Source organism: Variovorax sp. Soil_C_12 (genome assembly GCF_057657375.1).
The window spans coordinates 110,030-220,723 of the sequence record NZ_JBDGIO010000010.1 but is presented as its reverse complement, the minus strand read 5'-3'; the positions used below and the strand labels follow the sequence as shown (position 1 = coordinate 220,723).

Genomic DNA, 110,694 nt, shown 5'->3' with positions numbered 1-110,694 from the left:
GAGAAGCTGCCGGTGGACTTCACCAACCGGGTGATCTACTACGTGGGCCCGGTCGATCCGGTCAAGGACGAGGCCGTTGGCCCGGCCGGCCCGACCACCGCCACCCGCATGGACGGCTTCACCGAGATGATGCTGGCGAAGACCGGCCTGATCGCGATGATCGGCAAGGCCGAGCGCGGGCCGGTCGCGATCGAGGCGATCCAGAAGCACAAGAGCGCCTACCTGATGGCCGTGGGCGGCGCCGCCTACCTGGTGAGCAAGGCAATCAAGACCGCCAAGGTGGTGGGCTTCGCCGACCTCGGCATGGAGGCGATCTACGAGTTCGACGTGGTCGACATGCCGGTGACGGTGGCGGTGGACGCCGGCGGCACCAGCGCCCACATCACCGGGCCCGCGGAATGGCAGAAGCGCATCGCCAGCGGGGAGTTCAAGACCATCATGATGGAAGCGGCTTGAGCACCTCGCCCATCGGCGTGTTCGACAGCGGCGTGGGCGGCCTGAGTGTGCTCAATGCGCTGCGCGAGGCGCTGCCGCACGAGCGCTTCGTGTACTTTGCCGATGCCGGCCACGCGCCCTACGGCGAGCGCGGTGACGCCTACGTGGCGATGCGCACCCGCGCTGTCGCGCGCCACCTGCTGGACCAGCACCGGATCAAGGCCCTGGTGGTCGCCTGCAACACCGCGACCGCGGCAGCCATCCACGAGCTGCGGGGCGAGCATCGGGCGCTGCCGGTGGTCGGCGTCGAGCCGGCCCTCAAGCCCGCAGTGGCTGCCACGCGCACCGGCCATATCGCGGTGATCGCCACCCGCGTGACGCTGGAGAGCCGCAAGTTCGAGGCGCTGCACGCTTCGCTGGCCGGGCAGGCGGACTTCCGCATCGTTCCCTGCGACGGCCTGGCGGGCGCGATCGAGCGCGGCGACGCTGCCGGGATCGCCGCCTTGAGCGAACGTTATCTGCGCGACGCCGGCCGCTTCGGCAGCGCGCCCGGGGAGATCGACACCCTGGTGCTGGGCTGCACGCACTACCCCTTCATCGCGGCCGAGCTGCGCCGCCATTGCGGCGAATCGGTGCGCTTCATTGACACCGGTGCGCCCGTCGCGCTGCAGACGCGGCGGCTGCTGGCAGAGGCCGGGCAGCTGGCCGCCGAAGGCGAAGGCAGCGTGGCGCTCCTGAGCAGCGCGGCGCCCGAGGCGCTCGATGCCGCGGCGGCGCGCTGGCTCGCGCGTCCGGCCGGGCCCGCGGCCGCAGCCACCGCCTGACACTGCTGTTGCGCGCATGGCTTGTCGACTGATCCTGGCCTGCCTGCTGGCCCTGCTGAGCACCGCCAGCCACGCAGCCTGCGATACCGGGCTCGCGGAGCGCATGCATGCCAAGCTGCATCCCAAACGGGCGCTCGACCACGAACGCGCCGTCTGCCAGCCCTGGCGCGGCTTCGCGGGGCGCTTCATCGTCGTGCTGCCGCTGCCGCGCCCCTCTTCCGACCCCGGCGTCACCCCGTTCGATCTCGACGTGCTGGTAGTGCAGCAGGCCGACAACGGCAACACCGAGCGCGCCACGGTCGTCAGCCGGCTGTTCGAGCCCTCTGGCATGAGCGAGGACGCCATCCGCATCAACGAGATCAAGGTCGACACGGCGCGCTACATCCTGGCCGCCGACGCGCGCGCTTTCGGCCTGCGCATCGTGCGCCAGGGCTCGTCGCGCGTGAATCCCTACTCGAACGAGACGCTCACGCTGTACGTCCCGCAGGGCCCCAAGCTCGCCCGGGTGCTCGATGAGCTCGAGATGACGCTGGAGCGCGGCGAGTGGGACGCCAACTGCGCCGGCAACTTCGAGACCGTGCGCGGCAGCCTGTCGATCGCGCGCAGCACGAGCCACGGCTGGGCCGACCTGCTGCTGCGCCAGACCCGCACCGAGACCCGCTCCAGCTCGCAGGGCGACGAATGCGTGACGCACGAGCGTCCGGCGAAGTTCTCGTCGCGGACACTGCGCTACGACGGTGCGGCCTACCGCGCCGCCAAGGGCGGCCCTGCTTCCGACTGAGCTCCCTCTCCGCGCAGCGCCGCCGCCCGGCCGCGCCGCATGTCGATCGGCAGCAGCAGCAGCAGGCCGGCGATGAACAGCACGCTGGTCGCAATGATCGCGATGCGCTGGTTGCCGCCGGTGGCCCAGGTGATGGTCCCGTAGCTCAGGGGGCCGATGATCGCCGCCAGGCGCGTTGCAAAGCTCCAGAGGCCGAAGAACTCCGCCAACTGCCGCGGCGGCGCCAGCACGCCCGTCATGGCGCGGCCCGCCGACTGGCTCGAGCCCATGGCCAGGCCGGCGATCGTCGCCGCCCACCAGAACCCGCCCTTGGTCGTGACCGAGGCCGCGATGACGCACACCGCGATCCAGGCCACCAGTGCCCCCGAAAGCGCGCGCCGATGGCCGATGCGGTCCTGCAGATAGCCGAAACCGAAGGCGCCGAGGGCCGCGGCGACGTTGAGCACGAAGATCAGCATCATGGTCTCGCTCGGCACGAACCCGATCACCTGCTCCGCGTAGATCGCCGCCAGCGTGATCGCTACCGCCACGCCCCCTTGGTAGCAGACGGTGCAGGCCAGCAGCCACATGAAGTCGCGGTACGCGCGCGCTTGACGGAAGGTGTCGCGCAACTGCTGCCAGGCGCTGCGGCTGTCCGCCGCCGCCTGCGGCTGCGCCCGCTCGGGCAGCAGCGCGAAGGTGGCGCAGGCGGCCAGGCCGTAGATGGCCGCAGTGATCAGCATCGTGACCGGCACGAAGTGCGCGGCGGGCAGGCCCCGGGCCTGCGACCACAGCACGTAGGCCAGGCACAGCCCGAGCGCGAGCATGCCGCCGATGTAGCCGAAGGCCCAGCCCCAGCCGCTGACCTTGCCCATGCCTTCGGCCGTCGCCAGCTCCGGCAGAAAGGCACCGGTGAGCGACTCGCCGTACGAGTAGAAGGTGTTGGAGACCACCACCAGGCCCATCGCCAGCGCGACCGCGAAGGGGCCGCCGAGCTGCGGCGTGATCGCCAGCGCCGCAGTGCCGAGCACGCAGCCGACGGTGACGATCGCCAGAATCCTTTTTTTCGCGGCATGGAGGTCGGCCCAGGCGCCGATCGCCGGCATGCTCAGCATGACGATCGCATAGGAGATGCTCAGGGCGACCGTCCACGCGAAGGGCCCCCAGGGCGCGCTCTTGGTGATTCCGCCGACGAAATAGGCGGCGAACACCGCCGTGATCACGACCGTGGTGTAGCCCGAGTTGGCGAAGTCGTACATCGCCCAGCCGAACACTTCGCGCTTGCGCACGCCGGGACGGAGGGCGGACTGGGAAAAAAGGGCCAAGCGACTCTCCTCGTACAGAAGGTCGCCGAGCATAGCGGAGCGGGTTGACCGCTCCGTGGCGCAGCTTCAGCGCCGCTGTGCTCAGTGCAGGTGGCGCGGGCGGCGTCCGCCGCCATGGCCGCCGGTGCCGGGGCCACCGGTGCCGCCGCGCGGGCGCTTGCCGATCTCGAGCGAGTTCACCAGCGCATCGAAGCGGTCGCCGAAGAGCTTGTCGATCTCGGCCACCACGCCACCGAGCTCGGCGCCGTCGAAATGGCGTTCCATGAGGTTCACCACGTCCTCGACCAGGAGGTCGCGCTGGACCTGCATGATCGCGGCCGGGTTGGGGCCGATGAAGAGCATCAGGAAGTCGTCGCGGGACTCGTCCTCGGGATCGCTCTCTTCCTCGTCGAAGTCGGTATCGTAGAACGTGACCTCGATCGCGGCGCCCTGCTCGGCGAGCTCATTCAGGGCCATGCACATCTCGTCGAGTGCCTGGCGGAAATCTTCGTCGCCGGCAACCGTCCAGCAGATCTGGAGCATGTGCTCCTTCTGCTCGAAACGGATGCCGGGCTCTTCCTCATAGACGCTGTTCGCGCCATCGGCCAGCGAACGCGCGCCGGCGTATTTCCAGAGCGGTTTCAGGGCTTCCTGAATCTGCTCGAAGCTCGCATCGGGGCGCAGCGGCACGTCGCCGTGGACGTGGATTTCGAACGGAGCGTTGTAGCGAGGCATGTCATGGCTCCCTTGTGATGTGGTGGTGCCCGGAACCGGGGTCGAACCGGTACGCCCCTTATGCAGGAAGCGGCGGATTTTAAGTCCGATGTGTCTACCAATTTCACCATCCGGGCCTCCGGTTGGATATGGACGATACCCGAAACAGAAACAGCCCCGACAACGATGGTTGGAGGGGCTGTTCTGATCGATACCGATGAAGGGTGGAGGCGCGACCCGGAGTCGAACCGGGCTAGACGGATTTGCAATCCGTTGCATAACCGCTTTGCTATCGCGCCATGCTGAATCGAGGTTTTCTTCTTGGTCAGAACTCGCGAAAAAAAGGGAAGCTTGAAGCTTCCCTTTTTGAAAACTGGAGCGGGAAAAGAGTCTCGAACTCTCGACCTCAACCTTGGCAAGGTTGCGCTCTACCAACTGAGCTATTCCCGCGTTTCAAGCCTTAGATTATATAGCACTTTTTCGAGGTCCCGCAAGCGCCGAGGCTCAATGCTTGATCGAGCCTTCCGCGGGCTGCGATGCCCGCTGCTTGGCCTGCTCGGCCATCGCCGCAGCGGCAGCCGCGACCTCCTCATCGGACAGCGGCGTCGGCAGTTTTTCCAGCGCGATCTCCAGCACCTTGTCGATCCACTTCACCGGCACGATCTCGAGGCCGTTCTTCACGTTCTCGGGGATGTCCTGCAGGTCCTTGGCGTTCTCTTCCGGGATCAGCACGGTCTTGATGCCGCCGCGCAGGGCGGCCAGCAGCTTTTCCTTCAGGCCGCCAATGGCCGTCACTTCACCGCGCAGCGTGATCTCGCCGGTCATCGCGACGTCGGCGCGCACGGGGATGCCGGTCAGCGCCGACACGAAGGCCGTCGTCATCGCGGCGCCCGCGCTCGGGCCGTCCTTGGGCGTGGCGCCGTCGGGCACGTGGATGTGGATGTCGCGCTTCTCGAACACCTCGTCCTTGATGCCGAGCCGGCGTGAGCGGCTGCGCACCACGGTGCGGGCGGCCTCCACCGACTCCTTCATCACGTCGCCGAGCGAGCCGGTGCGGCTGATCACGCCCTTGCCGGGCATCGTCACGGCCTCGATCGTGAGCAGGTCGCCACCGACCTCGGTCCACGCCAGGCCAACCACCTGGCCCACCTGGTTCTGCTTCTCGGCCAGACCGAAGGTGTACTTGCGCACGCCAAGGAAGTCATTGAGGTTCTTGCCCTCGACCACGACCTTGGGCGTCATCTTCTTGAGCAGCAAGCCCTTGACCGTCTTGCGGCAGATCTTGGAGAGCTCGCGCTCGAGCGAACGCACGCCGGCCTCGCGGGTGTAGTAGCGCACGATGTCGCGCACGGCCTCTTCGGTGATCAGGAGCTCGTCCTCCTTCACGCCGTTGTTTTTCATCTGCTTGGGAAGCAGGTACTTGAGCGCGATGTGCGTCTTCTCGTCCTCGGTGTAGCCCGCCAGGCGGATCACTTCCATCCGGTCCAGCAGCGCCGGCGGGATGTTCATCGAGTTCGAGGTGGCCACGAACATCACGTCGGAGAGGTCGAAGTCCACCTCGACGTAGTGATCGCCGAAGGTGTGGTTCTGCTCGGGGTCCAGGACTTCCAGCAACGCACTCGACGGATCGCCGCGGAAGTCCGTGCCCAGCTTGTCGATCTCGTCCAGCAGGAACAGCGGATTGCGCGTACCCACCTTGTTCAGGCTCTGCAGCACCTTGCCCGGCAGCGCGCCGATGTAGGTGCGGCGGTGCCCGCGGATCTCGGCCTCGTCGCGCATGCCGCCCAGCGCCATGCGCGTGTACTTGCGGCCGGTCGCCTTGGCGATCGACTGACCCAGCGAGGTCTTGCCCACGCCCGGCGGGCCCACGAGGCAGAGGATCGGCGCCTTCACCTTGTCGACGCGTTGCTGCACCGCAAGATATTCAAGGATGCGGTCCTTGACCTTTTCGAGGCCGTAATGGTCCTCGTTGAGCACCTCCTCGGCGTGCGCGAGGTCGTGCTTGATCTTGGTCTTCTTGCTCCAGGGCAGGCCGATCAGCACGTCGATGTAGTTGCGCACCACGGTGGCCTCGGCCGACATCGGCGACATCAGCTTGAGCTTCTTGAGCTCGCCCTCGGCCTTCTTGAGCGCTTCCTTGGGCATCTTGGCAAGCTTGATCTTCTTTTCGATCTCCTCGACGTCCGCGCCCTCTTCGCCTTCGCCCAGTTCCTTCTGGATCGCCTTGACCTGCTCGTTCAGGTAGAAGTCGCGCTGGTTCTTCTCCATCTGGCGCTTGACGCGGCCGCGGATCTTCTTGTCGACGTTGAGGATGTCGACTTCGCGCTCCAGCTGGCCGTACAGGTTCTCCAGCCGCGCCTTGATATCGTCCAGGTCGAGCACGGCCTGCTTGTTGTCGAGCTTGAGCGGCAGATGTGCGGCGATGGTGTCGGCCAGGCGGCCCGGGTCGTCGATGCTCGAGATCGAGGTCAGGATCTCGGGCGGGATCTTCTTGTTGAGCTTGACGTACTGGTCGAACTGCTGCATCACCGCGCGGCGCAGCGCCTCGACTTCGGTGCCCTTCTGCACTGCGGCCTCCGGCACTTGCACCGGCGTGACGTTCGCTGAGAAATGCGTCTCGCCGTCGTCGATGCGGTTGACGCGCGCGCGCTGCTGGCCTTCGACCAGCACCTTCACCGTGCCGTCGGGCAGTTTCAGCATCTGCAGGATGGTCGAGATGCAGCCGACCTCGAACATGTCCTCGACCGAGGGCTCGTCCTTGGCGGCGGCCTTCTGGGCGACCAGCATGATCCGGCGCTCCGCTTCCATCGCGAGCTCGAGCGCCTTGATGCTCTTGGGCCGGCCGACGAAAAGCGGGATCACCATGTGGGGGAAAACGACCACGTCGCGCAGCGGGAGCAGCGGCAGGTCGATTTCGGTGGCAGGCAGGGGGGTATGACCGGACATGGAAATCCTTTACTTGATCATGGAAAGATGGTCGGCCGCGCGCGCTTTTCAAGCCCGCGGGCGCGGTAATCGCCGAAGACGCCGGTCGCCGGTATCGGAGGGGCCGGCCTGAAAGTCACTCAGTCAGGCCTTCTTGGCCGCCTCGCGGTACACGAGGAGCGGTGGCTTGTTTTCGTCGATTGTGGATTCTTCGACCACGACCTTGTCGACATTGGTGGCATTCGGCAGCTCGAACATGGTGTCGATCAGCGATTGCTCCAGGATCGAGCGCAGGCCCCGGGCACCCGTCTTGCGGGCCAGTGCCTTGCGTGCGATAGCCTTGAGCGCCGCCGGGCGGATCTCCAGGTCGACGCCTTCCATCTGCAGCAGCTTGGTGAACTGCTTCACCACCGCGTTCTTCGGCTCGGTCAGGATCTGCACCAGGGCGTCCTCGCTGAGCTCGGCCAGCGAGGCAACGACCGGCATGCGGCCGACCAGCTCCGGAATCAGGCCGAACTTGATCAGGTCCTCGGGCTCCACCTCGCGGAACACCTCGGTCAGGCTGCGCTGCTGCTTGCTCTTGACCGAGGCGCCGAACCCGATGCCGGAGGCCTCGGTGCGGTTCTCGATCACCTTCTCCAGCCCGGCGAAGGCGCCGCCGCAGATGAACAGGATGTTGGTCGTGTCGATCTGCAGGAAGTCCTGGTTCGGGTGTTTGCGCCCGCCCTGCGGCGGAACGCTGGCCATGGTGCCTTCGATCAGCTTGAGCAGCGCCTGCTGCACGCCCTCGCCCGATACGTCGCGGGTGATCGAGGGGTTGTCGGACTTGCGCGAGATCTTGTCGATCTCGTCGATGTAGACGATGCCGCGCTGGGCGCGCTCCACCTCGTAGTTGCAGCTCTGCAGCAGCTTCTGGATGATGTTCTCGACGTCCTCGCCGACGTAGCCGGCCTCGGTGAGCGTGGTGGCGTCGGCCATCACGAAGGGCACGTCGAGCATGCGGGCCAGGGTCTGGGCCAGGAGGGTCTTGCCGGAGCCGGTCGGGCCGATCAGCAGGATGTTGCTCTTGCTGAGCTCGACGTCGTCGCCCTTGGCCTTGTCCTTGTGGCGCAGCCGCTTGTAGTGGTTGTAGACCGCCACCGACAACATGCGCTTGGCAGGCTCCTGGCCGATCACGTAGTTGTCGAGGTTGGCCTTGATCTCCAGCGGGGTCGGCAGGTCGCTGCGCGCCTCGCGCGATTCCTCGCCGGCGGGCAACTCGTCGCGGATGATCTCGTTGCAGAGATCGATGCACTCGTCGCAAATGAAAACCGACGGACCGGCGATCAGCTTCTTGACCTCGTGCTGGCTCTTCCCGCAGAACGAGCAGTAAAGCGTTTTTTCGCTGGAAGAGCCTTTTTTCTCGGCCATGGACAGATGCCTCGTAACGGGGGTTTAACAATGATAGCGAAGAAGGAAGACCCTCGGCCCGTCCCCAACCCGAACAAAAACGGCGTTTTCCGTGCGGAAAACGCCGTTGTCGCCGCCGGGGCGCCGCAGCGCCGGCCGGCTCAGCTGCGCTTGGCGATCACCTGGTCGACCAGGCCGTAGTCCTTGGCTTCGTCCGCGGTCAGGAAGTAGTCCCGCTCGGTGTCGCGGGCGATCTTGTCCAGCGACTGGCCGGTGCGCTCGGCCAGGATGCGGTTCATCTGCTCGCGGGTCTTCAGGATGTCGCGGGCATGGATCTCGATATCGGTCGCCTGGCCGCGGGCGCCGCCCAGCACCTGGTGGATCATGATCTTGGAGTTGGGCAGCGAGAAGCGCTTGCCCTTCTCGCCCGCCGCCAGCAGGAAGGCGCCCATGCTGGCCGCGAAGCCCACGCACAGGGTCGACACCGCCGGCTTGATGAACTGCATGGTGTCGTAGATCGCCATGCCGGCACTCACGCTGCCGCCGGGCGAGTTGATGTAGAACGAGATGTCCTTGTCCGGGTTCTCGCTCTCCAGGAACAGCAGTTGCGCCACCACCAGGTTGGCGGTCTGGTCGTTGACCTCGCCCACCAGGAAGATCACCCGCTCCTTGAGCAGCCGCGAATAGATGTCGTAGGAACGCTCGCCGCGGCCCGATTGCTCGATGACCATCGGGATCATGCCGAGGCCTTGAATGTCCTGTGCGCTCATGTGTGCTCTCCAGAGAGGTTTTGTACTGTACCCAGACGACATGGGGCTCGTGCCAAAAAGCACAAGCCCCACGACGGCCGCCGGCGTGTCAGCCCTGCTGGGCCATCAGCTCGTCGAAGGACACCGACTTGGCGTTGACCTTGGCCTGGCCGAGCACGAAATCCGTGACGTTGTTCTCGATTACCACCGCCTCGACCTCGGCCAGGCGGCGGTTGTCGCTGAAGTACCAGCGCACCACGTCGGCCGGCTTCTCGTAGCTGGCGGCCAGCTCATCGATGTGCGCCTTGATCTGCTCGGGCTTGGCCTGCAGGTTGTTGGCACGCACCAGCTCGGCCACGACCAGGCCCAGGCGCACGCGGCGCTCGGCCTGCGGGCGGAACACGTCGTCGGGGATCGGGGCCTTGTCGGCGTCCTTGATGCCGCGCTGCTTGAGCTCGGCGCGGGCGCCTTCGACCATGCGGTCGACCTCGGCCTGCACGCTGGACTTGGGCAGGTCCAGCTCGGCGTTGGCGATCAGTGCGTCCATCACGGCGTTCTTGTTGCGCGCCAGCAGGCGGAACTTGACTTCGCGCTCCAGGTTCTTCTTGATGTCGGCGCGCAGGCCTTCGACCGTGGCCTCGGCGATGCCGAGCGACTTGGCCAGCTGCTCGTTGACCTCGGGCAGGTGCGAGGCCTCGATCTTCTTGACCGTGACCATGAAGTCGGCCTGCTTGCCGGCCACGTCCTTGCCGTGGTAGTCGGCCGGGAAGGACAGCGGGAAGGTGCGGCTGTCGCCGGCCTTCAGGCCGCGCACGGCGTCCTCGAATTCCTTGAGCATCTGGCCTTCGCCGACGATGAACTGGAAGTCGTCGGCCTTGCCGCCCTGGAAGGGCTCGCCGTCGATCTTGCCCTCGAAGTCGACCGTCACGCGGTCGCCGTCCTGCACGGCGGCGTCCTGGGCGCGCTGGGCGAAGGTGCGACGCTGCTTGCGCAAAATGTCGAGCGTCTTGTCGATCGCATCGTCGCCCACCTCGGCGCTGAGCTTCTCGACCTCGGCGTTGGACAGGTCGTTGATCTTGACGTCGGGGAAGACCTCGAAGACCGCGTCGAAAGCCAGCTGGCCCTCGGGCGCCTCTTCCTTCTCGGTGATGCGCGGCTGGCCGGCCACGCGCAGCTTGGCCTCGTTGGCGGCCTGCGAGAAGGCCTCGCCGACCTTGTCGTTCATGACCTCGTAGTGCACCGAGTAGCCGTAGCGCTGGGCCACGACGGTCATCGGCACCTTGCCGGGGCGGAAGCCGTCCATCTTGACGGTGCGGGCCAGCTTCTTGAGGCGTGAATCGACCTCGGACTGGATGGTGCCGACGGGCAAGGTCAGCGTGATCTTGCGCTCGAGCTTGTCGAGGGTTTCAACGTTCACGGTCATTTGTGTCTTCCTTGAGAGGGTCTTGTGCTGGTGCGCGGGGCCGGACTCGAACCGGCACGTTCTTGCGAACGTCAGGACCTAAACCTGGTGCGTCTACCAATTTCGCCACCCGCGCGGTTCCAGTTTTTTCAGGTGATGAATACGGAAGGCGGCCCGGAGGCCGCCTTCGCATTCGAATAGCAGCCGGCCGGGAAGGCCGACCGCCTGAAATCGGTCAACCGCGTATTTTAAGCGCGAACCAGGGCCTCCTCGGCCTCCTTGGCGGGGTTGTGCTCATCCCGCTTGACGCGGAACCAGGCCGCGTACATCGCCGGCAGGGCCAGCAGCGTCAGCACGGTGGCAACGATGAGGCCGCCCATGATCGCGATTGCCATCGGCCCCCAGAACACGCTGCGCGACAGCGGGATCATTGCCAGCACCGCCGCCGCCGCGGTCAGCACGATGGGCCGCAGCCGGCGCACCGCCGACTCGACGATCGCGTCCCAGGTCGGCACGCCGGCCGCGCGGTCGTGCTCGATCTGATCGATCAGGATCACCGCGTTGCGCTGGATCATGCCCATCAGCGCGATCACGCCCAGCAGCGCCACGAAGCCGAAGGGCCGGTTGGTCACCAGCAGCGCGCCGGCCACGCCGGCAATCCCCAGCGGCCCGGTCAGGAAGACCAGCATCGAGCGGCTGAAGCTGTGCAGCTGCAGCATCAGCAACGTGAAGACCAGGAACAGCATGATCGGCACGCCGGCCACGATCGAGGACGAGCCCTTGCTGCTCTCCTCCACGGCGCCCGCCACCTCGATGCGGTAGGCGCCCTGCCCTTCCGCATGCCACTTGGCCTCCAGCTTGCGCAGCGCCGGCAGCAGCTGCTCGGTGACGGTGGCGCCCTGCAGCCCCTCGACGATGTCGCCCTGCACCGTGATCGCGTAGTCGCGGTTCTCGCGCCACATCACGCCCGGTTCCCAGCCGAACACCGGCCGCGCGATCTGCGTGAGCGGGATCGAGTGGCCCGAGCTGGTCGGCAGGTAGGCATTGCCGATGTCCGAGATCGCCTCGCGCTCGTCGGGCTGCTGGCGCAGCACGATGTCGATCAGCAGGTCGTTCTCGCGGTACTGGCCGATGGTGGTGCCGCTGAACATCGTGCGCGAGGCCTGCGCGATGGCCTGGCTGGTGACGCCGAGGGCGCGCGCCTTGGCCTGGTCCACCTCGAGCCGGATCACCTTGACCGACTCGTTCCAGTTGTCGTTCACGCCGCGCATGTTGGCGTTGTCGCGCATGATCGCCTTGACCTCGTCGGCATGCGTGCGCAGCAGCTCCGGCTCGGTGCCGATCACGCGGAACTGCACCGGATAGGCCACCGGCGGCCCGTTGGGCAGCAGCTTCACGCGGCCGCGGATCTCGGGGAACTCCTCCGCCAGCAGCCCCGGCAGCTTCAGGCGCAGCGACTCGCGGTACTTGAGGTCCTTGGCCAGCACGATCAATTGCGAGACGTTGGTCTGCGGGAACACCTGGTCCAGCGGCAAATAGAAGCGCGGCACGCCGGAGCCGACCCAGGTGCTGACGGTGGTGATGCCCTCTTCCTTCAGCAGCCGCTGCTCGACCCGCTTGGCCACCTCCTCGTTGGCGGCGAAGGAGGTGCCTTCGGGGAACCACAGGTCGACCATGATCTCCGGCCGGCTCGAATCGGGGAAGAACTGCTGCTGCACCTTGCCCATGCCGACGATGCCCAGCGCGAAGGTCAGCAGGGTCGCGCCGATGGTCAGCCAGCGGTGCTTGACGCACCAGTTCACCGTGCGCCTGAAGGTGCTGTAGAAGGGCGAGTCGAACAGCTCGTGCGGCGGGTCCTCGGGATTGTGCGGCTTCACCTTGAGCAGCAAGGTGCCGAGGTAGGGCACGAAGTAGACCGAGACCAGCCAGCTCAGCACCAGCGCGATCACCGTCACCGCGAAGATCGCGAAGGTGTACTCGCCCGTCACCGACTTCGCGATGCCGATGGGCAGGAAGCCCGCGGCCGTGATCAGCGTGCCGGTCAGCATCGGCTTGGCCGTGACGTCGTAGGCGAAGGTGGCGGCGCGCACCTTGTCGTAGCCCTCCTCCATCTTCCGCACCATCATCTCGACCGCGATGATCGCGTCGTCCACCAAGAGGCCGAGCGCGATGATCAGCGAGCCCAGCGAGATCTTGTGCAGCCCGATGCCGAAGTAGTTCATCGCCAGGAAGGTCACGGCCAGCACCAAGGGGATCGTGATCGCCACCACCAGCCCCGGTCGGATGTCGATGTAGTACCCGAAGCGCCCGCCCTTGTGCAGCCCGAGCGCGATGAAGCTCACCGCCAGCACGATCGCCACCGCCTCGATCAGCACCCGCACGAACTCGTTGACCGAGGTCGCGACCGCCACCGGTTGGTTCTGCACCTGCGCCAACTTCACGCCCGCCGGCAGGCGCTTGTCGATCTCGGCGGTGGCCGCGTGCAGCGACTTGCCGAGCGTGATGATGTCGCCGCCCTTGGCCATGGAGATGCCCAGCGCGATCACCTCCTTGCCCTGATGCCGCACCTTGACCTGCGGCGGATCGACGTAGTCCCGACGGATCTCCGCGATGTCGCCGAGGCGCATCTGGTTGCCCGAAGTGCCGCGGATCGGCATCGCGCGCAGCTGCTCCACGTTGGTGAACTGGCCGGCCACCCGCACCTGCACCACGTCCTGCGGCGCCTGGATCGTGCCGGCGCTCTCGATCGCGTTCTGCTGCCCGAGCTGCGAAAGCACGGTGTTGAAGTCCAGCCCCAGCTGCGCCAGGCGCTTCTGCGAGACCTCGACGAAGACCTTCTCGTCCTGCACGCCGAACTGCTCGACCTTGGCCACGTCCTTCACGCGCAGCAGTTGCTGGCGCACGTCGTCGGCGAAGGTCTTGAGCTCGGCATAGCTGAAGCCGTCGCTCTCCAGCGCGTAGATCACGCCGTAGACGTCGCCGAAGTCGTCATTGAAGAAGGGGCCCTGGATGCCGGCCGGCAGGGTGCCGCGGATGTCGCCGATCTTCTTGCGCACCGTGTACCAGACGTTGGCGACATCGCCGGGCTTCGAGGAGTCCTTGATCTGGAAGATGATCTGCGACTCGCCGGGCTTGGAGTAGCTGCGGATCTTGTCGGCGTAGGGCGCCTCCTGCAGCGTGCGCTCGAGCTTGTCGGTCACCTGCTCGGCCACCTGCTGCGCCGTCGCGCCGGGCCAGTAGGTGCGCACGACCATCGCGCGGAAGGTGAAGGGCGGGTCCTCGTCCTGGCCCAGCTGGAAGTAGGCCGCGAAGCCCAGCAGCATCAGCACCAGCATCAGGTAGCGGGTGAGCGCGGGATGGTCCAGCGCCCACTTCGAGAGGTTGAAGCCGGCCTTGCCGGCCCCGGCGACGGTGGTCTCTGAGGTCATCGAACCGTCCTCAGCGGGTGGAGGAAACCGGGGTGACCTGGCCCGGCGCGTTCACGGCCTCCTGCACCGCCGCAGCCCCAGCGGGCGCCGCCGTTTTCTCGCGGTAGATCGACACCTTCTGCCCCGGCGACAGCACGTGCACGCCGGCCACCACCACCAGCATCCCCGGCGTGAGGCCGCTGCCGATCACCGCCTCGTTGCCATCCGCCGTGGCCACCTGCACCGGTTGCGAGCGCACCGTCATGCTGGCCTTGTCGAGCACCCAGACCGCGCTGCCCTTGCCTTCCTGGCGCAGCGCGCTGGTCGGCAGCTTCAGCACCGGCGTGCCGCTGCGCGACAGCGCCTGCGGCCGGGCGAAGACGGTGGCACCCAGGGCCGGCGCCGTGGCAGCGTCGATGGCGACCTTGACGGTGTAGGTGCGCGTCACCGCGTCGGCGCTGGCCGCCACCTCGCGCACCTTGCCCTCCATCTCCTTGCCGTCGGACCAGCCGCGCACCGCCACCGCCGAGCCCGGCTTGACCAACGCGGCGCGGTCTTCCGGCACCGAGAACACCACGTCGCGCGCGCCGTCCTGCGCGATGCGCACGACCGGCGTGCCGGCCGTCACCACCTGGCCCGGCTCGGCCTCGATCGCGGTAATGATCCCCGGCACGTCGGCCACCAGCGTCGTGTACTGCGCCTGGTTGCCCTGCGAGGACATCTGCGCCTGCGCCTGCTCGAGCTGGGCCTGGGCCGCCTTGTAGGTGCTGTCGCGCCGCTCCAGCTCGGCGGCGCTGATGAAGTTCTGCTCGCGCAGGCCGCGGTAGCGCTTGAGATCGGCCTGGGCCAGGTCGCGGTTGGTCAGCGCGGCGGCGTGCTGGGCCCGCGCGGCCTCGGCCGCCAGCCGGTAGTCCTGCGGATCGAGCTGCGCCAGCACCTGGCCGGCCTTCACCTGCTGGCCGAGCTCGGCCTGCCGGCGGGTGATCTTGCCCGCCACGCGGAAGCCCAGCCGCGATTCGACGCGGGCCCGCACCTCGGCGGAGAACTCCGGCTCGCTGCCGTAGGCGCTGGTGCCCACCGCCATCACCTTGACTGCGCGCAGCGGCTCCTCAGCGGGCTGGGGGCGGGAACAACCCGCGAGCGCAAGGGCGGCCACAAGCAGGAGGCCGGCGTGACGGAAGGCGGGAGAAGCGGATGACGCGGTCATGGAGCACCCTAGGCAAAACGATCGGGGTCATTACTGACCGGCCGGTTAGTAATTTAGGGTAAACGCGAACCGCTGTCAATGACGCGCGAAGGGGACTCAGGTCCGCTGACCCAGCTCGACCAGGCTGTTGCCGGGGATGCCGAAGTAGTCCGAGGCCCGCCCCGCGTTGCGCTGCATCCACGCAAACAGCGCCCGGCGCACCGGGTTCATGCCCGGCAGCGGCTTGTCGCCCAGCGTGGCGCGCGAGACGAAGTAGGAGGTGCTCATCGACTCGATCGCCAGCGTCTTCTGATAGGCCAGGATGCGGATGAACTCGGGCACGTTGGCCCGCTCCATGAAGCCGTGGCGCGCCGTCATGGCCCAGATGCCGTGGCCCATGAAGCGAGCGTCGATGCGCTGCTGCGCGTCGACGCGCGGCGTATCGCGGGCCTCCACGCGCAGCAGGATCACCTGCTCGTGCAGCACCTGGTTGTGCTTGAGGTTGTGCAGCAGCGCATGCGGCACCGCATCGATGTCCGGGTTGAGGAAGACCGCCGTGCCATGCACCCGGTGCGGCATGCTGAGCGCCAGCGACTCGACGAAGGGCTCGAGCGGCACCTGCTGCGCCGCCGCGGCCGCCAGGCCCAGGCGCCGTCCCTTGGCCCAGGTGGTGAAGATCAGCAGCGTGAACGCGGCCACCGCCAGCGTGAGCCAGCCGCCCTCGTGGATCTTGAGGCTGTTGGCCACCACGAAGCCCAGGTCGACCGCCGCGAAGGCCAGCACGCCCAGCACCACCGCCACGCGGTTCCAGTGCCACAGCTTGAAGGCCACCACGCCGGCCAGCAGCGTGGTCGTGACCATCGTGACCGAGACCGCGATGCCATAGGCCGCCGACAGGGCGCTGGAGCTGCGGAACCCCAGCACCAGCGCCAGCACGCCGGCCATCAGCAGCCAGTTGACGGACGGCACGTAGATCTGGCCGATGGCCTCGCCCGAGGTCTGGACCACCCGCATGCGCGGCAGGTAGCCCATGCGCATGGCCTGCGCGGTCAGCGAGAAGGCGCCCGAGATCACCGCCTGCGAGGCGATCACCGTGGCCATCGCGGCCAGCACCACCATCGGCAACACGCTCCAGCTTGGGAACATCCGGAAGAAGGGGTTGTCGACCGCCGCCGGATTGGCCAGCACCAGCGCGCCCTGCCCGAAGTAGTTGAGCGCCAGCCCCGGCAGGGCCAGGAACATCCAGGCCAGGCGGATCGGGCGGGCGCCGAAATGCCCCATGTCGGCATACAGCGCCTCGCCGCCCGTGAAGGCCAGGAACACGGCGCCCAGCACCGCCAGCGACTGCGCATGGTGCGTCAGCAGAAAGCCCGCCGCCCGGCGCGGATCGAGGGCGGCCAGCACCTGCGGCTGCTGCAGCACCTGCCATAGGCCCGCCAGCCCGATCACCAGGAACCACAGCAGCATCACCGGGCCGAAGACCTTGCCCACCACGCCGGTGCCCTGGCGCTGCACCGCGAACAGGCCGACCAGGATCACAAGGGTGATCGGGATCACGAAGGGCTTGAGCGCATGCGCCTCGACTTCCAGGCCCTCGACCGCCGAGAGCACCGAGATCGCCGGCGTGATCAGGCTGTCGCCGTAGAACATCGCGGCGCCGACCAGGCCCAAGGCCCCGATCGCCTTCCAGCCCCAGGGCCGCATCCCAGTCCCGGCGACTGCGTTGCGCGCCAGCGCCTGCAGCGCCAGGATGCCGCCCTCGCCGTCGTGGTCGGCGCGCAGCACGAAGACCACGTACTTCAGCGTCACCACGAACATCAGGCCCCAGAAGATCAGCGACAGCAGGCCCAGCACCGCATCCGGCGAGAAGGCCACCCCATGGTCGGGATTGAGCGTCTCCTTGAAGGCATAGAGCGGCGAGGTGCCGATGTCGCCGAAGACCACGCCGAGCGCCGCGATCATCAGGCCGGGCCCGGCCTTGGCGTGCGTGCCGGGATCGGCGGGGCTCAGCGTCTGCGCGGGAGAGGTCATGACAAAGGGGGGTGGCTGCGGCGCGACGATCGTACTGCGCGGTACACGACAATCCGGCGCGTGCCTTCCACGCCCTACCCGGCCGCCGCTGCGGCGCCCACCCACTACGAGAATTTTCCGGTCGCCTCCTGGCTGTGCCCGCCGCGGCTGCGGCCGCCCATCGCGGCGATCTACGGCTTCGCCCGCACGGCCGACGACATCGCCGACGAGGGCGCGGCCGCTGCGGCCCAGCGCCTCGAGGACCTGCATGCCTTTCGCGCCGAGCTCGCCGCCGCGGCCCGCGGCGCCGCGCCTTCGCCGCGCTGGCCCGAGGTCTTCGGCCCGCTCGCGCAGGCGATGCGCGACTTCGCCCTGCCCGAGTCCTTGCTGGCCGACCTGCTCTCGGCCTTCATGCAGGACATCGAGAAGACCCGCGACGCCGCCGGCTATGCCGACCGCGCCGAACTGCTCGACTACTGCCGCCGCTCGGCCAACCCGATCGGCCGGCTGCTGCTGCATCTCTACGGCGTGGACGACGCCCGCGCCCTCGCCCGGAGCGACGCCATCTGCAGCGCCCTGCAGCTGATCAATTTCTGGCAGGACCTGAGCGTCGACCTCCCGCGCGGCCGCTACTACCTGCCCGCGGCCGAAGTCGCGTCGCATGGCCTCGCGGCGGAGGACTTCCGCGGCTTCAGGCCGCTGGCGGCGTCCGCGCCGCCGCCATCCGCCATCGCGCTGGTTTCAGCCCAAGTGGCCTGGGCCCGCGACCTCATGAACGAAGGCGCCCCGCTCGTGCATCGCCTGCCGGGCCGCGCCGGCTGGGAGCTGCGCTTCGTCGTGCAAGGCGGCCTGCGAATCCTCGACAAGATCGAGGCCCTGGGCTTCGATACCTGGTCGCAGCGCCCGACCATCGGCAAGGCCGATGCACCGCTTCTCGCCTGGCGCGCCCTGCGGATGCGGAGACAATCGCCCGCGATGACGAGTTTTCCACGATGACGCCCGAGCAGTACGTCCAGGACAAGGCGGCCGCCTCGGGCAGCAGCTTCTATTACGCCTTCCTCTTCCTTCCCAAGCCGCGGCGCGCCGCCATCACCGCCTTCTACGCCTTCTGCCGCGAGGTCGACGACGTGGTCGACGAGGTCAGCGACCCCGGCGTCGCCGCCACCAAGCTGGCCTGGTGGCGCAAGGAAGTCGCGCAGGCCTTCGACGGCCATCCGCAGCATCCGGTGATGCAGGCGCTGATGCCCCACGCCGGCACCTACGGCATCGAGGCGCGCCAGCTGCACGAGGTGATCGACGGCTGCCAGATGGACCTGGACCAGACCCGCTACCTCGACTTCGCGGCCCTCAAGCGCTACTGCCACCTGGTGGCCGGCGTGGTGGGCGAAGGCGCGGCGCGCATCTTCGGCCAGACCGACGCACAGACCACCGCCTACGCCCACAAGCTGGGCCTGGCCCTGCAGCTGACCAACATCATCCGCGACGTCGGCGAGGACGCGCTGCGCGGGCGCATCTACCTGCCGGTCAACGAGCTGCAGCAGTTCGACGTCAAGGCGCACGAGGTGCTCAACCGCCTGCATTCGGAGCGCTTCGTCGCCCTGATGAAGTTCCAGGCCGAGCGCGCCCACGCAGCCTACGACGAGGCGCTCGCCCTGCTGCCCGCAGCCGACCGGCGCGCGCAGAAGCCGGGCCTGATGATGGCCAGCATCTACCGCACCCTGCTGCGCGAGATCGAGCGCGACGACTTCCGGGTGCTGGACCAGCGCGTGAGCCTGACGCCGTTGCGCAAGCTGTGGCTGGCGTGGCGCGTGCAGGCCCTCGGCAGGTTGTGAAGACGATCGGAATCATCGGCGCCGGCTGGGCCGGCCTGGCCTGCGCCATCGAGGCCACGCGCGCCGGCCACGCGGTGACCGTGTTCGAGGCCGCGCGCACCCTCGGCGGCCGCGCGCGGGCGCTGCCTGCGCAGCTGCCGGGCGGCGCGCCGGTCCTGCTCGACAACGGCCAGCACATCCTGATCGGCGCCTACAGCGCGACCCTGGGCCTGATGCGCGAGCTGGGCATCGATCCTGCGGCCGTGCTGCACCGCATGCCGCTGCGGTTGCGCTTCGCCGACGGCGGCGGCCTGGCGGTGCCGCCGGGCTGGCCGCCGCCGCTGGACCTCTTGGCCGGCATCCTCGGCGCGCGCGGCTGGTCCTGGCGCGACAAGGCCGCGTTGCTGCGCAGCGCGCTCGCCTGGCGCGCGGGCGGCTTCCTCTGCGATCCGTCGACGTCCGTCGCCCAGCTGTGCGCCGGCCTGACGCCGCGCGTGCGGGGCGAGCTCATCGAGCCGCTGTGCATCTCGGCCCTCAACACCCCCGTCGAACACGCCAGCGGCCAGGTCTTCCTGCGCGTGCTGCACGACGCCCTCTTCACCGAACGCGGCGGCGCCGACCTGCTGTTGCCCCGCGTCGACCTCGGCGCCCTGCTGCCCGACGCGGCGGCGCGCTGGCTGGCGCAGCACGGAACGCGCGTTCTGGCCGGCACGCGCGTGCAGGCCATCGCCCGCGACACCACGGGCTGGCTGGCCGACGGCGAGCGCTTCGACCGCGTGGTGCTCGCCTGCCCGCCCTGGGAAGCCGCGCGCCTGGCCGCCGGGGCCGGCCTGCTCGAAGCCGCGGCCTGGTCGCAATCGGCCCAGGCGCTGGCGCACGAAGCCATCGCCACCGTCTACGTCACCGGCGGCCCGGCACTGTCCGCGCCGATGCTCGCGCTGCGATCGTCCGCCGGCGCGCCCGCGCAGTTCGTCTTCGACCGCGGCCAGCTCGGTGGCCCGCCGGGCTTGCTGAGCTTCGTGGTCAGCGCCAGCAGCGAGGAACGCGAGGCGCTGCAGCAGCAGGTTTTGGCGCAGGCGCGCGAGCAACTGGGCCTCGCCGGCCTGCAGCCGGTGCTGACGGTGGTCGAGAAGCGCGCCACCTTCGCCTGCACGCCGGGGCTCGAACGCCCGCCGGCGCGCATCGCCCCCGGCCTCGTGGCCTGCGGCGACTACGTCGAGGGCCCCTACCCGGCGACGATCGAAGGCGCGGTGCGCAGCGGCAAGGCCGCGGGCGGCTTGGGCCCCGTATAGGGAACCTGCGGCGCGCCCGTCGCGATGCTGTGCTTGTCCATCAGGCGATACAGCGTCATGCGCGACACGCCGAGCTCGCGCGCGGCCCGCGTGACGTTGCGCCCGACGCGCGTCAGCGTGAGGCAGATGGCATCGCGCTCGGCCAGGGTGCGGGCCGCATCCAGCTCCAGGCACGCCGGGCTCTCCACCTCCGCCAGCCCGAGGTCGGCCGGGCCGATCAGTCGCATCTCGCTCATCACCACCGCCCGCTGCACGCGGTTGTAGAGCTCGCGCACATTGCCGGGCCAGCCGTGCGCCATCAGGGCCGCCAGCGCCTGCCGGCTGAAGCCCTTCACGCGCGTCTTGCCGCTGCCCGCGCAGGACTGGAAGAAGTGCTCGGCGAGCATCGGCACGTCTTCCATCCGGCGGCGCAGCGGCGTCAGCTCGATGGACAGCACGTTGAGCCGGTAGAACAGGTCGTCGCGGAACTGGCCGACGGCCACGGCCTCCGCCAGGTCCACGTGCGACGCGGCCAGCACCCGCACATCCACCCGCAGGCTGCGCACGCCGCCCACGCGGCTGATGGTCTTCTCCTGCAGGAAGCGCAGCAGGTTGGTCTGCAGCTCCAGCGGCAGGTCGCCGATCTCGTCGAGGAAGACGGTGCCGCCATTGGCCGCCTCGATCAGCCCGCGACGCTCCGAGGAAGCGCCGGTGAAGGCGCCGCGCTCATGGCCGAACAGCTCGGACTGGATCAGCGTGGGCGAGATCGCGCCGCAGTTCACCGCCACGAAGGGCCCGGCCGAGCGCAGCGAGCATTGATGGATGGCGCGCGCCGCCAGCTCCTTGCCGCTGCCGCTTTCGCCGCCGATCAGCACCGGCGCATCGGTCGCGGCCACGCGGCGGATCTGCTGGCGCAGGCGCGTGATGGCGGGGCCCTGCCCGACCATGCCCAGCGTGTCGGCCGCATGCATCCGGGTCTCGTGCCGGCGCCGCAGCAGCGCACGGCGGCTGGCATGCTCCAGCATCACCATCAGCTCGCGCGCGTCCAGCGGCAAGGGCGCATGGTCGAAGAAGTAGCCGAGCACCAGGTCGCAAAAGGCCGGCGACTCCAGTGCGGGCGGCTCGCACACCGCCACCCACTCCGTGCCGTTGGAGGCGTTGACGCAGGCCTCGATCGCCGTCTCCGGCACCGGCAGCGAATCGCCGATCGCCAGCAGCGCGACCGGGAAGCGTCGATGGGCCTGCAGGCGGCTCGCCGCCGCCAGGTCTGCCGCCTGCGCGAACTCCCAGCCGCCGGCGAGCAACTGCTCGCGCAGCTCGCGCGCCTCGCCGCCGAGCGCGACGTAAAGCAGGCTCCGATGGGCCATGTGTGCTCCTGAAGCCTAGAACGAAATCGGCACCCGCACGGTCAGGGTGAGATCGGGCGTGTCGCGCGTCAGCCCCGCTCCCACGGTGACGTTCAGCGAGGTCTTGTCGTTGATGCGGTAGGCATAGCCCAGGAGCAGCGACCCGAGTTGCGTGCGCACCGAGGTCACGACCGGCAAGCCGTTCTGCCGGGTCTTGCCGATGGAGTTCAGCTCGAAGCCGACGCTGAAGGACGAGCGCTCGTTGAGCGCCAGTCCCATCCCGAAGTTCATGCCGAAGATATTGCCGGGCTTCACCTCGCCGATGAACTCCCGCTCGCCGTTGAGCACCAGGCGGCTGAGGTTGTCGCGGCCGTAGTTCCAGGTGTAGGTGAAGCTGCCGAAGAACACCGCCGGGTCGGAGGGCAGCAGCCACGTCAGGCCCGCCTGCAGCGAGTAGAAGCCGGAGCCTGTGGGCAGATCCAGCGGCAGGCCGGTGCCGGTGGTGTTGCCGATGCAGCGCGTGACGCAGTCGGTGACCACCTCGAAGGGGTCCTTGCCGGTGCGGGTCTTGAAGCGCATCGAGCCGACCATGTAGGGCCAGTTGCCCTTGCCCTCGTTGAGCTGGTAGCGCGCCGCCAGCTCGACGTCGCCGAGCGCGTTGCCGCGGGTGTCGAACACGCGCTCGTTGGCAGAGCCGGTGAAGATCTCGCGGCTGATGGTCGAGTCGGAGCGGTAGACGTAAGGGACCTTGGCCTCGAGCTCGAGCCGGTTGGTGACGCCCCAGCGGCCGGTGACGGCCGCCGTCAATGTGTTGCGCTTGACCTCCCGCACGTCGACCAGCCCGATCAGCAAGGCGGGGATGACGGTGTAGCCCACCAGCGCGACCCGGTTGTTCGACGAGTACGCGTACTGCAGCGAAGGCTCGAAGACGAACTTGCCGCGGGGCGTGAGGATGCCGGGCTGGTCGAACAGCGGCGCGACCTCGGGCATTGCAGGCCCTTCGACGCTCGGGGCCACGCCGACGCGCACGGGCCTTGTTCCGGTATCGGGCGCTGCCTCGGCCGTGGCCGCAGGGGCTGCGCCTTCGGGCGGCCGCGGCGGCGCGCTGCGTGCTTCCTGGGTCTGCAGGCGCTCTTGCAGCTCGCGATAGCGGGCCTCCTGTTCCTGCGCCTGCTGCCGCAGCGAATCGATCTGCCGGCCCTGCTCCTGCAGCTGCTGCTGCAGGGCCTCGATGCGCTTGGTGGTGCTCGGCGTCCGGGCGCCTGCGCCGCCTTGCGCTTGCGCGGCCGCCCCGGACATGATCATCGAGGAACAGGCGAGGAACGTCAGCGTTCTGCGCGGGTGACTCTTCTCCATGTAACCCTCCCTTGTTGCTGTCGCCGGGGGTGTTGTCGCGCCGGAGCGTAAACGCATCTTACAAATCGCTGCAAGATGCAAGGTGAAAACAAAAGTAATGATGAAGCTTCCGCGACGCAGGGGGTGTCTCACATCTGATGCACTGCGCATTCGCCCATCCGCCAGGACCGGAATCCTCGCCCGCTTGACTGGCCTCGCATTGCACGCGATACGGCACACGCGACGCCGTGATCGCCCTCGCAAGCCTGTCACAGCGATGAGACGGCCGAAGGGCATAGCGCAGTCGGCAGCCCTCCGCGGCCGTCGAGTCAAACGCACAACGTTGCCTCCCGCGTCGCCGGCCCGACCGTCAAGGCGCCGTGACACATCGCGATTCGCAAGGGCTCTCACGCCTGTACGGCGTCCGCGCACGGCCCGCCCGGCATTCTCATTTCCTCTCTGAAAGAGCAACGCTCCGCTACAAGTCGACGCAGCTGGCATCGAAGTTGCACCGAGCCTTCCGTTTTGCGGCAACGCAATTCATCCGAGCTTTCGTCCATCCACAGTTTGAGGAGACCCTATGAAGAAGACACTCCTGGCCTCGGCCCTGACGGTTGCATTCGGGTTCAGCGGCATGGCGCTCGCCAACGACACCGGCCAGCTCGCGGTCCAGTTGACCGACGGTGGGGACAACACGAGCAGCAATACCAGCACCTCCACCAGCACCAGCACGCGTACGAGCAGCAGCTCGCGCACGAGCACCCACACGGACAGCAGCACCAACAAGGATTCGGGCGGCGCCTATGCCAACGCCGCGCGCTCGGCCGCGCTCAACAACGGCTCCACCGGCACCTTCAGCAACGCCTTCAACGTGACGAAGGCGACCGCCAGCAGCAACCTCAACGGCGCGGTGACCGGCAACAGCATCTACAACATCGGCAACCAGGCCTACAACACCGGCTCGGCCCGCGGTGGCACCGGTAACGGCGGCTACGGCGGCGTGGGTCGCGGCGGCCAGGCCAACGGCAGCGGCCAGGGCGGCAACGGCGCGGTCGGCAACGGCGCGGTGGGTGCGGCCGGCGGCAGCGCCTCCAATGGCGCGATCAGCCATGGCAGCGCGACCAACGGCAGCGCCAGCGCGGGCGACGGCGGCTGGGGCAGCGGTGGCGGCGCGAATGGCCTGAATGCCAGCGGCTTCGTGCGTGCGAACGGCGCCGGCGGCGGCGACGGCGCGGCAGACGCAGCGGCGGCGGGCGGCCGCGGCGGCTATGGCGGCTCGTCGGGCAATGCCAATGGCACGGGCGGCGCGGTCGGTGGGGGCGACACGACGGACAGCACCAGCGCCGGCAGCCGCACGGGTGGCGCGGGCACCGGCGGCACGACCGGCGCAGGCGGCGCGGGCGGCGCGGGCAACTCGTCGGCGTCGGCAGCGGGCGCGGCCGGTGGGGCAGGCGGTGCGGGCGGCACGGCGACCAGCACCAACAGCGGCAGCCGCACGGGCGGCGCGGGCACCGGCGGCGCCGGCGGCCCGGCGACCAACGGCAGCGCCACGAACGGCAGCGCCAGCAACGGCAACAACACCGCGGGCAGCGGCGGCTCGGGCGGCAGCGGCACCGGTGGTGCAGGCGGCGCGGGCAGCGGCGGCACGAACACCGCGGCGGGCGGCACCGGCGGCGTGGGTGAAGGCGGCACGGGCGGCGCGGGCGGGACCAACACGGTCAACGCCGGCACGTTCAACATGTCCAACACCATGACGAGCGTCGGGCAGTCGGCGGCCGGCATCATGATCGCGAACCAGAACAGCGGCTTCGCATCGCTGGTCCAGCAGAGCGTGAATGTGCAGGCCAACCTGGCCGTGGGACGTTAGGCGAGAGAGCGGGCAAGGTCCGCGCGGCCTGCAGCGATGCGGGCCGCACGGGCGGCTGCCCGTCATCCACCGGGGGAGACACCATGAGACCCATCGAACGCTTCCGGTCCGCCGGCCCGGCCCTGCTGGCCTTCGTACTGGCAGGCACGGCCGCGGCGCAGACATCGGTGACGCCGAAGAACGCGGGCACGCTCTGGAAGCCCGTCGACTCGGCGATGCTGGACCGCTCGCGCGGCGGCCAGGCGGTGCACAACGACATGGAGCTGAGCGGCGTCACGGCCGACAACACGGCGCGCAACGTCACGACCGGCAGCAACGCCATCAGCTCGGGCTCCTTCGCCAACATGAACGGCCTGCCGGTGGTGATCCAGAACACCGGCGCGAACGTGCTGATCCAGAACGCGGTGATCCTGCACCTGCAGATGAACTGAGGGGGAGCGCATGCGCAGCCTGCTGCTCACCCTCGCCTTCCTCGCCATGGCCGGCCCGGCCGCGGGCCAGCTCGCGCATCTGCCGGCCATGGGCGGGGGCGACGTCATCATGCCGGTCACCAGCATGCGCCAGGCGCGGCTGGCCGGCACGCTGCTGCAGAAGTACGACTTCTCCTGCGGCTCGGCTGCGCTCGCGACCCTGCTCACGCACCACTACGGCTATCCGGTCACGGAGCAGGTCGTGTTCGAGCGGATGTACGCGGGCGGCGACCGCCAGAAAATCCACCGCGAGGGCTTCTCGCTGCTCGACATGAAGAACTTCCTGGCGGCTCACGGCTTCCAGGCCGACGGCTTCGAGCAGCCGCTGGACAAGCTCAACGAGGCGCGCATTCCCGCCATCGTGCTGATCAACGAGAACGGCTACCACCATTTCGTGGTGGTCAAGGGCGTGCAGCCCGACCGCGTGCTGATCGGCGACCCGGCCCTGGGCACGCGCGCAATGCGGCGCGAGGCTTTCGAGGCGATCTGGAAGAACGGCCTGCTGTTCGTGATCCACAACCAGATGGAAAAGGCGCGCTTCAACCTCGCCGCCGACTGGCGCGCGGCGCCGCGCGCGCCGCTGGGCGAGGGCCTCAGCCGCGATGGCATGGCCGGCATCGCCCTGCCCAAGCTCGGGCCGGGAGAGTTCTGATGAGCCCCGCACGGCCGCCCGAAGGGGCTCGCACCGAAGCCGAAGGCGAAGACTGCCTTATGAAATGGGTCGCACCGCTCCTGCTGTGTGCCCTGCTCGGCCTGGGTTCAGCCCTGCCGGCGCGTGCCGAAGCCATTTGGGAAGCGGTGAGCGACCGCACGCTGGACCGCCTGCGCGGCGGCTTCGACGTCGGCGGCGGCCTGCTGGTGAGCTTCGGCATCACGCGCGCCGTCTACGTCAACGGCGACCTGGTGACGCAGACCTCGCTCAATTTCGGCCGCGTCGCCGACCTGACGCCGGTGCAGGCCACCCAGCTCGCCCAGCAGATGGCGGCGCTGAACCTGGTCCAGGTCGGGCCAGGCAACAGCGTCGCGCCGGACGTGCTGGCCAACGGCACCGGCACCATCATCCAGAACACGCTGAGCAACCAGCACATCGTGAACCAGACCGTGATCGACGCCCGCAGCAACGCGATGGGCATGATCAAGAACCTCAACATCCAGGACACGCTCAGCGATGCGCTGAACCGTTCGGCAACAGGCCGCTGAGCGGGGGAGCGGTCAGTCGGCCTCGAGGGCCATGCACAGCGCACGCAGGTTCGGCACGATCAGCTGCGGCCGCGCGCCGTGCTCCCAGGGCCGCTCCTCGCGCACCAGCCAGGCGGCCTGCATGCCGGCGCCTAGTGCGCCCACCACGTCAAGCGCTGCGTCGTCGCCCACGTGCAGCACATCCTTCGGCAGCAGGCCGACCGAGGCGGCGGCGGCGCGGAAGATCGCCGGGTGCGGCTTGCCGCTGCCGAACTCGCGGGCACTGAAGGCGGCGCGGAACCAACGCCCCACGCCGGCCAGGTGGATGTCGGCATTGCCGTTGGAGACCGCCACCAGCGGGTAGCGCTCGCTGAGCCACTTGAGCGCGGGCAAGGCGTCGTCGTAGAGCGTCACGCGCTGGCGCTCGGCGAAGAAGACCTCGAAGGCCGGATCGGCCAGCGCCGGATCCTCGTGCGCGCGCTTGAGCGCGGTGCGTATCGATTCGCGGCGCAGGGCGCTCAGGTCATGGGCCAGGTCGGAACGCTCCTTCTCGGTGGCTTCGCGCAGCTCGCGCAGGACGCCGGGGGTGATGAGCAGGTTCGCGGTCTTCGGCGCCTCGCGCAGCAGCCATTCGTGGAGCACGCGCTCGGCGCGTTCGATGGTGGGCCAGATGGGCCAGAGCGTGTCGTCGAGGTCGAGCGAGATCGCGGCGATGCGCTTCACGTCGAGCACCAGGGGATCGAGGGTCGCAAGGGCCATGGCCGAGAATAGCGCATGCCTTTTCGACCCGAAGCTCCTGCTGCCGCGACCGACCAGGAGCGCACCGCCGTGCTCTGGTGCAACCTCGGCTCGCCCGACGAACCGACCGCGCGTGCGCTGCGGCCCTACCTGGCCGACTTCCTCGGCGACCCGCGCGTGGTCGAGATCCCGAAGGCGCTGTGGGCGCCGATCCTGCACGGCATCATCCTGCGCACGCGGCCCGCGAAGTCCGCAGCCAAGTACGCCGGCATCTGGATGCCCGAGGGCGCGCCGCTCAAGGTCTGGACACAGAAGCAGGCGAAGCTGCTGGCCGGCTGGCTGGGCGAGCGCGGCCACCGCGTGACGGTGCGCGAGGCCATGCGCTACGGCCAGCCTTCCATCGCGGCGCAGCTCGATGCGCTCAAGGCCGAGGGCGCGACGCGGGTGCTGGTGCTGCAGGCCTACCCGCAGTACTCGGGCACCACCACCGCCAGCGTGATCGACGCCATCAACGCCTGGAGCGCGGGCATGCGCCGCGTGCCGGCGTTCCGCTTCGTCAACGACTACCACGACGAGCCGCTCTACATCGAGGCGCTGGCGAACAGCGTCGAAGACCACTGGAAGCACCATGGCCGGCCGGACCGGCTGCTGATGAGCTTCCACGGCATTCCCGAGCGCAACATCCGCCTCGGCGATCCCTACCAGGCTCAATGCCTCGCAACCGCGCGGCTGCTGGCAGAGCGCCTGAAGCTCGCGCAGTCGCACTACCGCATCACCTTCCAGTCGCGCTTTGGCCGCGCCAGATGGCTGGAGCCCTACACCGAGCCCACGCTGCGCGAGTTGGGCGCATCAGGCGTCGCGCGCGTCGACGTGCTGTGCCCCGGCTTCCCGGCGGACTGCCTGGAGACGCTGGAAGAAATCGCGATCGAGGGGCGCGACGCCTTCCTGCACGCGGGCGGCAAGGCGTTCCACTACATCCCCTGCCTCAACGACCGTGGCGACTGGATCACCGCGCTGGCGGCGATCGCGGAGCGTCACCTGGGCGGCTGGCCCACTCGGGCCTGAGATCGGGAAGGCCTCAGAACCGGCCGAGGTAGTCCATCTTGCCCAGCGGCACGCCGCTGTGCCGCAGCACGTCGTAGGCGGTGGTCACGTGGAAGAAGAAGTTGGGCAGCGCGAACTGCAGCAGGTAGCGCTGCGCGGTGAAGTTGAGCTCGTTGCCGCGGGCCTTCATCGTGACGGGCCGGTCTTCGAAACCGTCGACCAGTGCGCGGTCCACGCTCTGCAGGTAGTCCACGGTTTTCGCGACGCGGGCCTGCAGTTCCGCGTAGGTCGTCTCGGTGTCGGGAAAGCTCGGCGCCGTGAGGCCGGCGATCCGCGCCGTGCCCAGCTTGGAGGCGTCGCTGGCGCTCTGGATCTGGCCGGCCAGCGTGTACATGTCGGGTGCGAGCCGCGCATCGACCAGCACCGCAGGGTCCAGGCCCGAGGCCTGCGCATGCGCGAGCCCCTTGTCCAGCAGATGGGAAAGCTGGCCGAGTCCGCGAAGGAAGACCGGGACCGAGATGTCGTAGAACGAGATCGCCATCGATGACTCCGAGTTGATTCGGCGTCGATTGTGGCGAGCTTGCCGCTTAGATGCCGGCGGTGCGTATAAAGGCCTCGATCGGGTCCAGATGCTCCGGCACATTGAGCGCCGGCGCATGGCCGCAGCCCGGCACCTCGATGGTCTGCAGGCGGCCTGCCGCACCGGGTCCACGGCGCTGCATCTCGGTGAGCGTCTCGCGCAGCACCAGGTCGGAGTCCACGCCGCGCAGGCACAGCACCGGCACCTCGATCGCGTCGTAGTGCGCCCACAGCACGTAGTCCTGCGGATGGACGACGAACTGTCGCACCATGGCCGGGTCGTAGTGCGGCGTCACGCGGCCGTCGGGCAGGCGCCGGGTCGAAGTCTCCGTGAGCCGCCGCCACTGCGCGTCGCTGAGCCAGCCGTAGGGCTTGTAGACCGTGCGGAAAAAGGCCTCGAGCTCGGCCACGGTGTCGAAGGCCGGCGGCTGGCCGGCATAGGAGCGGATGCGCTCGACGGCGGCATCGGCGATCTGCGGCGCGTTGTCGTTGAGCACCAGGCTGGCGATGCGCGCCTTCATGCGCGGCTCGACCAGCCCGCCCGCGCAAACCGTGCCGATGGCGCCGCCCATCGAGGTGCCGACCCAGTGCACCCGCTCGAGCGCCAGCGCGTCGCACAGGCCGGCCGCGAGGCGGGCATAGAAGGCCTGCTGGTACTCGTCGTCGGGCACCGGGCTCCACTGGCTCAGCCCGCGGCCGATGGTGTCGGGGCAGATCACGCGGAAGCCGCGCTCGGCGAAGTGCACGGCCAGCTCGTCCATGTCGCGGCAGGTGCGCGCCAAGCCGTGCCAGGCGATGACCACCGGGCCGCCCTGCCCGCCCCAGTCCATCCAGTGGATCTCGCGGCCGGCGATCTGGAGGTAATTGGAAGTCGGTGTATTCATCGCTTTGCCCTCGCTCGTAAGCGGCCGACGATGCCGGTCGGGAAGTAGTAAACCGAGAGCACGAAGAGCAAGCCCAGCCACAGCAGCCAGCGGTCCGGCGACAGCAGCGCCGCCAGCCACGACACGCCGCTCACGGCCTCGTTGCCCAGGCGCAGCAGATCCTGCAGGTAGCTCTGCGCCACCACGAAGAGTGCGGCGCCGATGGCCGCGCCGTAGACCGTGCCCATGCCGCCGATCACCACGATCAGCAGCACGTCGATCATGATCTCGAAGGACAGCGAGGTGTCCGGCCCGTTGTAGCGCAGCCAGATCGCCAGCATCGCGCCGGCCAGCGTGGCAAAGAGCGCCGACAGCACCGAGGCCGTGGTGCGGTAGACCACCACGCGGTAGCCGATCGCCTCGGCGCGGAACTCGTTCTCGCGGATCGCCTGCAGCACGCGGCCAAAGGGCGAATTCACGATGCGCAGCAGCGCCAGCACCAGCACCACCGCGGCGACGAAGAGCAGGTAGTAGCACAGCAGCCGGCCGTCGAGCGAGACGCCGAGGAAAGGCTCCTCGGCGAACTCGAAGCTGGGCGAGATCAGCTCCGGCAGCTTGAAGGTCAGCCCGTCCTCGCCGCCGGTGAAGTCCGACAGCTGCGAGGCCAGGGTCTGAAAGGCCGAGGCCACCGCCAGCGTGATCATCGCGAAGAAGATCGCCCGCACGCGCAGCGAGAACAGCCCGATCGCCAGCGACAGCAGCAGGGACACGACGAGCGCCGCGCCCAGCCCCAGCAGCACCGCGCCCCAGCCCGGCCCGAGCCGCGTCGCCGAGATCGCGATGCCGTAGGCGCCGATGCCGAAGAACATCGTATGGGCAAAGCTCACGATGCCGGTGTAGCCCAGCAGCAGGTCGAAGCTCGCGACCAGCACGATGAACACCAGCACCTTGGCCGCCACGCTCAGCGCCTTGACGCCCGGGAAGATAAAGGGCGCAAAGGCCAGCGCGATGAGCAGCGCCACCAGCAGCACCGCCAGCACGCGGCTGCGCGGCAGGTCGTTGGACAGGAGTCGATTCAGCATTCGTCCGCCCTCACCGGCTGCTCGCCACCGGATACACGCCCTGCGGCCGCCACAGCAACACTGCCACCATCAGCACGATGCTGGCGAACTGCGTGGCCACGGGCAGCAGGAAGCCGGTGTAGTTGGTCATCAGGCCCACCAGCAAGGCGCCGATCAGCGCGCCGGTGGTCGAGCCCAGGCCGCCGATGATGATCACGATGAAGATCAGCACGTTGACCTGCGCGCCCATCTGCGGGATGAGGTTCTGCTGAAACAGCCCCCACATCACGCCGCCCAGGCCGGCCAGCGCGCTGCCCACCACGAACACGCCGATGAAAAGTCGGCCGATGCGGTAGCCCAGCGACTCGACCATCTCGCGGTCCTGCACGCCGGCGCGGATAAGCAAGCCGATCTTGGTGCGGGCCAGCGTCCAGGCCAGCACGCCGAACACCGCGAGGCCGACCACCACCGCGAGCAGGCGGTACTTGCTGATCGCCGCATCGCCCACCAGCAGCGAGCCGCGCAGGCCATCGGGCAGCGGCAGCGGGATCTGGCCCGGGCCCCAGATGACCTTGATCAGCTCCTCGCCGATGATCATGCCGCCCATGGTGATCAGGATCTGCTTCAGGTGCTGGCCGTAGACCGGCCGCACGATGAAGCGCTCGAAGGCCAGGCCGATCGCGCCGGCCACCGCCATCGCCACCAGCATCGCGGGGAACACCGCGACCAGGTTGCGCCAGACCTCCTGAGAGCCGGTCCAGTCGCCCATGCCGCCGAGCACCGTGCTGGCGACGAAGGCGCCCAGCGCGATGAAGACGCCGTGGCCGAAGTTGAGCACGTCCATCAGGCCGAAGACCAGGGTCAGGCCCGAGGCGATGATGAAGACGATCATGCCCATGGCCAGGCCGGCGACGGTGAGGGTGAGCCAGGTGGAGAAGGAGCCGGTCAGGGGCAGCGCGACGAGCGCGAGCACCGGGACGAGCAGGAGCGGCTTCCAATCGAAGTCGAGCGTTTTCATGCGTCCCTTTCTTGCTCGCTCTGGGGACAAGCCATGGTGATGCTCATAAGGCCAATCCCAGCAGCGACCGCTGCAGTTCCTCATCCGCCGAGAAGGCCGCCATGCTGCCGCTGTGCACCACGCGCCCGTTGTCCATCACTGCCACCGAGTCCCCCAGCCGCTGCGCGAAGTGAATGTTCTGCTCCACCAGCAGGATCGTCACGCCGCTCTTCTTGAGCGCATCGAAGGCCTGGATCATGTTGTTGATGATCGCGGGCGCCAGGCCCTTGCTGGGCTCGTCGACGATCAGCAGCTCGCGCGGCTCGACGATCGCGCGCGAGACGGCGAGCATCTGCTTCTGCCCGCCCGAGAGCTTGCCGGCCGGGTGGTTCCAGAACTTCAGCACCGCGGGGAAGAGCTCGAAGATCCACTTCAGGCGCGCCTCGTCCATCTGCTCGGCGTTCTTCGCGCCGCGCGCGGCGAGCAGCATGTTCTCCTTGACGGTGAGGTCGGAGAAGATGCCCATGTTCTCGGGCACGTAGGCAATGCCCAGCTCGGCGATCTGCGGCGTGTGCAAAGCCGTGATGTCCTTGTCGCCGAAGCGCACGCGGCCTTGCGAGGCATGCCACAGGCCCATGATGGTCCGCAGCGTGGTGGTCTTGCCGGCGCCGTTGCGGCCGAGCAGCATGGTGAGCTGGCCCTTGGGAACGACGAGATCCACCCCATGAAGGATGTGGTACGCGCCGATGTGCGTGTGAACGCCGTCGAGCTGCAGCAAGGCCGGATGGCTCATGGTCTTTCTCCTTCCCCCGTGCGGGGGAAGGCCGGGATGGGGGCGGTCGCCTGCCGCGAAGCGTCCTCGGCGCCAGCCGCAGGCAAGCCGAGGTACGCTTCCTGCACCACCGGCGAGGCAATCACTTCCGCCGGCTCCCCATCCGCCACCAGCTGCCCGTTGTGCAGCACGATGATGCGGTCCGCCAGCTCGCGCACCACGTCCATCTTGTGCTCCACCAGCAGGATGGTCTTGCTGCGGTCCTTCTTGAGCGCGCGGATCAGGTCGAGGATCACCGGCGCCTCGGCGGCGTTCATCCCGGCCGTCGGCTCGTCGAACATGAAGACCTTCGGCTCCAGCGCCATCAGCAGCGCCACCTCCAGCTTGCGCTGGTCGCCATGCGGCAGGCTCGCGACCGTGGCGTGTTCCTTGGCCTTGAGCGCGACCTCGGCCAGGATCCGGTCGGCCCGCTCGGTCAGCGCGCGGTGGTCGCTCCAGATGCTCCACAGATTGAGCCCGCGCCGGTGCGCGCCTTCCTTCGTGGCCTGCACCGCGAGGCGCACGTTCTCCAGCACCGTGAGGTTGGGAAAGAGATTGGTCATCTGGAAGGCCCGCCCCAGGCCCGCACGCGTGCGCGCCGAGGCAGAGAGGCCCGACAGCATCCGGCCGTCCAACGACACCGTGCCGGCCGTCGCCTTGAGCTGCCCCGAGATGAGGTTGAAGTAAGTGGTCTTGCCCGCGCCGTTGGGGCCGACGATCGCGGTCAGCGTGCCAGGTGCGAAGTTGCAGCTGACATCGTTGACCGCGACATGGCCGCCGAAACGGACGGTGAGCCCGCGCGTCTCGAGCATCGGGAGATCAGCGCTTGTTCTTGACCGGGATGTCCATCTCCGACGCCTTGATCTCGTGCACCAGCTCCGGCACGCCCCAGGCGAAGGCCGGGTCGGCCTTGATCTTGAAGTGGTACATGCTCTGCAGCGCCTGGTGGTCTTCCTTGCGGAAGGTCATCGTGCCCTTGGGAGTGTCGAAGCTCATGCCTTCCATGGTCGAGATGAGCTTGTTGGTGCCGGTGTCGCCGCCCGTCTTCTTGAGCGCCGTCACCACCGCCATCGCGGCGCTGAAGCCGCCGGCAGTGAAGAAGTCCGGCGGCGTCTTGAACTCCTTGTAGTGGGCCGCGACCAGGGCCTCGTTCACCGGGTTCTTCGGGATGCCGAAGTAGTAGTAGGTCGCGCCCTCCATGCCGGGGAACTGCTTGTAGCTGGCCATCGCCGGCAGGATGTTGCCGCCGGTGGCGATCTCGATGCCGTAGCGCTTCAGATCGAGGTCGGCGATCTTGAAGGGGTTGCCGGCGCCGGCCCACACGATCCAGATCACCTTGCGGCCCGGCAGGTCCTTGAGCTTGTCGATCAGTCGCTGGGCGCCTGCCGTGAAGTCGGTGGTGTTCTGCGGCAGGTATTCCTCGTGGACGATCTTGGCCTTCTTGATGGCGTCCTTGAAGGCCTTCACGCCGTCGCGGCCGAAGGCGTAGTCCTGCGCCAGCGTGGCGATGCTGACGCCGGGCTTGTCGAGCGCCACCGCATTGCTGATCGCGTCCTGGCTGGAGTTGCGGCCGGTGCGGAAGATGTACTTGTTCCACTTGTCGCCGGTGATCGAATCGGCCACCGCGGGCTCGACCAGCAGGATCTTCTTGTACTCCTCGGCCACCGGCAGCATCGCCAGCGCCACGCCCGAAGAGGTGGGACCCACCGCCAGCGCCGCCTTGTCGTCGGCATAGGCCGCGGCCAGCAGCGACTTGCCGAGGTCGGGCTTGCCCTGGTCGTCCTTCTCGATCACGGTCAGCTTCTTGCCGTTGACGGTCATCGTGCCGCCGGTGGCGTAGTTCAGGCCCATCATGAAGCCGGTCTGCGTCTGCTTGCCGTAGGCTTCCAGCGGACCGGTCTTGCTGTAAATGTGGGCAATGCGGATCTCGTTGGACTGGGCCAGCGCGGGCGTGCTCAGCGCGGAAGCGCACAGGGTGGCGATCGCCGCGAGGGCGACGAGATGGCGACGGTGCATTCTTTGTCTCCTGAAATGGATGACTGAATATTGCACAGTCCGTGCCAGCCGCAAATGAGGGAGAAGCACGGGACTTTCCCTTGCGCTTCGAGTGAAAAGCCTGGAATCAGGACATTTGCATTGCCTGTGTTTTGGGCAATTGGATGTTTCTCAGTCAGGGTTTTCCAGGGACTGACTGCTGTCTTCGCAGGTACAGCGCAAGCTGCGGAAACTTCACATGACCACCGTGCAGATCAATTTGCCAGACGCACTGGCGCAACGGCCAGGCCGGCCGCAGGCTGATGCAGGTGGCCGAGCGCCTGCATGGGGCCAACATCGAGCCGATGAGCGAGGAAGAGATCGATGCCGAGATCCAGGCCGCACGCGCCGAACGCCGCGCAGCGCAGGCCAAGCCACCGCATGGCTCGCAGGGAAGGTCGTACTTGACACCAACGTCATCGTCTCGGCGCTGATCATGAAGGCTTCGCCGCACTCAGTCCGAGCTATCCAGCCGCTCGTAGAGCGTCGCGCGCGAGATCTTCAGCAGCCGCGAGGCCGCCAGCTTGTTGCCCCCCGTCGCCGCCATCGCCGCCGCAATGGCCCTGCGCTCCAGCTCCGCGACCTGCTCGGCCAGCGGACGCAGCAGCAGCGCCTTGTCGTCGGCTGCAGTCGCACCCGGCGCCGCTTGCAGCGGGTCGGGCGCCGCGATCTTCTCCTGCCCCGTCTCGCGCAGGATGCGCTCCAGCTGCGCCGCATCGATGCGCTGCGAATCGCTGCGCATGGTCACCTGCTCCAGCACGTTGCGCAGCTCGCGGATGTTGCCGCGCCAATGCTGCGCAGCCAGCAGCGCCAGGGCATCGGGCAGCAGCTCGGGCGGGGCCTCGCCGCTGCGCAGCGCCATGTCCTCGCCCAGCGCCTCGACCAGCGCCGGGATGTCGGCGCGCCGCTCGCGCAGCGGCGGCACGCGCACGGGCAGCACGTTGAGGCGGTAATAGAGGTCCTCGCGGAAGCGCCCTTCCCTCACCAGCGCCGGCAGGTCGCGCGAGGTGGCGGCGATCACGCGCGCATCGAAGGGCACCAGCTTGTTCGAGCCCAGCGGCTCGATCTCGCCTTCCTGCAGCGCGCGCAGCAGCTTGGCCTGCAGCGCCAGCGGCATGTCGCCGATCTCGTCGAGGAAGAGCGTGCCGCCGTCGGCCAGCTTGAACTTGCCCTCGCGCGCCTTGCGGTCGGCGCCGGTGTAGGCGCCGGGGGCGACGCCGAAGAACTCGGCCTCCAGCAGCGTGTCGGGCACGGCCGCGATGTTCACGCTGACGAAGCTGTGGCGGGCCCGCGCCGAGGCGGCATGAATCGCATGCGCCAGCAGTTCCTTGCCGGTGCCGGTCTCGCCCAGCAGCAGCACCGGGCTGGAGGACTGCGCCGCGCGCCGCGCGTGGCGCTTGACCTCCACCGCGGCCGGGCTGGAACCGATGAAGCTGGCAAAGGTGTACTTCGAGCGCCGCTGCCCATCGGCCGATTGCTGCCAGAGCGGGTTGTTGCGCTGCGTGGCGAGCTCGCGCCGCGCGTCGTCGAGGTCGCGCTGCAGCAGGGCGAACTTGCTGATCAGCGGCTTCAGCGTGTCCTCGGGATGGTCGAAGAGCACGATGCCGATGGCGCCGATCACCGCGCCGGCCGCCCCGTCCTCGCGCTCCTCGCGCAGCGGGATGCGGCTGACCACGAAGGTGCCGGCCTTGTTGGTGAGCAGGTCGATCAGGATCGGCTCGCCGGTCTCCAGCACGCGCTGCATCAGCGTGTTGGGCACCACCTCCTCGACCGGGTGGCCGAGGAACTGGTCGATGGAGGAGAAGCCCAGCGCCGGCAGGAAGCGGCGGTATCCCTCGTTGACCCAGACGATGCGGCCGCTGCGGTCGACCAGGAACATGCCCTGGCTGATGCTGGAAAAAAGATGGAACATCGAGCGCGCTGCCAGCGCCAGGATGCCTTCGGCATCGAGCGGCAGTGCGGCGGTGGGCGCGGTGATGGCTGACATCCCGGAATCGTAGCTTGTGCATCAATAGACGCTTCGAACGTCATCAATGGCGCTCTTGCAACTGGCTACGATGCAGGGTTTTTCGATCTGCAGTAGGGCCTTGATTTCCGGTGCGCGCAGTCTTGCTATGCTGCGCGCCTTGCCCGGCCCACCCGGCTGCACCCCGGCGCCAGCGACGCGACCTACCCGATCGCCAGCCACGCCACTTTTTGCGGAACCTCATGAGGAACTCCCGGCTTCGAGCGCTCTGCTTTGCGCTCCCTTTCGCGCTCCCTTTGGCCTTCTCGGCCTGCACGCTCCCGCGCCCGCCCGACAAAGTCACGGCTCCGACGCCCGCCCAGTGGAGCACGCCCCTGCCGCACGCCGGCTCGCTGCCCGTGCTGGCCGACTGGTGGCGGCAGCTCGACGACCCGCTCCTCGTCGACCTGATCGACGCAGCCCAGGCCGCCAGCCCCACCGTGGCCAGCGCCGCCGCGCGCATCGCCGAGGCGCGCGCCTCGCGCGTGGCGGCCGGCGCGGCGCTGGCGCCCAACCTCAGCGCCAATGCCTCGGCCACGCGCAGCAACTCGCCCACCAGCGGCTTCGGCGGCCTGGGCGGCACCGGCAGCACCGGCAGCAGCTCGGCGAGCACCTCGATCCCGGCGATCACCACCCTCCAGGCCGGACTGCAGTCGAACTGGGAGATCGACCTGTTCGGCGGCCTGCGCGCCACCCGCGACGCCAGCCAGGCCCAGCTCGACAGCGCCGACGCCAAGTGGCACGAGGCGCGGGTTTCGGTGGCGGCCGAGACGGCCAACGCCTATTTCGGCGAGCGCGCCTGCCGGCGCCAGCTCGCCGTGGCCACCGCCGACGCGCAGTCGCGGGCCGAGACCGCGCGCCTCAACGACCTCTCGGCGCGCGCCGGCTTCACCGCGCCCGCCGACGCCGCGCTGGCGCGCGCCAGCGCCTCCGACGCCTCAGGCAGGCTGACGCAGCAGCGCGCCCAGTGCGCTCTGCTGCAGCAGTCGCTGATCGCGCTGACCGGCATCGATGCGCCCACGCTGCAGGCCCGGCTGGATGCCGCCCCCGTAGACCCAGCGCTGCCGGCCGTGCATGCGATCGCCAGCGTGCCGGCCGAGGTGCTGGCCCAGCGGCCCGACGTCTACGCGGCCGAGCTCGGCGTGGCCGCCGCCAGCGCCGAGGCCGGCTCCGCGTTGGCGCAGCGCTTTCCGCGCCTGACGCTGCAGGGCTCGATCGGCCGCCTGCAGTTCCGCACCAGCGGCTTCCGCGACACCGTCGACACCTGGAGCATCGGCCCGGTGGCGCTGTCGGTGCCGATCTTCGACGGCGGCACCCTGGCCGCCAATGTGGACGCCGCGCGGGCGCGCTACGACGAGGCCGTCGCTCTCTACCGCGGCAACGTGCGCCAGGCGGTGCGCGAGGTCGAGGAAGCGCTGATCGACCTGCAGAGCACCGACCAGCGCGCCGGCGATGCCGACACCGCGGTGCAGAACTACCAGGCCTCCTTCGACGCCACCAGCGCGCGCTACCAGAGCGGGCTGGCCAGCCTGTTCGAGTTGGAGGACTCGCGCCGCACCCTGTTCGCGGCGCAGACCTCGCGCGTCTTGCTGCAGCGCACGCGGGCCGAGGCCTGGGTGGCGCTCTACCGCACCACGGGTGGCGGCTGGTCGCGACCCGGCACGACAACGACCTCTTCGATCGCGAAGTAAGTGAAGTGGCTCCCATGACAAGAATGAAGCGTTCCACCCTCCCCATCATCGCGGCCGTGCTGGTGCTGCTGCTCGCGGCCGCCGCCTTCCTGTTCTCGCGCGGCAAGCCGGCGGAGCAAGGCGCCGCCAAGCCCAAGGAAGCCGCCGCCCAGCCGAGGCCGGCGCTCACCGTGACGGTGGCCAAGCCCGAGACCAGCGAGCTCACCATCACGCTGGCCGCCAACGGCAACGTCGCGGCCTGGCAGGAAGCCAGCGTCGGCTCCGAATCCAACGGCCTGCGCCTGGCCGAAGTGCGCGTCAACGTGGGCGATGTGGTGAAGAAGGGCCAGGTGCTCGCCACCTTCTCGCCCGAGACGGTGCAGGCCGACATGGCCCAGGCCCGCGCCTCGCTGGCGGAGGCCAAGGCGACGGCTGCCGATGCGGCTGGCAACGCCGCGCGCGCCCGCACCCTGCAGGCCACCGGCGCCCTGAGCCAGCAGCAGATCAACCAGTACCAGACGGCCGAGCAGACCGCCAAGGCGCGCGTCGAGGCGGCCGAGGCCGTGCTGGCCGCGCAGCAGGTGCGCGGCCGCAACACGCAGGTGCTGGCGCCCGACGACGGCGTGATCTCCTCGCGCACCGCGACCGTGGGCAGCGTGCTCAGCGCCGGCACCGAGCTGTTCCGGCTGATCCGCCAGGGACGTCTCGAATGGCGCGCCGAGGTGACCTCGGCCGAGCTGGCTCGCGTCGCCGTCGGCACCCCCGCCGTGATCATCAGCGCCAGCGGCGCCCAGGTCAGCGGCAAGGTGCGCAGCATCGCGCCGACGGTGGACCCGCAGACGCGCAATGCCCTGGTCTACGTCGACATCCCGGGCGTGCAGCAGACGAGCGCCGTCAAGGCCGGCATGTTCGCCCGCGGCGAGTTTCAGCTCGGGCGCAGCGGCGCCTTGACCGTGCCGCTGGCGGCCGTGGTGCCGCGCGACGGCTTCAACCACCTGCTCGTGCTGCAGCCCGACAGCCGCGTCGCCCAGCTGAAGGTCGAAACCGGCCGCCGCGTGGGCGACCGCATCGAGATCATGACCAAGCTGCCGGAAGACGCGCGCATCGTGGTCCAGGGCGCCGGCTTCCTGAACGACGGCGACCTGGTGCGGGTGGTGGATGCGCTGCCGGCGAAGCGGAGTGCGCCTTGATGAACGTCTCCGCCTGGTCCATCCGCAACCCCATCCCGGCGGTGATGCTGTTCGTGCTGCTCACCTTCGCCGGCCTGCTGTCCTTCAACGCGATGAAGGTGCAGAACTTCCCCGACATCGACCTGCCCACGGTCACGGTCTCGGTCGCACTGCCGGGCGCGGCGCCCTCGCAGCTGGAGAACGACGTGGCGCGCAAGATCGAGAACTCGATCGCCACCGTCCAGGGCCTCAAGCACATCACGACCAAGGTACAGGACGGCGCGGCGACGATGATCGTCGAGTTCCGGCTCGAGAAGCCGGTGCAGGAGGCCGTCGACGACGTGCGCTCGGCGGTGACGCGCGTGCGCGCCGACCTGCCGGCCGACGTGCGCGACCCGGTGATCAACAAGCTGGACTTCGCGGCCCAGCCCGTGCTGGCCTTCACCATCGCCTCCTCGCGCATGGACCCGGAGGCGCTCAGCTGGTTCGTCGACGACACCGTGACCAAGAAGCTGCTGGCCATCAGCGGCGTGGGCGCGGTCAATCGGGTGGGCGGCGTCACGCGCCAGGTCCACGTCGATCTCGACCCGGGCCGGCTGCAGTCGCTGGGCGCGACCGCGGCCGACATCTCGCGCCAGCTGCGCCAGGTGCAGACCGAGAGCGCCGGCGGGCGCACCGACCTGGGCGGCAGCGAGCAGCCGGTGCGCACGCTGGCCACCGTGCGCTCGGCCGAGGAACTGCGCGACATGCAGATCCCGCTGTCGGACGGCCGCAGCATCCGGCTCAACCAGGTGGCACGCGTCTCCGACACCATCGCCGAGCCGCGCGCCGCGGCCCTGCTCGATGGCAAGCCGGTGGTCGGCTTCGAGGTCGCGCGCAGCCGCGGTGCCAGCGAGGTGGAGGTGGGCGCCGCCGTGCAAAAGGCATTGAGCGATCTGCGCGCCCAGCACCCCGACATCCAGCTCACCGAAGCCTTCAACTTCGTCGAGCCGGTACAGGAGGAATACGACGGCTCGCTGCACCTGCTCTACGAAGGCGCACTGCTCGCCGTGCTGGTGGTCTGGCTGTTCCTGCGCGACTGGCGCGCCACCTTCGTCTCGGCCGTCGCGCTGCCGATGTCGGCCATCCCGGCCTTCGTCGGCATGTACCTGCTGGGCTTCTCGATCAACGTCGTCACGCTGCTGGCGCTGTCGCTGGTGGTGGGCATCCTGGTGGACGACGCGATCGTGGAGGTCGAGAACATCGTGCGGCACCTGCGCATGGGCAAGTCGCCCTACCAGGCGGCGATGGAGGCGGCCGACGAGATCGGCCTGGCGGTGATCGCCACCACCTTCACGCTGATCGCCGTGTTCCTGCCCACCGCCTTCATGAGCGGCGTGGCCGGCAAGTTCTTCAAGCAGTTCGGCTGGACCGCCTCGCTCGCGGTGTTTGCCTCGCTGGTGGTGGCGCGGATGCTCACGCCGATGATGGCGGCCTACATCCTGAAGCCGCTGGTCGGCGCCGAGAAGGAGCCGCGCTGGCTCAGCTTCTACATGCGCCTGGCCGAGCGCAGCCTGCGGCACCGCTTCACCACCATGGTGCTGGCCACCCTCTTCTTCTTCGGCTCGATCGCGCTGATCCCGCTGCTCAAGACCGGCTTCATCCCGGCCGACGACAACTCGCAGACCCAGGTCTACCTCTCGCTGCCGCCAGGCGCAACGCTGGCCCAGACGCTGGCCATGGCCGAGGAGACGCGCCAGCGCGTGATGGCCGTGGAGCATGTGAAAAGCGCCTACACCACCGTGGGCGGCGGCAGCGCGGGCGGCGACCCCTTCGCCAGCTTCGGCACGCCGGAGACTCGCAAGGCCACGCTGACCATCCAGCTTGCGCCGCGCGGCGACCGCCCGCGCAAGCAGGGCATCGAGAACAACATCCGCAAGGCGCTCGAAACCCTGCCCGGCGTGCGCACCACCGTCGGCCTGGGCGGCTCGGGCGAGAAGTACATCCTGGTGCTGACGGGCGAGGAGCCCACCGCGCTCACGGCCGCGGCACGCGCGGTCGAGAAGGACCTGCGCACCATCCCCGGCCTGGGCAACATCACCTCCACCGCCAGCCTGATCCGGCCCGAGATCGCGGTGCGCCCGGACTTCGCCCGCGCCGCCGACCTGGGCGTCACCAGTTCGGCCATCGCCGAAACGCTGCGCGTGGCCACGCTGGGCGACTACGACCAGGCGCTGCCCAAGCTCAACCTGGCGCAGCGCCAGGTGCCGATCGTGGTCAAGCTGGAGGATTCGGCGCGGCAGGACCTGTCGCTGCTGGAACGCCTGACCGTCCCCGGCGCGCGCGGCCCGGTGATGCTGAGCCAGGTCGCCAAGCTCACGATGGAAGGCGGCCCGGCCGTGATCGACCGCTACGACCGCTCGCGCAACGTCAACTTCGAGATCGAGCTCTCCGGCGTGGGCCTGGGCGATGCCAAGACGGCGGTGGAGGCCCTGCCCTCCGTGCGCAACCTGCCGCCCGGCGTGCGTGTGGCCGAGGTGGGCGACGCGGAGATGATGGGCGAGCTGTTCGCCAGCTTCGGCCTCGCGATGCTGACCGGCGTGCTGTGCATCTACATCGTGCTGGTGCTGCTGTTCAAGGACTTCCTGCACCCGGTCACCATCCTGTGCGCATTGCCGCTGGCACTGGGCGGGGCCTTCATCGGCCTGCTGCTGGGGCAGCAGGCGCTGTCGATGCCCTCGATGATCGGCTTCATCATGCTGATGGGTGTGGCCACCAAGAACTCGATCCTGCTGGTGGAGTACGCCATCGTGGCGCGCCGCGACCATGGGATGACCCGTTGGGAAGCCCTGCGCGACGCCTGCCATAAGCGCGCGCGGCCCATCATCATGACCACGCTGGCCATGGGCGCGGGCATGGCGCCCATCGCCTTCGGCCTGAGCGCGGCCGACTCCAGTTTCCGCGCGCCGATGGCAATGGCGGTGATCGGCGGGCTGATCACCTCCACCGTGCTGAGCCTCTTGGTGGTGCCGGCGGTGTTCACCTACGTGGACGACATCGAGCACTGGCTGCACCGGATGGTGGCGCGCATCCGCGGGCGCAAGCCCGATCCGGCCGATGCGCCGGAAGGGGCGCCGCCGCTGCATCGCGGGGAACAGCCGGCGGCGAACTGAGGCCGGCCGGGCGCGCGCTGCGCCTACCCGCACTCGCTGCGCGCTCGCACAGCGCAGCGGCGCGCGCGGTGCGATGCTGCAAGGGACTGGAGAAGCTCATGAAGCGATTTCTTCCCCTCCTCTGCGCCGGACTGGCAACGGCCTTGAGCGCATCCGCCCAGCCCGCACGCGACGCGCTGCAGCAACGCTACGAGCGCGAGATCGCCGCCTGCAACAACGGCAGCCTGGCCGCGCCGGCCCGCGAGGCCTGCATCCGCGCCGCCGGCAATGCGCTCGATCGGGCCCGCGGCGGACCGCCGGCCGAGGTGCCGCAATCCTCGAGCGACGGCCGCGCCACCATCGTGGCGCCGGCCGGCGCCACGCCGCCATCCGGCGGCTCGGACGCCATCACCTCACGCGATGGGCGCGCCACCATCGTGCTGCCTGCCGATCGGGCTCCGCCGCAGCGTTAGGGTCCCGCGGCCTCACGCCGGCATGGACCACCCCGCACACGGACCTGAACACCGAAGCCTATCGCCGGCTCAGCCCCTTCGAACAGATCCCGTCGATCGACGACGACGGGTGGGCGGTGTCCGAATCCGCCGCCATCCTCGTCTACCCCGCTAGTCCAACGGCTCCAGCGCCGAGCTGCGATCCAGGTGAACCAGCGCATCGAACTGCTGGCCCACCCGCGCATGGAAATAGTGGCTCTGCCGCTCCGTCGCCGGCGCATAGATGACGCCGATGGCGCGCTGCAACCGCGCGGCTGCCAGGGCCTCGGCGAGCACTTCGTTGTTGCGCAGGATGAGGGCGAAGCGCCCGAGTTCGGACTCATGCAGCAACGCCTCGATGCTGCCCGCCAGCGGCGGATTGACGCGCTTACGCTCCGCTTCCCCGTCCCAGGCCGAGGCCGCCATGACTTCGCCGTCGGCAGTGGTAAAGCCGACGTTGAAGCACTGCGCCCCGTAGCGCTCCCGCATGAGCTGGCCCACGTTGAGCTCGCCGATTTCCGCCATCTCCGTGGCGCGTGCATCGCCCAGGTGCGAGTTGTGGGCCCACACGGCGATGCGCGCAGGCCTGGATCGCTGGGCACTCAAATGCGCGTCCAGGGCCTCCAGCGTCTGCGCCATGTGCCGGTCGCGCAGGTTCCATGAGGCCACGCGGCCCTTGAACATGGTGCGGTAGTAGTGCTCGGCGTTGCGCACCAGCCGCGCGTTCTGTTCGGCATGGAAATGCGCGTCCGCGCCGGCGTGGTCGGCCCTCTTCTCGAGCAGCTCCCTCAACTGCGCCACTGCGGCCTCCTCGCAGCTCGCGCCCAGGTCGAAGGCGGCGGCGTGGCCGTAGGCCTGCGTGTCCTCGCCGAAATGATCGAAGCAGCCGTAGCGATAGCGCGCCCGCCGCGCGGCTTCCGGGTCGACCCGGTCCAGGTAGTCCAGCACCGAGGCGATGGAGGTGTAGAGGCTGTAGAGATCGATGCCATAGAAGCCGACCCGCTCCGCAGTCGGCCTCTTCTGGTTCGAGGCCCGCAGCCAGTCCACGAACTCGCGCACCGGCTGGTTGCGCCACATCCACCCCGGAAAGCGCCGGAAATCGCCGAGCGCCTGCAGCGCACTCGAATCGTCGGACGCACCGCGCACGAAGCGATCGACCCGCAGGGCGTCGGGCCAGTCCGCCTCGACCGCGACGGCGTCGAAAGCCTTGTCCTCGATCAGCCGTTTCGTGATCGCCGCGCGCTCGCGGTAGAAGTCATCGGTGCCATGCGAAGCCTCCCCCAGCAGCACGAAGCGCGCGTCCGCGATGGCGAAGAGCAGCGCCGCATGGCAATGCGGCGAGACATCGAGCGGGCATGCCGCGGCGCGGATCGCACGGACCGCATGATCGTCGTCGGGCCGGGCGCCGCGCATGGCGTGTCAGGGCTCAGCCCTGTTGCTCGGCCTTGTCGTCATCGCCTGGGTACATATGCCATCTCCTGTGTCGAAATGAAGTGGAGATCACAGGCTAGGCTTGCACCTCCGCCACGGTGTCGGACCGTGCCGGTCGCTTCGTAGGATTGCAGCGCGCTGCGTTCAGCCGCGCTGGACCGGGCAGATTCCCAGCCTCGCAGCATCGGGCAGCACGGCTTCGTGCACGACCCTCACGCGGCCGGATGCGCATGCCTGGAAGTAGACGCGCTCCGAGCGGCGCAACCCGACGCCGCGCAGCACGTCGGCCATGTCCGAGCGGATGCACTCGGAGTGAGGCCTTCAGGCGCCGCCGCGGCCCAGTCCGGCCTCGCGCGCCCGCACGATCGCCTGCGGCCGGTTCTCGACCTGGAGCTTGGCGAACACGCTGGTGATGTGGTTGCGCACCGTCTTCTCGCTGAGCTGCAGCGCCGCCGCCACCTGCGCGTTGTCGCGGCCCTGGGCGATGAGCTCCAGCACCTCGCGCTCGCGCGCGGTCAGGCTGGCCAGCACCGGGTCCGGCGCGCTCCCGTCCGCGCCGGCCAGGAAGCTGCGCACCTCCTCGACCCAGCGCGGCCAGACCGCGTCCTGCTGGAGCACCAGGTGGTGCGCGCTGTGCAGCGGCACGAAGCGGGCCTGCGCGATGCCGCCGGCGATGATCCGTCCCTCGTCGAAGGGCACCCGCAGGTCGCCGGTGGAATGCAGCACCAGGGTCGGGCATTGCACCTCGGGCAGCAGCGCGGAGACGTCGATGCGGTCGAACTCGCGCAGCATGCGCGCCGCGTTTTGCGGCGAAGTCGAGACGTGCGCCAACTCGTTGAACCAGCGGTGCTGCTCGGGCGTGCCTTCCGGCAGGAACTGGCTGGTGAAGAACTGGCGGAAGGCCGGGTCCGATCGGCCCCAGCCGATCTCCATCAGCTTGGCCTGGGTCTCCGACTCCTCGTCCAGCGCCTGACCGCCGCCGCGCATCCGGCGCCCGCGCGCGTAGCCGCCCTGGAGCACCAGATGGCTCACGCGCTCGGGGTGGCGCGCGGCGTAGGTGATGGCCAGGCTCACGCCCTGGGAGATCGCCAGCATCGGGAAGCGCACGAGCCCGGCGGCGTCGGCCACCGTTTCCATGTCCTTCAGCCAGATTTCGAAGGACATCTGCTCGATCTCGCGGTCCGACAGGCCGGTGCCGCGCTGGTCGTAGCGCACCAGGGTGTGGGTTTCGCACAGCGCCTCCAGCACATGGCCCCAGACCGGGCTGGTGAGGTCGAACTCCATGTGCGACAGCCAGTTGCCGACCTTGAACAGCGGCGGCCCCCGCCCCGCCGTCGCATAGGCGATGCGGACACCGTCGGGCGCGGTGCAGTAGCGGATCTGCTGCTTCAGCGGCATGGCGTCGGTCAGTGGACGACTGGGGGCGCGGTGGCTGCGCGCGGCGTCGATCGTGCCATGGCGCACGGAGCCTGTCTGCGGCGAACTACCATCGACACACCTTGTTTCGCCGTTGTTGCCCACCATGTCGAGCCTGCCGCTGTCCCAGGTGTTGTCCCTGTCCAACGCCCAGATCGCGATCGAGGCGGCGGCCACGCTGGCGTTCGCGCTCTCGGGGCTGATCGAGGCGGCGCGCAAGCGCCTGGACGCGGTCGGCGTCTGCGTGGTGGCCGGCCTCGCGGCTTTCGGCGGCGGCACGCTGCGCGACGTGCTGCTGGACCGCCGTCCCTTCTTCTGGGTCCAGCATGCGGCCTGGCTCTGGGTGCTGCTGGCGCTGTGCGTGGGCGCGATGTTCTTCATGCGCACGCGCCATTTCGCGCTCACCGAGCGCGCCATGCAGTGGCCCGATGCGCTGGGCCTGGGCCTGTTCACCGCCGGCGGCACCCAGATCGCGATCGACGCCGCCATGCCGCCCATCGTCGCGGTCTTCATGGGCATGGTGACGGCGGTGTGCGGCGGCGTGCTGCGCGACATCGTCTGCAACGAGATCCCGCGCGCCTTCAGCGACCACCGGCCCTATGCGCTGTGCGCCTTCGCGGGGGCCTGGCTGGTGGTGCTGGCCCATGCGCTGGCGATGCCGCAATGGCTGGGGCTGGCGGCGGCGGCGGGCTGCGTCACCCTGCTGCGGGCCCTGGCGATGCTGACGGGCTGGAAACTGCCGGCCTGGCGGGCCGACAGCGAATAGGCTGCGGCGGCGCGCTAGGCACCCCGCACCTCCTCCACCATCCGCACGAGCCGCTGCGCATCGGTCAGCACCAGCGCCCGGCCGTCCTTGGCCAGCAGGCCCCCGCGGCGCAGGGCGTTGAGCTCGCGCGTCACCTGCTCGCGGTTGGTGCTGATCTGGTTGGCCAGCTCGGCGTGGGTCGGCGCCGGCTCCAGGCGCGCCCGGTTGCCGGCGATGCCCGCGGCCTGCGCCAGGCGCAGCAGCTCGGCGTGGACGCGGTTCTGCACGCCCAGCGTGCTGAGGTCGATGACGCGCTCGGACAGCTGGCGCACCAGCGCCGCCAGGCTGCGCATGACGCGCTCGGCAACCATCGGCTCGTCGCGCAGCAGCCCGAGAAAGGCGGCGCGATCGAGGCTCGCGACCACGCTCGGCGCGAGCGTGACCACGTCGGCCGAGCGCGGCTGGCCGTCGATGGCGGCGATCTCGCCGAAGTGCTCGCCCTCGAGCGAATCGCGAAAGGTAACCTGCCGGCCGTTGGCCGCGTAGATCGTCACCCGCAGCCGGCCCGAGACCAGGAAGAAGACATCGCTCTTGCGCTCGGAGCGCAGCAGCAGCGGCCTGCCCGCCGGCAGGGTCTGCCACAGGCAGCGCTGGGCGAGCTGGTCCAGGCGCTCGCGGGAGAGGCCCGCCAGCAGCGCGATGTGCTGCAAGGCCAGGCTGGAGCGATCAGGCGGCATGGCTGAACTCCACCGTCGGCAGGACCCGCCGGTTGCAAAAACCTGTGCGCAAACGCACAGCCCCGAAGGCGGCGGCTCCTCACAGTACGTCTGTGATGGCTGCGATCCCCGCACGCCGCACACCCGAGGAGTGATTTCATCATGAATACAAAAGTTCTTGCTTTTTTTGCTGTCACATTCGCCGGTTTCGTGTCTGCCCAAACGGTGCCGCCCGAGCAATGGGTCGGCGCGCCGATCCCGGCCGTCAGCACCCTGAGCCGCTCTGCGGTGATGGGCGACTATCTGGCTTCGGCACCCGCGGGCGCGCGTACGCCGCAGGAGTTCCGGGTCGGCCCGCCCGATCCGCAGGCCGGCGCATTGAGCCGCGCCGAGGCGGTGGCTGACCTGAACCTGTGGCTGCGTTCCGGCCTCGGCCAGAGCGCCTGGCGCGACGACTTCGATCCCATGCGTGGGAGCTATCGTGCGCAGGTGGCGATGTACCAGCGGCTGCGCCATGGCCCGGAGTTCACCGCGGAGGTCGCGCGCGTCCAGGGCACGGGCAGCGGATTCGCGACCACGGCGCAGTCTGCTGCGCTCCCGGCCTACGAGTGAGGCCCAGGCCGCGCGCCGCGCCCGGCAGCTCAGCCGGCCGCGGCGCGCAATTGCTTTCTCTCGCCCAGGTACTTGGCCAGGCGGGGCAGCAGCAGCACCGCCAGGATGACCAGGATCAGCACCAGCGACATCGGCCGCTGGAAGAACACCACCGCACTGCCCTCGCCGATCGACATCGCGTTGCGCAGCTGCGCCTCGGCCAGCGGGCCCAGGATCATGCCCACCACCACCGGGGCGGTCGGGAAGTCGAAGCGCCGCATCACCACGCCCAGCACGCCGATCACGAAGAGCAGCACCAGGTCGAAAGAGCTCTGGCGCATGCCGTACGCGCCCACGGTGGCGAAGATCAGGATGCCCGCGTAGAGCTGCGGCTTTGGAATTTTGAGCAGCTTGACCCACAGGCCCACCATCGGCAGGTTCAGCACCAGCAGCATCACGTTGCCGATGTAGAGCGAGGCGATCAGCGCCCACACCAGCGCGGCCGAGGTGGTGAAGAGCTGCGGTCCCGGCTGGATGCCGTAGTTCTGGAAGGCGCCCAGCAGGATGGCGGTGGTGTTGGAGGTCGGGATGCCCAGCGTGAGCAGCGGGATCAGCGCCGCCGTCACGGTGGCGTTGTTGGCGGCCTCGGGGCCGGCCACGCCTTCGATCGCACCCCTGGTGCCGAACTCGGCCTTGTCCTGCGGGTCCTTCACCAGCTTCTTCTCGGTGGCGTAGCTCAGGAAGGTCGGGATCTCGGTGCCGCCGGCCGGGATGCAACCGAAGGGCGTGCCGATGGCGGTGCCGCGCAGCCAGGCCGGGACCGAGCGCTTCCAGTCGCGCGCCGTCATATGCACGCGACTGAGCTTGTTCTGGCTCTCGACCACGCGGCCTTCGTACAGCACCGCATAGAGCACCTCGGCCACCGCGAACAGACCGACCGCGACCAGCACGATCTCGATGCCGTCGAGCAGTTCGGGAATGCCGCCGGTGTAGCGGCCCTGGCCGGAGATCTGGTCGAGGCCGATGCAGCCGGCGGCCAGGCCGATGAAGAGCGCCGTGAGGCCGCGCAGCGTGCTCTTGCCAAGCACCGCGCTGACGGTGGTGAAGGCCAGCAGCATCAGCAGGAAATACTCCGGCGGCCCCAGCTTGACCGCGAACTCGGCCACGAAGGGCGCGAACAGGGTGACGATCACGGTGGCGATGCTGCCCGCCACGAAGGAGCCGATGGCGGCGGTCGCCAGCGCGGCACCGGCGCGGCCGCTCTTGGCCATCTTGTTGCCCTCCATCGCCGTCACCATGCTGGCCGTTTCGCCCGGCGTGTTCAGCAGGATGGAGGTGGTCGAGCCGCCGTACATGGCGCCGTAGTAGATGCCCGAGAAGAAGATCATCGAGGCCGTGATGTCGACCTTGCCCGTGATCGGCAGCAGCATGGCGACCGCCACCGCGGGACCGATGCCGGGCAGCACGCCGACGGCCGTGCCGAGGGCGCAGCCCACCAGGCACCAGAGCAGGTTGGCGGGCGTGATCGCGGCAGCGAAGCCCTGCAGCAATGCGTTGAAGATATCCATGTCAGATCCACCCGGTGGCGGTGAGGCCCGGCAGGTTGATGGCCAGGAACTTGGTGAACATCCAGAAGACCGGCGCCGAGATCAGCAGGCCCGTCACGACGTCGATGAGCCAGGTGCGCGGCGAATTGACGCCGGCCTGCCCCTTCGAGCGCCGCAGCCCCTGGACCGCGAGCAGGTAGCACAGCGTGCAGCTCAGGATGAAGCCGATGGTGGTGATCAGCGCCGCGTTGAGCAGCAGGCCGGCCGAGACCCAGACCAGGCCGCTCCAGTAGGCGGGCTCGTCCGAGGGCGCATCCATCTGGCGGAAGCCGCCGGTGCGCGATTCCCAGACGATCCAGGCACCGCAGAGCGTGAGCGCCACCGACACCAGCCAGGGCAGGAAGTTGGGGCCGACGCCGCCGTAGCCCGCTTCCGACGAGATGCCGACCGCGCCGTAGGCCAGGGCCAGGCCGGTGAGGAGAATGCCGGCGCCGACAAGAGTCTGCGGCCAGACCGGGTGCGGCCGCGATTGGGGCTCGAGTGGCACGTGCCCACTCGAGGTGGGGTCGATGTTGGACATTGTTCTGGACCTCGCGTGTGATCGGGGAAAGAAGGGAGCGCGGCCACCACGCCGCACTCCCGCACGCTCGCGCTACACCCAGCGCGTCAGACCATGCCGGACTTGACCATGGTCGCGCGCAGGCTCGCGAACTCCTCGTCCACGAACTTGGCGAAGGCGTCGCCCGACAGGACGGCGGGCGTCCAGTCGTTCTTCTTCATCGCATCGGCCCAGGCCGGCGTCTTGAGCGCGGCGAGCACCAGGTCGGTCAGCGCCTTGCGCTGTTCGGGGGTGATGCCGGGGGCGCCGTAGACGCCGCGCCAGTTGCCGATCTCGACGTCGATGCCCTGCTCCTTGAGCGTGGGCACGTTGATGCCCGGCAGGCGCTGCGCCGAGGTGACGGCGATTGCGCGCATCTTGCCGTCGGCGATGTACGGCGCGAACTCGCTGTAGCCGCTGCCGCCGACCGTGACGTTGCCGCCCAGGATGGCCGCGGTGGCTTCGCCGCCTCCGCGGAAGGCCACGTAGTTGATCTTGGAGGGATCGGCACCGACCTTCTGCGCGATCATGGCCGCCGCGATGTGCTCGGTGGAGCCGCGCGAGCCGCCGCCCCACTTGACGCTGCCCGGGTCCTTCTTGAGCTGCTCGACGACGTCCTTCATGGTCTTCAGGGGCGAGCTGGCCGGCAGCACGAACACGTTGTATTCGCTGGTCAGGCGCGCCAGCGGCGTGGCCTGCGAGAGGTTCACCGGCGGCTTGCCGGTGATGATGCCGCCCAGCATCACGGCGCCCATCACCATCAGCGCATTCGGGTCACCCTTGGAGCCGTTGACGAACTGCGCCAGGCCCAGCGCGCCGGCGGCGCCGCCCTTGTTGTCGTAGGTGACCGTGTCGGCCAGCTTGCCGTCGGTCATGGCCTTGCCGAGTGCACGGCCCGTGGTGTCCCAGCCACCGCCTGGATTGGCCGGAATCATCATCTTGACGTTGGGTGCGGCCCAGGCCGACAGCGGCAGGGCTCCGGTGGCGGCCAGCGCGGCCATGGACTTCAGGAAGGTATCTCGACGCATGCATGTCTCCTTGGGGATCTGGAAGGCTGGAACGCCGCTATGATGCGCGCGCCCGCTGTCAGTTGGCTGTCCTGCGCACTGGGGAAAACACCGAAGTACCGGCCATGAAGCTGCTGTTAGTCGAAGACGACCCCTCGATGCAAACCACCCTGCAGCGCACCCTCGGCCGCCGCATGATCGACGTGCGCCTGTGCGGCGACGGCGCGCAGGCGCTGTCGCAATGGCGCGCGCTGGAGCCCGACGTGGTCGCGCTGGACCTGAGCCTGCCCAACGTCGACGGGCTGCAGGTGCTGGCGCAGGCGCGCGCCGAAGGCCTGCGCACGCCGGTGCTGCTGCTGACCGCGCGCGGCACCGTGGGCGATCGCGTGGTGGGCCTCAACACCGGTGCCGACGACTACCTGCCCAAGCCCTTCGACCTCGACGAGCTGGAGGCGCGCATTCGCGCGCTGCACCGGCGCCACCAGAGCGCCGGACCGGAGGCCGCGAACAACCCGCAGCAGATCGGCAGCCTGCGCTACGAGCCCGACAACGGCGCCATCTACCACCGCGCCGAGGTGCTGGAACTCACGCCGCGCGAGCTCGCCCTGCTGAAGGCGCTGATGGTGAAGCCGGGCCACGCGGTGGCCAAGGAGCGCCTGTTCGAGCTGGTCTTTCCCGGCGAGAGCGAGGTGCAGTACGAGGCGATCGAGGTGGTGGTGTATCGGCTGCGCAAGAAGCTGGCCGGCACCGGGGCGGCCTTGATGACCTTGCGCGGCCTCGGCTACCTGCTGCGCGAAGAGCCGTGATGCGCGCCGTCTCGCTGCGCGCCAGGCTGCTCACCGGCATCCTGGCGCCGGTCGCGCTGTTCATCGTGATCAACAGCGTGAGCCTGTACCGGCAGAGCCTCGCGGCCGCCACCACCGCCTACGACCGCACCCTGCTCGCCTCGGCCAAGACCATCGGCGAGCAGCTCGACGTCGAGGGCTACGACGAGAAGGCCTCGCTGCGCGCCATCGTCCCCTACTCCGCGCTGGAGGCCTTCGAGGCCGACAACCAGAGCAAGATCTTCTACCGCGTCTCCACGCTCGGCGGCGAGATGATCTCCGGCTTCGCCGAGCTGCCCTTCTGGCACGGCAGGCTGCCCGACCGGCCGCCCTACGCGGCGCTGGTCGACTTCTACGATGCGCGCTTCCGCGAGCAGCCGGTGCGCATGGCCGTGTTGCTGCAGCCGGTGGCGAGCGCACGCGGGCGCGGCATGGCCGTGGTGCAGGTGGCCGAGACGCTGGAGCTGCGCGAAACGCTGGTGCGCAAGCTGCTCGTCGACATGCTCTGGCGGCAGCTGGTGCTGCTGGGCGTGATCGCCGCAGTGACGGTGTTCGTGGTGCAGCGTGCGACCCGGCCGGTGCGCCACCTGGGCGAGCTGATCGAGGCGCGCGCAGCCGACGACCTCTCGCCCATCGACGCGCCCGACACGCCGCGCGAGCTGCGCCCGCTGGTCGACGCCACCACCCAGGTCATGGGCCGGCTGCAGCGCCTGCTGGACCACCAGAAGCGCTTCGTGCGCGACAGCGCGCACCAGCTGCGCACGCCGCTGGCGGTGCTCAAGGCCCAGGTGCAGTCGGCGCGCCGCGGCGACGTGGCGACCGGCCAGGCGCTCACCGAGATCAGCGACACGGTGGAACGCGCCACCACGGTGGCCAACCAGATGCTGTCGCTGGCCAAGGTCGAGCAGTTGCGCCAGCAGCCCGAGTGGCAGGTGCTGGACCTCGGCGAGACCGTGCGCCAGCTCGCGCTCGACTTGTCGCCGCTGATGGCCGACAAGGCACTGGACGTCGAGCTTTCGGTTGGCGCCGCGCCGATGCTGGTGCGCGCCCATCGCTGGATGCTGCAGGAACTGGCGCGCAACCTGCTGCACAACGCCATCAAGCACAGCCCGCGCGGCGGCGCGCTGCGGGTGGGCGTGCGGGCCGAGGGCGAGAGCGCGGTCTTCGTCGTCAGCGACCAGGGCCCCGGCATCTCGGACGAATTGCGCCAACGCCTGTTCGCGCCCTTCGCGGCCGGCGACGTGGCCAGCGGCTCGGGGCTGGGGCTGGCGATCTGCCGGGAGATCGTGCTCGCGCTGGGCGGAAGCATCGCGCTCGACAACCGGGAAGGCGGCGGACAACGCCACGGGCTCGATGCCGTCGTACGGCTGCCGCTGGCCGGCGACAATCGCTGAAACCACTCACACGGGACATGGACCGCCTGCGCATCGACAAATGGCTCTGGGCCGCACGCTTCTACAAGACGCGCACCCTGGCCGCCGAGGAGATCGGCAAGAACCGCGTGCAGATCAACGGCGAGGTTGCCAAGGCCTCGCGCGAAGTGAAGGCCGGCGACCTGGTCGGGATGCGGGTCGGCGGCGGGGTCGACCGCATCGTGCGGGTGCGCGGGCTCAGCGGCCAGCGCGGGCCGGCGCCGGTGGCGCAGCAGCTCTACGAGGAAACGCCCGAGAGCCTGGCTGCGCAGGCGGCCGCGCGCGAGCAGCGGCGCATGGGCAGCGAACCGGCGCTCAGCATCGTGCAGGGACGGCCCACCAAGCGCGACCGGCGCGAGCTCGACCAGGCCCGGCATGTCGATTGGGACAAGCGCTGGAGCGCATCGCTGGATCCCGACGAAGACTGAACATCGCTTACCCTCGGGCTCGTTGCGACAAAGGAGTCCGCGCATGGCCAGCTTCAAGAAGTACCGCGTCGAGGGCGGCAAGTTCAGCCTCGCGAGCATCGACCCTGCCGACTCGCCCTTTCTGGAAGGCGACGAGCAGGCCCAGCGGGATCGGCTCGAACAGCTGGCCGGCGAGCTCGACGAGCTGCAGAACCTGCTGCATGCCGAGGGCCGGCGCAAGGTGCTCCTGGTGCTGCAGGGCATGGACACCAGCGGCAAGGACGGCACCATCCGGTGGGTGTTCTCGCGCACCTCGCCGCTGGGCGTGCGCGTGACGGCCTTCAAGGCACCGAACGATGACGAACGCGCCCGCGACTACCTGTGGCGCTGCCACGCCAACGTGCCGCGCAGCGGCGAGATCATGGTGTGGAACCGCAGCCATTACGAGGACGTGCTGGTGCCCTGGGTCGAAGGCTGGATCGACAAGGCCGAGCTGCGGCGCCGCTACGCGCAGATCCAGGACTTCGAGCGCCTGCTCGCCGAGACCGGCACGGTGGTCGTCAAGTGCATGCTGCACATCAGCAAGCAGGCGCAGCGCGAACGCCTGCAGGCGCGCATCGACGAGCCGGCCAAGCGCTGGAAATTCCAGCGCAGCGATCTGGATGTGCGCAAGAAGTGGGCGGCCTACCAGCACGCCTACGAACAGGCGCTGGCCGCCACTTCCAGCAGGCACGCGCCCTGGCACGTGATCCCCGCCGACAGCAAGCGCCATCGCAACCTGATGATCGCGCAGCTGCTGGTCAAGACCCTGCGCGGCATGGAGCTCGCGGTGCCTCCCGCCGATCAATCACTGGACGGGCTGGTCGTGGTGTAGGACAGCGCCGCATCTTCTACGTCCTCCGACCTTCGTCTCTCCTCCGAATGGCGTATTGAGAGGTCGTGGGGGCAGGTGGGAGACTGCGTGCCTGCTCACCCCGAGCCGTCACCTACTCCAAGGATCCCCAGATGGACGTCTTGACTTCTTCCGAGCTGATGACCGGCCTTCTTTCAGCGATCGGCACCGGCATCCTGCTCGTGCTGGCCACCAGCCGGGCACCGAAGGCACTGCATGACGAGATCGCGCTGCGCGTCGAGCGCTCGATCGCGCTGATCGACACCTGCAAGGACGCGCGCACCCGCTGAGACCGCACGGCCGGCCCCTCTTCAGAGGTCGGCCAGTTCCCGATTGATCTCGCGCGCCGTCTTCAGCAGCTGCGGCACCAGGCGCCGCAGCACCTCCGCCAGCTGCCAGCGCGGCGAAGGGACCGCGATGTTGATGGCGCCGACCGGCTCCCCGACGCGATTGGTCAGCGCCGCAGCGATCGAAATGTCCCCCACGAAGGTCTCCTGGTCGTTCAGCGCATAGCCCAGTTCGCGCGCCCTCGCCAGCGCGGCGCGCAGGCCCTGCAGATCGGTCACCGTCCGCTTGGTCATCGACGTGCGCTTCATGGCCCCCAGCATCGCCATCGCCTCGGCTTCGTCGAGCCTCGACAGGATCGCGCGGCCGGCCGCGCTGCAGTACACCGGCAGCCGCGAGCCCACGTGCAGGTCGACGCTCACCGCGTGCAGGCTGGGAAAGCGCACGACGTAGACGATCTCCGGCCCCTCCATCTCCGTGAGGTTGACCGTCTCGCCGGTCTTGCGGTTCAGCGCCTCCAGGTGCGGGCTCGCCTTCTCGCGCAGCCGGTCGGTCGCGAGCACCGTGTGGCCGAATTCCAGCATCCGGCCCGACAGCGTGAAGGCCCGCGTGAGCGGATGCTGGCGCAGATAGCCGAGCGCATGCAGGGTGTGTGTGACGCGCTGCACCGCACTGCGGTCCAGCTGCGCCAGCGCCGCCAGCTCGGTCAGCGCGACCGCGCGCCCTGCCGCATTGAGCGCCTCCAGCACCTGGAAGCACTTGGCGATCGATGCGATGAAGAGCGAGCTGTCCAGGCCGGCGTCCGGCTTGCGCGCCTTGCGCGCGGGGGCGGCTGCGATGGATCTGGCGCGGGGCATGCGTGCCTCTCGAGTGGGTCCGTCATTATTGCATTGCAATACATCGTATTGATAAACGATAGGGCACGTAATACAGTGCGCCCTTCCCCCGCAAAGCCCTCATGCTGCAAGTCCTCTTTCTGATCGCCCTGCTCCCGGCCCCGCTGCCCGGCAACGACACCTCCGGCCATCCGGCGCGCGAGCTGTTCGTGTCGGCCAGGCGCCGGCGCTCCGGCTCCCATGCCGTCGTCTGAACCGCGGGTCGCCGTCGTCGGCGCCGGCGTGGTCGGCAGCTGCATCGCGCTGGCGCTGCGCAAGCGCGGCGCGGCCGTCACGCTGATCGACCGCGACGAGCCCGGCCGCGGCTGCAGCTACGGCAACTCGGGCGCCATCAGCCCGGGCTCGGTGGCCCCGCTGGCCATGCCCGGCATCCTCTCTTCGGTGCCGCGCATGCTGCTGGACGAGGAGAGCCCGCTGCATCTGCCCCTGTCCTACCTGCCGAAGGCGGCGCCGTGGCTGATGCGCTTCGTCGCCTCCGCCCAGCCCTCGCGGGTCGCGCTCTCGGCCGCCAAGCTGGCCGCGCTGCACACGGGCGCCCTCGACCGCCACGAAGCGCTGGCGCGCGAGCTCGGCGTGCCCGAGCTCTTCGTGCGGCGCGGCCACCTGCACCTGTACCCCGATGCACGCGCCCTGGCGAAGGACGCCGACGGCTGGCGCATGCGGCAGCACTACGGCTACCCGTTCCAGCAGCTGGACCGCGACGGCATCCTGGCGCTGGAGCCGCGCGTGGGCGAGCGCTACCGCATCGGGGTGTTCGTGGCCGACCACGCGACCATCGTCAATCCTTTCCGCTATGTGCAGGCGATGGTGCGTGCCTTCACCGCGCGCGGCGGCCGGCTGCGGCGCGAGGAGGTGCGCGCGATGACGCCGCTGGACGGTGGGCGCTGGCGCCTCGCCACGGCGGGCGCGGCCGATGGCGCCGAGGACAGCTTCGACCAGGTGGTGGTGGCCGCCGGTGCCTGGTCGCGCCGGCTGCTGGACCCGCTGGGCTTGCGGCTGGCGCTGGAGAGCCAGCGCGGCTACCACGTGCAGTTCCAGGGCGGACGCGACACCGTCTCGCGCACAGTGGTGCTGGCCGATCGCAAGATCTTCGTCACGCCGATGGAAGACGGCCTGCGCGTGGGCGGCACGGTGGAGATCGGCGGCCTCGAGCACCCGCCCGATCCGCGTCGCGCCGCGATCCTGGAGCGCATCGCGCGCGAGACCTTCGAAGGCCTGGACGACCTGCAGACCACGCAATGGATGGGCCACCGCCCCTGCATGCCCGACTCGGTGCCGGTCATCGGCCCGGCGGCCGGGCGGCCCGGGCTCTGGCTGGCGGTCGGCCACGGTCACCTGGGGCTCACGGATTCCATCAACACCGCGCAGTCCATCGCGAGCGGCATGCTTGGAGCGCGGGCTGCCGCCCGCTGAGAAAGGCGCTGCATGCGCTTGCAAGGCGCCTTGCAAGGCCTTCTCCCAGATCGCTCCCAATTCGGGGACTACATTGGCTCTTGTCGGCCCTGGCCCCTCCGTTCCTCATCTGTGAAGGGCCGACCTTGACCCGCTTCGGCGGGTCTCTTTTTTTCGGCGGCGCCCGATCGCATCGCCGGTGATGGGTCATGGGCTCCGAAGTAAAAAGTATCAATGCAGCTCGGCGCCGCAATGCCCCGCCCGCGGTGCGCATGGCGGAAGCGTCGACGATTTAACAGCGTGCGTGCATTTCTGGCGATCTCCACACCTGGCCTCCCTCGCAACAACGACACTTCGACAGATTCGAAACGACGTTGAAGACTTCGAGGACTGGACATGGAATCACCGGATCTTGAAACAGTTGAGAAGGCACGCGCCCTGGTCGAAGAAATCATTGCCGGCCGCAGTCCGATGGCGGCGGCGGTCCCCTACTTCGCACCCACGGACATCGGCTGCCTGACGCCGGCAAGGCAGGAAGCCGAATCGCGCATCCAGGAGGAGAACGACTTCGGCAACCGCCTGCGCGCCGCCATCCAGATGAGCCTGGCGGCCGCCGCGGCCTCTTTGCGCGTCAGCGAATCCCTGATGCAGGATTTCGCGCAGCTGAGCCTTCCCGAACGCCAGAAGCAGCTCGCACGCTGCGCCTGCGACGCGCAGGCCTGCAGGGACATCGCAGGCCATGTCGCGCCGATCCTCTCGGGCAAGGAGGCACCGAAGCTGGATGCGCTGATGGAGATCAAGAGGCTCAAGTCGGCGATTTACGAGCGCTTTGGGCGTTGGCCGGGGGGTTGAGCTTGCAGGCCATGCAGGCCGGGCAACGAGGCCCATGCGCGGGCACGCGCTGGATCGAGGAGCGCGTGGCCTGATCCTGCGGGCGCGCGGATGTCGATCCGGCGTACACTGCGCTAAACCAGCATGACGCCGAGGGGGATTCAGTCCTCCAGCATTCGCGCTGCTCCCGATCGTCGCGCAGACCCTGGCGATATCCGCGGCAGCCCCTATCTCGAGAACGCGGCTTGACCGCGTTTCTTTTTTTGGAAGGCGCACGCGATCATGAAGACCCTTCAAGATGCCAGCGAGCGCATCTGCGAACTCAAAGGGAGCTTGATGGCGATCGACGCTCTCCTTCCCGCGCTGCTGGAGGCACTGCCGGTCGCCTCCCATGGTCACCTGGTGCGTTCGTTCGAGGCGCATGCCGAGGCCGCGCGCACGGTGATGCAGCACGTTCCCCTTTTCGATCAGGTCCTTTCCACCTTCGAGCGCGAGATTGCCCGCATGCGCGCGGTGCTCGCCGGCACGGCGCCAGCCGCGCCGCGCACTGCCACCGAAGCGGCGCTCCTGACCACGACGCGCGTCAGCACCTTCCAAGGGCCCTGCTCCCTGTCCGGCGCCAGCGGCTTTTTCTTTCGCCGCGAGGGGCGGCTGTTCCTGGTCACCAGCCGGCATGTCCTTGCCGATGAAACGAGCAGCCACTACCCCGACCGCATCGAGATCGAGGTGCATACCGACAAGCTCGATCTGACGCGCTACGCGGCCGTTTCGGTGCCGCTGTATCGCGGGGGCCTGAGCCAATGGCGCCAGGCAGCCGACACCGCCGGCGACGTGGATGTGGCCGCCATCGAGATCGACGTCAGTTACTTGCCCGACCCCTGCATCCTGCATGCGTTCGGCCCCGAGCACCTCGAACCTTCGGGTGGCGTGGCCGAGGTCGGAGATGCGCTGGTCATCGTCGGCTTCCCGCTGGGCTTCCATGACACGGTGCATCATCTGCCCGTGGTGCGCAGTGCATCCATTGCCTCGGCATTCGGCGTGCGCTTCCAGCAGCAGGGCTATTTTCTGACCGATGCCCGCACCCATCGAGGCAGCAGCGGTGCCCCGGTGCTGCGGCGCATCCACCATCCGAGCGCGGACAGATCGCAGTTGCCTTGGCAATTGCTGGGGGTGCATTCCACGCGCATGGACATGCGAACACGCGACCTCGTGCAGGACGAATCGCTTGGGCTCAACTGCGCCTGGTACGCGGATGTGCTCATGGCCCTGACCGCGCCCTCCAAGGCCACGATGGCAGCCTGAATCGCTCGCACGATTCCTTGCGCCGCGCTCAAGCCTCGAGTGAGCTTGCGTTCGCCGCCTCGGCCAGTTTGAACCGCCCCAACGCCCTGTAGCCACGAGGCGTGATCGAATGAACAGTGGCCCAGACAGCCCGGCAGCTGTCGCGCCACTTCGGCAGCGTCGCCGTCACCAGACCGGCCGTCTGGAGCCTTGCCACCCTCTCGATGTCGGCCAGTCCGGTGACGCATAGCGGCAATACGCTCAACCCCAGCATGTGGAGAAGATGCATCGGCATCTGAGCTGATGCTGGACGGCTGGGAAGGCGTATTAACACGATCTTGCTCCGCGATGGCTCCTCTGGGGCACCCGAGGAGCAATACTGGGGTCGGAAGCGAGTTGTCAAGACGCTAGGGACGGCGTGAGGCCAGTATGACCCCATTCCGTCATTGCGTGTACTACGGATGTACGGCGAGCGCTTCCCTGGAAGGGCGTCTCACCGGGCGTGGTACACTCCGCCCTTGCTCAAGTTTCTGAGCAAATGCCTGCGCAGGCAAAGCCGGATCTCACAACGGCACGTCGAACAAGAGCTACCACGACGAGAAAAACACAAGGTGGCTCCTGCAAGTGAACATGCCGTAACGTGGACCGCGTAAGTGCCCACGGCCAAACAATCGAAAGCCGCCCATCGAGGCGGCTTTTTCATGTCCGATCGATCGCGACAAGTCGGCGGCATCGAGGAGCCGCCCTTGACGGGACGAAGCGCCGAAGAACCCGCAGACAGCTGCTCGAGGAGCCTTGTACCCGTTCAACATCCTGCGCCGTATCATCGATCTATAGGACCCCCCCGGGAAGGCCAAATTGAAAGAGATCCGACTGCGTTGGTCCGATGGGATTGCAAAGGACGATGAACAGCTCACCGTCGAGGGTGTGCCGGCGCACCCTGGCGGCGGGCTGTGGCATCCGGACACTTTCGACAACCGCCGCACCCTTGAGCAGATCATGGCGGCAGGCAACGAGACCTACGGCGACGGCACCCACTGGATCGAGGAGCGGGAGGCTTGAAGCGACTGCAATGAGGGGACCATGGCGGCGCCAGAAATGAAAAAAGCCGTTGGGTCACAACGGCTTTTCTCATTTGGATCCTGGCGGAAACGGAGGGATTCGAACCCTCGATGAGGCTCTACACCCCATACTCCCTTAGCAGGGGAGCACCTTCGGCCACTCGGTCACGTTTCCAGCAAAAAGCGATTATGCCAGCTTAAGAGGCCGGTTGATCGAGATCGAAGGCCTTGTGCAGCGCGCGCACGGCGAGCTCCATGTACTTCTCGTCGATCACGACCGAGGTCTTGATCTCGCTGGTGGAGATCATCTGGATGTTGATGCCCTCCTCGCTCAGCACGCGGAACATCTTGCTGGCCACGCCCACGTGGCTGCGCATGCCGATGCCGACGATGCTGACCTTGCAGATCTTGGTGTCGCCGACGATGTCGGCCGCGCCCAGGGTGGGCAGCACCTTTTCCTTGAGCAGGTCGACGGTCTTGGCGTAGTCGTTGCGGTGGACCGTGAAGCTGAAGTCGGTGCGGCCGTCCTTGCTCAGGTTCTGGATGATGACGTCGACCTCGACGTTGGCATCGGCCACGGCGCCCAGGATGTGGTACGCGATGCCCGGCTTGTCGGGCACGCCGAGCACGGAGATCTTGGCTTCGTCACGGTTGAACGCGATGCCGGATACGACGGCTTGTTCCATGTTTTCGTCTTCCTCGAATGTGATCAGGGTGCCCGAGCGGGCCTCTTCCTTGATGTCGATGTCCCAGGGCGTGAAGCTGGACAGCACCCGCAGCGGCACCTTGTACTTGCCGGCGAACTCGACCGAGCGAATCTGCAGCACCTTGGAGCCCAGGCTCGCCATCTCGAGCATCTCCTCGAAGCTCACGGTGGTGAGGCGGCGCGCATCGGGCTCGACACGCGGGTCGGTGGTGTAGACGCCGTCGACGTCGGTGTAGATCAGGCACTCGTGCGCCTTCATCGCCGCCGCGATCGCGACCGCCGAGGTGTCGCTGCCGCCGCGGCCCAGCGTGGTGATGTTGCCGGCGTCGTCCACGCCCTGGAAGCCGGTGATGACCACCACCTTGCCCGCATCGAGGTCGGCGCGCACGCGCTCGTCTTCGATGCTCTCGATGCGAGCCTTGGTGAAGGCGCTGTCGGTCCTCACCTGCACCTGCCAGCCGGCGTAGCTGACGGCCTGCATGCCCTCGGCCTGCAGCGCGATCGCCAGCAGCGCCGACGAGGCCTGCTCGCCGGTGGCCGCGAGCATGTCGAGCTCTCGGTTGTGGTCGTCGTCGACCTTGCCGGGTGCCAGCTCTTTGGCGAGGCCGAGCAGGCGATTGGTCTCGCCGCTCATGGCGCTCGGGACCACCACCATCTGGTGGCCGGCGCGCGCCCACTTGGCGACGCGCTTGGCGACATTTCGGATGCGCTCGGTCGAGCCCATCGACGTGCCGCCGTATTTGTGAACGATCAATGCCATGGGTGAAGTCAAGGAGAAGGATTCGGATGCCTGCCGCAGTGCCGGCGTCCGGGGGCCCTGTCGTAAGCCTGGGGTGCCTGCTTCAGCGCAAGGCTGCAGGCTGCGACGGAGGCCGGGCATTGTACCAACGCAGAATGTCGCCCTCCCGCTGGACGTAACCGTCCGCAACCTTGAGGCGGATGCGGTGGCCGCGGGTGCTGCAGGCCTCGATCTGGTCGAGCAGCTGTTCGAGCTGGGCCTCGCTGGGCACCGCGTCGTGCTCGCGCTTGAGCCAATGGCGCAGCACGTTGGCGAGCCGCCCGCGCGGCAAGCTGCGCAGGGCTTCCAGCGCGGGCGGCGAGCCTGCGGCCGCGCTGTCCGAAGCGGCGACCTCGACCAGCAGCCGCGAGGCCTTGGCGGCGTTGCGCGCCGAGCGCGCGAAGGTCTCGCGGAACTGCGGCAGCGTCGCGGCGAGCGCCGGCAGCAGCTGCAGCCGGATCCGGTTGCGCGTATAGCGCAGGTCGGCGTTGCTGGGGTCGTCGATGTGGGCGGTTCCGCTCCCGGCGATCCATTCGCGCAGCGCCACGGCCTGCACTTCCAGCAGCGGCCGATGGAAGTTCACGCCATGCCGCTGCATCTGCCGCGGCATGCCGGCTAGGCCGTCGAGGCCGGCGCCGCGGCTGAGCGCGATGAGCATCGTCTCGACCTGGTCGTCGGCATGCTGGGCCAGTGCAATATCGCCCAGCCCATGCACCCGGGCCACGGCCGCCAGCGTCACATACCGCGCCCGGCGCGCCGCGTCTTCGGGACTCTCGCCGGGCGCATGCCGCGCGTCCACGTGGCCCACGTGCAGCGGCACGCCCAAGGCCTCGCAGGTCGCGCGGCAATGGACTTCAAAGTCGTCGGCCGCCGGTTGCAGGCCGTGATGCACATGGAGCGCCTGCACCTGTCCAGGCCAGCGGCTCGCGGCGGCGTGCAGCAGCGCGGTGGAGTCGGCCCCGCCGCTGTAGGCGATGCCCAGCGGCAGCGGCGCCGCCCAGGACGCTAGCGCGAGGGCGGCGGGATTCTCCATCGGGGATTGGCGGGCTGCAGGCAGCCCGCGAAGGGCTACTTGGCGCTCTCGGCCTTGGTGTCGGCGAAGCGGCCGTAGCTCTGCAGACGCTCGTAGCGGCGGTCGAGCAGCTCCTTGGGCCGCAGATCGGCGACCTGGCGGAAGGCATCGTTAAGCGCGCGCTTGAGGAAGGCGGCCATCTGGCGATGGTCGCGGTGCGCGCCGCCGACGGGCTCGTTGACGATCTTGTCGACCAGGCCCAGGGCCTTGAGGCGGTGGGCGGTGATGCCCAGCGCGTCGGCCGCTTCCTGGGCCTTGTCGCTGGTCTTCCAGAGTATGGAGGCGCAGCCTTCGGGGCTGATCACCGAGTAGACCGAGTACTGCAGCATCAGCACCTGGTCGCCGACAGAGATGGCCAGCGCGCCGCCGGAGCCGCCCTCGCCGATGATGGTGACGATCACCGGCACCTCGAGTTGCGCCATCTCGAAGATGTTGCGGCCGATGGCCTCGGACTGGCCGCGCTCCTCGGCATCGATGCCCGGGTAGGCGCCCGGCGTGTCGACGAAGGTGAAGACCGGCAGCTTGAACTTCTCGGCCGTCTTCATGAGCCGCAGCGCCTTGCGGTAGCCCTCGGGCTTGCTCATGCCGAAGTTGCGCGCTGTGCGCTCCTTGGTGTCGCGGCCCTTCTGGTGGCCCAGCACCATGCAGGGCGTACCGTTGAAACGCGCCAGGCCGCCGACGATCGAGAGGTCGTCCGCGAAATGGCGGTCGCCGTGCAGCTCGACGAAGTCGGTGAAGATCTCGTGGACGTAGTCCAGCGTGTAGGGGCGCTCCGGATGCCGGGCGATCTTGGTGATCTGCCAGGGCGTCAGGTCGCTGTAGATTTCCTTGGTGAGCTGAAGGCTCTTCTTGCCGAGCTGGTCGATCTCTTCCGAGATGTCGACCGCCGACTCGGTCTGCACATAGCGCAGCTCTTCAATCTTGGATTCGAGCTCCGCGACGGGCTGCTCGAAGTCGAGAAAGGTTCGTTTCGCCAACGTCTTCTCCTCTTGTCAGTATGCGACCACCGGCAGGGGGTCGAGCGATCGCCAAATATACCAAGTCGCGACGCTGCAGTATGGGGCCCAGGCGACGGCGACCTCGCGCGCATCGCTGCGGCTGACCGGATCGCCCGAGAAATAGCTGCGGCTGATGCCCGTGATCAGCCCGGCATCGTCCAGCGGCAGCACGTTGGGCCGCATGAGGTGGAAGATCAGGAACATCTCGGCGGTCCAGCGGCCGATGCCGCGGATCGCGACCAGCTCCGCGATGATCATCTCGTCGGACATGTCTTTCCAGGCATCGACGTGGACGGTGCCGGAGTCGAAATTCAGCGCCAGATCGACCAGGTACTCGACCTTGCGCGCCGACAGGCCAGCCGAGCGCATGTCGTCGACCTTGAGCTTGAGCACGTTCGCCGGCGTCATTTTGCGCGGCAGCTCGGCGAAGCGGTCCCACACCGATTGGGCGGCCTTCACCGAGATCTGCTGGCCCACGATGCTGCGCGCCAGCGTGGTGAAGGCGTCGCCACGCGACTCCAGGCAGGCGTCGCCGAATTGCGGGATCAGCCGCTTCATGACGCGGTCCTTCCGCGCCAGGTACTTGCAGGCCTCTTCCCAGTAGGGCGGCGTGTGGATTTCGATGAGGGGGGACTTCTTGGCGGGAGGCATTGTTGTTCTCATGCCCTCACTTGACGGTGGTCCAGGTGGTGCCGGTCGGCGAGTCCTTGAGCACGATGCCCTGGGCCAGCAGCTCGCTGCGGATGCGATCCGCCTCGGCGAAGTTCTTGGCCGCCTTGGCTTGGGCGCGTCGCGCGATCAGGGCCTGGATCGAGGCATCGTCGAGGGTGCTGCCGGCCTGCAGGAAGGCCTCGGGATCGGCCTGCAGCAGGCCGATGCAGGCGCCCAGCGCCTTCAGGAGGCCGGCGGCCTGGGCCGATTTCTTGCGGTTCACTTCCCCGGCCAGGTCGAAGAGCACGGCCACCGCCTCGGGCGTGCCGAAGTCCTCGTCCATCGCGGCCTTGAAGCGCGCGGGATGGGGCTCGGTCCAGTCGATCGCGACCTCGGCCGGCGCCACCAGGTGCAACGCCGTGTAGAGCCGCCTGAGCGAGGCACGTGCGTCGTCCAGGTGCACGTCGCTGTAGTTGAGCGGGCTGCGGTAGTGCGCGCGCACGACGAAGAAGCGGACGGTCTCGGCATCGAACTCCTTCAGCACGTCGCGAATGAGGAAGAAGTTGCCCAGGCTCTTGGACATCTTCTCGTCGTCGATGTTGATGAAGCCGTTGTGCATCCAGGTGCGGGCCAGGGGCTTGCCGTTGGCACCCTCGCTCTGCGCGATCTCGTTCTCGTGGTGGGGAAACTGCAGGTCCATGCCGCCGCCGTGGATGTCGACGGTTTCGCCGAGCAGCTGGCAGGCCATGGCCGAGCATTCGATGTGCCAGCCGGGGCGGCCCGGACCGAACTCGCTGGCCCACTTCACCTCCTCGGGCTCGGTGGGCTTGGCGCTCTTCCAGAGCACCGGGTCGAGCGGGTCGTCTTTGCCGTCCAGCACGGCCACGCGCTCGCCGGCATGGAGCTCGTCGAGCGACTTGCCGCTGAGCTTGCCGTAGCCGGGGAACTTGCGCACCGCGTAGTTGACGTCGCCGTTGGTCGAGCGGTAGGCCAGACCCTTCTGCTCCAGCGTGGAGATCATCGCCAGCATCTGCGGCACGTACTCGGTGGCACGCGGCTCGTGCGTGGGCCGCTCGATGCCCAGCGCGTCGGCGTCCTCGTGCAGGGCCTCGATCATGCGGTCGGTCAGCGCGCGGATGCTCTCGCCGTTTTCCACCGCGCGACGGATGATCTTGTCGTCGATGTCGGTGATGTTGCGCACGTACTCGACCTCGAGGCCCGAGATCTTGAGCCACCGCTGCACCACGTCGAAGGCAATCATCGAACGCGCGTGCCCGAGATGGCAGTAGTCGTAGACCGTCATCCCGCACACGTACATGCGCACCCGTCCGGGTTGCAGAGGAGAAAAATCCTCCAGTTCACGCGACAGCGTGTTGTAGATGCGAAGACTCATGAGACAAGGGAAATGCCGGAAGCGCCCACGCGAAACGGGCGCACGACAGAGATTTTTTCAGGGGTGAGGATGCTATGGCAACGAGAGGATGAAGGGAGCCCCTCGGCTACAATCCCGCGTCAGTATAAACGGCCGGTCCCGTTATTTTCCCTGGTGTTTTCGAGGCCCGCGTTCCTCCCCATCTCCCGAGGCTCATGAAGCACGCCGCTGCCCCCTCCCCCTCTTTCATCCCGCGCTTCCTGTCGGTCCTGTTGCTCGCCTTCGCGGCCGTTGCGGCGCACGCCGACGACTACCTCGATGTCAACACCCTGCTGCGCCAGGGCAAGGCACCCGAGGCACTGGCCAAGGCCGACGCCTACATCGCCGGCAAACCACGCGACCCGCAGATGCGCTTCCTGCGCGGCGTGATCCTGACCGAGCAGGGCAAGCAGGCCGAGGCGGTCACGGCCTTCACGCAGCTCACTCAGGACTTTCCCGAATTGCCCGAGCCCTACAACAACCTCGCGGCCCTCTACGCCTCCCAGAGCCAGTTCGACAAGGCGCGCGCGGCGCTGGAGATGGCGATCAAGCTCAATCCGAGCTACGCCACAGCGCACGAGAACCTGGGCGACGTCTACGCCCGTCTCGCCGGTCAGTCCTATGGCCGCGCGCAGCAGCTCGAGACGAGCAACACCAGCATCGCGCCCAAGCTCGCGCTGATCCGCCAGCTGTTCAGCGCGCCGGGCAGCGCCACGCTGCCGTCAGCGCCGGCCGATGCCCGCAAGCCGGTGCGCCGCTAGCCTGCTGCCCTTGGGCGCGCGGCCATCCAGGCGCCTTTCTTTCAGCCCGTTCCACTTCCACACCATGCACATTCTTTCCCGTCGCACGGCACTCATCCTCGTCTCGACGCTGAGCCTGGCAGGCGCCGCGTGGGCGCAGCAGAGCGCGCCGCGCGTCAAGTTCGCCACCTCGGCCGGCGACATCGTGGTCGAGCTCGCGCCCGACAAGGCACCCAAGACGGTCGAGAACTTCCTGCAGTACGTGCGCGACAAGCACTACGACGGCACGGTGTTCCACCGCGTGATCGACGGCTTCATGATCCAGGGCGGCGGCTTCACGCCCGAGCTGCAGCAAAAGCCCACGCGCGCGCCGGTCCCGCTGGAAGCGAGCAACGGCCTGAAGAACGACAAGTACACGATCGCGATGGCGCGCACCGCCAATCCCAATTCGGCGACCTCCCAGTTCTTCATCAACGTGAAGGACAACGCCATGCTCAACGCCCCCAATCCCGACGGCCACGGCTACACCGTATTCGGCAAGGTGGTCTCGGGCACCGAGGTCGTCGACAAAATCCGCGCCGTGCGCACGGGCAACAAGGGCGGCATGCAGGACGTGCCGCTCGAAAGCGTCACCATTCAATCCGCCACCGTGGCGAAGTAAGCAATCAACAAGGAGCCCTCATGAGCAACCCCCAAGTCGAACTGCACATCAAGAACCAGGGCGTCATCACGCTCGAACTGGACCAGGACAAGGCGCCGAAGTCGGTCGAGAACTTCCTCGCCTACGTGACCAAGGGCCACTACGACAACACGGTGTTCCACCGCGTGATCCCCGGCTTCATGGTGCAAGGCGGCGGCTTCGAGCCGGGCATGTCGCAGAAGCCGACGGGTGCCGAGATCCAGAACGAGGCCAACAACGGCCTGAAGAACGACAACTACACCGTGGCCATGGCCCGCACCAGCGCGCCGCACTCGGCCACCGCCCAGTTCTTCATCAACGTGGCCGACAACGGTTTCCTCAACCACACCGCGCCGTCGGCGCAGGGCTGGGGCTATGCGGTGTTCGGCAAGGTCATCGACGGCAAGGAAGTGGTCGACAAGATCAAGGCCGTGAAGACCGGCCGCAAGGGCTTCCACGACGACGTGCCGCTGGAAGACGTGATCATCGAGAAGGCCGTCGTCAAGGGCTGAAGATGACGGCTTTCGCCGAGCTCGTGGCTCCCGCGGCGTGGCGCACGGTCGACCTCATCTCCGACCTCCACCTGCAGTCCGCGGACCCGGCGACCTTCGAGGCGTGGCGCGGCTACCTGCAGACCACGCCGGCGGACGCGATCTTCATCCTCGGCGACCTGTTCGAGGTCTGGGTCGGCGACGATGCGGCAGCCGAGCCCGGCTTCGAGGCGCAATGCGCCGAAGTGCTGCGCGAAGCCGCTGCGCGCCGGCCGCTGTTCTTCATGCACGGCAACCGCGACTTCCTGCTCGGCGCCGCCTTCGCCGCGCAATGCGGCATGCAGCTGCTCGACGATCCGACCGTGCTGGCCCTGCATGATCGGCGCTGGCTGCTGAGCCACGGCGATCTTCTCTGCCTCGAGGACACCGAGTACCTGCGCTTCCGGGCCGAGGTGCGCACCCCCGCCTGGCAGGGCGCCTTCCTCGCCCGTCCGCTGGCGCAGCGGCGCGCCCTCGCCCGCTCGATGCGCGCGCAGAGCGAGGACCGCAAGCGCAGCCCCGGCATGGTCTGGGCCGATGTCGATGCCGATGCCGCGCGCGACTGGCTGCGGCAGGCCGGCGCGACGACGCTGGTCCACGGCCACACGCACCGGCCCGCGGCCCATGCGCTCGGCGACGGCCTCCAGCGCCTCGTGCTGAGCGACTGGGACCTCAAGGCCCATCCGGCCCGCGCGCAGCTGCTGTGCCTGTCGAGCGCAGGCCCGCAACGCGTCGATCTGCGCTGATGTTCGGTTGGCTGCGCGGCCTGCGCACTCCGCCCCCGATCCCCGAGCCCGCATGGCGGGCGACCCTCGCGCGCTACCCTTTCCTTGCCGATCGACCCGGTACCGACCTCGAGCGCCTGCGCCGCCTGGCAGCGGAGTTCCTGCGCGACAAGGAATTCCATGGCGCCCACGGCTTCGTCATCACCGACGAGGTCGCGCTCGCCGTGGCGGCGCAGGCCGTGCTGCCGGTGCTGCACCTGACGGGCGGCCTGCGCTGGTACGACGATTTCGTCGGCATCGTCATCCACCCTTCCGAGGCCGTGGCCCGGCGCAAGACCGTCGACGAGACCGGCGTGGTCCACGAGTACGACGAGATCCTGGCCGGCGAGGCGATGGACCGCGGCCCGGTGATGCTGAGCTGGCAGGACGTGCTGGCCGGCAGCGTCACGCAGGACGCGGGCTACAACGTCGTGATCCACGAGTTCGCCCACAAGATCGACATGAAGAGCGGCGCGGCCGACGGCTGTCCGCTGCTGCCGGCCGGATTTGCGGGCACGACGAGCGCTCGCGCCGCGCGCATCGCCTGGTTCGCGGTGCTGCAGCCGGCCTACGAGGATTTCCGCGAGAGAACGATCGTCGCCGAGCGCTTCGGCGGCGAGGCGCCATGGCTCGATGCCTACGGCGCCACATCGCCGGGCGAGTTCTTCGCCGTGGCCTGCGAGGCCTATTTCGTGAACCGCGCGAAGCTGACGCTGGAATTCCCCGGCCTGGTCGCGCTGTTCGACGAGTTCTTCAGGCGCCCGGCCCCACAGGCCTAGGCGCCCTCCTCCCTCACTTGCGCAGCAGCGCCTTGAGCGCGTTCTGCAGGCGGCGCGCCGAAGCGGCGTCGTGCGCCGTCGCCAGCACTGTGCCGGCGTCCTGGCCCCAGGTCTGCGCCGGGGCGGGATCGCCGCGCCGCGTCAGCAGTTTCAGCTGCAGGGCGCGACGCGCGTCGAGCTGCTCGGCCGGCGTCGGCACTTCGGCCGCCATCTCCAGCCGAAGCAGGGCCTCGGCGGCATCGTCGGCCTTGGCCGAGGGGCCGGAGGTCAGGGCCTGCGACCACTGCCCGCGCACGGCGGGCGTGACCGCGCGGCCCAGCTCCTGCACGCTGGGCAGCTTCGACGCATCGCGCTGCTCCCACGCGCCCAGCACCTGGGTCAACGCCTCGCCGTGGGCCTGGGCGGCGAGCTTGCGCAGGGCCTGCTCGGCGCGCTCCAGTGCATCGCGCTGGGCGCGGAAGGCGGTGTCGCCGAGGCGGGGGCCACGCTCCTCGCGCGGCGGACGGTCGCCGAAGCGGCCGGCGCCCGGGCCTCCTCGGTCGCCGGCGCGGCCGGGCGGGCCACTACGGCTGTCGCGGCGATCGCCGCCGAAGCGGCTGTTGCCGCGCCCCATGGGCGCTGCTTCGGCCTTCTTGTTGCCGGGCCGGTCGTCGCCGCGCACCGCGATCACGGGCTTGGGGGCCGGCTTGGGCGGTGCTGCGGGCGCCGGTGGAGCCTCAGCCTCGGCGGCGTCGGTGCGGGCCGAGGCATCGGCGCCATCGGCAGGCGCCACCAAGTCGGGCGTTGGCACCGCAGCTTCGGCGGCTGCCGACGGGGGCGAAGCCTCGGCATCGCCCGACGCGGGCGCCTGCTCGGCGCTCTCGCCGAACTCGGCGGCCGCCTGACCGGGCGCCACGACCTCGGTCGCGCCAACAGAAGGCCCGTCGGCCGCTGCAGCCTTCGGTGCGGGCGGTGGCGCCTCACCGCGCAGGGCGCCTTCGAGCCGAGCCACTGCGGCGCGAATCTTCTGCGCATCCCCGGTGGCATTCGCGGCTTCCAGCGCCTTCGAGGCATCGAGCACGTAACGGTCGTGCTCGCTCATGGCGGCGGCCGCCTTCTCGCGATCGGCGGTCTTCCGGTTGAAGGCCTCGTCGATCGGGGCGCGGAAGGTGTCCCACAGTTTTTGTTCCTGGCGGCGGTCCAGCGGCACCGTCTGCGCCTCGGCCTGCCAGCGCTGCTGCAGGGCCTTGACGGCATCGATGCGCAGCATCGGCGCGGCGCCGAGCTCCGTGGCCTCGGCGATCATGGCCTGGCGGCGCTCGATACTGGCCTTCTGCGCCACCTCGAAGGGCGCGCGCGCCATGCCGAAGGCCGCATTCCACTGGGGCTGCAGCTCGGCGAACACCTTTTCGCCCACATGGCCGGCGTCGCGCCAGCGATCCGCGAACTGGTGCAGCGCGCGGTTGTAGGCCTTGAGGTCGGTGTTGCCGGCCTGCGCCTCGGCCCACGCCTTGACCTCCTCGATCAGCGCCAGGCGCTGGGCCCGGTGCTCGGCCGCATCGGCGCGCACCTTCTCGAGCCAGGCCTCCACCACCTTGTGGGCCTCGTTGCAGGCCTCGTCGAAGCGCTTCCACAGTGCGTGGTTGGGCACGCCGCCCTGGTCGGCCTGCTTCCATTGCTCGCGCAGGCTGCGCAGCGTCTCCTGCATCTTGCGGCCGCCCAGGGCCTGGCCCTCGGGACGCTTGAGCAGGCTTTCGGCCTTGGCCACCAGGTCCTCGCGCACCTTGTCGGCGCTCCAGCGCTGCCAGCCTTCGAGCTCGCCGGCGGCGACCAGGGCTGCATGCACGCGGGCCTCGAGCGGGGCATCGACCATCTTGCCGTGCTCCTTGAGCACCGCGCGCAACGCCGCTGCGGCGCCGGCGCTGGCCTTGCCATGGCCCTCGGCGGTTTCCTGCTCGAGCTTGGCGAGCGCGGCCTCCACGGCGGCCTGGGCGGCAGCCCGTTTCTCGGGATCGACCTTCGGCACCGGTGGCTTCTGCGCGGCGGGAGGCGCCGCTTCGGGTGCGCCGCCGCGGGCCACGCGCAATTCGTCGGCCCATACCGGCACGGGCGGCAGGGGCGCCGCCGCATCCTCGGCGGCGGCCACGGTCTGCGCCAGCGCCTGGTGGAAGGCATCGGACACCACCAGCAACTGCGCCTTGGACGACTCCAGCTGCGGCGCGAACTTGGCGTCCAGGCTGGTCCAGTTGCCGTCGGCCGTGATCTCGGCGGCCTGCTGCTGCCAGTGCACCACGTCCGCGCGCAGCGCTTCTTCAGCGGCCTGGGCGTCGCGCCAGCCTTTGGTCGACAGCACCTCGAAGCGCTGCGCCAGCAGCACGGCCGCTTCGCGATGCACTTGCGCGCGGTGCTGAAGATCCTCGATGCCCTTCACGCGCTCGGCCAGACGCGCCTTGAAGCTCGCCAGCGGCTCGCGCGACAAGGGAGCCCCGGCCTTGGCCGCATCGCGCTGCCAGGCCAGGGCATCGGCAATGTTGAGCTTGGGCTGGGCCAGCAGCGCCTCGGCCTTCTGGGCCCATTCGGCGGCGATGGCCTCCTGGCCGCGGGCGCGCTTGAGCTCGTCGAGCTTCTCGCGCAGGAGGCGTGCGGCGCCCTTGTCGCGGCCGCTCAATTCCTTGAACACCTCCTGCATCTGCTCGGGCGCCGGATTGCCGGCCAGCCAGTCGCGGATGCGCTGGGCGCGCTCCCCCGAGGTCGGTGCAGTGAAGGCGCCGCCCGTCATCGTGTCGAGGGACTGGAGGTCGTGGGGCTTGGTCGAAGTTGAAGTCACTGCGCGAATAAAACCTGATCTGTAGAGGAAAGCGAAGGCGCCGGCATTTGCCGGCGCACCTCGCCATTTTCGCCGAGTTGCGGCGCGTGGGGTCAGCGGGTGGCCAGATTCAGTTCCGCTCCGGGTTTCCAGTTGGCGTCTCCGCCCTTGGTGCGTACCGCGCCGAGGAACAGCCGCTCGCTGGGCAGCTTCTGCGCCAGCAGGTAGTCGCGCACGGCGGCGCCGCGCTCGACGGCCAGCTGGCGCATCGACTCCTCGTCGACCGGGATGCTGGCCATCAGCAGGTCTTCCATCTCCTTCACCGGAACATCCTTGGCCAGGCCAATCACGTTCCGCGGCTTGGTCTTGAGGTCGGAGCGTTTGTACACCGCAGCCAGCAGCTCGGGGTATTCGGCGTCGGTGACCGGCGTCACGTCGGCCGCGCTCTGGTTGCTGCGCGCTGCCGCGCGGCGCTTCTCGGACTGGGCGAGGTCGCGCACGCGCTGGCGCTGGTAGGCCTCACGCTCCGGCTCGAGGCTGGAGGTGCCCACCACCGTCATGCGCAGCGCGGGCCGGTCGGTCAGCGCCTTGGCGACCTTGTCCAGGCCCTGTTTCGCCTCGGCCGACAGTGCCGCGCTGCCAGGCGCGAAGGTGACGGTGCTCGATTCCCCGCTGCCGCCGCCGAGGCCGCCCGTCAGCAGTGCGAAGGGCGCGGTCGCGGCCTTGGCGATCAGGTTGACGATCGCCTTCAGGATCAAGGGGCCGATGCTGAACTGCGGATCGTTGAGGGAGCCGCTGATGGGGAAGTCGATGTCGATCACGCCGTTGCGGTCAGCCAGCAGGGCGACGGCGAGGCGCACCGGCAGGCTGTTGGGCGCGCCCTGCACCTCCTCGCCGAACTGCAGCTGGTTCAGCACCAACTTGTTGGTGGCAGTGAGCTGGCCGTCTGGCGTGATCTTGTAGCTCACTTCCATGCTGAGCTTGCCGCGCTCGATGCCGTGGCCGGCGTAGCGCACCGAATACGGCGACAGCGGCGGCAGGTCGAGCTCGCGCATCTTGGCGGTGATGTCGAGCTCCAGCGGCTTGGCCAGCGGGTTGAGCTTGCCGGTGATCTCCAGAGCGGCCGTCTGCTGGGCCTTGCCGCGCAGCTCGAGATCGGCCAGCGCCGGCCTGTCGCCCTGCGGCTTGGACGAGAAGGCGCTGAGCTTGCCGGTCAGCTCGCTGAGGTCGGCCGAGTAGTTGGGCTTGACGAACAGGTCACTGAAGTCGATGCGCCCGTTGACCAGGTTCATGGGGCCGAAGTTGATGATCGGCGCGGGACCGCCGCTCTCGGGCGCCGGCGCCTTCGCCGTCGCCGCGGAGGTCGCGGCCGAAGGCGGCGGGGGCGCGCCGCCGACCATCGCCTCCGCGGACACCGGGGCGCTACCGGAAGGCGCCGCCTGTTTCTTGGCGGTCGTGGTCGTGGTGGTGCCGCCGAGGCTGCGCCGCGTGCTGGCCTCGCCCGCCGGCGCTGGCGCCGGCTCTCCGGGCTTCTTGGTGAGATCCTGCAGATTGAGGCGACCTGTCGGATCGATGATCACGCGCGCGAAGAAGTCGGTCAGCGTGGTTTCGCGCACGTCCACCGCCAGCGGCGCCTGGGGCACCAGGTTGACCTGCAGCCCGCGCAGGTTCAGGGTCTTCCACCTCAGCAGCTGGTTGCTGCGATTGGCCTGGCCAGGCGATTGGGTCAGCGTCGCGCTGTTGGCGCGGAAGTCTTCCAGCGCCGTGTCGCCCGCCAGTTTCACGCTCATGCCGGCAGGCGTGGTGCTGTACTTGACCGTACCGAGATAGCTGGCAAAGGCGCGCCGGATGTCGATATTGAGCGCGTCAGCGTAGTAGGCCTTGAAGGCGTGCGCCGGGACGGAGGCGACTTCCAGCCGGCCCTCGGCCGCCACCGGCTTGAGTGCCACCGTGCCCTTGTAGTCGAAGCGCCCCGCTTCCGCGCGGCCGGCGGCGATGCGCCCGGACAGCTGCAGCGGCGAGGCGGTGGCAGTGTTGGGCGCGATCTTCTGGGCGTTGACCTTCAGGGCACTGATTTCGAAGGCCACCGGCGTCGCGCCCGCCTTGTCGGAATAGGACAGCGCCCCGTTGTCGACTGCCACGGTGCCGATGGAGAGCTCCCAAGGCTTGGTGTTGGCATCAGCGGCAGCTGCCTTCGGATCCTTGGGCGCGGCGGCCTTGGCCTCCGTGCCCGCGGCCTGGCTGCCGCCTGGCGGCGCCTTGAGCCAGCGCTCGAACATCCAGCGCTTCTCGTTGTCGCGCTCGATGAGCACCTTGGGGCTTTTGGCGCTGAACGAGGCGATGCTCAGCGTGTGCTTGGTCATGTCGACCTCGGCATCGGCCAGCTCGAAGCGCCCCGCGCTGGCCAGTGCCGTCTTCGCCTGCGTCAGCGCCAGCCCGTCGACCGCGACTCGGTTGGCCTTGAACTTCAGGTCGGGCTGGTTCCAGGCGACGTCGATCTGGCCGCTGAGCTTGCCGTCCAACGTGGGCTCCAGGCTCTGCGCCAGGTACGGCGCTGCCAGCGACAGCGGCAGGGCCTCGACCTTCGCTTGCACCTTGGCAACCTTGTCGGTCGCCTCGCCGCCGAACTTGAGTGCGGCGCCGCCCACGGTGGTGGAACCGCTGAAGACGGCCGCCTTCTCCATCGGCCAGGCGATGGCGCTGGCGTCGATCTGGAGCTGCTTCATGTCGATCGCCGCCGCCGGCTGGATGCTCTGGTCGCGCCATCCGATCTCGCCGCCGGACAGGGCCAGCTTGTCGACCTGCACGCGCCATCCCGGCGCCGCGGCCGCCGCGGGTTTGGCGCCGGCCTCGCCGTTCGGCGGGGCGTCGGGCGGTGGCGCCTTCTCGGCTGCGCCGCTGCCCGGGCCGGCGGGCAGCAGGTTGAGCCGGCCGGCCGCGTCGCGCGCCAACACCAGCTGCGGCGCGGCGAGCGCCACCTCGCTCAGGTGCAGCACGCGCTCCAGCGGGCGCACATCGGCCAGTGCCAGCTTGAGCGAGTCGAAGCGAAGCAGGTCGCGCGCCTTCGAGTCGGCGAGTTGGATGCTGTGCGCCGCCACCGTTCCGGTGATCTTGAGACCGGTGCTGGCCGTCTGCACGAAGTCGATCTTCAGGTCCGCGTCGAGTTTGCCGGCCTGCAGGGCGACCGGCAGGCCTGCGGGGATGTAGCCCAGGTAGGGCACCAGGTCCAGGTCCTTGAAGTTGATCTGGGCGTCGGTCTTGCGATCGTCGGCGAAAGGCGTGGTAGCGGCTGCCGAATCGAAGGCGCTCCCGTTGAGCACGAAAGCCAGCTTGGGCTCGGTCTTGATCGTCCGCTGCGAAGGGAGGTTGCTCAGGAACGGCACCTTGAGCACGAAGTTGCGCAACTCATGCTTGCGCTTGACGGCCTGGTCGTCGAAGTCGACCGACCCGTTGGTGATGGCGATGTTGTAGATCGCGAAGCGCGGCGGCTCGCTCTTGGGCGTCTCGGGGGCGCTGGCGAGCTTGGCCAGGATGTCGTCGATGTCGTATTTGCCGTCCGCCCGCTGGGTCAACAGGATGGCGGGGGCATCGACGCTGATGGCGTCGATCACGGGCGCCAGCCGCACGATCGACTGCAGTTCGGCGTCGGCATAGATGCGCCCGACAGCCAGTTGCGGGCGGCTGCCGTCGGCCGTCGCGATGCGCAGGTCGTCGAGCGTGAGCTCCAGGGTCCAGGGCTTGAAGTCGATCTTGCCGACCGTGACCTGGCGACCCAATTTCTCGCTGGCGATCTTCTGGATCTGGCTTTTGGCGATCGGCGGGACGGCGAGCCAGGCGAGAGCCCAGAGCGCGAGCAACACCAGCAAGGCCAGCACCGCCCGCCGCACCCACTTGTTTTGTTTCAGCGAAGCAGCATTCATCGGAGGGCGAGTTTGCCCCAAACCGATGGAGCTTCCCAGAAACTAGAAAGCCCGGCTGCCTGACTTGATGTCTGGCCTCCGGGCTCGATGGCGGGCGCCACGCCCATGCCATCTTTTCGCTCGACCGGAAGTTGGATTGTTCCAGTCATGCTGGCAGCAAGAGATTGCCACCATGGGGCCTCGGCCTCTGAACCGTTCGATGGATCTCTCCCGGTTACCGGACCTCGGTTAAACGCCTGAAACCTCAGGCCACATCAGCGTAGGCCTGCCGTCACGAGATTGCAAAATAAGCTTTTCAATGGGCCAGCGCATGGCGATGCACGCTCTTTCCAAAGCTTACAAATAGCATAATTTGTCAGTTCTTTATGCTTGACCGGGTATTAAGCGCCTCCTAAAATCTGCGCTACCCGAGCCGCTCATCTGCCGGTCGGGTTCTGTCCTACACCCGCTGCCGAATTCTTTCGGCTTAATCAGGCGGCCGCGCTCTAACCCCTCTCGCGCGGTATCTGATTCGTACCAATCCACAAAGCGCCGCCGCCTTCGACCACCGCCTTCCGGCGCTGCGACCCAGGTGCCGCATAGAAGGAGGAAGAGCGATGAAACAGGCGTTTGCTGCCACAGCCCGAGGGCTGAGGACTTTCACGTCCGACGTGGCCGAAGGCTTTTTCGAAGTGACCCACAACGGCTTTGCCTTGCTCGGGCTCGCCACGGTGTTCGCCGTGCTGGCGCTGGCCGCGCGGCCGGACCTGCGCCAGTCGGGCGAAGAACAGCTCATGGGCTGGCTGCAGTCGCGCAAGGCCCCGCCCGAACCCACCATCGAGCTCGAGCCCACGGCCATCGACCGCACCACGGCCGCCAGCCCGCATGAACTGCCGAAGCCGCAGGCCGCGGTTGCCTACTGGCTGAGCAAGAAGTACCGCGTGGCGGTCGAGCCGTTGAGCGTCCTGGTGTCCGAGGCCTTCGAGCTCGGCAAGCGCTCCAAGCTCGACCCGACGCTGATCCTGGCCATCGTGGCGGTCGAGTCCAGCTTCAACCCCTTCGCCCAGAGCCAGGTCGGCGCCCAGGGCCTGATGCAAGTGATGACCCGGGTACATGGCGAGAAATACGAAAGCGCGGGCGGCACCCTCACCGCCTTCGACCCCGTGACCAACATGCGCGTCGGCGTCAAGGTGCTGCAGGAATGCATCGCGCGGGCGGGCTCGCTCGAAGGCGGCCTCAAATACTACGTGGGTGCGGCCAACCTGCCGGACGACGGCGGCTATGCGGGCAAGGTGATGGCAGAGCACGCGCGCCTGCAGCAGGTGATCGCCGGCCGTGCGCCCTCCACCGCCCCCACGCCGCCCGGCGTGCGGGCCCAGCCCCTGCCGGTGGTGGCGCCGGCCAAGCCGGAAGGCGACAGCCCGCAGAAGGTGGCGCTGGTCTCGGATCTTTAGGCCTTTTTGCGGCGCCGGCCGAAGCCGTCGGCTACACTCCCACGGCGCGCGACTGGCGATAGGCGCAGCCCTTTTCAGGTGCTGGCGCTGACGTGGATGACCACTGGGAAGCGTGCCGCCTGCGGTGCCAAGCAGGCGTTCAGCCGTTCGCCTGGGCAGCCCTTGTTTGGTTGAAGAACAAGGACCATCGTTCTCAAAGGACTGCCATGTACAACCGGAACATCCTGGTCGAACAGACCGATCCCGAAATCTGGGCCGCCATTCAAGCCGAGCACGCCCGGCAGGAACAGCACATCGAGCTCATCGCGAGCGAAAACTACGCCTCCCCGGCCGTCATGGCTGCGCAAGGCTCGCAGCTCACCAACAAATACGCCGAGGGCTATCCCGGCAAGCGCTACTACGGCGGCTGCGAGCATGTCGACGTCGCCGAGCAGTTGGCCATCGACCGCGTCAAGCAGCTCTTCGGCGCCGATGCAGCCAACGTACAGGCCCACTGCGGCGCCTCGGCGAACGAGGCCGTGATGCTGGCTTTCTTGAAGCCAGGCGACACCATCATGGGCATGAGCCTGGCCGAAGGCGGCCACTTGACCCATGGCATGCCGCTCAACATGAGCGGCAAGTGGTTCAACGTCGTGAGCTACGGCCTCAACGACAAGGAAGAGATCGACTACGACGCGATGGAGCGCAAGGCGCACGACGCCATGCCCAAGCTGATCATCGCCGGCGCCTCGGCCTACTCGCTGCGCATCGACTTCGAGCGCTTCGCCAAAGTGGCGAAGGATGTCGGAGCCATCTTCATGGTCGACATCGCCCACTACGCCGGCCTGGTCGCCGCGGGCGTGTACCCCAACCCCGTGCCGCACGCGGACGTGGTGACCTCCACCACCCACAAGAGCCTGCGCGGCCCGCGCGGCGGCATCATCCTGATGAAGTCGCAGCACGAGAAGGCGATCAACAGCGCGATCTTCCCCGGCCTGCAGGGCGGCCCGCTGATGCACGTGATCGCAGCCAAGGCCGTGGCCTTCAAGGAAGCGCTGTCCCCGGAATTCAAGACCTACCAGCAGCAGGTCGTGAAGAACGCGCAGATCGTCGCCGAGACGCTGAGCGCGCGGGGCCTGCGCATCGTCAGCGGCCGCACCGAAAGCCACGTGATGCTGGTCGACCTGCGCGCCAAGGGCATCACCGGCAAGGAGGCCGAAGCCGTACTGGGCAGCGCCCACATGACCATCAACAAGAACGCCATCCCCAACGACCCCGAGAAGCCAATGGTGACCAGCGGCGTGCGCATCGGCACGCCCGCCATGACCACCCGCGGCTTCAAGGACGAGGAGGCGCGCCTCACCGCGAACCTGATCGCCGATGTGCTGGACAACCCGCGAGATGCCGCCACCATCGAGGCGGTGCGCACCAAGGTACACGCGCTGACCAGCCGCTTCCCGGTCTACCGCTGATCACCCGCATGGCGTCCGCATGAAGTGCCCTTTCTGCGGTCATCTCGAAACGCAGGTCGTCGAGACCCGCGTGTCGGAGGATGGCGACTTCGTGCGGCGCCGCCGCCAGTGCGGCACCTGCGAAAAGCGCTTTACCACCTACGAGCGGCCGGACGTCAACTTCCCAGTGGTGGTCAAGAAGGACGGCAGCCGCGCCGACTTCGACGCCAAGAAGGTCCGCGCCTCGATGATGCTGGCGCTGCGCAAGCGGCCGGTGAGCATCGAGCAGATCGACCATGCGCTGCTGCGCATCGAGCAGAAGCTGCTTTCCAGCGGATTGCGCGAGATCGAGTCCACCAAAGTCGGCGAGTTGGTGATGCGCGAACTCAAGCGCATGGACAAGGTGGCTTACGTGCGCTTTGCCTCGGTCTATCGCAGCTTCGAGGACGTGGACGAGTTCAGGCAGTTGCTGCGGGATATCTGATCAGCGCCAGCAGTCGCTAGGGGTCAAGCCAGTATTGGCATTCGCAATCCCCCGAAGCCCTGTGTTGTCGAGTTGCAGTGTGCCGCAGCGATCTCCGTCCATCGACCCGGTCGGTACGGCCTCGAGATTGAAAGAACTGTCGGCCCGCGTGCCGGCCACGAAGCCAATCGTGTAGTTCTTCGCACCTTGTCGTGGCACGGTTGCTAGCGTGTCCGGCAGTGTCATGTCTGTGGTCTCCCCGATCGCACGCTTGAAACTGTCGTTCTGCGAGTAAAAGCGTTGCATGTACTGCGCCGCTTCCATGAGCTGTGCGCGCGCCTCGGCGCGCTTCGACTTGCGCACTGACTCGAGATAGCTCGGATAGGCGATCGCGGCCAGGATGGCGACGATCGCGACCACGATCATCACCTCGATGAGGGTAAAGCCGCCTTGGCGCCGGCGTGTTTGGTTAATCATTGTCATTGCCAGCTCAATACGAAGGAGGCGTGGCGATCTGCCGCCACTGGCGCTTGACCGGCGTTCCTCCCAGCTTGACCTTCCTGGTGGAATCCGCGCCTTCAAGCCCAGCCTCGGAAGTCCCACGAACCCGCACAATCCGGCGCTGCCCGATCGATAAGAAACGCGTCACTGCGGCAGTGACGTTGTCCGCCGCCGTGAACGTGCCGTCATTGTTGGTATCGAAAGTCGGGCCGTCCTGGCTGGGCGCACCCGTGAAGGGATCGAGCACGAAGGTATAACCCTGGGGCTGCGTCGCAGTGCAGCCGGTGGCCGTGCCGCCGGGCACCATGGTGTCGAAGAGCACACGACCCGATTCGATCTGCGGCGCATAGATCTGCCGCTGGCCGGGGGCGATAGTCATTCGGATCTTCCAGCCGCGCTTCTTGGCGGTGTCGCCAGTGCCGTAGTCCACGCTGTTGCTGCTGATGGCGAAGTAGTCACCAGTGCTGCCATTGATCGTCAAAGGGGTGATGGTCTGCGTCACGAGGGCGGCGGTTGTTACATAACCACCCAGCGTTGGCTTGTCCCAGATGCCGTAGAGACTTTGCTGGCCCGTGCTGGATGCGTCATCGCTCTCGAACAGCTTGCCCGTACCTGCAAGGACCATGACCCCGCCGAGCGGATGAGGCACCACGGTGGGCGCAGCCGTAATGGGCTCGACCACACCCGCGCTGTTTGTTGCCCAGAAGAACGGACTGCCAGAAAAAGCCACGCGCCATTGAGAACGATCGGCAGACGAGAAATCAAACTTCCAGATGAAGCCCAGAAGGTCACCCGCATAGGCGGCCACAACGCGTTTGTTGGCGTCGCGTACCAGCTTTACGCCACCGAGGCCGGCGGAGGAACTGCTGAGAGCTGGGCTCAGGACCTTGATGCGCGCGCCTGTCCGCGCATCTATCACATACAACCGAGAACGTCCGCTGGCGCTGCTGTAGCCATTCCCGGTGATGATGACCGAGGTGCCGTCTTGCATGATGCCCGCCTCCGGCGCCTGCAGCACATGCCCCAGCTCGCTGTAGTCCGGATTGTCACTGTTGATTTCCCACAGGATGTCGGCTGCGCCAGGCGCCGATTGCTGGGCAGACAGCGCCGTCGGATTGCCACTCGTTGGCATGGACGGAACGGGCACATTGATCGCAAACAGGTTCTTCGCGCCCGCGCCCCCGGTGCCGACGACCAGGTTTCGCCATTTGCTGTCGGTGTTGTCGTAGACATCGACCTCGGTCAAGGGTCCGTCGACGAAATACTTGTGGTCATAGGCCGGATTCGCCAAGTCCTTGAGCTGCCCCAGCACGGTCCGGGGCACGAAGGCAAAGCTCTCAACGCCGCTGTCTGCATTAAACGCATGCAGCATCCCGTCATTGGCGCCCACGAAGAGTTGAGGAGCCCGGAATTTCTTGCTCTTCAAATAGCGCAGGTAGCTGCTCTGCCCAGGCGTGGTGTCCGGGAGAAAGTCGTACTGACTGTCTACGAGGTCTTTCACCAGCACGGGAGTTGAATTGACGATATCGCCCAGCACCGAGATCCTCTTGCGGTAGGTGTTTTGCTCTTCGCTCCGCTCGCCGCGCACATAACCGATCAGCTTCGCGGGCTCGGTGACACCGAGCAGGGTCTGGGTTGTAGTACTCATCGCGGCGGCGGTAAAAGCCACACCCGTAGAGTCTTCCTGCTTGAGTGTGTAGATGTTGCGGTCCGCCGGCTCCGGCAGCCTGTTCGATGCAGACCAGAGCGTGCTGCCGTCGCTCAGCCGCTGGGCTTCGACCTCACCCGTCCAGTCGCCGGCTTTGTAGCTGGGGATGTACTTGGCAGTCGTCGACGCATAGCTGCGCCCCGACACCGCAATACCAGCCTCCCTGCGACCACTGCTGGCGACTATCGTGGTGATCATCGACTTCAGCGCGTCGGTATATTCCACTACGTTCTGGGCGCTGGCTGACCTGCCTCGGCTGTTGACCGCGGCGTGCCAGAGATCATCTGCATTCGCAATATCGTCGGCCTTCGGAGAACCCCAACCTACCGTTCCAGCGAGCAGCCCGGGCCAGTCCTCCGGATTGCTTCTATTGCCGCGGATGCCGAGCCCAATGGTGAAGTTCACCAAGTGCTGCCAGAACGCCGGATCTGAACCCGGCTCATCTGAATTGCTCGCCGGCACATCGTTCGGCAGATCAGTCCGCAAATCTCTGCTCCAGTAGTACATTGCAACGTCAGCGAGGGAAGGGTCGCTAGGTCCACGATAGGGCGCGACGGGCGTGTACGTGAAAGTCCTTGTGCCGTTGGCGTGAGTGATGCCGGGGCCGCTGCTGTTGTCGACGTCCTGGTTTGCACCCGGCGTGCTGGCCGGATCACTGTTCCACATTCCATCCGTCATAAGGACATGAAACGAACGTCGACAGCTTAGATGGGCGCTGGGTGACTCACCGCTCTCGGGGTCTGCGGCCCAGGGCGAACCAGAATCCGCGCGCGAAAAGTACTGTCCTACATCGTCCATGGCGCGGCGCAGCGGCGTGCTGCGCGGTGTCAATGAACTAAACAACAGGTTATAAAACGCTTGCCGATTGGTAGGCGAGAACGGCCTGACGCCCATCAGGACCGTCTTGGTAGATACGCCGTCGATGACCTTAGGCGTAACACTGCCGATAGTTCCAAAGCCGACACGAAACGCCGAGGGCACGGCAGCGAATGCTTCGGCCGTCCCTCCCCTGGCCACCTTCAGGCGATTGCGTGCGTAGGTGAACCAGTTGGAAAAGTTCTGAGCCTCCTCTCTGAATGTGCAAGTGCTACCTGCGCAGTCTGTACGGTTGAGCCCTTTGGGATAGCTATTCCCATCCGAAATGATGACTTGCGTGAAATCGCCAATGGCCGTCCCGGAGGCGCCGGCATTCAATCGATAGTACTGTGCAGGCCAGATGGTTTCGTCAGTCTTGGGATAACTGAAAGGATGGAAGTTGTCCCGCACCTCGGTCGCCCATAGTGCGGTAACGGTCTGGGTCGCAACAAGGTTTGCCCTCACAGAAAGATCGCTTGGATCGGACGGCGCTTGATCTGCAGGGTATTCAGGATAGCGCGTACCGTTAGCTGTCAACCAGGGCCGGTAACGTATCTCCGGGTTGTAGTAGAGCGGGTTGATGGTCGACGAACGGAAGCGCCGAGCAAGGAGAACGTCGCTGTTGTATGTAGCCACCGAAGCCCATGGCTGGTAAACGCTCCCCCCGTGCCAGGGAGTTCCGTCAATAAGCGTCAGATTCGGGTACCGAAAACAAAGATCGTCCGGAACGCACTCGAACTCCATGGATCCAGAGTCGTCCAGCGTGAACATCAGGTTTGGCGCCACCGAGGCGGTCGATCCCGTCAACGGAATCTGGGACATCGCAGCCCCCACTTCACCACTCAGCAATACGCCGAGCATGAGCGCACCCAGTCGCTTCATCCAGTTTGTCATTTGCTTTTTTCCTCTCTTTGTCCGGTTCAGAGCCGCCGTGTGATCGTCGACTGCAGCCAAACCTCACTACCTGAATCCGGAGTTCCCTTGGCATTGGTGCGGTAGTCCGGGCTGTAGCCCACCGCGGTGATCAGGAAGGCCTCGACCTCCGCACCGTCCTCGCTCGGCAGCCACAAGCGCTCGACCATGCAGCGCGGCAGCACCGCATCCTTCAGCGTTCTCGCAGCGGCATCCGTGGAATTGACGACAGCGGTGTCGATGGCCACTGCCTTTCCGGTCGAAAGCTCCCAGTTGGCGCGCGTCTTCCACAGCGATGGACTACTCCTCCTATCCTCCGGATAGTCGGCAGGCTCCAAGGTGCGCGTACCGCTCGTTACCTTGGTGTTCTTCAGGATCTGGTCCTCGCAGAAACGCAGTGCGGTCTCGGCCGCCTGAAAGGCGACTGTCTGTGTTCGGAGCCCCTTGGACACTTGCTCCCCCGTCGTTGCACGCCGAATCGCCACCGTCGCGATCAGCGAAATCATGATGAGCAGGATCAGCGCCATGATCAGCACGATGCCGCGCTGGCGCAGGGTGCTGCGTGGTGAGACAACGCAAGACTTCATGATGCAGACCCGGCAAAGCCGCTCCGGTTGCGCAGCGCAATCGTCTGAACGTAGGCCCGGCGAATCACGCTGTCGCTCGACGTCACCGTACCGCCGTTGCAGTCGACGTAATTGCTGCCGACGCCGGCCGGAGCTGGGTCGGCGCTACGCATAAGCAGGCACAGCCTCACGGTGACCACCCTGGACCAGTTCTGATCGGTGCTTCCGCCCAATGCATCGACCTCTGCGGCCGTGTTGAGGTACTGCACCACATCGGCGCTCTGACCATCCTTGGCCACACCAAAGCGCAGCCTCATGTCTTCCACGTGCTGCACCAGCGGCTGAGAGCGGAAAACGGCACTGCCAGTGCCGCCATTGCCGGCGCAGGACAGGTCGGACGTTCCGCTGGAACTGTTAGGGGCGGCCCAGAAGCGCGATTCGACCAGCGGGTACGACACGCCGTTCAGTTCACCCACCGTGTACTTGGACGCGTCGATCGCACGGCCCAGGCAATCGAGATTGGGCGGCAGCAACTCTCGCTGGCTGTCGGTGGTGCTGGCAGGGTCTGCGCTTTCGAAGCGCAGTGCAAAGGCTGCTGGACCGGTCGAAGCCGTGCTGCACGACAGATCTGCGAAGGTCGCGGCGGTCGAGCTCGCGAAGCCATGGTCGCAGGCCCGGATGCCCGCGCCGATGAAAAATCGGTCGGGTAAAGACTTCTGCACGCCATCGACCATGGCGCTGCCGGGCTGCACGCTCTTGCGAGGGAGGCTGAAGCCGGCCATGCGCAGTTGCGGGGCAATGAAGCTCAGAGCTGTCGCTGCGTCCTCGTTCATGCGCGCAACGGCGGTCGATCGCCGGCCGCTCAGGCCGGTGGAGAGATACACGACTGTCAGTGCGCCGAGGACCACGATGCCGATCGTGATGGCGATCAGCAGTTCGACCAGCGTTCGCCCACGCGTGGTCCGATGGGCGGCAGAGGATTGGCGGCGGTTCATAGGCTGATCCGGTAGTACATGCAGCGAGGTTTTGGAGCATCTGTGGCGAGGTCGTCCGTTACCGCCGCGGGACAATCGGCACTGGGGTCTGCCACCGAAAGCTCTCCGGCCTTGGGGTCGATCCACAGAATCCAGATGTCGGTCGCCAGGGTATTCACCGTGTCGCGTTTTACGAACGCATCACCACCCGGGAGGCGCCCCCGGAGCTCTCCAATCCACTGCGCCATGTCGATGGCGGCCATCTCGGCGACGGTGCAGGCCTCGGTGGTGGCGCAGGTTGGAACAGTCACTGCCTCCGTCGAATAAGCCGAGGTCCGCACGTAGCCGTCGCTCTGGAAGCCGGCAATGTTGCCGCGCATTCGCTCGCCCAGATCCGAGGCCAGTGCCATGCCGACCGATTGAAACTGAGCCATCTTCACGTACTGTTGCGCCGCGGCGGCGAGACCACCGAGCGCCAGCAGGCCGAAAGACATGATCAGGATGGCGATGAGCACTTCGAGCAGCGAACTTCCGTCTTGACGCATGCGGCCCGCATGGGAGCGCGTTCTGAGCTTGATCATGATCCACACTCGCCAGAAGCGACGCGCACCCTCCCTCCAACGCCTATGCAGACGGTACGCGCCGCCGAAGCAAGGTTGGAGGGGGAGGTCAGGGCGAAGCCGGTTGCAGGATTGAGTGTTCCAGTCGGCCGAAACAGGAGGCTTTGATAGCTGGCGCCGGTTTGCTGGAGCGTGCCGTTTTTCTCTAGGCTGCCCTGCGCGCGCAACAGGACGTCACCCTTGCTCGAATCGAAGCTACCGTCGCTGTTGAAGTCCACGAACACCAGCCAGCCCGTGTTCCACGCGCCGTTCGAACTGCATGTTGGCGTGTTGGTCTCGGCACCGGTGCTCCGGCACACGATGACGGGGAAGCCCCGTTTGATTGCCTCGGCTCGCGCAAAGGCGAGGCTGCTTGTCAGGCTATCGACGCTCTGGTTGACGCCGTTGCGCTCGATCAGGTTGCGCATCGATGGTGCGGCGAGCCCTACGAGAATGGCGGAGATCGCGATCACGACCATGGCCTCCACCAGGGTGAAACCGCCCTCCTTGCGACGGGGTGCGCCTGGCATTGGCTTTGACGAGTAGAACAATCGCTTCATGACGAGCCGGACTTCCTGTTGACGGACCACCAAAATTCCTGGTGAATTGGACACAGGCATGACCCACATCCGCCGTCCGACGGACGGCGCAGATTGACCACTCATCCAGGAAATGTCGCGAACTGTTTTTTGCTTGGACAGAATTCGAGGTATTGATGGAAAGAAAAGCATGAGCCTTCAACCCAACGCCATGGCCGAAGCCATCGAGCTGGCTCGCCACGCCAGCCTCGACACCGCACCGAACCCACGCGTCGGCTGCGTTCTCCTCGACGAACGGGGCGGCGTGATCGGCCGCGGCGCCACGCAGGCCGTGGGCGGCCCGCATGCCGAGGTGATGGCGCTGCGGGACGCGCAGGCCAAGGGCCTTTCGGTGACCGGCGCCACGGCCTTCGTGACGCTGGAACCCTGCTCCCACCACGGCCGCACGGGGCCCTGTTGCGACGCGCTGGCGGCAGCCGGGATTCGTAAAGTCGTCGCCTCGCTCACCGACCCCAACCCGCTGGTCGCCGGCCAGGGTTTCGAGCGCCTGCGCGCGGCCGGCGTCGAGGTCGAGGTGGGCCCAGGCGCCGAGGAGGCGCGCGAACTCAACATCGGTTTCTTCAGCCGGATGATCCGCAAGACCCCCTGGGTCCGGCTCAAGGTCGCTGCCTCCCTGGATGGCAAGACCGCCCTGCCCGACGGGACCAGCCAATGGATCACCTCCGAAGCCGCCCGCACCGATGGCCACGCCTGGCGCGCGCGTGCCGGCGCCCTGCTCACCGGTGTCGGCACCGTGCTCGAGGACGATCCGCGGCTCGACGTGCGCCTGGTCGAGGCGCCACGCCAGCCGCCGCTGGTGGTGGTCGACAGCCAGTTGCAGACGCCGCCCACCGCACGCCTCTTCGAGCCTGCCCGGCCGGTCTGGATCTACGCCGCGGCCCCCAACGCACCCGTCCAGGCCGCCCTTGAAGCGCGGGGCGCCATCGTCCGCTACCTCGCCAACCCCCAAGGCAAGGTGGACCTCGCCGCCATGCTGCGCGACCTCGCGCTGCGCGAAGTCAACGAACTGCACGTCGAGGCCGGCCACAAGCTCAACGGCTCGCTGATGCGCGAAGGCCTGATCGACGAATTGCTGCTTTACGTCGCCCCGAAGTTCATCGGCGAGGGCCTCGACATCGCGAACCAGCCGAATCCCGCGGGCACCCTCACCCGGCTGGACCAGGCCCTCGCGCTGGAATTCAAGTCGGTCGAAGCCTTCGGCCCCGACCTGCGCATCGTCGCCCGCATCGCAGGTCGCGACCGCTTTTAGCCCGGGCTTCCTGAGGCGGCTTCGCATCTCTGCGAAAATGCCGCGATGTTCACCGGAATCATCACCGGCGTGGGGCGCATCGCCGCCGTCCACGACCTCGGCAGCTCTTCATCCCACGGCAAGCGGCTCGGCATCGCGGCGCCCGCCGGCTACCTGGACGACGTGGGCCTCGGCGACAGCATCGCGCTCAACGGCGCCTGCATGACCGTCACCACCCTCGATCCCGCGCAGCAGTTCTTCACCATCGACATCTCGGCCGAATCGCTGGACAAGACGGCCGGCCTCGCCGAGCCCGGCGCCCGCGTCAACCTGGAGAAAGCCCTGCGCGCCAGCGACCGCCTGGGCGGCCACATCGTCTCCGGCCACGTGGACGGCATCGGCACCGTCAGCCGCTTCGCGCCAGTGGGCGAAAGCTGGGAGCTGCGGGTGCTGGCGCCCCAGGCCCTGGCCCGCTTCCTCGCCTACAAGGGCTCGATCGCCGTCAACGGCGTGAGCCTCACCGTCAACAGCGTGAGCGACGGCCCGGAGGGCAGCGAGATCAGCATCAACCTCATCCCCCACACCGTCGAGAACACCGCCCTCGGCAGCCTCGAGGCCGGCAGCCGCGTGAACCTCGAGATCGACACCGTCGCGCGCTACGTGGAGCGCATGCTCCAGGCCGGCGCCCTGCCCTCCACCCCCAAGGACACAACGCCATGAACGCCACCGTCACGCCCATCGGCGCCCCGCGCAGCAGCCTGACGCCCGCGCCGATCTCCCCGGTCGAGGACATCGTGGCCGAGCTGCGTGCCGGCCGCATGGTCATCCTGGTCGACGAGGAAGACCGCGAGAACGAAGGCGACATCGTCATCGCCGCCGACCACATCACGCCCGAGGCCATCAACTTCATGGCCCGCCATGCCCGCGGCCTGATCTGCCTCACCCTCTCGCGCGAGATGTGCGAGCGTTTGCAGCTGCCGCCGATGGTGGCGCGCAACGGCGCCAAGCATTCGACCGCCTTCACCGTCTCGATCGAGGCGGCCGAGGGCGTGACCACCGGCATCTCGGCCGCCGACCGCGCGCGCACCGTGCAGGCCGCCGTCGCGCCCAATGCCGTGGCCGCCGACCTGGTGCAGCCCGGCCACATCTTCCCGCTGCAGGCGGTCGACGGCGGCGTGCTGATGCGCGCCGGCCATACCGAGGCCGGCTGCGACCTCGCCGCCATGGCCGGCTGCTCGCCGGCCTCCGTGATCTGCGAGGTCATGAACGAGGACGGCACCATGGCCCGCCTGCCCGACCTGCAGCTCTTCGCGACCGAGCACGGCATCAAGATCGGCACCATCGCCGCGCTGATCGAGCACCGCAGCCGCACCGAAACGCTGGTCGAGAAGGTCGGCTGCCGCGAGATCCAGACCGCCTGGGGCTGGTTCACTGCCCACGCCTTCCGCGACAAGCCCAGCCACGGCGTGCACCTGGCGCTGGTGCGCGGCAAGTGGAACGCCGGCGACACCGTGGACGTGCGCGTACACGAGCCGCTCTCGGTGCTGGACGCGCTGGAGGTCAACCGCTCGCTGCACTCCTGGAGCGTCGATGCCAGCCTCGCCCACATCGCGGCCCAGGGCAAGGGCGTGGCGGTGTTCCTCAACTGCGGCGAGACCGGCGCCGAGCTGCTGTCGCAGTTCGACGGCACCGCGCGACCCGCGCAAGCGCCCGAGCGCGGCCGCATGGACCTGCGCAGCTACGGCATCGGCGCGCAGATCCTGCGCGAATGCGGCGTACACCGGATGAACCTGCTGGGCACGCCGCGCCGCATGCCCAGCATGGCGGCGGGCTACGGCCTGGAGATCGCCGGCTACCTCACGAAGGACGAACGATGAACAAGACAACCCCAGGAAGGCAGGAACACTGATGCAGGACGCGAACAAGGGCAGCGCCGCCGCGCTCGACGGCAAGGGCCTGCGCATCGGCATCGTGCAGGCGCGCTTCAACGAGGACATCACCGACGCGCTGGCCAAGGCCTGTCTCGGCGAGCTCGAGCAGCTCGGCGTGGCGGCCGACGACATCGACCGGATGAGCGTGCCGGGCGCGCTCGAGGTGCCCATCGCGCTGCAGGCGATGGCCGAGCGCAAGCGCTACCACGCGCTGATCGCGCTGGGCTGCATCATCCGCGGCGAGACCTACCACTTCGAGCTGGTGGCCAACGAATCCGGCGCCGGCGTGAGCCGCGTCGCGCTCGACCACCGCATTCCGGTCGCCAACGCCATCCTCACCACCGAGAACCTCGACCAGGCACTCGCACGCCAGACCGACAAGGGCCGCGACGCGGCGCGCGTGGCGGTCGAGATGGCGCGGCTCCTCGGGTCTGCCACCAGGCCCTGATCCACTTCTTCATGACCGACGACACCAAGACCAGCGGCGAGCGCCCGCGCCAGTCGCGCACCGGGCTCACCAGCACCGGCGCACGCAAGGCCTCCGCCAAATCCACGCGCAGCCGCGCGCGCGAGTTCGCGCTCCAGGCGCTCTACCAGCATCTGGTGGGGCGCAACGACGCCGTCTCCATCGACCAGTTCACCCGCGACCTGGCCGGCTTCCACAAGGCCGACGCGGCGCACTACGACGCGCTGCTGCACGGCGCCATCGCCGCCGCGCAGGAACTCGATGCGCTGATCGTGCCCCTGCTCGACCGCAAGCTCGAGGAGATCTCCCCCATCGAGCATGCCGTGATGTGGATCGGCGTTTACGAGTTCCAGCACTGCCTCGACGTGCCCTGGCGCGTGGTGCTCAACGAATGCATCGAGCTCGCCAAGGAGTTCGGCGGCACCGACGGCCACAAGTACGTGAACGCGGTGCTCAACGGCCTCGCGCCGCAGTTGCGGCCGGCCGAAGTGGAAGCGGATCGCGCGAGCGGCAAGGCCAGGCCATGAGGATTTCGAAGCGCGCCGAGCGCATCGAGCCCTTCTACGTGATGGAGGTCGCCAAGGCGGCCTCGGCCGTCGCGCGCGAGGTCGCGCACACCGACCGGCCGATGATCTTCCTCAACATCGGCGAGCCCGACTTCACCGCGCCGCTGCCGGTGCAGGAAGCGGCCCTTCGCGCCGTGCGCGCCGGCGCCACCCAGTACACGCACGCCACCGGCCTCGAGGTCCTGCGCGAGCGCATCAGCGGCTGGTACCGGGAGCGCTTCAACGTCGACGTGCCGGCGCGCCGCATCGTGGTCACCGCCGGCGCCTCGGCCGCGCTGCAGCTGGCCTGCCTGGCGCTGATCGAGGCCGGCGACGAGATCCTGCTGCCCGACCCCAGCTACCCCTGCAACCGCCACTTCGTGAGCGCCGCCGACGGCCGCGCGGTGCTGATCCCGACCACGGCCGAGGAGCGCTTCCAGCTCAGCGCCGCCAAGGTCGAGGCTGCCTGGACCGAGCGCACGCGCGGCGTGCTGCTGGCCTCGCCCTCCAATCCCACCGGCACCTCCATCGAGCCGGGCGAGCTGCGCCGCATCCACGAGGTGGTGACGCGGCGCGGCGGCATCACGCTGATCGACGAGATCTACCTGGGGCTCTCTTACGACGAGACATTCGGCCAGAGCGCGCTCGGCATCGACGACCAGATCATCAGCATCAACAGCTTCAGCAAGTACTTCAGCATGACCGGCTGGCGCCTGGGCTGGCTGGTGGTGCCCGAACCGCTGGTGCCGGTGGTCGAGCGCCTCGCGCAGAACCTCTTCATCTGCGCCAGCACGGTCTCGCAGTACGCGGCCCTGGCCTGCTTCGAGCCCGAGAGCATCGCCGAGTACGAGCGCCGCCGCGCGGAGTTCAAGGCCCGGCGCGACTGGTTCATTCCGCAGCTCGAGGCGCTCGGCTTCAAGGTGCCCGTGGTGCCCGACGGCGCCTTCTACGCGTGGGCCGACTGTTCCGCCTTCGCCGAGCGCCTGGGCATCGCCAACAGCTGGGATTTCTCTTTCGAGGCAATGAAGAAGGCCCATCTCGCCGTCACGCCCGGCCGCGACTTCGGCTCGGCCGAGACCGCCCGCTTCGTCCGCTTCTCGACCGCCAGCTCGATGGCGCACCTGCAGGAGTCGGTGGAGCGCCTGCGGGCCTGGGCGGGTGCCGCCGTTCCCGCATGAGCTTTGCCTTTCCCATCCGCGTCTACTGGGAGGACACCGATGCCGGCGGCATCGTGTTCTACGCCAACTACCTCAAGTACATGGAGCGTGCCCGCACCGAGTGGCTGCGCTCGCTGGGCATTGCGCAGCGCCAGCTGCGCGAAGAAACCGGCGGCATCTTCGTCGTCAGCGAAACCCAGCTCAAGTACCATCGGCCGGCCCGGCTCGACGACGAGCTGCTGGTGACCGCCGAGCTGCGCCAGATCGGCTCGGCGTCCCTGATAATCGGCCAGCGCGTGCTGGCCCGGCCAGCCCACGCCCCCACTGCCGATCCGACGGCCGATGCCCCGGTGCTCTGCGAAGGCAGCATCCGCATCGGCTGGGTCCACGCCGACACGCTGCGGCCCGCGCGCATCCCGGCGCAGGTTTCGGGAACCCTTGCGCGCTACGCGGGCTCCATGTCTCAACCCCAGAAGTCATGAATCAAGAACTCTCGATCCTTTCCCTCCTGCTGCATGCCAGCCTTCCGGTGCAGCTCGTCGTGCTCCTGCTGATCGTGGTCTCGATCGCCAGCTGGGCCGCCATCTTCCGCAAGTACTTCTCGCTCAAGCGCACGCGCTCGCTCAATGAAGACTTCGAACGCGAGTTCTGGTCGGGCACCAGTCTGAACGAGCTGTTCTCCTCGGCCGCCCAGCACGCCAAGTTCGCCGGCCCGATGGAGCGCATCTTCGCCTCCGGGATGCGCGAGTACCAGAAGCTGCGCGAGCGCCATGTGTCCGACGCCGTCACCCTGCTCGACGGCGCGCGCCGCGCGATGCGCGCGAGCTTCCAGCGCGAGCTCGACGCGGTGGAACAGAACCTCTCCTTCCTCGCCACGGTCGGCTCGGTCTCGCCCTACGTCGGCCTGTTCGGCACGGTGTGGGGGATCATGCATGCCTTCACCGGCCTGGCCGCGCTGGCGCAGGTGACGCTCGCGACCGTGGCGCCCGGCATCGCCGAGGCACTGGTTGCCACCGCGATCGGCCTGTTCGCCGCCATCCCGGCCGTGGTCGCCTACAACCGCTTCGCCCGTGAGATCGACAAGATCGCGATCGGCCTCGAGACCTTCATCGAGGAGTTCTCGAACATCCTGCAGCGCAACCTGACCGCCCACGTCGTCAACCCATCGCAGATGGGCCCGGCCACGGTGCGCTGACAGCCGGAGAAAGCACCATGCCCGCCATGTCCTCCCGCGGCCGCGGCCGCCGAACGATCAACGAGATCAACATGGTCCCGTTCATCGACGTGATGCTGGTGCTGCTGATCATCTTCATGGTCACGGCGCCGCTGATCACGCCCAGCGTGATCAACCTGCCCACGGTGGACCGCGCCAACAAGCAGCCCGACCGGCCGGTCGAGATCGTGATCAAGAGCGACGACGAGGTCCAGATCAAGAAAGACGCGTCCACCGGCACCGGCGCCCTCTCGATCCCCATGACGCAGATCGGCAGCGCCGCGCGCACCGCGCAGAGCGGCGATGCGCAGCGGCCGGTGGTCATCAGCGCCGACAAGTCGGTCAAGTACGAAACGGTGGTCAAGGCGATGAACCAGCTCAAGGCCAGCGGCATCGAGCGCGTCGGCCTCTCGGTGCAGACCACGGGCGCCAAGTAAGCCATGTCGCTGGCCGCCGACCGTCCCGAGTTCGCGCCGCCGCCGCAGCGCGGCACCTTCCGTGCAGTCCTGCTGGCACTGATCGCCCATGCCCTGCTGATCATCGCGCTGACCTGGGGCGTGAGCTGGCGGCGCGAGGCCGAGAACGACGCGGTCGAGGCCGAGCTGTGGTCCTCGACCATCCAGCAGGCAGCGCCGCGCGCGGTGGCGCCCACGCCGCCGCCGCCGGCGCCCGCCCCCACGCCGGCACCGCCGCCGCCACCACCTCCTCCCCCGCCGCCCCAGGCCGCTCGGCCGCCTGAACCCGCCCCGCCGCCGCCCAAGCAACCCGACATTGCGCTGGAGCGCGAGAAGAAGCTCAAGGAGCAGAAGGAGCGCGAACGCGAAGAGGAAGTGGCCAAGCAACAGCAGCAGAAGAAGCTCGAAGCCGCCCGCAAGGCCGCACAGGAAAAGAAGGAACAGGAAGCGAAGGAGCGCGAGCGCGCCGAGGACGAGGCCGAGCGCAAGAAGGAACAGCAGCAGAAGCTGGCCGAGGCCAAGAAGAAGCAGGAAGCCGAGGCCGCCAAGAAGAAAGAGGCTGAAGCGAAGGCCGCCGCTCAGGCGTCGGCTGACCGCGCGGCCACGCTCAAGCGCATGCAGGCCATGGCCGGCACCGGCGGCGAAGGCAACGCCGCACGCTCCTCGGGCCCCTCGGGCAGCTACGGCGGCAAGGTCGCTGCGGCCGTGCGGCCGAATGTGGTGTTCCCCGAGGCGGAGCTGGTCAGCGGCAACCCCGGCGCCGAGTTCGACGTGCGGCTGGCACCCGACGGCACCATCGTCGGCACGCCGACGCTGGTCAAGACCAGCGGGCTGCCGAACTGGGACGAGGCTGCGCTGCGCGCGCTGCAGAAGACCGAGAAGCTGCCGCGCGACGTCGACGGCACCGTGCCGCCGCGCCTGATCGTCACGCTGCGGCCGAAGCGCGGCTGAGGCTGCCCTCCACGCGCTCCAGCAGCGCCGCTACTCGTACACCACCGCCGCCTTCCCCGCCTCCGCCTGCGCCATCCAGCTCGCCAGCGCCGCATCGGTCGGGAAGAACTTCGCCCGCTCGCCCAGCTGCAGCTCCACCTGCGCCCCACCGCGCGCCATCGACAGGCGCACCGCCAGCCCCTGCAGCAGCTCGCCGTGCTCGCTCTGCTCGGTGCGCGGCGGGAACTCGCGCACCAGGCGCGCGATGTCGGGCGCCTTGCCGTTGACCGACACCCGCAGGAACTTGCCGAAGCGGCAGCGCGCGGTGGCCAGGTCCCACACCTGCTGCACCTGGAAGCGCGCCTCGAAGCCGCCGCGGCCGGGCTGCAGGCGCCCGCTGACGATGACCAGCTCGTCGTCCTTCAGCGTGTTGCGGTTGTTGTTGATCAGCGCCTCGTCGGCCGTGGCCTCGATGGAGGCGGACTTGTCGTCCAGCTTGAAGATCGCCAGCCGGCCGCGCTGCCCGTTGATCACGCGCATGTCGCTCACGATGCCTGCGATCACCTGCTGCTCGCGACTGTCGATCAGGTCGTCGATCTCGCGCTTGCAGAAGCGCCGCACCTCGTGCGCCACCTCGTCGAACAGGTGGCCCGAGAGATAGAAGCCGATGGCCGTCTTCTCCAGCGTCAGGCGCTCCTTCACGCCCCAGGGCGTGGCGTCGACCAGCTCGGGCTCCTGCGTGGCCGAGCCGTGCTCGCACTCGCCGAAGATGTCGGCCTGCGCCGCGTTGGCCTCGGTGGCGCTCGCGAACTCGAATGCGCGGTCGATCGAGGCCACCAGCGCCGCGCGATTCTGCTGCAGCGCATCGAAGGCGCCGGCCTTGATCAGCGCCTCCACCGTGCGCTTGTTGATGCGCTGGCGGTCCACCCGCACGCAGAAGTCGAACAGGCTCTTGAAGGGCCCGCCCTCCTCCCGCGCCCGCACCACCGCTTCCACCGCGAGCTGGCCGGTGCCCTTGACGGCGCCCAGGCCGTAGCGGATCACCTTGTCAGTCACCGGCTCGAAGCGGTAGTTGCCGCGGTTCACGTCCGGCGGCTCGAAGGTCATGCCGAAGTTCTTCTGCGCGTCCTCGAACAACACCTTGAGCTTGTCGGTGTCGTCCATTTCCACGGTCATGTTGGCGCAGAAGAACTCGGCCGTGTAGTGGACCTTCAGCCAGCCCGTGTGATAGGCCAGCAGCGAGTAGGCCGCCGCATGCGACTTGTTGAAGCCGTAGCCCGCGAACTTCTCCATCAGGTCGAAGATCTCGTCGGCCTTCTCCTCGCTGATGCCGTTCTTGGCCGCGCCCGCACGGAAGGTCAGCCGGTGCTCGGCCATCTCCTCGGCCTTCTTCTTGCCCATCGCGCGGCGCAGCAGGTCGGCGCCGCCGAGCGAGTAGCCGCCCAGGATCTGCGCGGTCTGCATCACCTGCTCCTGGTAGACCATGATCCCGTAGGTCTCCGAGAGCATTTCCTCCACCAGCGGATGCGGGTACTCCACCGGCTCGCGGCCGTGCTTGCGCGCGACGAAGCTGGGGATCAGGTCCATCGGGCCCGGGCGGTACAGCGCGTTCAGCGCGATGAGATCTTCCAGCCGCGTCGGCCGCGCGTCCTTCAGCATGCCCTGCATGCCGCGCGATTCGAACTGGAACACGGCCTCGGTCTTGCCCTCGGCGAAGAGTTTGTAGGTGGACGTGTCGTCGAGCCGGATGTTCTCGTAGGCGAAGCCCTCCTGGCCCTTGTGGCGCTGGACGATGAACTCCTTGGCGATCTCCAGGATGGTCAGCGTCGCCAGGCCCAGGAAGTCGAACTTGACCAGGCCGATGGCCTCCACGTCGTCCTTGTCGTACTGGCTCACGGCCGAGTCGCTGCCGGGCTGCTGGTAGAGCGGGCAGAAGTCGGTGAGCTTGCCCGGCGCGATCAGCACGCCGCCGGCGTGCATGCCGATGTTGCGCGTCATGCCTTCGAGCTTCTGCGCCAGCTCGACCAGCATGCGGACTTCTTCCTCCTTCTCGATGCGCGCCGCCAGCTGCGGCTCCATCTCGATGGCGTAGTTGTTCTTGTCGCCCTCGAGCTTGGGCACGGGCGGGTACTGCAGCGTCACCGACATGCCCGGCTTGTTCGGGATCAGCTTGCTGATGCCGTCGCAGAAGGTGTAGCTCATGTCGAGCACGCGGCCCACGTCGCGGATGGCGGCGCGCGCGGCCATGGTGCCGAAGGTCGCGATCTGGCTCACGGCGTCGCGGCCGTACTTGTCCTTCACGTAGTCGATCACGCGGTCGCGGTTGCCCTGGCAGAAGTCGATGTCGAAGTCGGGCATCGACACGCGCTCGGGGTTCAGGAAGCGCTCGAACAGCAGCTTGTATTCGAGCGGGTCCAGGTCGGTGATCTTCAGCGCATACGCCACCAGCGAGCCGGCGCCCGAGCCCCGGCCCGGGCCCACCGGGCAGCCGTTCTTCTTGGCCCAGTTGATGAAGTCGCCCACGATCAGGAAGTAGCCCGGGAAGCCCATCTTGAGGATGGTGTTGATCTCGAACTCGAGGCGCTCGACGTAGCGCGGGCGCTCGGCATCGCGCTTGGCGGCATCGGGGTACAGGTGCGCGAGGCGTTCCTCCAGGCCCTCGAAGGAGGCATGGCGGAAGTACTCCTCGATCGGCATGCCGTTGGGCGTCGGGAAGTCGGGCAGCCTCGGCTTGCCCAGCGTGAGCGTGAGGTTGCAGCGCTTGGCGATCTCCACCGTGTTGGCGATGGCGCTGGGCACGTCGGCGAAGAGCTGCGCCATCTCGGCTGCGGACTTGAAGTACTGCTGCGGCGTGAAGCGGCGCACGCGGCGCGCGTTGCCGAGGATCTCGCCCTCGGAAATGCACACGCGCGCCTCGTGCGCCTCGAAGTCCTCGGCGGTCGCGAACTGCACGGGATGCGTGGCGACCACCGGCAGGTTCAGGCGCGCGGCCAGCTGCACCGCGGCCACCACGTGCGGCTCGTCCTCGGGACGGCCGGCGCGCTGCAGCTCGATGTAGAAGCGGTGCGGGAACAGGCCCGCAAGCTGCAGCGCGACCTCGGCCGCGCGCTCGGCCTGACCCTGCAGGAGCGGCGCGCCCAGCGGGCCGGCCTGCGCGCCCGACAGCGCGATCAGGCCGCCTTGGAGCTCTTCGATCCAGGCCAGCTTGCAGACCGCCTGCGCCTGCCCGCGGCCCACGTTCTGGGTCCAGGCCCGCGCCAGCAGCTCGGAGAGGTGCAGGTAGCCTTCGAAGTTCTGCACCAGCAGCAGCATGCGCGTGAGCACGCCGGGCTCGGCCCCCAGGCCGTCGACGAAGACCTCCGCGCCCAGCACCGGCTTGACGCCCTTGCCGCGCGCTTCCTTGTAGAACTTGACGCCGCCGAAGAGGTTGTTGAGGTCGGTGATCGCCAGCGCGGGCTGCTTGTCGGCGGCGGCGGCCTTGACGACTTCATCGATGCGATTGGTGCCGTCGACGACGGAGAACTCGGTGTGCAGGCGCAGGTGAACGAACATGGGCTCGATTGTAGAAAGCCCCCCTTCCACCCTGTGAGTTGGCGATCCCTACAATCCGCCCCCGTGCAAGAGATTTTGAATATCGCGGCCTACAAGTTCGTCGCCATCGAGGACGGCGAGGCCCTGCGCGACGCGCTGCGCACGCGCACCCATGCGCTCGGGCTCAAGGGCACCATCCTGCTGGCACCGGAGGGCATCAACCTGTTCGTTGCCGGTACAGCCGCTGCGGTGGAATCCTTTCTCGACACCCTGCGTGCCGATGCGCGCTTCGCCGACCTGGAAGCCAAGATGAGCTGGTCCGAGGCCCAGCCCTTCCGGCGCATGCTGGTCAAGCTCAAGCGCGAGATCATCCGCATGGACCACCCCGCCATCCAGCCCGCCGCCGGCCGCGCCCCCAGCGTGGACGCGCCCACGCTCAAGCGCTGGCTCGACCAGGGGCATGACGACGCCGGAAAACCCATCGCGCTGCTCGACACGCGCAACGCCTTCGAGGTCGACCACGGCAGCTTCGAAGGCGCGATCGACTGGCGCATCCACAAGTTCACCGAGTTCCCGAAAGCGCTGCGGACGCACCGCGAGCAACTGGCCGGCAAGACGGTGGTGAGCTTCTGCACCGGTGGCATCCGCTGCGAGAAGGCCGCGATCCTGATGCGTGAGGAAGGCCTGGCCGACGTGCTGCAGCTCGAGGGCGGCATCCTCAAGTACTTCGAACAGGTGGGCGGGGCGCACTACCGCGGGGAGTGCTTCGTGTTCGACGGGCGCGAGACGCTGGCGCCTGATTTGAGTGCGCGCTCGAACCGGGCGAGCGCCCGGGCGGCGGAGGATCCGGATCTGGCGATCAAAGGCTGATGGATCGCACTGCCGCCCGCGTCCGCAGCCTTCAAACAGGCGTCGTCTTCACATCCGGCTCCTGCCCCTGCACCTTGAACGGATGCCCCGGCAGCGGGATGAACTCGGTCTCGCCCGGCACCTGGCCCATGCGCTGCGCGGCCCAGGCATCGCCGGCTTCCAGGATGCGCTCGCGGCGGCTGGAGACGAAGTTCCAGGTGATGTAGCGCGGGCCATCGAGCGGCTCGCCGCCGATGATCACGATGCGCACCGCATCGTCGGCCTCCAGCACGCCGCCCTGGCCGTCCGGCAGCGTGGCCATCTGGTGCTGCGCCACCGGCGCGCCGTCGAGCCGCAGGGGCCCGTCGATCGCGTAGACGGCCATTTCGTCGGCCAGCGCGGGCAGCTCGAAGCGCGCGCCGGCCGGCAAGGCCAGGTCGAGGTAGAGCGTCTTCGAATAAGTCTTGACGGGCGAGCTTGCACCGAAGGCCTCGCCCACCAGCACCCGCACCGCCACGCCCTGCACTTCGACGGCCGGGATCTGGTCGGCCGCGGTGTGCGAGAAGCTGGGCTCGACCTCCTCGAAGGCCTGCGGCAGCGCGGCCCAGAGCTGAAGGCCGTGGTTGACGTAGGTGGCATCGAGCAACGGCTCGGGCTTGCGCTCGGAGTGCACGATGCCGCGGCCGGCCGTCATCCAGTTGATCGCGCCGGGGCGGATCTCCTGCACCACGCCCAGGCTGTCGCGGTGCATCATCGCGCCCTCGAACAGATAAGTGACGGTGGCCAGGCCGATGTGCGGATGCGGCCGCACGTCGTGCTCGTTGCCCGGCGTCTCGGTGGCCGGCCCGAAATGGTCGAAGAACACGAAGGGGCCGACCGAGCGCCGCTTGGCCGCAGGCAGCAAGCGTCGGACCTTGAAGCCTCCGCCCAGGTCCTTGTCATGCGCTTGGAGCAGAAGTGCTTCGGTCATCGTGGTTCTCCGTCAAATGGTTCGGGAAGGGTTCCAGCGTCCAAGCCCTCGCGCAACACGGCCGTGGCACGAAGGTCGGGGAACACCGCGGAACCGGCTTTGCCGGCCCGCTGGTGTTGCCCCCGGTGAGGGGGTGGGCGGCTACACGAAGTGAGCCAACCTGGGGGAGAGCCTACCTCCGGGATCTTGCCACTTCTGCCACATGCTCGCCGAAGGCAATCGCGGTCTCGAGGTCGCCCTTGGCCATCTCCGCCGGGCTGGAATCGCTCGGCGACGTGGTCAAGAGCCCGTTGTAGCCGCCGACGTAGTTGATCGAATCGCGCCGCGCCGCCTTGTCGTTGCTCGGCTTCATGCCGATCGGCACCCACAGCCCGCCGTGCTGGCTGGCGAAGTGCCACAGGTAGGTCAGCGTGGCGTCCTTGTCGCCGTTCATGCCGGCGCTGTTGGTGAAGCCGGCGAAGAGCTTGTTCTTCCAGCCCTGGACGTACCAGACCTTGGAGGAGGCGTCGGCGAACTTCTTGAACTGCCAGCTCACGCCGCCCATGTAGGTGGGCGAGCCCATGATGATCGCGTCGGCCGCGGCCAGCAGATCCCAGCCCTCGGACGGCAGGTTGCCGTCGGCGTCGATCTGCAGCAGCCGGGCCTGCGCGCCATCGGCCACCGCCTGCGCGACGCGCTGCGTGTGGCCGTATCCCGAATGAAAAACAACAACGATGTCGGTCATGCGGGATTATTGGCGATCGGCGAATGCCGATTGGTGCTCAGCGCTTGTCGATGCTGAAGCGGCCGGCGCCGATGGCAGCGAAGGCCAGCAGGCCGCCCGCCACTGCGATGTTCTTGAAGAACATCAGCTGGTTCACGAAGGCCTTGTCGGCCGGCATGGCCCAGTAGTTGTGGAAGAAGATGCTGGCCGCGACGGTGAACAGCGCGAGCACGATGGCGGCGATGCGCGTCTTGTAGCCCACGAGGAACATCAGGCCGACGCCGAGCTCCACGACGATTGCGATGGCGGCGCCCAGCTGCGGCAGCGGCAGCCCGACCGAGCCGATATAGCCGACGGTGCCGGCGAAGCCCATGAGCTTGCCGAAGCCGGCCGGCACGAAGAGCAGCGCGATCAGCACGCGGCCGATCAGGGCCAGCGTGTCCTGGGCGGCGCTGGCAGTGGCCGGTGCGGCAAAGGTCGATGCAGTGGTGGTGGACATGGGAAAGAAACTCCTCTGGTTGATGAAAAAAAGAAAAGGTGGCGGCCTTCAGGCCGCGAGGTCGAACACCAGCACCTCGGCGTTCTTGCCGGCGCCGAGCGTGAGTTGCGATTCGCGCTCGATCAGCGCTGCATCGCCGGTCGCAAGCTTCGTGCCGTTGACCTCGAGCTCGCCCTTCACGAGATGCACATAGCTTTTGCGCTCCGGGTCGAGCGCCAGCCCGGCCTTCTCGTCGCCGTCGAGCAGGCCTGCGTACAGCCGCGCATCGGCATGCACCAGCACCGAACCCTCGGCGCCGTCGGGCGAAGCCACCAGGCGCAGGCGGCCGCGCTTGTCGGCATCGGGAAAGGCCTTCTGCTCGTAGCCCGGCGCGATGCCGCGCACGTTGGGCTCGATCCAGATCTGCAGGAAATGCGTGGTCTCGTCGGCCTTGTGGTTGAACTCGCTGTGCATCACGCCGCGCCCCGCGCTCATGCGCTGCACGTCGCCGGGCGGGATCGACTCGACATTGCCCATGCTGTCCTTGTGGGCCAGCTCGCCCGAGAGCACGTAGCTGATGATCTCCATGTCCCGGTGGCCGTGCGTGCCGAAACCGGCACCGGCGGCGACACGATCCTCGTTGATCACCCGCAGGTTGCCCCAGCCCATGTAGGCCGGGTCGTAGTAGCCCGCGAAGGAAAAGCTGTGGAAGGAACGCAGCCAGCCATGATCGGCATAACCGCGCTCCTGGGATTTACGAACCTTCAACATCTCTGAACCTCCTGGCCCGGCGCCTGAGAATCTGCGCGGAGCCTTCGTATGCCGCGCCGGATGCGCAGCGGATGGCATGAACTTTAGGGCCCTGCTGCGAGCTCGAAAGCGCTTGGATTTGATGGCATCATTCAAATTTTTTGAAGGGTTTTTGCACCATGCACAGTCCCCGCGACGTCCTCACGCCCGATGCCCTCGCGATGCTGCAGACCGTGGTCGACGCCGGCAGCTTCGCCGCCGCCGCGCGCCGGCTGGACCTGGTGCCCAGCGCCCTGAGCTACCGCGTGCGCCAGATCGAGGACGCGCTGGACGTGCTGCTCTTCGACCGCAGCGCGCGGCAGGCGCGCCTCACCGAGGCCGGCGCCGAGCTGCTGCGCGAGGCTTCATGGCTGTTGAACGAGATCGATGCGGTGGCCAACCGGGTCAAGCGGGTCGCAACCGGCTGGGAGCCGATGCTCACCATCGCGATGGACAGCGTGATCGCGCGCGACCCGATGCTCGACCTGGCCACCGCCTTCTTCGCCCTCGACCCGCCCACGAGGCTCAAGCTGCGCGACGAGACCCTGCTGGGCACCATCGAGGCGGTGACCCGAGGCGAGGCCGACCTCGCCGTGGGCGCCGTGCTGGACGCGTCCAGCCTGGCCTTCGGCACCATGGGCATCCGCAGCCGGCCGCTGGGCAACCTGCGCTTCGTCTATGCCGTGGCACCGCACCACCCGCTCGCACGCATCGACGTGCCGCTGTCCGACGCCATGCTGCGCCAGCATCGCGCCGTGGCCGCCGCCGACTCGACGCGGCTGGGCCGGGGCATGACGGTCAACCTGGTGAGCGGGCAGGACGTGCTCACCGTGCCCTCCACGCAGGCCAAGCTGGCCGCGCAGTTGCATGGCCTCGGCGGCGGCTTCCTGCCGGAGCCCATGGCGCGGCCCTACATCGAGGCCGGCCACCTGGTCGAGCTCAAGACCGAGCGCGCGCCGCCCTTGGCCACCATGCATTGCGCCTGGCGCGAGCGCACCGCGGGCAAGCCGGGGCGCGCGCTGAAATGGTGGCTCGAGCAGTTCGAGCACGAGGGCACGCGCCGCGCGCTGCTGGAACGCCATCGCGGGCGATGAAGAAAGTGAAGAAAGGCGGGCGCGCCGGGCCGGTTAGAGTCAGCTCTGCCCGCCAACCACCGACCCGAGACAGCACCATGATCCTTCGCCCGCCCGCCGACCGCCACCGATCCCCCGCTTCGCGCCACTACGCCATCGTCGGTGCCGGCATGGCCGGCGTGGCCTGCGCCCGCACCCTGGTCCAGGCCGGGCACCGCGTCAGCGTGTTCGAACGCGAGGCCGCGCCCGGCGGCCGCATGGCGAGCGAATCCACGCCCTTCGGCAGCTTCGACAGCGGCGCCCAGTACTTCACCGTGCGCGACGCGCGCTTCGCCCGCGCCCTCGAGACCGCCAACGCCTGCTGCCGGCCCTGGAGCGCCAACCTCGTGCGCGTGCTCGACGCCCACGGCCGCGTGGCCGAGGCCGCCCTGCCCGGCCTCGAGCAGCACTGGGTGGCGCAGCCCGGCATGGACGCCCTGGTCGCGCACTGGGCGGCGCCGCTGGGCGATGCGCTCATCCCCCGCACCCGCGTGACTTCCATCGAGCCGGATGCGCTCGATGCGCAGCGCTGGCAGTTGCGCACCGAGGGCGCCGAGGAGGCGCAGCACGTCTATTCGGGCTTCGATGCCGTCCTGCTGGCCGTGCCGCCCGGAAGCGCGCGCGCCCTGCTCGGTGGCAGCGCGGCAATGGCGATGCTGCGCGAGACGATCGAGGCGGTGCGCATCGCGCCCTGCTGGACCTTGATGATCGCCTTCCCGCAGGCCAGCCAGCCGACCTTGCCGCACCTGGGCCCGCAGTGGAACGCGGCGCGCAGCAACCACCATCGCGTGGCCTGGCTGGCGCGCGAGTCCTCCAAGCCGGGTCGCGAGCGCATCGAGCGCTGGACCCTGCAGGCGAGCCCGACTTGGTCCAAGGAGCACCTGCGCGACGATGCCGCGCGTGTCGAGGCCAAGCTGCTGCGCGCCTTCTCCGAAATCACCGGCATCCGCGCCACGCCTTCGCATGCGCAGGCCCGCTGCTGGCCCGAAGCGCAGACCCAGGTGCCGGTCGGCGCGCCGCATCTGTGGGACGCCAAGGTCCGCGTGGGGGTGGCCGGCGACTGGTGTACCGGGCACCGCGTGGAGGATGCATTCCTGTCGGGCCTCAGCCTGGCGTTGAAGGTGGCCTGATCCGGACGTGCGCGCCATGACTGCCGTCGGCCGCTTTGCGCCCTCACCCACCGGTCCCCTGCATGCCGGCTCGCTGGTCGCGGCGCTCGCGAGCTGGCTCGACGTGCGCGCCCGCGGCCCGCAGGCGCGCTGGCTGGTGCGCATCGAGGATGCCGACACCGAGCGCTGCCTGCCCGGCATGGGCGAGCACATCCTGTCGCAACTGGCCGACTGCGCCCTGCTGCCCGACGCGCGGCCGGTCTGGCAGACGCAGCGCGCTGCGCTCTACGCGCGTGCCCTCGAGCACCTCAAGGCCCTGCAGCTGGCCTACCCCTGCGGCTGCTCGCGCAAGGACATCGACGAGGCGCTCGCGCTGCGCGGCGAGAAGCACCACCGCCACGGCGAGCGCGTGTACCCGGGCACCTGCCGCGACGGCCTGCACGGCAAGCCGCCGCGCGCCTGGCGCTTCGCCGCCGAGCAGTACGAGGCGGCCCGGACGTCGAAGCGGCTCTGCTGGACCGACCGCCGCCTCGGCTGCCAGTACCAGGACGTCGCGCACGAGGTCGGCGACTTCGTGCTCAAGCGGGCGGACGGGCCCTGGGCCTACCAGCTCTGCGTGGTGGTCGACGATGCCGACCAGGGCGTGACCGACGTGGTGCGCGGCGTCGATCTGGCCGACAACACCGCACGCCAGATCCTGCTGCAACGCGCGCTGGGGCTGCCCCAGCCGCGCTACCTGCACACGCCGCTGGTGCTCGGCAGCGATGGCGAAAAACTGTCGAAGCAGAACGGTGCCACACCCATCGACACCGCCACGCCCGCTGCCGCTGTTGCCGCGCTGAATGCCGCCGCGCAGGTGCTGGGCCTGCCTGCAACGAAGGCATCGACCCCTGCCGAAGCCCTGGGCGGATGGGTCGAGGGTTGGCGCGCTCTTTACAATCCGCGCCCGTGATCACCCTGCCCGACAACGACCCCACGCACGATGGAGCCCCGCCCTCCGACGACACCCCGCCGCATCCCCTGCACCGCCGCCTGAAGAGCTTCGTCCGGCGCGCGGGGCGCACCACCGACGGCCAGGCACGCGCCTTTGCCGAGCTGGGCCCCATCTTCCTGCTGCCCTACCGGGCCGAGCCGCTGGACCTCGAGGCCGCCTTCGGCCGCGCCGCGCCCACCGTGCTGGAGATCGGCTTCGGCATGGGCGAGGCCACGGCGTACATCGCCGCGCTGAAGCCGGAGATCAATTTCCTGTGCTGCGAAGTCCACGAGCCCGGCGTCGGCGCGCTGCTCAAGCGCATCGGCGAGCAGCAGCTCTCCAACATCCGCATCTGCGCGCACGACGCCGTCGAGGTGCTCGACCACATGCTGCTGCCCGGCCTGCTCGCCGGGGTGCATGTGTTCTTCCCCGACCCCTGGCACAAGAAGCGGCACAACAAGCGCCGCCTGATCCAGCCGCCCCTGGTGCGCAAGCTGGCCGACCGGCTGGCGCCCGGCGGCTATCTGCACTGCGCGACCGACTGGCAGCCCTATGCCGAGCAGATGCTGGAGGTGCTGTCGCAGGAGCCGCTGCTGCGCAACACGGCCGCTGCCTATGCGCCCAAGCCGGACTACCGGCCGCTCACCAAGTTCGAGAACCGCGGCCTCAAGCTGGGCCACGGGGTGTGGGATCTGGTGTTCGAGCGCGTCTAGTGCGCAAGCCCGCTGTAGACGTTCTCGGACTGCCGTTCGCCCTGCGCCTCCAGCACGTGCTTCTGCGCCGCCATGATCAGCGCCGCGCGATAGGCCGAGCGGCTCGCGATCTTGGTGTGGGCAATGATGGTCTGCCACTCGCGCTCCAGGGTCTGGGGCGAGCGGTCGACGCTGCGGTTCATCAGCGCCTGGCTCACGTCGATCAGCGCAGCGGCCGAGCTCAGGCAGATGTTGATCGCCGACTGCGCGGCGCTGGTCCGGAAACGATTGTCGCCGCCGGTCGAGTCGGAGCGCTGTAGGGCGTCCAGCGGCTGGTGGGTGGTGGGGCCGAGGTACGGCGCACCTTGCATGTCGCTGTCGGCGCGCGCCAGCACCTGCTCGATGGTGGAGAGGGCGCTTTCCAGCAGGGCGATATCGGAGGGCTTTTTCTTCATTTGGTGGCCGGGAGGACATCCGGATCGACCAGGATGTTGCCATCGCAGCCCTCTTTTGCCGCGTGTAAAAAGCCACAGACCAAAAACAAAAGTTAACAATCATTGACGTACGCAGGCCACGGAACTGTGGCCCCACGTGACTTACTACCTTCGTCTAAGGCATCGAAGTTGCTACATTTTTTGATCAATGTAGCGAAAGGTTTCCAATGGATCGGTCACGCAGGCTCTTGTTGGGCAAGGCGGGTGCGGCGCTGCTGCTGGGCGGTGGACTGGCCGGCAGCAGGCTCGCCCAGGCGCAGACCGGCCGAGCCGCAGCCCGCACGGTGATCCTCGGGCAGTCGATTCCGCTGACCGGCGCGGCCAGCGAGATCGGCCTGGCCTTCGCGGCGGGCTGCCGGCTCTATGCGACCCAGTTCAACGATGCCAACGCAGCCAGCGGCCTGCAGCTCAAGCTGGTGCAGCTCGACGACGGCTACGACGCCCAGCGCGCCGCCGCCAATGCGCGCACCCTGCTGGTCAACGACAAGGCCGACATGCTGTTCGGCTTCGTCGGCACCGCCAGCAGCGAGGCTGGCGCCAAGGCCGCGGCCCAGCAGGGCACGGTGCTGTTCGCGCCCTTCGCCGCCGCCGACGGCCTGCGCACGGCCGCCCATCCCAACGTATTCCATGTGCGCCCCAGCATGGCCGACGAGGCCATCAAGATCGTGCGCCAGTGCGCGACCGTGGGGCAGAACCGCATCGCGCTGGTGGGCGACGACGACGCCATGGGCCGCGCCGGCCTGGCCGCCGTGCAGCAGGCCATGACCGATCAGAAGCTCGGCGCGCTGGTGGCCAGCGCGCTGGTGCCGACCTCCGGCGGCAAGCTCGACGCCGCACTGGAGGACGTGCTGAAGACCTCTCCACAGGCCATCGTGCTGGTGTCGCTCTCGGGCACCACCGCCGAAGCCATCCGCAAGCTGCGAAGGAGCGGCTACGGCGGCAGCTTCATGGCCTTCTCGATCGTCGGCATCGACCCGCTCTACGCGACGCTGGGCAAGGACATCCGCGGAATCGTGATCGCGCAGGTGGTGCCCTCGCCGCGCTCTCCGGCCATCCCGATCGTCAAGGAGTACCTCGCGGCCATCGACAGCTCGGATCAGACGGCCTCCTACGAAGGCCTCGAAGGCTTCATCGCCGCCAAGGCCGCCGGCGAGGCGGTGCGCCGCGCGGGGCACGCCTTCACGGCAGCGAGCCTGCAGCGGGTGATGGCGGGCATGACCGACTACGACGTCGGCGGCTTCCGCATCAACCTGCGGCCGGGCCTGCGCGACCCGCAGCGCACCATCGACCTGATCAGCATCACGGCGGACGGGCGGGTGCTGCGCTAGGCGCGGCTCACGCGGCTCACGCGGGACTGCGGGGCTACGGGTTGCCAAGCGCAGTGGGACGCAGGCAACGTCCTACGTGACAGCCCGCCGCCCAGCGCATAGGATTTGGCGATGCCGCGGCACCCCGCCCGCGGCACCCGCCATCCGGGCGCGAAGGACCACACCATGGCCGCACGTTCCATTGCCTCGCTGACGCTGAGTTTCGGGTTGGTCTCCATCCCCGTGCGTCTCTATTCGGCGACCGAGAGCGCCGCCACCGTCAGGTTCAACCTGCTGACCAAGGACGGCTCCCGCGTCAAGCAGCAGTACGTGTCCGAGAAGGACCAGAGCGTGGTGCCGCGATCCGAGATGGTGAAGGGCTACGAGTTCGAGAAGGACCGCTTCGTGCTCTTCGCGCCCGACGAGCTCAAGGCGCTCGAGGAAGGCAGCAGCCACATCGTCGAGATCACGGCCTTCATACCCGAGAGCGCCGTCGATCCCATCTACTACGACAAGGCCTACTTCCTGGCCCCCGACAAGCGCGGCGGCAAGCCTTATGCCCTGCTCTCGGAAGCCATGCGCAAGAGCGGGCGCTGCGCCCTGGCCAAGTGGTCGTGGAAGGCGAAGCAGTACGTCGTGCAGATCCGGCCCGCGGAAGACGGCCTGATCCTGCAGCAGCTCCTCTATGCCGACGAGGTGCGCTCGATGAAGGAGCTCGACATCGAGAAGGTCAGCGTCTCCCAGGCGGAGCTGCAGCTCGCGCTGCAACTGATCGAGCAGATCTCGGAAGACGAATACGACCCGAGCCAGTACCAGGACGAGGAAAAGAAGCGCGTGCTCGCGGCGATCGACGAGAAGATCGCCGGCAAGCACATCGTCGCCTCCGCCCGTGCCGAAGAGACGGGTGGCGGCGGCCAGGTCATCGACCTGATGGATGCGCTCAAGGCCAGCCTCGGCAAGAAGCCGCGCCCCTCCACCGCAGCACCTGCCGCCCCCGGCAAGACCGCAACGAAAGCAGCGCGAGAGAACGTCTCCCCGATGTTCGAGGCCGGCGAAAGAAAGTCGGCCAAGCGGGCTGCCAAGAGCGACGAAGCCGCCGCGACGCCGGCCCGCGCGCGGGCCAGGAAGGGGTGACAAGCCTGGGGGAGCCTGTTCGATGAGCGCCGCCCGGCCGCCCGAAGGCGCTCGCACCGCAGCGCGTAGCGCGGAGGCTACCTGATGAGCGCTGCCGCAGCCGCGTCGCCGTACACCATGCGGCGCGTGCAGCAGATGCTCGGCATGTCGCGCATCGCGATCCAGCGCCTCGTACACGCGGGCTTCGTCACGCCGACGCGCGGCGCACGCAACGAGTTCCGCTTCAGCTTCCAGGACCTGATGCTGCTGCGCACCGCCCAGGGGCTGCAGGAGGCGCAGATCCCGCCGCGCAAGATCCTGCGCTCGCTGCGCCAGTTGCGCGCGACGCTGCCGGGCGAGCTGCCGCTGACGGGCATGCGCATCACGGCCGTGGGTACCGACGTGGCCGTGCGCGATCGCCACAGCACCTGGGAAGCGGGCTCGGGGCAGCTGCTGCTGGACTTCGAGGTCGCGCCGGTCGACGGCAGCGTGGCCTTCCTGGCGCCGGGCCCGGCCCCGACGTCCGGCGACGCCGACGCCGACGCGTGGCAACTGTTGGCCGACGGGGAGGCGCTGGAGAGCACCGACCCGGCCGGCGCCGAAGCGGCCTACCGCGCGGCGATCGCCGCAGCGCCCGACCACGTCGACGCCTACGTCAATCTCGGCGCCCTGCTCTGCGACCTGCAGCGCTACGAGGACGCGGTCCAGCTCCACGAGTACGCACTGCCCCGCTGCCCGCACTCCGCCCTGCTGTTCTTCAACCACGCCATCGCGCTCGAGGAGCTCGGGCGCCTGCGCATCGCTGCGCTGAACTACGAGCGCAGCCTGCAGCTCGACCCGGACTTCGCCGACGCGCACTACAACCTGGGCCGGCTGCAGGAGCTCTTCGGCGATGCCCGCGGCGCGCTGCGACACCTCAATGCGTACCGGCGACTGACCCGTTGAGCGTCCCGGCCAAGCTTAAGTTTCCCCTAAGACTGGGGGCGGACACTGCGTATCGGCAGCCCGTTCTTCTCCTCCCTCCTCCCTCAATCAGGGCTGTCCTTCACCCGCTTCGGCGGGTTTTTTCTTGGCCGCTCGAAAGTGTGCCGGGGCTAGAAGCTTTCCCAGTCGCCGCCGGCAGGCAGGGCCGCCGCAGGCTTGCGCGGTGGCGCGGCGGCGATGCGCTGGACGGGCGGCTTCGCGCGCGCAGCGGCCTGGGGGACCGGCCGGACCGGCACCGGCATCACCGGCGCGAGCGCGGGCGCGGGCGGCGCTTCGTCGTCATCCAGCTTGAAGGTGCCGACCACCTGCGAAAGCTTGCCGGCCTGCTCCTGCATCGACGCGGCCGCCGCGGCCGCCTCTTCGACCAGCGCCGCGTTCTGCTGCGTGACCTGGTCCATCTGCGTGATCGCCTGGTTGATCTGCTCGATGCCCTGGGTCTGCTCGTGGCTCGCCGCGGTGATCTCGCCGACGATGTCGGTCACGCGCTTGATGCTACCCACGATCTCTCCCATGGTCTTGCCGGCTTCGCCGACCAGCGCGCTGCCGGCATCGACCTTTCCGACCGAGTCGTCGATCAGGCCCTTGATCTCCTTGGCTGCTGCGGCCGAGCGCTGGGCCAGGTTGCGCACTTCGGAGGCCACCACCGCGAAGCCGCGGCCCTGCTCGCCGGCACGCGCCGCTTCCACCGCGGCATTGAGCGCCAGGATGTTGGTCTGGAAGGCGATGCCGTCGATCACGCCGATGATGTCGACGATCTTCCTGGACGAGGCATTGATCGAGGCCATCGTGTCCACCACCTGGCTGACCACATTGCCGCCCTTGACCGCCACGTCGGAGGCCGACAGGGCCAGCTGATTGGCCTGCCGCGCGTTGTCGGCGTTCTGCTTGACGGTGGAGGTCAGCTCTTCCATCGAGGCTGCCGTCTGCTCCAGCGCGCTGGCCTGCTCCTCGGTGCGCGAGGACAGGTCCTGGTTGCCCGCGGCGATCTCCCGCGACGCCGTCACGATCGAATCGGTGGACTCCTTGATGCGTGTCACCACGTCGGTCAGCGTGTCCTCCATCTCGCCCATTCCCCGCAGCAGGCGGCCGAACTCGCCGCCGCGCTCGGTTTCGAATTCCTTGCTGAGGTCGCCGGCGGCCACCGTCTCGGCGATGAAGATGGCCTCGTCCAGCGGCCGGACGATGCTGCGCACCAGCCCGACGGTCCAGCCGATGCCCGTTGCCAACGCGAGCACGCCCAGCCCGATCAACAGCCAGCGCGTGCCGTCGATGGACTGCTCCAGCTCGGCAGCCGTGGCCCGGTCCCGCCGGTCTTGCAACTCGGCCAGGGCCGTGAGCTGCTTGTGCATCGCATCCGGCGCCGGGGTGCCCTGCGCCAGCTGCCGGATGCCGCCCTGCAGTGCTTCCTGCTGCGCGGCCTGGGCCCGTTCGTGGATCTCGGCCATGCCGCGCAGACGCACCATGCCCATCGTGATCGTCACTGCCATCAACAGCAGGACGATC

Annotated in this window: 103 protein-coding genes, 5 tRNA genes and 1 riboswitch (1 of these 109 running past the window's edge); of the genes, 53 read left to right on the top strand and 55 right to left on the bottom strand. The window is 68.3% G+C overall.

From position 1 onward, the window contains the following. From AC3A6X_RS25100 to AC3A6X_RS25090, 3 genes are all read left to right on the top strand, one after another. On the top strand, positions 1-456 hold a 456-nt coding region (locus AC3A6X_RS25100), incomplete at its 5' end, for a fumarate hydratase C-terminal domain-containing protein (protein WP_487844725.1). Continuing rightward, positions 453-1,259, top strand: coding sequence for a glutamate racemase (murI, locus tag AC3A6X_RS25095; RefSeq protein ID WP_487844724.1), 807 nt, complete (start codon positions 453-455; stop codon positions 1,257-1,259). The genes AC3A6X_RS25100 and murI, both read left to right, overlap by 4 nt. 16 nt (positions 1,260-1,275) lie before the next feature. Next, complete coding sequence (locus AC3A6X_RS25090; RefSeq protein ID WP_487844723.1) at positions 1,276-2,040, top strand: PA3715 family protein; 765 nt, start codon at positions 1,276-1,278, stop codon at positions 2,038-2,040. On the opposite strand, the gene AC3A6X_RS25085 is transcribed toward AC3A6X_RS25090, so the two are convergent. From AC3A6X_RS25085 to AC3A6X_RS25025, 13 genes are all read right to left on the bottom strand, one after another. Then, complete coding sequence (locus tag AC3A6X_RS25085) at positions 2,004-3,344, bottom strand: MFS transporter (protein WP_487844722.1); 1,341 nt, start codon at positions 3,342-3,344, stop codon at positions 2,004-2,006. The two genes, AC3A6X_RS25090 and AC3A6X_RS25085, sit on opposite strands and share 37 nt — an antisense overlap. 81 nt (positions 3,345-3,425) lie before the next feature. Then, complete coding sequence (locus AC3A6X_RS25080; protein ID WP_106558364.1) at positions 3,426-4,058, bottom strand: DUF6806 family protein; 633 nt, start codon at positions 4,056-4,058, stop codon at positions 3,426-3,428. 23 nt (positions 4,059-4,081) lie between these two features. Further along, a tRNA-Leu gene (locus tag AC3A6X_RS25075) sits at positions 4,082-4,174 on the bottom strand. An 88-nt stretch (positions 4,175-4,262) separates the two neighbouring features. Next, positions 4,263-4,336 (bottom strand) — tRNA-Cys (locus AC3A6X_RS25070). 75 nt (positions 4,337-4,411) lie between these two features. Then, positions 4,412-4,487 (bottom strand) — tRNA-Gly (locus AC3A6X_RS25065). Between the two features lie 54 nt (positions 4,488-4,541). Next, positions 4,542-6,983: an endopeptidase La gene (lon, locus tag AC3A6X_RS25060; protein ID WP_487844721.1), complete on the bottom strand. Its 2,442-nt coding sequence runs from the start codon at positions 6,981-6,983 to the stop codon at positions 4,542-4,544. A gap of 123 nt (positions 6,984-7,106) precedes the next feature. Then, a complete protein-coding gene (gene clpX / locus AC3A6X_RS25055; protein WP_106558362.1) occupies positions 7,107-8,372 on the bottom strand; it encodes an ATP-dependent Clp protease ATP-binding subunit ClpX in 1,266 nt (421 codons plus the stop codon). 140 nt (positions 8,373-8,512) lie between these two features. After that, entirely contained in the window at positions 8,513-9,121 is a 609-nt protein-coding gene (gene clpP / locus AC3A6X_RS25050) for an ATP-dependent Clp endopeptidase proteolytic subunit ClpP (protein WP_106558361.1), read from the bottom strand. Between the two features lie 88 nt (positions 9,122-9,209). After that, positions 9,210-10,523, bottom strand: a complete 1,314-nt coding sequence (gene tig / locus AC3A6X_RS25045; RefSeq protein ID WP_309962182.1) for a trigger factor — start codon at positions 10,521-10,523, stop codon at positions 9,210-9,212. A gap of 28 nt (positions 10,524-10,551) precedes the next feature. Next, a tRNA-Leu gene (locus tag AC3A6X_RS25040) sits at positions 10,552-10,638 on the bottom strand. A 112-nt stretch (positions 10,639-10,750) separates the two neighbouring features. Next, positions 10,751-13,930 carry an efflux RND transporter permease subunit gene (locus AC3A6X_RS25035; RefSeq protein WP_487844720.1) on the bottom strand — a complete coding sequence of 1,060 codons (3,180 nt, stop codon included), beginning with the start codon at positions 13,928-13,930 and terminating at the stop codon, positions 10,751-10,753. Positions 13,931-13,940: 10 nt separating this feature from the next. Next, complete coding sequence (locus AC3A6X_RS25030) at positions 13,941-15,116, bottom strand: efflux RND transporter periplasmic adaptor subunit (RefSeq protein WP_487844719.1); 1,176 nt, start codon at positions 15,114-15,116, stop codon at positions 13,941-13,943. Between the two features lie 96 nt (positions 15,117-15,212). Continuing rightward, a complete protein-coding gene (locus tag AC3A6X_RS25025) occupies positions 15,213-17,126 on the bottom strand; it encodes a potassium transporter Kup (RefSeq protein ID WP_487844718.1) in 1,914 nt (637 codons plus the stop codon). Between the two features lie 60 nt (positions 17,127-17,186). Between AC3A6X_RS25025 and hpnC the strand changes: the two genes are divergently transcribed. The 3 genes from hpnC to hpnE are packed head-to-tail and all read left to right on the top strand — an operon-like array spanning position 17,187 to position 20,208. Further along, the gene (hpnC, locus tag AC3A6X_RS25020; RefSeq protein WP_487844717.1) at positions 17,187-18,101 is read left to right on the top strand and encodes a squalene synthase HpnC; all 915 of its coding nucleotides are present in this window, start codon (positions 17,187-17,189) and stop codon (positions 18,099-18,101) included. Beyond that, on the top strand, positions 18,098-18,937 hold the full coding sequence (gene hpnD, locus AC3A6X_RS25015) for a presqualene diphosphate synthase HpnD (protein WP_487844716.1): 840 nt from the start codon (positions 18,098-18,100) through the stop codon (positions 18,935-18,937). The genes hpnC and hpnD overlap by 4 nt, the downstream gene beginning before the upstream one ends. Continuing rightward, entirely contained in the window at positions 18,934-20,208 is a 1,275-nt protein-coding gene (gene hpnE / locus AC3A6X_RS25010; RefSeq protein ID WP_487844715.1) for a hydroxysqualene dehydroxylase HpnE, read from the top strand. Before hpnD ends, hpnE begins: the two co-directional genes overlap by 4 nt. Here the strand turns inward: hpnE and AC3A6X_RS25005 are convergent. Next, positions 20,142-21,554 carry a sigma-54 interaction domain-containing protein gene (locus tag AC3A6X_RS25005; protein ID WP_487844714.1) on the bottom strand — a complete coding sequence of 471 codons (1,413 nt, stop codon included), beginning with the start codon at positions 21,552-21,554 and terminating at the stop codon, positions 20,142-20,144. The genes hpnE and AC3A6X_RS25005 overlap by 67 nt on opposite strands. A gap of 15 nt (positions 21,555-21,569) precedes the next feature. Continuing rightward, positions 21,570-22,889, bottom strand: a complete 1,320-nt coding sequence (locus AC3A6X_RS25000; RefSeq protein ID WP_487844713.1) for an acetate kinase — start codon at positions 22,887-22,889, stop codon at positions 21,570-21,572. A gap of 559 nt (positions 22,890-23,448) precedes the next feature. On the opposite strand from AC3A6X_RS25000, the gene AC3A6X_RS24995 reads away from it, so the two are divergent. The 4 genes from AC3A6X_RS24995 to AC3A6X_RS24980 all read left to right on the top strand — a co-directional run bounded on the left by AC3A6X_RS24995 (position 23,449) and on the right by AC3A6X_RS24980 (position 26,405). Then, positions 23,449-24,735 carry a hypothetical protein gene (locus tag AC3A6X_RS24995; RefSeq protein ID WP_487844712.1) on the top strand — a complete coding sequence of 429 codons (1,287 nt, stop codon included), beginning with the start codon at positions 23,449-23,451 and terminating at the stop codon, positions 24,733-24,735. Between the two features lie 83 nt (positions 24,736-24,818). Beyond that, complete coding sequence (locus AC3A6X_RS24990; RefSeq protein WP_487844711.1) at positions 24,819-25,166, top strand: hypothetical protein; 348 nt, start codon at positions 24,819-24,821, stop codon at positions 25,164-25,166. Between the two features lie 10 nt (positions 25,167-25,176). Then, entirely contained in the window at positions 25,177-25,857 is a 681-nt protein-coding gene (locus tag AC3A6X_RS24985) for a C39 family peptidase (protein ID WP_487844710.1), read from the top strand. Positions 25,858-25,916: 59 nt separating this feature from the next. Further along, positions 25,917-26,405 carry a hypothetical protein gene (locus AC3A6X_RS24980; protein WP_487844709.1) on the top strand — a complete coding sequence of 163 codons (489 nt, stop codon included), beginning with the start codon at positions 25,917-25,919 and terminating at the stop codon, positions 26,403-26,405. A gap of 12 nt (positions 26,406-26,417) precedes the next feature. On the opposite strand, the gene AC3A6X_RS24975 is transcribed toward AC3A6X_RS24980, so the two are convergent. Next, the gene (locus tag AC3A6X_RS24975) at positions 26,418-27,143 is read right to left on the bottom strand and encodes an HAD family hydrolase (RefSeq protein ID WP_487844708.1); all 726 of its coding nucleotides are present in this window, start codon (positions 27,141-27,143) and stop codon (positions 26,418-26,420) included. A 15-nt stretch (positions 27,144-27,158) separates the two neighbouring features. Here AC3A6X_RS24975 and hemH point away from each other — a divergent pair, with 15 nt between their 5' ends. Continuing rightward, positions 27,159-28,187 carry a ferrochelatase gene (gene hemH / locus AC3A6X_RS24970; protein WP_487844707.1) on the top strand — a complete coding sequence of 343 codons (1,029 nt, stop codon included), beginning with the start codon at positions 27,159-27,161 and terminating at the stop codon, positions 28,185-28,187. Positions 28,188-28,200: 13 nt separating this feature from the next. On the opposite strand, the gene AC3A6X_RS24965 is transcribed toward hemH, so the two are convergent. From AC3A6X_RS24965 to AC3A6X_RS24925, 9 genes are all read right to left on the bottom strand, one after another. Continuing rightward, positions 28,201-28,707, bottom strand: coding sequence for a DUF1993 domain-containing protein (locus AC3A6X_RS24965; RefSeq protein WP_487844706.1), 507 nt, complete (start codon positions 28,705-28,707; stop codon positions 28,201-28,203). Positions 28,708-28,753: 46 nt separating this feature from the next. Beyond that, on the bottom strand, positions 28,754-29,629 hold the full coding sequence (locus AC3A6X_RS24960) for an alpha/beta fold hydrolase (protein WP_487844705.1): 876 nt from the start codon (positions 29,627-29,629) through the stop codon (positions 28,754-28,756). Continuing rightward, positions 29,626-30,690, bottom strand: coding sequence for a branched-chain amino acid ABC transporter permease (locus tag AC3A6X_RS24955; protein WP_487844704.1), 1,065 nt, complete (start codon positions 30,688-30,690; stop codon positions 29,626-29,628). Before AC3A6X_RS24955 ends, AC3A6X_RS24960 begins: the two co-directional genes overlap by 4 nt. Positions 30,691-30,700: 10 nt before the next feature. After that, on the bottom strand, positions 30,701-31,687 hold the full coding sequence (locus tag AC3A6X_RS24950) for a branched-chain amino acid ABC transporter permease (protein WP_487844703.1): 987 nt from the start codon (positions 31,685-31,687) through the stop codon (positions 30,701-30,703). A 43-nt stretch (positions 31,688-31,730) separates the two neighbouring features. Beyond that, entirely contained in the window at positions 31,731-32,459 is a 729-nt protein-coding gene (locus AC3A6X_RS24945; RefSeq protein ID WP_487844702.1) for an ABC transporter ATP-binding protein, read from the bottom strand. Next, positions 32,456-33,289, bottom strand: a complete 834-nt coding sequence (locus AC3A6X_RS24940) for an ABC transporter ATP-binding protein (protein WP_487844701.1) — start codon at positions 33,287-33,289, stop codon at positions 32,456-32,458. The genes AC3A6X_RS24945 and AC3A6X_RS24940 overlap by 4 nt, the downstream gene beginning before the upstream one ends. A 7-nt stretch (positions 33,290-33,296) precedes the next feature. Further along, the gene (locus tag AC3A6X_RS24935) at positions 33,297-34,493 is read right to left on the bottom strand and encodes a substrate-binding domain-containing protein (protein WP_487844700.1); all 1,197 of its coding nucleotides are present in this window, start codon (positions 34,491-34,493) and stop codon (positions 33,297-33,299) included. A 233-nt stretch (positions 34,494-34,726) separates the two neighbouring features. Then, positions 34,727-34,894, bottom strand: coding sequence for a hypothetical protein (locus AC3A6X_RS24930; RefSeq protein ID WP_487844699.1), 168 nt, complete (start codon positions 34,892-34,894; stop codon positions 34,727-34,729). A 71-nt stretch (positions 34,895-34,965) separates the two neighbouring features. After that, the gene (locus AC3A6X_RS24925) at positions 34,966-36,498 is read right to left on the bottom strand and encodes a sigma-54 interaction domain-containing protein (protein ID WP_487844698.1); all 1,533 of its coding nucleotides are present in this window, start codon (positions 36,496-36,498) and stop codon (positions 34,966-34,968) included. A 221-nt stretch (positions 36,499-36,719) separates the two neighbouring features. On the opposite strand from AC3A6X_RS24925, the gene AC3A6X_RS24920 reads away from it, so the two are divergent. The 4 genes from AC3A6X_RS24920 (at position 36,720) to AC3A6X_RS24905 (ending at position 42,959) form a co-directional block, all read left to right on the top strand. Next, positions 36,720-38,207, top strand: coding sequence for an efflux transporter outer membrane subunit (locus AC3A6X_RS24920; RefSeq protein ID WP_487844697.1), 1,488 nt, complete (start codon positions 36,720-36,722; stop codon positions 38,205-38,207). A gap of 14 nt (positions 38,208-38,221) precedes the next feature. After that, positions 38,222-39,376 (top strand): efflux RND transporter periplasmic adaptor subunit, encoded by a 1,155-nt coding sequence (locus tag AC3A6X_RS24915; RefSeq protein ID WP_487844696.1) that lies wholly within the window; start codon positions 38,222-38,224, stop codon positions 39,374-39,376. Then, a complete protein-coding gene (locus tag AC3A6X_RS24910; protein ID WP_487844695.1) occupies positions 39,376-42,507 on the top strand; it encodes an efflux RND transporter permease subunit in 3,132 nt (1,043 codons plus the stop codon). Before AC3A6X_RS24915 ends, AC3A6X_RS24910 begins: the two co-directional genes overlap by 1 nt. 143 nt (positions 42,508-42,650) lie before the next feature. Then, positions 42,651-42,959, top strand: coding sequence for a hypothetical protein (locus AC3A6X_RS24905; RefSeq protein ID WP_487844694.1), 309 nt, complete (start codon positions 42,651-42,653; stop codon positions 42,957-42,959). Positions 42,960-43,109: 150 nt separating this feature from the next. On the opposite strand, the gene AC3A6X_RS24900 is transcribed toward AC3A6X_RS24905, so the two are convergent. The 3 genes from AC3A6X_RS24900 to AC3A6X_RS24890 form a co-directional block, all read right to left on the bottom strand. Beyond that, positions 43,110-44,390 (bottom strand): erythromycin esterase family protein, encoded by a 1,281-nt coding sequence (locus AC3A6X_RS24900; protein ID WP_487844693.1) that lies wholly within the window; start codon positions 44,388-44,390, stop codon positions 43,110-43,112. Positions 44,391-44,552: 162 nt separating this feature from the next. Then, positions 44,553-44,699: a hypothetical protein gene (locus tag AC3A6X_RS24895; RefSeq protein ID WP_487844692.1), complete on the bottom strand. Its 147-nt coding sequence runs from the start codon at positions 44,697-44,699 to the stop codon at positions 44,553-44,555. A gap of 30 nt (positions 44,700-44,729) precedes the next feature. Next, on the bottom strand, positions 44,730-45,806 hold the full coding sequence (locus AC3A6X_RS24890; RefSeq protein WP_487844730.1) for an alpha/beta fold hydrolase: 1,077 nt from the start codon (positions 45,804-45,806) through the stop codon (positions 44,730-44,732). Between the two features lie 124 nt (positions 45,807-45,930). Between AC3A6X_RS24890 and AC3A6X_RS24885 the strand changes: the two genes are divergently transcribed. Continuing rightward, a complete protein-coding gene (locus AC3A6X_RS24885) occupies positions 45,931-46,590 on the top strand; it encodes a trimeric intracellular cation channel family protein (protein WP_487844691.1) in 660 nt (219 codons plus the stop codon). Between the two features lie 14 nt (positions 46,591-46,604). On the opposite strand, the gene AC3A6X_RS24880 is transcribed toward AC3A6X_RS24885, so the two are convergent. Then, positions 46,605-47,306, bottom strand: coding sequence for a Crp/Fnr family transcriptional regulator (locus AC3A6X_RS24880; RefSeq protein WP_487844690.1), 702 nt, complete (start codon positions 47,304-47,306; stop codon positions 46,605-46,607). Between the two features lie 189 nt (positions 47,307-47,495). Here AC3A6X_RS24880 and AC3A6X_RS24875 point away from each other — a divergent pair, with 189 nt between their 5' ends. Further along, entirely contained in the window at positions 47,496-47,897 is a 402-nt protein-coding gene (locus tag AC3A6X_RS24875) for a hypothetical protein (RefSeq protein ID WP_487844689.1), read from the top strand. 29 nt (positions 47,898-47,926) lie between these two features. On the opposite strand, the gene AC3A6X_RS24870 is transcribed toward AC3A6X_RS24875, so the two are convergent. From AC3A6X_RS24870 to AC3A6X_RS24860, 3 genes are all read right to left on the bottom strand, one after another. Next, complete coding sequence (locus tag AC3A6X_RS24870) at positions 47,927-49,444, bottom strand: tripartite tricarboxylate transporter permease (RefSeq protein ID WP_487844688.1); 1,518 nt, start codon at positions 49,442-49,444, stop codon at positions 47,927-47,929. Between the two features lies 1 nt (position 49,445). Continuing rightward, a complete protein-coding gene (locus AC3A6X_RS24865; protein WP_487844687.1) occupies positions 49,446-50,003 on the bottom strand; it encodes a tripartite tricarboxylate transporter TctB family protein in 558 nt (185 codons plus the stop codon). Between the two features lie 86 nt (positions 50,004-50,089). Continuing rightward, complete coding sequence (locus AC3A6X_RS24860; RefSeq protein WP_487844686.1) at positions 50,090-51,049, bottom strand: Bug family tripartite tricarboxylate transporter substrate binding protein; 960 nt, start codon at positions 51,047-51,049, stop codon at positions 50,090-50,092. 104 nt (positions 51,050-51,153) lie between these two features. Between AC3A6X_RS24860 and AC3A6X_RS24855 the strand changes: the two genes are divergently transcribed. The 5 genes from AC3A6X_RS24855 (at position 51,154) to AC3A6X_RS24835 (ending at position 54,853) form a co-directional block, all read left to right on the top strand. Next, the gene (locus AC3A6X_RS24855) at positions 51,154-51,834 is read left to right on the top strand and encodes a response regulator (protein ID WP_309962124.1); all 681 of its coding nucleotides are present in this window, start codon (positions 51,154-51,156) and stop codon (positions 51,832-51,834) included. Continuing rightward, positions 51,831-53,246: a sensor histidine kinase gene (locus AC3A6X_RS24850; protein ID WP_487844685.1), complete on the top strand. Its 1,416-nt coding sequence runs from the start codon at positions 51,831-51,833 to the stop codon at positions 53,244-53,246. Before AC3A6X_RS24855 ends, AC3A6X_RS24850 begins: the two co-directional genes overlap by 4 nt. 17 nt (positions 53,247-53,263) lie before the next feature. Continuing rightward, positions 53,264-53,692, top strand: a complete 429-nt coding sequence (locus AC3A6X_RS24845) for an RNA-binding S4 domain-containing protein (protein WP_309962120.1) — start codon at positions 53,264-53,266, stop codon at positions 53,690-53,692. A gap of 43 nt (positions 53,693-53,735) precedes the next feature. Then, positions 53,736-54,545 carry a PPK2 family polyphosphate kinase gene (locus tag AC3A6X_RS24840; RefSeq protein ID WP_487844684.1) on the top strand — a complete coding sequence of 270 codons (810 nt, stop codon included), beginning with the start codon at positions 53,736-53,738 and terminating at the stop codon, positions 54,543-54,545. A gap of 131 nt (positions 54,546-54,676) precedes the next feature. Next, on the top strand, positions 54,677-54,853 hold the full coding sequence (locus AC3A6X_RS24835; RefSeq protein WP_164255777.1) for a hypothetical protein: 177 nt from the start codon (positions 54,677-54,679) through the stop codon (positions 54,851-54,853). A 21-nt stretch (positions 54,854-54,874) separates the two neighbouring features. Here the strand turns inward: AC3A6X_RS24835 and AC3A6X_RS24830 are convergent, their stop codons facing one another. Further along, on the bottom strand, positions 54,875-55,705 hold the full coding sequence (locus AC3A6X_RS24830) for an IclR family transcriptional regulator (protein ID WP_487844683.1): 831 nt from the start codon (positions 55,703-55,705) through the stop codon (positions 54,875-54,877). A 101-nt stretch (positions 55,706-55,806) separates the two neighbouring features. Between AC3A6X_RS24830 and AC3A6X_RS24825 the strand changes: the two genes are divergently transcribed. From AC3A6X_RS24825 to AC3A6X_RS24810, 4 genes are all read left to right on the top strand, one after another. Continuing rightward, entirely contained in the window at positions 55,807-55,938 is a 132-nt protein-coding gene (locus AC3A6X_RS24825; protein ID WP_487844682.1) for a hypothetical protein, read from the top strand. Further along, a complete protein-coding gene (locus AC3A6X_RS24820; RefSeq protein WP_487844681.1) occupies positions 55,925-57,157 on the top strand; it encodes an NAD(P)/FAD-dependent oxidoreductase in 1,233 nt (410 codons plus the stop codon). Before AC3A6X_RS24825 ends, AC3A6X_RS24820 begins: the two co-directional genes overlap by 14 nt. A 375-nt stretch (positions 57,158-57,532) precedes the next feature. After that, the gene (locus AC3A6X_RS24815; RefSeq protein WP_309962110.1) at positions 57,533-57,988 is read left to right on the top strand and encodes a hypothetical protein; all 456 of its coding nucleotides are present in this window, start codon (positions 57,533-57,535) and stop codon (positions 57,986-57,988) included. Positions 57,989-58,249: 261 nt separating this feature from the next. Then, complete coding sequence (locus tag AC3A6X_RS24810) at positions 58,250-59,269, top strand: S1 family peptidase (RefSeq protein ID WP_487844680.1); 1,020 nt, start codon at positions 58,250-58,252, stop codon at positions 59,267-59,269. Positions 59,270-59,297: 28 nt separating this feature from the next. Here AC3A6X_RS24810 and AC3A6X_RS24805 read toward each other — a convergent pair whose 3' ends face one another. Beyond that, positions 59,298-59,543 carry a hypothetical protein gene (locus AC3A6X_RS24805; RefSeq protein WP_487844679.1) on the bottom strand — a complete coding sequence of 82 codons (246 nt, stop codon included), beginning with the start codon at positions 59,541-59,543 and terminating at the stop codon, positions 59,298-59,300. A 563-nt stretch (positions 59,544-60,106) separates the two neighbouring features. Between AC3A6X_RS24805 and AC3A6X_RS24800 the strand changes: the two genes are divergently transcribed. Next, on the top strand, positions 60,107-60,310 hold the full coding sequence (locus AC3A6X_RS24800) for a hypothetical protein (RefSeq protein ID WP_309962105.1): 204 nt from the start codon (positions 60,107-60,109) through the stop codon (positions 60,308-60,310). Between the two features lie 81 nt (positions 60,311-60,391). Here the strand turns inward: AC3A6X_RS24800 and AC3A6X_RS24795 are convergent. The 6 genes from AC3A6X_RS24795 to cysS all read right to left on the bottom strand — a co-directional run bounded on the left by AC3A6X_RS24795 (position 60,392) and on the right by cysS (position 65,907). Continuing rightward, positions 60,392-60,484 (bottom strand) — tRNA-Ser (locus AC3A6X_RS24795). Positions 60,485-60,506: 22 nt separating this feature from the next. Beyond that, a complete protein-coding gene (locus AC3A6X_RS24790; RefSeq protein ID WP_106558744.1) occupies positions 60,507-61,775 on the bottom strand; it encodes an aspartate kinase in 1,269 nt (422 codons plus the stop codon). Positions 61,776-61,857: 82 nt separating this feature from the next. Then, positions 61,858-62,826, bottom strand: a complete 969-nt coding sequence (gene tilS / locus AC3A6X_RS24785; protein ID WP_487844678.1) for a tRNA lysidine(34) synthetase TilS — start codon at positions 62,824-62,826, stop codon at positions 61,858-61,860. Positions 62,827-62,861: 35 nt separating this feature from the next. Beyond that, entirely contained in the window at positions 62,862-63,842 is a 981-nt protein-coding gene (locus tag AC3A6X_RS24780) for an acetyl-CoA carboxylase carboxyltransferase subunit alpha (RefSeq protein WP_106558746.1), read from the bottom strand. Between the two features lie 15 nt (positions 63,843-63,857). Then, positions 63,858-64,514, bottom strand: a complete 657-nt coding sequence (locus tag AC3A6X_RS24775; protein ID WP_487844677.1) for a DNA-3-methyladenine glycosylase family protein — start codon at positions 64,512-64,514, stop codon at positions 63,858-63,860. Positions 64,515-64,530: 16 nt separating this feature from the next. Beyond that, positions 64,531-65,907 (bottom strand): cysteine--tRNA ligase, encoded by a 1,377-nt coding sequence (gene cysS / locus AC3A6X_RS24770; protein ID WP_487844676.1) that lies wholly within the window; start codon positions 65,905-65,907, stop codon positions 64,531-64,533. A 194-nt stretch (positions 65,908-66,101) separates the two neighbouring features. On the opposite strand from cysS, the gene AC3A6X_RS24765 reads away from it, so the two are divergent. The 5 genes from AC3A6X_RS24765 to AC3A6X_RS24745 all read left to right on the top strand — a co-directional run bounded on the left by AC3A6X_RS24765 (position 66,102) and on the right by AC3A6X_RS24745 (position 69,417). After that, positions 66,102-66,686 carry a tetratricopeptide repeat protein gene (locus AC3A6X_RS24765; protein ID WP_487844675.1) on the top strand — a complete coding sequence of 195 codons (585 nt, stop codon included), beginning with the start codon at positions 66,102-66,104 and terminating at the stop codon, positions 66,684-66,686. 64 nt (positions 66,687-66,750) lie between these two features. Further along, the gene (locus AC3A6X_RS24760) at positions 66,751-67,326 is read left to right on the top strand and encodes a peptidylprolyl isomerase (RefSeq protein WP_487844674.1); all 576 of its coding nucleotides are present in this window, start codon (positions 66,751-66,753) and stop codon (positions 67,324-67,326) included. A gap of 20 nt (positions 67,327-67,346) precedes the next feature. Beyond that, positions 67,347-67,856 carry a peptidylprolyl isomerase gene (locus tag AC3A6X_RS24755; protein WP_106558751.1) on the top strand — a complete coding sequence of 170 codons (510 nt, stop codon included), beginning with the start codon at positions 67,347-67,349 and terminating at the stop codon, positions 67,854-67,856. Positions 67,857-67,858: 2 nt separating this feature from the next. After that, on the top strand, positions 67,859-68,620 hold the full coding sequence (locus tag AC3A6X_RS24750) for a UDP-2,3-diacylglucosamine diphosphatase (RefSeq protein ID WP_487844673.1): 762 nt from the start codon (positions 67,859-67,861) through the stop codon (positions 68,618-68,620). Continuing rightward, a complete protein-coding gene (locus AC3A6X_RS24745; RefSeq protein ID WP_487844672.1) occupies positions 68,620-69,417 on the top strand; it encodes a M90 family metallopeptidase in 798 nt (265 codons plus the stop codon). The genes AC3A6X_RS24750 and AC3A6X_RS24745 overlap by 1 nt, the downstream gene beginning before the upstream one ends. A gap of 13 nt (positions 69,418-69,430) precedes the next feature. Here the strand turns inward: AC3A6X_RS24745 and AC3A6X_RS24740 are convergent, their stop codons facing one another. Beyond that, positions 69,431-72,223 (bottom strand): DUF349 domain-containing protein, encoded by a 2,793-nt coding sequence (locus tag AC3A6X_RS24740; RefSeq protein ID WP_487844671.1) that lies wholly within the window; start codon positions 72,221-72,223, stop codon positions 69,431-69,433. Between the two features lie 92 nt (positions 72,224-72,315). Then, positions 72,316-76,122: a DUF748 domain-containing protein gene (locus AC3A6X_RS24735; protein ID WP_487844670.1), complete on the bottom strand. Its 3,807-nt coding sequence runs from the start codon at positions 76,120-76,122 to the stop codon at positions 72,316-72,318. A 596-nt stretch (positions 76,123-76,718) separates the two neighbouring features. On the opposite strand from AC3A6X_RS24735, the gene AC3A6X_RS24730 reads away from it, so the two are divergent. The 3 genes from AC3A6X_RS24730 (at position 76,719) to nrdR (ending at position 79,469) form a co-directional block, all read left to right on the top strand. Then, a complete protein-coding gene (locus AC3A6X_RS24730) occupies positions 76,719-77,555 on the top strand; it encodes a lytic transglycosylase domain-containing protein (protein ID WP_487844669.1) in 837 nt (278 codons plus the stop codon). Between the two features lie 38 nt (positions 77,556-77,593). Next, a riboswitch (ZMP/ZTP riboswitch) is annotated at positions 77,594-77,719 on the top strand. Between the two features lie 42 nt (positions 77,720-77,761). Then, entirely contained in the window at positions 77,762-79,006 is a 1,245-nt protein-coding gene (gene glyA, locus AC3A6X_RS24725) for a serine hydroxymethyltransferase (RefSeq protein ID WP_487844668.1), read from the top strand. Between the two features lie 19 nt (positions 79,007-79,025). Next, the gene (gene nrdR / locus AC3A6X_RS24720; RefSeq protein WP_487844667.1) at positions 79,026-79,469 is read left to right on the top strand and encodes a transcriptional regulator NrdR; all 444 of its coding nucleotides are present in this window, start codon (positions 79,026-79,028) and stop codon (positions 79,467-79,469) included. Here the strand turns inward: nrdR and AC3A6X_RS24715 are convergent, their stop codons facing one another. The 6 genes from AC3A6X_RS24715 to AC3A6X_RS24690 are packed head-to-tail and all read right to left on the bottom strand — an operon-like array spanning position 79,470 to position 86,183. After that, on the bottom strand, positions 79,470-79,931 hold the full coding sequence (locus AC3A6X_RS24715) for a type IV pilin protein (RefSeq protein ID WP_487844666.1): 462 nt from the start codon (positions 79,929-79,931) through the stop codon (positions 79,470-79,472). Positions 79,932-79,938: 7 nt separating this feature from the next. Further along, complete coding sequence (locus AC3A6X_RS24710; RefSeq protein WP_487844665.1) at positions 79,939-83,406, bottom strand: pilus assembly protein; 3,468 nt, start codon at positions 83,404-83,406, stop codon at positions 79,939-79,941. 26 nt (positions 83,407-83,432) lie between these two features. After that, positions 83,433-84,011 (bottom strand): pilus assembly PilX family protein, encoded by a 579-nt coding sequence (locus AC3A6X_RS24705; protein ID WP_487844664.1) that lies wholly within the window; start codon positions 84,009-84,011, stop codon positions 83,433-83,435. Then, positions 84,008-84,985, bottom strand: coding sequence for a PilW family protein (locus AC3A6X_RS24700; RefSeq protein WP_487844663.1), 978 nt, complete (start codon positions 84,983-84,985; stop codon positions 84,008-84,010). The genes AC3A6X_RS24705 and AC3A6X_RS24700 overlap by 4 nt, the downstream gene beginning before the upstream one ends. After that, positions 84,982-85,545 carry a type IV pilus modification protein PilV gene (gene pilV / locus AC3A6X_RS24695; protein WP_487844662.1) on the bottom strand — a complete coding sequence of 188 codons (564 nt, stop codon included), beginning with the start codon at positions 85,543-85,545 and terminating at the stop codon, positions 84,982-84,984. The genes AC3A6X_RS24700 and pilV overlap by 4 nt, the downstream gene beginning before the upstream one ends. Further along, positions 85,542-86,183, bottom strand: a complete 642-nt coding sequence (locus AC3A6X_RS24690) for a GspH/FimT family pseudopilin (protein WP_487844661.1) — start codon at positions 86,181-86,183, stop codon at positions 85,542-85,544. The genes pilV and AC3A6X_RS24690 overlap by 4 nt, the downstream gene beginning before the upstream one ends. Positions 86,184-86,292: 109 nt before the next feature. Here AC3A6X_RS24690 and ribD point away from each other — a divergent pair, with 109 nt between their 5' ends. The 10 genes from ribD to tolA are packed head-to-tail and all read left to right on the top strand — an operon-like array spanning position 86,293 to position 94,108. Next, on the top strand, positions 86,293-87,411 hold the full coding sequence (gene ribD, locus AC3A6X_RS24685; protein WP_487844660.1) for a bifunctional diaminohydroxyphosphoribosylaminopyrimidine deaminase/5-amino-6-(5-phosphoribosylamino)uracil reductase RibD: 1,119 nt from the start codon (positions 86,293-86,295) through the stop codon (positions 87,409-87,411). Positions 87,412-87,456: 45 nt separating this feature from the next. Further along, positions 87,457-88,110, top strand: coding sequence for a riboflavin synthase (locus AC3A6X_RS24680; protein ID WP_487844659.1), 654 nt, complete (start codon positions 87,457-87,459; stop codon positions 88,108-88,110). Then, a complete protein-coding gene (ribBA, locus tag AC3A6X_RS24675; RefSeq protein WP_309962062.1) occupies positions 88,107-89,267 on the top strand; it encodes a bifunctional 3,4-dihydroxy-2-butanone-4-phosphate synthase/GTP cyclohydrolase II in 1,161 nt (386 codons plus the stop codon). The genes AC3A6X_RS24680 and ribBA overlap by 4 nt, the downstream gene beginning before the upstream one ends. A gap of 31 nt (positions 89,268-89,298) precedes the next feature. Continuing rightward, positions 89,299-89,769, top strand: coding sequence for a 6,7-dimethyl-8-ribityllumazine synthase (gene ribH, locus AC3A6X_RS24670; protein ID WP_309962061.1), 471 nt, complete (start codon positions 89,299-89,301; stop codon positions 89,767-89,769). Positions 89,770-89,780: 11 nt separating this feature from the next. After that, positions 89,781-90,314 (top strand): transcription antitermination factor NusB, encoded by a 534-nt coding sequence (gene nusB / locus AC3A6X_RS24665; RefSeq protein ID WP_106558765.1) that lies wholly within the window; start codon positions 89,781-89,783, stop codon positions 90,312-90,314. Next, on the top strand, positions 90,311-91,510 hold the full coding sequence (locus tag AC3A6X_RS24660; protein WP_309962059.1) for a pyridoxal phosphate-dependent aminotransferase: 1,200 nt from the start codon (positions 90,311-90,313) through the stop codon (positions 91,508-91,510). Before nusB ends, AC3A6X_RS24660 begins: the two co-directional genes overlap by 4 nt. Next, entirely contained in the window at positions 91,507-91,971 is a 465-nt protein-coding gene (locus tag AC3A6X_RS24655; protein ID WP_309962057.1) for a YbgC/FadM family acyl-CoA thioesterase, read from the top strand. The genes AC3A6X_RS24660 and AC3A6X_RS24655 overlap by 4 nt, the downstream gene beginning before the upstream one ends. Beyond that, on the top strand, positions 91,968-92,684 hold the full coding sequence (gene tolQ / locus AC3A6X_RS24650) for a protein TolQ (RefSeq protein ID WP_106558768.1): 717 nt from the start codon (positions 91,968-91,970) through the stop codon (positions 92,682-92,684). The genes AC3A6X_RS24655 and tolQ overlap by 4 nt, the downstream gene beginning before the upstream one ends. 17 nt (positions 92,685-92,701) lie before the next feature. Further along, on the top strand, positions 92,702-93,139 hold the full coding sequence (locus AC3A6X_RS24645; protein WP_106558769.1) for a biopolymer transporter ExbD: 438 nt from the start codon (positions 92,702-92,704) through the stop codon (positions 93,137-93,139). Between the two features lie 3 nt (positions 93,140-93,142). After that, positions 93,143-94,108: a cell envelope integrity protein TolA gene (tolA, locus tag AC3A6X_RS24640; RefSeq protein WP_487844658.1), complete on the top strand. Its 966-nt coding sequence runs from the start codon at positions 93,143-93,145 to the stop codon at positions 94,106-94,108. 30 nt (positions 94,109-94,138) lie between these two features. On the opposite strand, the gene dnaE is transcribed toward tolA, so the two are convergent. Further along, on the bottom strand, positions 94,139-97,639 hold the full coding sequence (gene dnaE, locus AC3A6X_RS24635) for a DNA polymerase III subunit alpha (RefSeq protein ID WP_487844657.1): 3,501 nt from the start codon (positions 97,637-97,639) through the stop codon (positions 94,139-94,141). Between the two features lie 63 nt (positions 97,640-97,702). On the opposite strand from dnaE, the gene AC3A6X_RS24630 reads away from it, so the two are divergent. After that, the gene (locus AC3A6X_RS24630; protein ID WP_487844656.1) at positions 97,703-98,488 is read left to right on the top strand and encodes a sulfurtransferase; all 786 of its coding nucleotides are present in this window, start codon (positions 97,703-97,705) and stop codon (positions 98,486-98,488) included. Positions 98,489-98,519: 31 nt separating this feature from the next. Here the strand turns inward: AC3A6X_RS24630 and AC3A6X_RS24625 are convergent, their stop codons facing one another. The 4 genes from AC3A6X_RS24625 to AC3A6X_RS24610 all read right to left on the bottom strand — a co-directional run bounded on the left by AC3A6X_RS24625 (position 98,520) and on the right by AC3A6X_RS24610 (position 101,389). After that, a complete protein-coding gene (locus tag AC3A6X_RS24625; RefSeq protein WP_487844655.1) occupies positions 98,520-99,437 on the bottom strand; it encodes a pirin family protein in 918 nt (305 codons plus the stop codon). A gap of 172 nt (positions 99,438-99,609) precedes the next feature. Continuing rightward, the gene (locus tag AC3A6X_RS24620; RefSeq protein ID WP_487844654.1) at positions 99,610-100,161 is read right to left on the bottom strand and encodes a flavodoxin family protein; all 552 of its coding nucleotides are present in this window, start codon (positions 100,159-100,161) and stop codon (positions 99,610-99,612) included. A gap of 37 nt (positions 100,162-100,198) precedes the next feature. Beyond that, a complete protein-coding gene (locus tag AC3A6X_RS24615) occupies positions 100,199-100,639 on the bottom strand; it encodes a DoxX family protein (protein ID WP_487844653.1) in 441 nt (146 codons plus the stop codon). A 48-nt stretch (positions 100,640-100,687) separates the two neighbouring features. After that, entirely contained in the window at positions 100,688-101,389 is a 702-nt protein-coding gene (locus AC3A6X_RS24610; protein ID WP_487844652.1) for a pirin family protein, read from the bottom strand. 158 nt (positions 101,390-101,547) lie between these two features. On the opposite strand from AC3A6X_RS24610, the gene AC3A6X_RS24605 reads away from it, so the two are divergent. The 4 genes from AC3A6X_RS24605 to trmB all read left to right on the top strand — a co-directional run bounded on the left by AC3A6X_RS24605 (position 101,548) and on the right by trmB (position 105,314). Continuing rightward, positions 101,548-102,501, top strand: a complete 954-nt coding sequence (locus AC3A6X_RS24605; RefSeq protein ID WP_487844651.1) for a LysR family transcriptional regulator — start codon at positions 101,548-101,550, stop codon at positions 102,499-102,501. Between the two features lie 77 nt (positions 102,502-102,578). After that, positions 102,579-103,649, top strand: a complete 1,071-nt coding sequence (locus AC3A6X_RS24600; protein WP_487844650.1) for an NAD(P)/FAD-dependent oxidoreductase — start codon at positions 102,579-102,581, stop codon at positions 103,647-103,649. A 16-nt stretch (positions 103,650-103,665) separates the two neighbouring features. Further along, positions 103,666-104,580 (top strand): tRNA glutamyl-Q(34) synthetase GluQRS, encoded by a 915-nt coding sequence (gluQRS, locus tag AC3A6X_RS24595; RefSeq protein ID WP_487844649.1) that lies wholly within the window; start codon positions 103,666-103,668, stop codon positions 104,578-104,580. After that, positions 104,580-105,314 carry a tRNA (guanosine(46)-N7)-methyltransferase TrmB gene (gene trmB / locus AC3A6X_RS24590; RefSeq protein WP_487844729.1) on the top strand — a complete coding sequence of 245 codons (735 nt, stop codon included), beginning with the start codon at positions 104,580-104,582 and terminating at the stop codon, positions 105,312-105,314. Before gluQRS ends, trmB begins: the two co-directional genes overlap by 1 nt. Here the strand turns inward: trmB and AC3A6X_RS24585 are convergent. Continuing rightward, the gene (locus AC3A6X_RS24585; RefSeq protein WP_487844648.1) at positions 105,311-105,748 is read right to left on the bottom strand and encodes a hypothetical protein; all 438 of its coding nucleotides are present in this window, start codon (positions 105,746-105,748) and stop codon (positions 105,311-105,313) included. The two genes, trmB and AC3A6X_RS24585, sit on opposite strands and share 4 nt — an antisense overlap. 206 nt (positions 105,749-105,954) lie before the next feature. Here AC3A6X_RS24585 and AC3A6X_RS24580 point away from each other — a divergent pair, with 206 nt between their 5' ends. The 3 genes from AC3A6X_RS24580 (at position 105,955) to AC3A6X_RS24570 (ending at position 109,152) form a co-directional block, all read left to right on the top strand. Continuing rightward, complete coding sequence (locus AC3A6X_RS24580) at positions 105,955-107,115, top strand: ABC transporter substrate-binding protein (protein ID WP_487844647.1); 1,161 nt, start codon at positions 105,955-105,957, stop codon at positions 107,113-107,115. Between the two features lie 165 nt (positions 107,116-107,280). Next, positions 107,281-108,228, top strand: coding sequence for a non-homologous end joining protein Ku (ku, locus tag AC3A6X_RS24575; RefSeq protein WP_487844728.1), 948 nt, complete (start codon positions 107,281-107,283; stop codon positions 108,226-108,228). Between the two features lie 84 nt (positions 108,229-108,312). Then, positions 108,313-109,152: a tetratricopeptide repeat protein gene (locus AC3A6X_RS24570; protein WP_487844646.1), complete on the top strand. Its 840-nt coding sequence runs from the start codon at positions 108,313-108,315 to the stop codon at positions 109,150-109,152. A gap of 149 nt (positions 109,153-109,301) precedes the next feature. Here AC3A6X_RS24570 and AC3A6X_RS24565 read toward each other — a convergent pair whose 3' ends face one another. Beyond that, positions 109,302-110,694 carry the 3' portion of a methyl-accepting chemotaxis protein gene (locus AC3A6X_RS24565; RefSeq protein ID WP_487844645.1) on the bottom strand. 44 nt of this gene lie beyond the right edge of the window, so the window shows 1,393 of its 1,437 coding nt (coding positions 45-1,437); its start codon lies beyond the right edge, outside the window; the stop codon is at positions 109,302-109,304.

Excerpts from the sequence above, each read along its gene's own strand:
- AC3A6X_RS25090 (WP_487844723.1), top strand. The coding sequence starts at position 1,276 with ATGGCTTGTCGACTGATCCTGGCCTGCCTGCTGGCCCTGCTGAGCACC.
- AC3A6X_RS25080 (WP_106558364.1), bottom strand. The coding sequence starts at position 4,058 with ATGCCTCGCTACAACGCTCCGTTCGAAATCCACGTCCACGGCGACGTG.
- lon (WP_487844721.1), bottom strand. The coding sequence starts at position 6,983 with ATGTCCGGTCATACCCCCCTGCCTGCCACCGAAATCGACCTGCCGCTG.
- clpX (WP_106558362.1), bottom strand. The coding sequence starts at position 8,372 with ATGGCCGAGAAAAAAGGCTCTTCCAGCGAAAAAACGCTTTACTGCTCG.
- clpP (WP_106558361.1), bottom strand. The coding sequence starts at position 9,121 with ATGAGCGCACAGGACATTCAAGGCCTCGGCATGATCCCGATGGTCATC.
- tig (WP_309962182.1), bottom strand. The coding sequence starts at position 10,523 with ATGACCGTGAACGTTGAAACCCTCGACAAGCTCGAGCGCAAGATCACG.
- AC3A6X_RS25035 (WP_487844720.1), bottom strand. The coding sequence starts at position 13,930 with ATGACCTCAGAGACCACCGTCGCCGGGGCCGGCAAGGCCGGCTTCAAC.
- AC3A6X_RS25030 (WP_487844719.1), bottom strand. The coding sequence starts at position 15,116 with ATGACCGCGTCATCCGCTTCTCCCGCCTTCCGTCACGCCGGCCTCCTG.
- AC3A6X_RS25025 (WP_487844718.1), bottom strand. The coding sequence starts at position 17,126 with ATGACCTCTCCCGCGCAGACGCTGAGCCCCGCCGATCCCGGCACGCAC.
- hpnD (WP_487844716.1), top strand. The coding sequence starts at position 18,098 with ATGACGCCCGAGCAGTACGTCCAGGACAAGGCGGCCGCCTCGGGCAGC.
- AC3A6X_RS25005 (WP_487844714.1), bottom strand. The coding sequence starts at position 21,554 with ATGGCCCATCGGAGCCTGCTTTACGTCGCGCTCGGCGGCGAGGCGCGC.
- AC3A6X_RS25000 (WP_487844713.1), bottom strand. The coding sequence starts at position 22,889 with ATGGAGAAGAGTCACCCGCGCAGAACGCTGACGTTCCTCGCCTGTTCC.
- AC3A6X_RS24995 (WP_487844712.1), top strand. The coding sequence starts at position 23,449 with ATGAAGAAGACACTCCTGGCCTCGGCCCTGACGGTTGCATTCGGGTTC.
- AC3A6X_RS24990 (WP_487844711.1), top strand. The coding sequence starts at position 24,819 with ATGAGACCCATCGAACGCTTCCGGTCCGCCGGCCCGGCCCTGCTGGCC.
- AC3A6X_RS24985 (WP_487844710.1), top strand. The coding sequence starts at position 25,177 with ATGCGCAGCCTGCTGCTCACCCTCGCCTTCCTCGCCATGGCCGGCCCG.
- AC3A6X_RS24980 (WP_487844709.1), top strand. The coding sequence starts at position 25,917 with ATGAAATGGGTCGCACCGCTCCTGCTGTGTGCCCTGCTCGGCCTGGGT.
- AC3A6X_RS24975 (WP_487844708.1), bottom strand. The coding sequence starts at position 27,143 with ATGGCCCTTGCGACCCTCGATCCCCTGGTGCTCGACGTGAAGCGCATC.
- hemH (WP_487844707.1), top strand. The coding sequence starts at position 27,159 with ATGCCTTTTCGACCCGAAGCTCCTGCTGCCGCGACCGACCAGGAGCGC.
- AC3A6X_RS24965 (WP_487844706.1), bottom strand. The coding sequence starts at position 28,707 with ATGGCGATCTCGTTCTACGACATCTCGGTCCCGGTCTTCCTTCGCGGA.
- AC3A6X_RS24960 (WP_487844705.1), bottom strand. The coding sequence starts at position 29,629 with ATGAATACACCGACTTCCAATTACCTCCAGATCGCCGGCCGCGAGATC.
- AC3A6X_RS24955 (WP_487844704.1), bottom strand. The coding sequence starts at position 30,690 with ATGCTGAATCGACTCCTGTCCAACGACCTGCCGCGCAGCCGCGTGCTG.
- AC3A6X_RS24950 (WP_487844703.1), bottom strand. The coding sequence starts at position 31,687 with ATGAAAACGCTCGACTTCGATTGGAAGCCGCTCCTGCTCGTCCCGGTG.
- AC3A6X_RS24945 (WP_487844702.1), bottom strand. The coding sequence starts at position 32,459 with ATGAGCCATCCGGCCTTGCTGCAGCTCGACGGCGTTCACACGCACATC.
- AC3A6X_RS24940 (WP_487844701.1), bottom strand. The coding sequence starts at position 33,289 with ATGCTCGAGACGCGCGGGCTCACCGTCCGTTTCGGCGGCCATGTCGCG.
- AC3A6X_RS24935 (WP_487844700.1), bottom strand. The coding sequence starts at position 34,493 with ATGCACCGTCGCCATCTCGTCGCCCTCGCGGCGATCGCCACCCTGTGC.
- AC3A6X_RS24930 (WP_487844699.1), bottom strand. The coding sequence starts at position 34,894 with ATGCGGTGGCTTGGCCTGCGCTGCGCGGCGTTCGGCGCGTGCGGCCTG.
- AC3A6X_RS24925 (WP_487844698.1), bottom strand. The coding sequence starts at position 36,498 with ATGTCAGCCATCACCGCGCCCACCGCCGCACTGCCGCTCGATGCCGAA.
- AC3A6X_RS24920 (WP_487844697.1), top strand. The coding sequence starts at position 36,720 with ATGAGGAACTCCCGGCTTCGAGCGCTCTGCTTTGCGCTCCCTTTCGCG.
- AC3A6X_RS24915 (WP_487844696.1), top strand. The coding sequence starts at position 38,222 with ATGACAAGAATGAAGCGTTCCACCCTCCCCATCATCGCGGCCGTGCTG.
- AC3A6X_RS24910 (WP_487844695.1), top strand. The coding sequence starts at position 39,376 with ATGAACGTCTCCGCCTGGTCCATCCGCAACCCCATCCCGGCGGTGATG.
- AC3A6X_RS24900 (WP_487844693.1), bottom strand. The coding sequence starts at position 44,390 with ATGCGCGGCGCCCGGCCCGACGACGATCATGCGGTCCGTGCGATCCGC.
- AC3A6X_RS24895 (WP_487844692.1), bottom strand. The coding sequence starts at position 44,699 with ATGGCCGACGTGCTGCGCGGCGTCGGGTTGCGCCGCTCGGAGCGCGTC.
- AC3A6X_RS24890 (WP_487844730.1), bottom strand. The coding sequence starts at position 45,806 with ATGCCGCTGAAGCAGCAGATCCGCTACTGCACCGCGCCCGACGGTGTC.
- AC3A6X_RS24885 (WP_487844691.1), top strand. The coding sequence starts at position 45,931 with ATGTCGAGCCTGCCGCTGTCCCAGGTGTTGTCCCTGTCCAACGCCCAG.
- AC3A6X_RS24880 (WP_487844690.1), bottom strand. The coding sequence starts at position 47,306 with ATGCCGCCTGATCGCTCCAGCCTGGCCTTGCAGCACATCGCGCTGCTG.
- AC3A6X_RS24870 (WP_487844688.1), bottom strand. The coding sequence starts at position 49,444 with ATGGATATCTTCAACGCATTGCTGCAGGGCTTCGCTGCCGCGATCACG.
- AC3A6X_RS24865 (WP_487844687.1), bottom strand. The coding sequence starts at position 50,003 with ATGTCCAACATCGACCCCACCTCGAGTGGGCACGTGCCACTCGAGCCC.
- AC3A6X_RS24860 (WP_487844686.1), bottom strand. The coding sequence starts at position 51,049 with ATGCGTCGAGATACCTTCCTGAAGTCCATGGCCGCGCTGGCCGCCACC.
- AC3A6X_RS24855 (WP_309962124.1), top strand. The coding sequence starts at position 51,154 with ATGAAGCTGCTGTTAGTCGAAGACGACCCCTCGATGCAAACCACCCTG.
- AC3A6X_RS24845 (WP_309962120.1), top strand. The coding sequence starts at position 53,264 with ATGGACCGCCTGCGCATCGACAAATGGCTCTGGGCCGCACGCTTCTAC.
- AC3A6X_RS24840 (WP_487844684.1), top strand. The coding sequence starts at position 53,736 with ATGGCCAGCTTCAAGAAGTACCGCGTCGAGGGCGGCAAGTTCAGCCTC.
- AC3A6X_RS24835 (WP_164255777.1), top strand. The coding sequence starts at position 54,677 with ATGGACGTCTTGACTTCTTCCGAGCTGATGACCGGCCTTCTTTCAGCG.
- AC3A6X_RS24830 (WP_487844683.1), bottom strand. The coding sequence starts at position 55,705 with ATGCCCCGCGCCAGATCCATCGCAGCCGCCCCCGCGCGCAAGGCGCGC.
- AC3A6X_RS24825 (WP_487844682.1), top strand. The coding sequence starts at position 55,807 with ATGCTGCAAGTCCTCTTTCTGATCGCCCTGCTCCCGGCCCCGCTGCCC.
- AC3A6X_RS24820 (WP_487844681.1), top strand. The coding sequence starts at position 55,925 with ATGCCGTCGTCTGAACCGCGGGTCGCCGTCGTCGGCGCCGGCGTGGTC.
- AC3A6X_RS24815 (WP_309962110.1), top strand. The coding sequence starts at position 57,533 with ATGGAATCACCGGATCTTGAAACAGTTGAGAAGGCACGCGCCCTGGTC.
- AC3A6X_RS24810 (WP_487844680.1), top strand. The coding sequence starts at position 58,250 with ATGAAGACCCTTCAAGATGCCAGCGAGCGCATCTGCGAACTCAAAGGG.
- AC3A6X_RS24805 (WP_487844679.1), bottom strand. The coding sequence starts at position 59,543 with ATGCCGATGCATCTTCTCCACATGCTGGGGTTGAGCGTATTGCCGCTA.
- AC3A6X_RS24790 (WP_106558744.1), bottom strand. The coding sequence starts at position 61,775 with ATGGCATTGATCGTTCACAAATACGGCGGCACGTCGATGGGCTCGACC.
- tilS (WP_487844678.1), bottom strand. The coding sequence starts at position 62,826 with ATGGAGAATCCCGCCGCCCTCGCGCTAGCGTCCTGGGCGGCGCCGCTG.
- AC3A6X_RS24775 (WP_487844677.1), bottom strand. The coding sequence starts at position 64,514 with ATGCCTCCCGCCAAGAAGTCCCCCCTCATCGAAATCCACACGCCGCCC.
- cysS (WP_487844676.1), bottom strand. The coding sequence starts at position 65,907 with ATGAGTCTTCGCATCTACAACACGCTGTCGCGTGAACTGGAGGATTTT.
- AC3A6X_RS24765 (WP_487844675.1), top strand. The coding sequence starts at position 66,102 with ATGAAGCACGCCGCTGCCCCCTCCCCCTCTTTCATCCCGCGCTTCCTG.
- AC3A6X_RS24760 (WP_487844674.1), top strand. The coding sequence starts at position 66,751 with ATGCACATTCTTTCCCGTCGCACGGCACTCATCCTCGTCTCGACGCTG.
- AC3A6X_RS24755 (WP_106558751.1), top strand. The coding sequence starts at position 67,347 with ATGAGCAACCCCCAAGTCGAACTGCACATCAAGAACCAGGGCGTCATC.
- AC3A6X_RS24750 (WP_487844673.1), top strand. The coding sequence starts at position 67,859 with ATGACGGCTTTCGCCGAGCTCGTGGCTCCCGCGGCGTGGCGCACGGTC.
- AC3A6X_RS24745 (WP_487844672.1), top strand. The coding sequence starts at position 68,620 with ATGTTCGGTTGGCTGCGCGGCCTGCGCACTCCGCCCCCGATCCCCGAG.
- AC3A6X_RS24735 (WP_487844670.1), bottom strand. The coding sequence starts at position 76,122 with ATGAATGCTGCTTCGCTGAAACAAAACAAGTGGGTGCGGCGGGCGGTG.
- AC3A6X_RS24730 (WP_487844669.1), top strand. The coding sequence starts at position 76,719 with ATGAAACAGGCGTTTGCTGCCACAGCCCGAGGGCTGAGGACTTTCACG.
- glyA (WP_487844668.1), top strand. The coding sequence starts at position 77,762 with ATGTACAACCGGAACATCCTGGTCGAACAGACCGATCCCGAAATCTGG.
- nrdR (WP_487844667.1), top strand. The coding sequence starts at position 79,026 with ATGAAGTGCCCTTTCTGCGGTCATCTCGAAACGCAGGTCGTCGAGACC.
- AC3A6X_RS24715 (WP_487844666.1), bottom strand. The coding sequence starts at position 79,931 with ATGACAATGATTAACCAAACACGCCGGCGCCAAGGCGGCTTTACCCTC.
- AC3A6X_RS24710 (WP_487844665.1), bottom strand. The coding sequence starts at position 83,406 with ATGACAAACTGGATGAAGCGACTGGGTGCGCTCATGCTCGGCGTATTG.
- AC3A6X_RS24705 (WP_487844664.1), bottom strand. The coding sequence starts at position 84,011 with ATGAAGTCTTGCGTTGTCTCACCACGCAGCACCCTGCGCCAGCGCGGC.
- AC3A6X_RS24700 (WP_487844663.1), bottom strand. The coding sequence starts at position 84,985 with ATGAACCGCCGCCAATCCTCTGCCGCCCATCGGACCACGCGTGGGCGA.
- pilV (WP_487844662.1), bottom strand. The coding sequence starts at position 85,545 with ATGATCAAGCTCAGAACGCGCTCCCATGCGGGCCGCATGCGTCAAGAC.
- AC3A6X_RS24690 (WP_487844661.1), bottom strand. The coding sequence starts at position 86,183 with ATGCCTGTGTCCAATTCACCAGGAATTTTGGTGGTCCGTCAACAGGAA.
- ribD (WP_487844660.1), top strand. The coding sequence starts at position 86,293 with ATGAGCCTTCAACCCAACGCCATGGCCGAAGCCATCGAGCTGGCTCGC.
- AC3A6X_RS24680 (WP_487844659.1), top strand. The coding sequence starts at position 87,457 with ATGTTCACCGGAATCATCACCGGCGTGGGGCGCATCGCCGCCGTCCAC.
- ribBA (WP_309962062.1), top strand. The coding sequence starts at position 88,107 with ATGAACGCCACCGTCACGCCCATCGGCGCCCCGCGCAGCAGCCTGACG.
- ribH (WP_309962061.1), top strand. The coding sequence starts at position 89,299 with ATGCAGGACGCGAACAAGGGCAGCGCCGCCGCGCTCGACGGCAAGGGC.
- nusB (WP_106558765.1), top strand. The coding sequence starts at position 89,781 with ATGACCGACGACACCAAGACCAGCGGCGAGCGCCCGCGCCAGTCGCGC.
- AC3A6X_RS24660 (WP_309962059.1), top strand. The coding sequence starts at position 90,311 with ATGAGGATTTCGAAGCGCGCCGAGCGCATCGAGCCCTTCTACGTGATG.
- AC3A6X_RS24655 (WP_309962057.1), top strand. The coding sequence starts at position 91,507 with ATGAGCTTTGCCTTTCCCATCCGCGTCTACTGGGAGGACACCGATGCC.
- tolQ (WP_106558768.1), top strand. The coding sequence starts at position 91,968 with ATGAATCAAGAACTCTCGATCCTTTCCCTCCTGCTGCATGCCAGCCTT.
- AC3A6X_RS24645 (WP_106558769.1), top strand. The coding sequence starts at position 92,702 with ATGCCCGCCATGTCCTCCCGCGGCCGCGGCCGCCGAACGATCAACGAG.
- tolA (WP_487844658.1), top strand. The coding sequence starts at position 93,143 with ATGTCGCTGGCCGCCGACCGTCCCGAGTTCGCGCCGCCGCCGCAGCGC.
- dnaE (WP_487844657.1), bottom strand. The coding sequence starts at position 97,639 with ATGTTCGTTCACCTGCGCCTGCACACCGAGTTCTCCGTCGTCGACGGC.
- AC3A6X_RS24625 (WP_487844655.1), bottom strand. The coding sequence starts at position 99,437 with ATGACCGAAGCACTTCTGCTCCAAGCGCATGACAAGGACCTGGGCGGA.
- AC3A6X_RS24620 (WP_487844654.1), bottom strand. The coding sequence starts at position 100,161 with ATGACCGACATCGTTGTTGTTTTTCATTCGGGATACGGCCACACGCAG.
- AC3A6X_RS24615 (WP_487844653.1), bottom strand. The coding sequence starts at position 100,639 with ATGTCCACCACCACTGCATCGACCTTTGCCGCACCGGCCACTGCCAGC.
- AC3A6X_RS24610 (WP_487844652.1), bottom strand. The coding sequence starts at position 101,389 with ATGTTGAAGGTTCGTAAATCCCAGGAGCGCGGTTATGCCGATCATGGC.
- AC3A6X_RS24605 (WP_487844651.1), top strand. The coding sequence starts at position 101,548 with ATGCACAGTCCCCGCGACGTCCTCACGCCCGATGCCCTCGCGATGCTG.
- AC3A6X_RS24600 (WP_487844650.1), top strand. The coding sequence starts at position 102,579 with ATGATCCTTCGCCCGCCCGCCGACCGCCACCGATCCCCCGCTTCGCGC.
- gluQRS (WP_487844649.1), top strand. The coding sequence starts at position 103,666 with ATGACTGCCGTCGGCCGCTTTGCGCCCTCACCCACCGGTCCCCTGCAT.
- AC3A6X_RS24585 (WP_487844648.1), bottom strand. The coding sequence starts at position 105,748 with ATGAAGAAAAAGCCCTCCGATATCGCCCTGCTGGAAAGCGCCCTCTCC.
- AC3A6X_RS24580 (WP_487844647.1), top strand. The coding sequence starts at position 105,955 with ATGGATCGGTCACGCAGGCTCTTGTTGGGCAAGGCGGGTGCGGCGCTG.
- ku (WP_487844728.1), top strand. The coding sequence starts at position 107,281 with ATGGCCGCACGTTCCATTGCCTCGCTGACGCTGAGTTTCGGGTTGGTC.
- AC3A6X_RS24570 (WP_487844646.1), top strand. The coding sequence starts at position 108,313 with ATGAGCGCTGCCGCAGCCGCGTCGCCGTACACCATGCGGCGCGTGCAG.